The organism is Streptomyces sp. NPDC000594, assembly GCF_040299965.1.
Taxonomy (GTDB): Bacteria; Actinomycetota; Actinomycetes; order Streptomycetales; family Streptomycetaceae; genus Streptomyces.
Genome location: NZ_JBEPCY010000004.1, coordinates 98,828 through 212,630, shown reverse-complemented (window position 1 = coordinate 212,630; position 113,803 = coordinate 98,828). Strand labels below are relative to the sequence as shown.

Genomic DNA, 113,803 nt, shown 5'->3' with positions numbered 1-113,803 from the left:
CCGGCCGGTTGGTGGCGACCGAGACGGCCGAGGCCCAGCCGCCGAGGACCCGGTCGACCGGCTCCCCCGCCTCCAGCCAGGGCTTTCCCTCCGGGATCAGGACGCTCCAGCCCTCACCCGCCGGGGCGAGCAACTGCCGCTCGCGCAGCAGCTGGGCGGGTGGCCGTACGGAGGAGGGCTCGGCCCGGCAGAGCAGCAGTGCGCCCACGGGCGTCGTGTTCTGGGAAGTCACATCCTTCACGCTAGGGCAGTTTGCCCCGCTACGGCGGCTTATGGCCGTGCGACCGGCTCCACCCGTCCCCGGCACAGCCCTGAAGGCGACCTCTTGACACGGCCCACTCGCGATATATCGTATCGAGCAGTAGACGCGATATGTTGCGTCGGTTCCAGCTGGCCGCAGAAAGGTGCTCCGCGATGCCCCCCGTATTCGCCCATGGCCGTCTGCGTCTGTATCTGCTGAAGCTGCTGGACGAGTCCCCCCGCCATGGATACGAGGTGATCCGGCTGCTGGAGGAGCGTTTCCACGGGCTGTACGCGCCCTCCGCCGGCACGGTCTACCCCCGCCTCGCCAAGCTGGAGGCGGAGGGCCTGGTCACCCACACCACCGAGGGCGGGCGCAAGGTCTACTCCCTCACCGACACCGGCCGCGAGGAGCTGGCCCGGCGCGGCGGGGAGCTGGCCGTGCTGGAGCTGGAGATCCGGGAGGCGGTCGCCGAGCTGGCCGCCGAGATCCGTGAGGACGCCCAGCAGGCCCGCCGGGAGATGCAGCGCATCACCCGGGAGCTTCAGGAGCAGGTCCAGGACCACTTCGCGCGGGGCGACTGGCCCAGCGGGATCCGTGAGGGGCTGAGCGAGCTGACGGCCAGGCTCAGCGGGCTCTCCCAGCAGGGGATGGCCTGGATGACGGAGAAGCCGGAGCCGGAGAAGCGGAAGAAGCCGGAGAAGCAGGGGGAGCAGGAGAGGCCGGAGCCCTCGGCCACCGCCGGGACGGCCCCTCAGGCGGAAGCGGAGACAGAAGCGGGGACGGAAGCGGCGGCGGGGGCCGGCTGGGCCGGGGACATCCCCGCCACCGGCGACCCGGCCCGGGATCTGGAGCGGCTGCTCGACCGCTTCCGGGACGACATCCGGGACGCGGCCCGGGACCACGGGGTGAGCGGCCCCCAGCTCGCCGGGGCCCACCGCCGGCTCGCCGAGGCCGCCACCGGGATCGTGGCGTCACTGACCCACCCCGGAGGGACCACCGGCACGGGTACGGTCGGCTGACCGGTCGGCCTGTCGGCCGGTCAGGGCCTCACCCCGTCGTCAGCACGATCTTCCCGAACAGCTCGCCGCTCTCCATCCGGACGAACCCCTCACGGGCCCGGTCCAGCGGCAGCACCTCGTCGATGACCGGCCGCACCCCCGTCGCCGCACAGAAGGACAGCAGGTCCTCCAGCTCGTCCCGGGTGCCCATGGTCGAGCCCACCACCCGTAGCTCCAGAAAGAAGATCCTGGTCAGCTCGGCATGGGAGGGCCGGTCCCCGCTGGTCGCCCCCGAGATCACCAGCGTGCCCCCGGGCCGCAGCGACTTCACCGAGTGGGACCAGGTGGCCGCCCCCACCGTCTCGATCACCGCGTCCACCCGGTGCGGCAGCCGCTCCCCCGGCGCGAACGCCTCCACCGCCCCGAGCTGCACCGCCCGCGCCCGCTTGGCCCCGTCGCGGCTGGTGGCGTACATCCGCAGCCCGGCGGCCCGCCCCAGCACGATCGCGGCGGTGGCCACTCCCCCGCCCGCGCCCTGCACCAGGACCGAGTCCCCGGGCCGTACCCCGGCGTTGGTGAAGAGCATCCGGTACGCGGTGAGCCAGGCCGTGGGCAGACAGGCGGCCTCCGCGAAGCTCAGCTCCGGCGGCTTGGGCAGCACATTCCACGCCGGTACGGAGACCTGCTCCGCGAAGGTCCCCTGATAGCGCTCGGTGAGGATGGAACGCGGCTCGTCCGGGCCGACACCATGGCCGGTCTGGCCGATGACGGAGTGCACCACCACCTCCCGCCCCTCGGCGTCGACCCCCGCCGCGTCACAGCCGAGGATCATCGGCAGCCGCTCCGCGGGGAGTCCCACCCCGCGCAGGGACCAGAGGTCATGGTGGTTGAGGGAGGCGGCACGGACCGTCACGGTGGTCCAGCCCGGCCGGTCCACCGGGGCGGGACGCTCCCCGAGTTCCAGTCCCCCGAGCGGGTCGTCACGGTCGATACGGGCGGCATAGGCGGCGAACATGGCCCGACCCTAGGCCGCGTCGGCGGGTGACGGAACGACGCCGGGGTGTGACCCACGCCGCGCCCCGGACCTCACCGGGCCCGGACCCCATCGCGCCCCGGGGCACGCGGGGCCCGGACCCACCACCCCGTACCGCACCGCCTCGTACCGCCCCCGCACCCGCCGCGGGGCCGTCCCCGGACAGCGGAACGGGCCCCGCCGCGTGGCGGGGCCCGTCCGGTGCCGGAACACCCCGGCTCAGCGCCGGGCCACGCCCTCGGCGCGGGCGGCGGCGGCCACCGCGGCCGTCACCGCCGGGGCGACCCGCTCGTCGAAGGGCGAGGGGATCACATGGTCGGCGGAGAGTTCATCGCTGATCACATCGGCCAGCGCAGTGGCCGCCGCGATCTTCATCCCCTCGGTGATCCGGGCCGCCCGCACCTGGAGCGCGCCCGCGAAGATGCCGGGGAAGGCCAGCACATTGTTGATCTGGTTGGGGAAGTCGCTGCGCCCGGTGGCCACCACGGCCGCGTACTTGTGCGCGACATCGGGGTGGATCTCCGGGGTGGGGTTGGCCATGGCGAAGACAAAGGCGCCCGGGGCCATGGAGGCGACGGCCGACTCGGCCACGGTGCCACCGGAGACGCCGATGAAGACATCCGCGCCCGCCAGCGCCGACTCCAGCGAGCCGGTGAGCCCGGCCCGGTTGGTCAGCTCGGCCAGCTCCCGCTTGACCGGGTTCAGGTCCTCGCGGTCCCGGCTGACGATGCCCTTGCGGTCGGCCACGGCCACATCGCCGACCCCGGCCGCCAGCAGGAACTTGGCGATGGCGACACCCGCCGCGCCCGCGCCGGAGATCACCGCGCGCAGGGAGCCCAGCTCCCGCCCGGTGAGCTTGGCCGCGTTGCGCAGGGCCGCGAGGGTCACCACCGCGGTGCCGTGCTGGTCGTCGTGGAAGACCGGGATGTCCAGCCGCTCCTGGAGCCTGCGCTCGATCTCGAAGCAGCGCGGGGCCGAGATGTCCTCCAGATTCACCCCACCGAAGGACGGGCCGAGACGGACAACGGTTTCGACGATCTCATCCGTGTCGGTGGTGGCGAGCGCGATCGGGACCGCGTCCACGCCGCCGAACTGCTTGAAGAGGATCGCCTTGCCCTCCATCACGGGGAGCGATGCCTCCGGGCCGATGTCACCGAGGCCGAGCACCGCGGTGCCGTCCGTGACCACCGCGACCACCTGCGACTTCCAGGTGTAGTCATGGACCAGCTCGGGCTGTTCGGCGATAGCGCTGCACACCTTGGCGACACCGGGTGTGTAGGCGAGGGACAGATCGTCCCTGTTCCGGACCGGCACCGTGGCCTGCACGGCCATCTTGCCGCCCCGGTGCAGGGCGAAGGCCGGATCGAAGGGCTCCTGGGGAGCGCTCTCCGCGCCGCCCTGGGTGTCCTCTTCGGCGCTCTCGCTGCCGCTCGGTGGATTGACGATCTCCGCTGCCATCTGTAGTGACCCCTTGTTTCTTCAATGTCGAGGGTTTCCGCTCCTGGTCAAGGAGGGGTGGGCGGGCACCGTGTCCGTGCCCCGCCGTCGCGGTTGAGCCGCCTGGCGGGGGGATGGAACGGACACGCGGGCACGCCGCACACGTGCCCTGAGCCCCGGATGAGGGGTGCAAGGATCCTTCTTACCCGACCTGACCGCCGGGGACGAGTCCAATATCCACAGCTGACATGACTCGTCTCCGATTTCAGGACACGTCGGCTACGCACCTTCTTTCTGGTCCGCAACACGCTACATGCCGAAGAACTTCCGGTCGGAAGCGGGCATTCCCGTGAAAGGTCCGGTCATGTGGGACCGGACACACGGAGGCCGGGGGTGTCCCGTTACCCGATTTTGACATGCTTGGCCCCCTGAACGGGCTAGTCCGAATGGCAAGATGCCGAAAACACTCAAGGTCGCACCCCTCGACGACGAGGACGCGATCGGGTTACGACCAGGAAATGGCAGCTCCCTGACACGCCGGAGGACAACCACATGACCGCACGCACCACGCGCCTGAAGACCGCCCGGGGGACCCGGAAGCCCGTGAACTCCCGGATCGCCGCGGTCGGCGCCATCGCGGTCGCCGGCGCCCTGCTGCTGACCGGCTGCGGCGACCAGACGGACAAGAACGAACCGAGCGACAAGGTCACCCCCGGGGATGCCGCGTCGGCCGAAAGCGGGAACAAGCTCCACGCGATGCTGCCGCAGAGCATCCGCGACAAGGGAGTGATCCGGGTCGGTTCGGACATTGCGTACCCACCGGTTGAATTCAAGGATGATTCGGGCAAGACCGTGGGGATCGACCCGGATATCGCCGACGCCCTCGGCAAGGAACTGGGGGTGAAGTTCGAGTTCCAGAACGGCACCTTCGACACCCTGATCACGGGTCTGCGTTCGCAGCGGTACGACATCGCCATGTCGGCCATGACGGACACCAAGGACCGGCAGAACGGTGTGGACTCCGAGACCGGCAAGAAGGTCGGCGAGGGCATCGACTTCGTCGACTACTTCACCGCCGGTGTCTCCATCTACACCCCGAAGGGCAAGGACCAGGGGATCACCACCTGGGCCGACCTCTGCGGCAAGAAGATCGCCCTCCAGCGCGGCACGGTCTCCGAGGACCTCGCCAAGGACCAGAGCAAGAAGTGCGGCTCCAAGGGCAAGATCTCCATCGAGGCGTACGACAACGACCTGGAGGCCCAGACCCGGCTGCGCGCGGGCGGCGCCGACGCCGGTTCCGCCGACTTCCCGGTGGCCGCGTACGCGGTGAAGAACTCCGGCGGCGGCAAGGACTTCCAGCTGGTGGGCGAGCAGGTGGAGGCCGCCCCGTACGGCATCGCCATCGCCAAGGACGACACCCAGCTGCGGGACGCCATCCAGGCGGCACTGGAAGCGATCATCAAGAACGGCGAGTACAAGAAGGTCGTCGACAAGTGGGGCGTCGCCGAGGGCGCGGTGACCGAGGCCAAGGTCAACGGCGGCTCCTGACGCCCCGGACCGGGCCGCCACCGCTCGGCGGCCCGGTCCGCGGCCGGGGCCCCGGGCCCGTATCCCACCGGCCCCGGCCCCGTATCCCACTCGCCATCGAAAGGCTCAAGGCTCCCTGTGACTGCCGACCTCAGAAAGACGGGCCCCGACGACGCGCCCCCGCCGCCCCCCGCCGGACCCGAGGCCATCAAGGCCATTCCGGTCCGCCACTACGGCCGATACCTCTCCGCCGTGGTCGCGATCGGCCTCTTCGGGACGATCGTCTATGCCTTCTCCCAGGGCAGGATCAACTGGGGTGCCGTCCCCGACTACTTCTTCGACGACCGGATCATCGACGGCGTCAAGGAGACCCTGTTCCTGACGGTGCTCTCGATGACCATCGGCATCGTGGGCGGCATCCTGCTGGCCGTGATGCGGCTCTCCAAGAACCCCGTCACCTCCTCCATCGCCTGGTTCTACATCTGGTTCTTCCGGGGCACCCCGGTCCTGGTCCAGCTCTTCGTCTGGTTCAACCTGGGCCTGGTCTTCGAGACCGTCAACTTCGGCTTCTACCAGGACGAGTGGTCGGACTTCATGACCCCGCTCCTCACCGCGCTGCTGGGGCTCGGGCTCAATGAGGCCGCCTATATGGCGGAGATCTGCCGTGCCGGTCTGCTCTCGGTGGACGAGGGCCAGACCGAGGCCTCCCACGCGCTGGGCATGAGCCACGCCAAGACCCTGCGCCGGATCGTGATCCCGCAGGCGATGCGGGTGATCGTGCCGCCGACGGGCAACGAGGTCATCAATATGCTGAAGACGACCTCCCTGGTGGCCGTCGTCCAGTTCACCGAACTCCTGCGGCAGGCCCAGAACATCGGCCAGACCTCCGGCGCCCCGGTGGAGATGCTCTTTGTCGCCGCCGCCTGGTATCTGGTCCTCACCTCCATCCTGAGCGTGGGCCAGTACTACCTGGAGCGGTACTACGCCCGCGGCTCCACCCGGAATCTGCCGCCGACCCCGTTCCAGAAGATCAAGTCGTCGGTGTTCTCCGTGCGCCGCCCGAAGGGAGTCTCCGCATGAGCGGTCACGCCATGGTCAAGGCGGAGGGCGTCCACAAGTCCTACGGCGCGATCGAAGTCCTCAAGGGCATCGACCTGGAGGTCGCCCCGCGCGAGGTCTTCTGTCTGATCGGCCCCTCCGGCTCCGGGAAGTCGACCTTCCTCCGCTGTATCAACCATCTGGAGAAGATCAACGCCGGCCGGCTCTACGTCGACGGCGAGCTGGTCGGCTACCGCCAGAAGGGTGACCGGCTGTACGAGCTGAAGGACAGCGAGGTCGCCCTCAAGCGCCGGGACATCGGCATGGTCTTCCAGCAGTTCAACCTCTTCCCGCACATGACCGCGGTGGAGAATGTGATGGAGGCACCGGTCCAGGTCAGGGGCGAGTCCAGGGCATCGGCCCGGGCCCGCGCCCTTCAGCTGCTCGACCGGGTGGGCCTCGGCGACAAGGCGGGCAACTACCCCGCCCAGCTCTCCGGCGGCCAGCAGCAGCGGGTGGCCATCGCCCGCGCGCTGGCGATGGAGCCCAAGCTGATGCTCTTCGACGAGCCGACCTCGGCGCTCGACCCCGAGCTGGTCGGCGATGTCCTCGATGTGATGCGCGGACTGGCCGAGGACGGGATGACGATGGTGGTCGTCACCCATGAGATGGGCTTCGCCCGCGAGGTCGGCGACGCGCTGGTCTTCATGGACGGCGGGGTGGTGGTCGAGGCCGGCCATCCGCGCGATGTGCTCACCAACCCGCAGCACGACCGGACCAAGTCGTTCCTGTCCAAGGTCCTCTGATCCACGGCCTTCCGGCCGGGGACGAACCGGACCGGGTACGGGACGCAGCGCGAAGGGCGGTACGGGAGATCCGTACCGCCCTTCGCCGTGCCCGGGGCCGGCCGCCCGGTCAGCGCACCGCCATGACCATGGTGTCGGTGGGCGAGGCCCAGACCGCCCGCGCCTCGGCGAAGCCGACCGTCCGCAGCGTCTCGGTGTGCCAGGCGAGCGAGGGGGTGTCCCCGTCGGCGTGCTCCCCGTAGATCTCGAACCGGCGGGCGGTGGGCACGGCCAGCACCGGATCCTTCCCGGCCAGCGCCCACCAGTCGGCCCAGTCCAGCGCGCCGGCCTCCTTGGCGCGCGCCTGGAGGGCATGGCGCCGGTCCCGCTCGGCGGCGTTGATCCGCGGGGTGGTGAGGTCGACCATGTGGTCCGCGTTCAGGAACACCCCGCCCTCCCGGACCACCCCCGCGATCCGCCGGTACAGCGTGGCGAGCGGACCGGAGAAGAGCCAGTGCAGGGCGGTGGCGGTGAGCACCGCGTCGTACTCCCGGTGCGGCAGCGCCTCCGTCCAGCCGGGGTCGGTGAGGTCCGCCTCGACCAGGGTGACCCGCCCGTCCCCGGCGAAGGTGCCCCGGGCGATGGTCAGCAGGGCCGGGTCGAGGTCGACACCGACGCTCTCGGCCTCGGGGAACCTTCGCAGCAGCCGGTCCGTAATACTTCCCGTACCGCAGGCGAGGTCGAGCACCCGGGGCCGGGGGCCCACGGTGGCCTCCACCATGTCCAGCATCACCCGGAACCGCTCCTCACGGTCCGGCATGTACCACTCCTGCTGCCGGTCCCAGCTCTCCTGCCAGGCCCGCCAGTCCGTGCCGTGCGCCGTTTCCGTCACCGGAACCCCTCCACTCGTAATACCCTGCAATGAGGAACGACTATTACGCCTCCCTGTCAGCACTGTCAACGCCCCCGGTAAGGACTACAAGTGGAACTGGTCTATTACTCGGACTATGCCGTACGCCTGGTCAACACCGAGGAGCCCGGCCGCAACAAGGACTCCCTCACCTCCGTCGACGCGGTACGGGAGCTGTTCGGCCCCTCCATGCAGGCCGCCCGCCGGGCCACGGACGCCGATGTCACCCGCTTCCGTTCGGTACGGGGAAGGCTGCGGGCGGTCTTCACGGCGGCGGACGCCGGGGACGAGAGCCACGCCGTCGACCTGCTGAACTCGCTGCTGCTGGAGTTCCCCGTCAGCCCGCAGATCTCCGGGCACGACTTCCGGGACGAGGACGGCCGCCCCAAGTGGCACATGCACCTCGCCGACCACCCCTCCAACGCCACCGCCGGGTACGCGGCCATCGCCGCGATGGGGCTCGCCTTCCATCTCACCGAGCACGGCGTCGACCGGCTCGGCCTCTGCCAGGCCGCCCCCTGCCGCAACGCCTATCTGGACACCTCCACCAACCGCTCCCGCCGCTACTGCTCGGACCGGTGCGCCACCCGCGCCAATGTGGCGGCCTACCGGGCGCGCAAGCGGCTGGAGGCGGAGCGGTCGCGGACCACCGGGCGCAGCGCCGAGCAGAGCCAGGACAGCAGCGCGCCCACCGAGCGCTGATCCGGGTCGCGGGGGCGGTAGCGCGCCCGTACCCGGCCGAGGAGCAGCTGTGGGGGGACCGCGCCGAAGCTCCGGCTGTCCCCTTCGGCGCCGGGGTTGTCCCCAAGCACCCACCAGCCGGCGGGGCGCCGTTCCACGACCCGTTTGACGATCAGCAGATCCTGCTGGAACGGATGGCGCAGCACGGCGATGTCGCCGGGCCGCACGGGGGCGCCGTACCGCACAAGGAGCCGGTCGCCGTGGCGGAGGGTGGGGTACATGGACGGCCCGGTCACCTCGGCGACCCCGAGGGGCACCAGGGGCTCCGTGGACGTCCCGGCCGCCGGGGGTGCCGTCGGCTCCCGCCCGTACTCGGTCATGCGCACCCACCTCCCGGCACCACCCTAAGGCCGCCGCGCGGGAGCTTCCCGGGGCGGCGGCGCGGGGCCTTCCGCCGGCAGCCGGTCCGGGCCGCCGGGTGACCGGCACGGGGGATCGGCCGTCGGTCCGATACCGTCCCGGACTTTCGGCCTAAGCATCAGGGGGCGCTCGCGAAATCGGCTCTCTCACGGAGTAATGTCCCACCTGAGAAGACGATCACGAGGAAGGACGGCGCCTATGCTCTCCCGTCTGTTTGCCCCCAAGGTCAAGGTCAGCGCCCATTGCGACCTCCCCTGCGGTGTCTACGACCCGGCCCAGGCCCGTGTCGAGGCCGAATCGGTCAAGGCCGTGCAGGAGAAGTATCTGGCCAACGAGGACCCGCACTTCCGGGCCCGCGCGACGGTCATCAAGGAGCAGCGCGCGGAGCTGGCCAAGCACCATGTCTCGGTGCTGTGGAGCGACTACTTCAAGCCCCCGCACTTCGAGAAGTTCCCCGAGCTGCACACGCTCGTGAACGACACCCTGAAGGCCCTCTCGGCCGCGAAGGCGTCCACCGACCCGAAGACGGGCGAGAAGGCGCTGGAGCTGATCGCCGAGATCGACCGCATCTTCTGGGAGACGAAGAAGGGCTGAGCTGCCTTCTCTCCGCGTGGCCGGAGCGGCCCGGTCCCCTGTCGGGGGCCGGGCCGCTCTCCGTTGTCCCGGCGGCCCCGTCCTCCGCGGTCCGTGGTTGCTCCACCCGGGTGAGGCGGGTCCGAGGGTCGGCCGGGAGCGGGGAGAGTGGGGGCCGGCACCGGAAACGGCGCCGCGATCACAAGGAGTCGGGATGCGCTGGACGGTCCACGGAGAGCGGCAGATCTACGGAAATCACTGGGTCAATCTCTGGCTGGCGGACGTTCAGCAGCCCGATGGGCTCCGTTTTGAGCACCATGTGGTGCGGATGCGGCATCTGGCGGTGGCCGCGGTGGTGGACCGGGGGCGGGTGCTGATGATGTGGCGGCACCGCTTCATCACCGACACCTGGGGGTGGGAGCTGCCGATGGGGCTGATCGAGGCGGGTGAGACCCCGCTGGAGACGGCCGCGCGGGAGGTCGAGGAGGAGACGGGGTGGCGGCCCGGTCCGCTGCGGCCCCTGGTGTACGCACAGCCCGCGAACGGGATCACCGACTCGGAGCACCATGTCTTCCGGGCCGACGGCGCGCACTGGTCGGGTCCTCCGGTCGAGCGCAATGAGTCGGACCGGATCGAGTGGGTGCCGCTGGGCGAGGTGCGGGGGATGATCGACCGGCGGGAGATCGTCAGCGGCGGCAGTCTGCTGGGGCTGCTCTATCTGCTGCTGGACGAGGCCCAGAAGGCCCAGGAGGGCGGCTGAGCGGCCGGCGGGCCCGGGGTGGCGGCCCGGTGGCCTCCGTGGGGCCCGGTGGCGGCCGGGCGTACGGGGTGGGTCGTACGGGGTGACGTCGTACGGGGTTGTACAGGGGTTGTACGGGTCGGGTTGTACGGGTCGGGTTGTCCGGGGGTTCAGGCCGCGGGGGCGGTCAGCAGCGGGCTGCGGTGGCGCAGCAGCCACTGCCGGTAGGCCACGGCGGCCGCGGCGACATCGCGATAGGCGGCGAGGAGGTCCTCGTACACCTCCACGTACCGCTGCTCGGTCTCCTGAGGGGTGCACAGCAGCAGCCGGACGGCGAGCGGGTCCCCGCGCAGCGGCCGGATCGCCATGTTCTCGCCGGCGCCGGAGGTGGGCTGGCAGGGGGCGACCACCTCGCCCGCGGCGACCAGGGAGGCGGCCGTGTGGTAGTCGCCGTGGAGGATGAACGGGTCGATACCGGCCTCATGGAGCACCCGGCGCAGTCCGTCCCACTCGCCGTCGACGGTGGGGTCGACGATCCAGCGGTCCTCGGCGAGGTCGGCGAGTTCCACCTCGGGCGCGGCGGCGAAGGGGTGGTCCCGCGCCAGACAGACGAACTGGGGTTCCCGCTCCACCAGGACCCGGACCGCGAGTCCGTCGGGGATGGTGAGTGGACAGCCCTCCACCTCATGGACGAAGGCGACGTCCAGCCGTCCCGCCGCGACCATCCGCAGCAGGGAGTTGGCCGAGACGTCCATATGGAGGGAGATATCGGTACCGGACAGTCGTTGCCGCAGTCGGCCCAGCCAGCCCGCGAGGGCGCGGCTGGCGGTGGAGCCGATGCGCAGCCCCGGGTCTCCGGAGCGGGCGGCGGCGGCCTGGGCCTCGACAACAAGGGCGGTCATATCGGCCACCAGGGGCCGGGCGCGGGTGAGGACGGCACGGCCCACCGGGGTGGGCCGGCAGCCGGAGCGCTCGCGCCAGAAGAGTTCCGCGCCGAGCGCGTTCTCTATCCGTCTCAGCTGGGTGGTCAGTGAGGGTTGACTGACGCCCAGTTGTCGGGCCGCCTTGTGCAGACTGCCGGTGTCCGCGATGGCGCACAGGGCGCGCAGATGCCTGACTTCGAGCTGCATGACCAGAGAGTAGGTCTGGTTCCAGCCGTCACACCAGAGACATGGTCCGGGCACCACGGGAGGACATTGGACGACATGGACATGACGATTCTCTGATGTTATCGCTGGTTGGCATCTCCCGGCCCGGGGTCGGCTCCTTGAGACTCGCCGTACCGAATCCGTTCGGACCACAAGGAGTACCCCCCACATGCGTCACACCAGAATCGCCCTCTCCGCCGCCCTCGGTGCCGCGCTGGCCGCGTCGCTGGGCGCGGTCCCCGCCTCCGCCGCCACCGCGCCCGAGGCCGGTCCCTCCTACGCCGCGTACGAGGGCTCCAAGGAGGACCGCAAGGCGACCGAGGCGTTCTTCAAGGCCGTCGTGAAGTCGGTGGCCGAGAAGCGGAAGGCCAACCCGGCCGCCCGGGTGATCACCGTCACCTACAACGCGTCGGGTGCCCCCACCTACCGCGCCCAGATAGCCCGTTCCACCCACATATGGAACAGCTCGGTCAGCAACATCCGGCTCCAGGAGGGGGCCAACCCGAGCTTCCGCTACTACGAGGGCAATGACTCCCGGGGCTCGTACGCGAGCACCGACGGCCGCGGCCGGGGCTACATCTTCCTCGACCACCGGCAGAACCAGCAGTACAACTCGTACCGCGTGACCTCCCATGAGACCGGCCATGTGCTCGGCCTCCCGGACAACTACCGCGGCCCGTGCTCCGAGCTGATGTCGGGCGGCGGCGCCGGCACCTCGTGCACCAACGCCACGCCGAACGCGGCCGAGCGCAACCGCGTCAACGCCCTGTGGGCCCGTGGTCTCGCGGGGGCGCTGAAGCAGGTCTCCTGACGACCTGACCCCTTCCTGACCGGAGGGCGCCCCGCCGAAGCCGCGGCGGGGCGTCCTTCCGTGCGTTCTTCCGTGCGTTCTTCCGTACGCTCTTCCGCGCGCCCTTCCGTGCGTTCGGGGCGCCGCCCCTCAGGCGTCGGCTCAGGCGTCGGCCGGATGGAAGGCACCCGGTTCGACACCCGCCGGGAGCTGCTCCCGGATCCGGGCGAACGCCCGGTCGAAGTCGCCCCCGGCGACACCCGCCTCAAAGGCCGCCCCGCCGTAATGGAGGGTCAGATTGAGGTCGGCGCGGTCCAGCGCGCCCTCGGAACGCAGCTCACCGAGGGTCAGCAGACAGCTGAGCGTGGCCCGTTCGACGGCGCCGTCCGCATGGAGCGGGACGGGTATGTCCCACTCCAGTACACAGGCGGAGAGCAGTACGCCCTCCGCTCCGACGGCCTCCAGGGCGGACAGGCTCGCCCCTTCGTACTCAACACCCCTGATGCGCGTACGCAGTTGCGGTCCGCGCGCCGCGATCGTGACCGCTTCCGCGCCCCGGCGGTCGCGGTACCAGCCCGCCCAGACTTCAGTCGACTCCGATGACATGGCGCGGACTGTAGCGGTACGCGCGGCCACGCTGAACAGCAGGGATGGTTCAGACCACGTTGGGGCCCGCGCCGGGGGGCGCGCCGGAGCCCTTCCCGGGCGGCCCGGACCGGCCTCCGGAGCCATGGGCCGCCTCCCGGGGGGCCCGGACCCCCGCCCGTGCGGGCGGGAGGTCGAAGGCCGTGCAGTCGGCGTTACGGCAGGGGCCGGGGCCCCAGGAGGGGACAAAGGCCCCCAGGGTCTTGCGTCGTGTGATGACCGTGCCCACGGGCTCTCCGCAGACCGGACACTGCTGCCCGGCCCGCGGCCCGCGTCCATCGCTGCCCATGCGTCCAGCGTACGGCGGCCGGACCGCGACGGACAGCCGACTCCGGTGTCGGCGCCGGCGCTGGTGCCGGTGCCGGTCAGCGCTCCCGGCGGTAGGTGCGCAGGACCACACCGTTGTCGAAGGAGCGCAGCGACTCCAGGGCGAACTCGTCGATCCGGAAGTCCGCGGCGAACATCGGCATACCGGTGCCCAGGATCACCGGATAGGTCTTGATGATCAGCTCGTCCACCTCGTCCCGGAGCTGTCCGGCGAGGTTCGCCCCGCCGCAGAGGTAGATGTCGAGGCCGTCCTCGGCCTTCAGCTCGCGCACCCGGGCGACGACATCGCCGCAGACGATCTCGATCGCCGGGTCGGGGGCCTCGGTGATGCTGCGGGAGACCACCAGCTCCCGCAGATGGGCGTAGGGACGGACAATGCCCTCCGCCAGGCCGACGTCATAGCTGCCACGGCCCTGGATCACCGTGTCGAAGCGGGTGACCGGCTGGTCGTCGACACCGAAGAGGCGCCGGGCGGCGGTGGGCAGGGTGTCGGCACTCTCGGTCCGCACGAGGTCGAGGTACTCGCCCTTCACAAAGCGGCTGAAGAAGGAGGCTTCCCCGTCGGGGGCGCCGATGAAGCCATCGATGGAGACGGCGACGTAGTAGCTGAGCTTGCGCAAACCGGTCCTTTTCATCGGGGAGCAGTGGGTGCCGCCGGGAGGGGCGGCGGTGGCCGGAGACCCCCCGAGGAGTCCTCGCGGACTCCGGAGGCATCCGACCACTCCGCATATAGTGCTTCACCCGTAGTGGTTTGACAAGAGGGGCACACGAGGAAACGGCGACCGGTCCAGATGCCCGGCCCGGAGACGGGCTCGGGCGACCGACCCGGCGCCCGCCCCCGGGGCGTGCGGCCGGTCAGCGATTACGGCCGGTCAGCGATTACGGCGGGTGACGAACTCGGCCAGGGCCAGCAGATCCTCCGCCGCCGCCGGGTCGGGGACCGCCCGGGACAGCTGCTGCACCGCCCCGGCCATCCGGTCCGCCGCCTGCGCCTGGGCCCACTCCCGGGCCCCCGCCCGCTCCACCGCGTCCGCGGCGCGGCGGATGTCCGGGCCGGTCAGCGGGGTGCGGTACAGCGCGGCCAGCTCCTCCCCCGCCGGGGTGCCGGAGCAGAGCGCGGCCACCACCGGCAGCGACTTCTTGTGCGCGGCCAGATCCGCCCCCGCGGGCTTCCCGGTCCGCCCCGGGTCGCCCCAGATGCCGATCAGATCGTCGATCAGCTGGAAGGCCAGCCCGGCCTCCCGGCCGAAGCCGTCCATCGCCTCGGTCCGCTCCAGGTCCGCCCCCGCGTACAGCGCCCCCAGCGCGCAGGCGCAGCCCAGCAGGGCGCCGGTCTTGGCGGTGGCCATCTCCACACACTCGTCCAGGGTGACCTCCTGGGGCCCGCGCTCCTCGAAGGCGCAGTCGGCCTGCTGGCCCGCGCACAGCTCGATGACACAGGTGGAGAGCCGCCCGGCCGCCGCCGCCGAGGCCGGGTGCGGATCCTCCGCGAGAATCCGCAGCGCCAGGGAGAACAGGGCGTCACCGGCGATGATGGCGTCCGCCGTGCCGAAGACCGTCCAGGCGGTGGGGCGGTGTCTGCGGGTCGGGTCCCGGTCGATGACATCGTCGTGGAGCAGGGTGAAGTTGTGCGCCAGCTCCACGGCGACGGCGGCGGAGACGGCCCCGGCGGGATCCCCGCCCAGCGCCCGCGCGGCCGCCAGCACCAGCGCCGGCCTGATCGCCTTTCCCGCCGAACCGGCGGTCGGGGCGCCCTCGGCGTCCTCCCAGCCGAAGTGGTACATCGCGATCCGGCGCAGCGCACCGGGCAGGGTCTCCAGGGCGGAGCGCAGCGCGGGATCGACGACCCCCCGGGCACGGTCCAGCAGATCGAGGGCGATACGGGCCTCAGCGGCCTCCGGCATGGTCAACGGGGTGTCCTTCCGTACGCGCGCGGGACGGGTTCACGGTCCACGACAGGGTGCGGGGCCCTGCCCCGGCCACCGGCGGCGCCGGCCGAACCGACCGACATGGCCGGACCAACCGGCACGATCGAACCAACCGACATGGGGCGCTCCTCTCGATCACGCGTTTGGGCAGCGGGTCACACGTTCGCCGTCGACCCGCGAGAGAAGCCTTTCAGCACGGAGAGTTCTCGCACCATTACACAAACGGATGGGATTACTTCCCCACCGGCGGGGCAGTCACATCAGAATTCCGCGAATCTCCCAGTGAATGACCGGATCGGCTCGCACGTAAACCGAACACACGGCTCCGGATGGGGAGTTGCAGTAAAAGCTGTAAATGCACAGTACGGGCGTTTCTGTACACCCCTCCGCACCCCAGGGAGCCGGAACATGTCCTCACCCATGTCCGCGGACCTCTTCCTCGAAGCCCTGCGCCACGAGGGCGTGACGGTCGCCGAGGTCGGCGACTGGCGCAATCACCACCGCGACGCCCAGGGCCCCTGGGGCCCGGTGCACGGCATCATGATCCATCACACGGCCACCAGCGGCACCGCCGACACTGTGGCCCTGTACCGGAACGGGCGCGGCGATCTGCCGGGGCCGCTCTGCCATGGCGTCATCGACAAGCGGGGCACGGTCCATCTGGTCGGCTACGGGCGGGCCCATCACGCGGGCCCGGGCGACGGCGACGTGCTGCGCGCGGTGATCGCGGAGCAGCCGCTGCCCGCCCACGACCCGGCCGATGGGACCGGCACCGACAGCACCGACGGCAACCGCCACTTCTACGGCTTCGAGTGCGTCAACCTGGGGGACGGCGTGGACCCCTGGCCGGGGGCACAGCTGGACGCCGTCGAAAGGGTCGGCGCGGCGCTCTGCCGTCACCACGGCTGGACGGAGCGGTCGGTCATCGGCCACAAGGAGTGGCAGCCGGGGAAGATCGACCCGCTGGGCTTCTCCATGGACGCCATGCGCGAACGGATCGGCGAGCGGATCGGGTAGCCCCCGGGTCCGAGCGGTGGAGCGCCGGCGGCCGGGCGGCGGGAACCCCAGGCGGTACCGACCGGACGGCAGAAGCCCCCAGGGGGTGCGCTCGCCCCCGCCCGACACCCCGACGACAATGGGCATATGCCTCCGGAAGCGTCCGACCCCGCCGCCCTGCGGCCCCGGCTGCCCTCGCCCCTCCAGCCGGTCGAGGACGACCGCTTCACCCGGCGCGGGCTGCGGCTGCTGCTCAAGCGGGACGATCTGATCCACCCGGAGCTGCCCGGCAACAAGTGGCGCAAGCTGGTGCCCAATCTGCGCGCCGCCGGCGACCGCCCCCTGCTCACCTTCGGCGGCGCCTACTCCAACCATCTGCGCGCCACCGCCGCCGCGGGACGGCTGCTCGGACGGACGACCATCGGTGTGGTCCGCGGCGACGAACTGGCCTCCCGGCCACTCAACCCCTCACTCGCCCGGTGCGCCGCGGACGGCATGCGGCTGGTCTTCACCGACCGGGGCACCTACCGCCGCAAGGACGAGCCGGAGGTGCTCGCCGCCCTGGTGGCACGGGCCGCCCCGGACGGTGATCCCTACGTGATCCCCGAGGGCGGCAGCAATGCCCCGGCCGCCCTCGGCTGCGCCGGACTCGGCCGGGAGACCGGCGACGACCTCGCCCGCGAGGGTGCCACCGGCCCCGCCGTTGTCGGGGTGGCCTGCGGCACCGGAGGGACCCTCGCGGGGCTGGCGGCGGGGGTGCCACCAGGGGTCCGTACCATCGGCTTCCCGGTCCTGCGAGGGGGCTTTCTCGCCGACCGGGTCCTGCTGCTCCAGCGGGAGGCGTTCGGCGGCCGCCGGGGCGACTGGTCGACGGAGGACCGCTTCCACGCGGGGGGCTATGCCCGTACCACCCCCGGACTCACCGGCTTCGCAGACGAGTTCGAGACCCGGCACGGGATCCCGCTGGAGCGGATATATGTGGCCAAAATGCTACAAGGCCTGACCACCCTGGCCGAGGAGGGCGCCTTCGCGCCCGGAACGACCGTCGTCGCCGTGGTCACCGGCCACCCCGACCCCCTGGGCAGCCCGCACGGGAGCCCCCGGGAGAGCCCCGGGGAGACCCCTCGGAAAGGCCCCCGGGAGGACCCTCAGGAGGCGTCCTCCTCGCGATAGGCCGCCGCCTCCTCCAGATCCAGCCTGCGCAGCAGCGTCCGCATCATCTCGTCGTCGATCCGCCGCTCGTCCCGCAGCCGGACGAACTCCTGGCGCTCCGTCTCGATCAGCTCCCCGGCCAGCCGCCGATAGGTCGTGTCGGCGGTCTCGCCCGTCTCCTCGTTCACCGCGCCCAGCCGCTCCCAGACCGCGTTGCGCCGCCGCTCCAGGACCGTGCGCAGCCGCTGCTCCAGGGGCTCCGGCAGGGCGTTGCGGCCGTCCCTCAGCAGCTCGTCCAGCCGTTCGTCGGCCGCCCGGGACGCCTCGCTCTGCGCCTGCGCCTCCGCCAGGGTCTCCGCCTGCGCGTCCGGCTGGGGCAGCCGCAGCGCCCGGATCAGCGCGGGCAGGGTCATCCCCTGCACCACCAGGGTCCCGATGACCGTGGTGAAGGTCAGGAAGAGAATCAGATTCCGCGCCGGGAAGGGGTCCCCCGCGGTCGTGAGCCGGGGAATGGAGAAGGCGATGGCGAGCGAGACCACCCCGCGCATCCCGGCCCATCCCACGATCGTCGGCGCCTTCCAGGTGACCCCCGCCTCCCGCTCCCTGACCCGGGCGGAGAGCAGCGGCGGCAGAAAGGTGGCCGGGAAGACCCAGATGTACCGCACCGCCACCACCAGGACGAAGACCACGAGGGCATAGCCGAGGGCCTGGGCGACGCCATGGTCGCCGAGTCCTTCGAGGACATACGGGAGCTGGAGCCCGATCAGCAGGAACACGGTGGACTCCAGCAGGAAGGCGACCATCTTCCAGACCGCCCCCTCCTGGAGCCGGGTGGCGAAGTCGACCTGCCAGCGGCGGTGGCCGAGATAGAGCCCGACGACGACCACGGCGAGCACCCCGGAGGCATGGACCTGTTCGGCGGCGGCGTAGGCGACGAAGGGGATCAGCAGCGAGAGGGTGTTCTGGAGCAGGGGTTCCCGCAGATGGGTGCGGAGCCAGTGCAGCGGGACCATCAGCACCAGGCCGACGGCGACCCCGCCGAGGGCGGCGACGGCGAACTCCCGGATCCCGCCGGCCCAGCTCGCGCCCTCCCCGACCGCGGCGGCCAGCGCGACCTTGTACGCGGTGATGGCGGTGGCGTCGTTCACCAGGGACTCGCCCTGGAGGATGGTGGTGATCCGGTGGGGCAGCCGCAGCCGGCGGGCGACGGCGGTGGCGGCGACGGCGTCCGGGGGCGCCACCACCGCGCCGAGCACCAGCGCCGCGGTCAGCGGCAGTTCCGGGATCAGCAGATGGACCAGGAGGCCGACGACGACGGTGGCGAAGAGGACATAGCCGACCGAGAGCAGGGCGACCGGCCGGGCGTTGGCGCGCAGATCCAGATAGGAGGCGTCGAGCGCGGCCAGGTGCAGCAGGGGCGGCAGCACCAGCGGCAGCACGATGTGCGGATCGAGGACATAGTGCGGTACGCCCGGCAGATAGGCGCAGACCAGCCCGGCGGTGACCAGGAGCAGCGGGGCCGCCACCGGGGTCCTGCGGGCGGCCCCGGCGATGACGGCGCTCGCCGCGACCAGGGCCACCAGGGGAAGTGCGTCGTCCATGCTCGGTCCCTCGCCAGTCCCTCGTCGGTCCCTCGGCGTCCCGGTCGGCCCCTCGGCGGTCCCGGGCGGTCCTCACCCATGGACCCGGTCCGCCGTACCGGAACGCGCGTGCCAGGGGCCCGTACCGGCCCGGCGGGGACCGTACGGACCGCTCGGCGGGACGCTACGCGGTGCGGCGCCGTAATCTGGCCATCATGAGCGAGTGTCCGCATGTCGCCGCTTTGCCCCGCCCCGAGCCCGCGGCGGCCTCCGAGACCTGTCCGGAGTGTCTGGCCGCCGGGACCACCCCGGTCCATCTGCGGCTCTGTCTGCTCTGCGGGCATGTCGGCTGCTGTGACTCCTCGCCGCTCCAGCATGCGACCGGCCATTTCCGGGCGACCGGTCACGCGGTGATGAGGAGTTTCGAGCCGGGCGAGGACTGGCGCTGGTGCTTTGTGGACGGCGCCCTGGTCTGAGCCGTCCGGCGCGGGGACCCCCGGGGTCTCCCGGGTCGCCGCCGGGGGCGGTACCGTGCACACGGCGCGGCCTGACAAGGTGACGCAGTGCGATGATCCGACCGGTTGCGCATTTCTGGCGTGCGACGGTTCGACGGCCCCACGTGCGGGTACGTCAACCATCCATCTCTTCCTTACCGGGGCCACCCAACCCCTAGCCACCGTATGTGGTCATATGCTTACCATGAGTGATGGAGCCGAAGGGGAGGGGGCCCGGCGACAGCGCACCATGGATCGCGATAGCGTCGCCGGGCCAGTACCGGCTACGTACGGACTGCGTAGCGACGGCCTCGGGACCTTTCCCCCGTGGCCGGAAAGAGCTTGTGCCACCTTGGAGGTGAGGGTGTCCCAGATCGCAGGCCAGCCCGGGACCCAGGACTTCGTGGAAGTCCGGCTGCCCGCTGCGGGTGCCTATCTGTCGGTGTTGCGGACGGCCACGGCCGGACTCGCCGCACGATTGGACTTCACCCTCGACGAGATCGAGGATCTGCGGATCGCGGTGGACGAGGCGTGCGCGATCCTGCTGCAGCAGGCGGTTCCCGGCTCCGTTCTCAGTTGTGTCTTCCGGCTCGTCGACGACTCGCTGGAGGTCACCGTGTCCGCCCCGACCACGGACGGCCGGGCGCCCGAACGCGAGACCTTCGCCTGGACCGTGCTCTCCGCGCTGGCCGGCAAGGTCGAGTCCTCGGTCGCCCCCGACCGCACGGTCACCATCAGCCTGTACAAACAGCGCGGCGCGGGCCCCGGTCCGGCGTGAGGAACGGGGACGGTCCGGTGCGGAACGAGGACGGTCCGGTGCGGAACGAACCACCCCCGGTGCACGGCTTCCCCGAGCAGCAGGCCCGGCCGCACCCGGTGGACCAGGTCGTGGGAGGCGGGGCGGCCGACGCGGATCGGGCGCGGGCGGGGGGTGGTCCTCCCGGCGGCGCCGGGGACGCCCCACGTGAGGCGGAGGGCCGGAAGAGGGCAGGCCATATGAGCGAGCACGGACACGACGGTCACCATCAGCCACAGGACCGGGGCGGCGCGCGGGCGCTCTTCGTCGAGCTGCGCGAGCTGCCCGACGGCTCCCTGGAACGGGCCGAGCTGCGCAACCGGCTGGTACGGATGCATCTGCCGCTGGTGGAGCATCTGGCCCGGCGGTTCCGCAACCGCGGGGAGCCGCTGGACGATCTGACGCAGGTCGCCACGATCGGCCTGATCAAATCGGTGGACCGGTTCGACCCGGAGCGGGGCGTCGAGTTCTCGACCTATGCCACCCCGACGGTGGTGGGCGAGATCAAGCGCCACTTCCGGGACAAGGGCTGGGCGGTCCGGGTGCCCCGCAGGCTCCAGGAGCTGCGGCTCGCGCTGACCACGGCGACGGCCGAGCTGTCCCAGCTGCACGGCCGCTCCCCCACCGTGCATGAGCTGGCCGAGCGGCTCGGCATCTCGGAGGAGGAGGTCCTGGAGGGCCTGGAGTCGGCGAACGCCTACTCCACCCTGTCGCTGGACGTCCCCGACACCGATGACGAGTCCCCCGCCGTCGCCGACACCCTCGGCGCCGAGGACGAGGCGCTGGAGGGTGTCGAGTACCGGGAGTCCCTCAAGCCGCTGCTGGAGGATCTGCCGCCGCGCGAGAAGCGGATCCTGCTGCTGCGGTTCTTCGGGAACATGACCCAGTCGCAGATCGCCCAGGAGGTCGGCATCTCACAGATGCATGTCTCCCGGCTGCTGGCCCGCACCCTGGCCCAGCTGCGGGAGAAGCTGCTGGTGGAGGAGTAGCCACCGGCAGGCCCGGCCCTCAGGCGTCGCGGGCGCCGATGCCGAGGGCCCGGGTGGTCTCCTGGCTGACGATCAGTACCAGGCCGGTGACGGCGACCGCGGCGACCAGGATCCCCAGCGGGATCAGACCGCCCGCCGACTTCAGCAGGGTGTACGCCGGGATCAGCGCCATCAGATGGGTGATCATCGCCGGGCCCCGGCTCCAGCTGCGGCAGAGCAGCAGGCCGCGCGCGGCGGCGAGCGGGATCAGCCCGAGTGCGATGAGCGTCACTCCGCCCGTCCACGCCTGGACCGCGTTGTCGAACGTACCGAGCACGCCCATCACCAGGAGGTAGACGCCCAGGCCCACCAGGGCCAGACCCTCCAGGCCGGACACCGCCGCGGCGGCGGTCAGACGGGCGGGACGCGGGGTCGGGGTGGGGTCGTCGCTCACACCGGCAAGGGTAGCCGCCGCCCCGGGTCGTCGACGGCCCGGTCCGCGGGGCCGGGGCGGCCCCGCACCCCCGGACTGGGCCGCTGTCACCCTCAGTGGGTACGCTGCTGCGCATGCGCGCACTCCTCGTGGTCAACCCGGCAGCTACCACCACCAGTGCGCGGACGCGTGACGTCCTGATCCACGCCCTTGCCAGCGAGATGAAGCTGGAGGCCGTGACCACCGAGTACCGGGGGCACGGCCGGGACCTGGCCCGCCGGGCGGCCGAGTCCGACGACATAGACCTCGTGGTCGCCCTCGGCGGCGACGGCACCGTCAACGAAGTGGTCAACGGTCTGCTCCACGACGGCCCCGACCCCGAGCGGCTCCCCCGGCTCGCCGTCGTCCCCGGTGGTTCGACCAATGTCTTCGCCCGCGCCCTCGGTCTGCCCAACGACCCCGTCGAGGCCACCGGCGCGATCCTGGCGTCGCTCGCCGACCGGAGCGAGCGGACGATCGGGCTCGGACTCGCCTCCGGCACCCCGGGCACCCCGGACGAGGGGACCGAGCCCCGCTGGTTCACCTTCTGCGCCGGCGTCGGCTTCGACGCCAGTGTGATCGGCCGGGTCGAGCAGCAGCGCGAGCGCGGCAAGCGCTCCACCCACGCCCTCTATCTGCGTCAGGTCGTCCGGCAGTTCCTGGGCGACCCGCACCGGATACACGGCCAGATCACCCTGGAGCGCCCCGGCCATGAGCCGATCACCGATCTGGTGCTCTCCATAGTGGCCAACACCTCGCCATGGACCTTCCTCGGCAACCGCCCGGTGTACGCCTCACCGAAGGCGTCCTTCGACACCGGACTCGATGTGCTCGGGCTCTCCCGGCTCTCCACCCCGGCGGTGGCCCGCTACGCCACCCAGCTGCTGACCTCCACCCCCGAGCGGGGACCGCAGGGCAAGCACGCGATTACTCTCCATGACCTCACCGACTTCACCTTGAATTCAAAGGTTCCACTGCCTTTCCAGATGGACGGTGACCACCTCGGACTGCGTACCAGCGTGACGTTCACAGGCGTACGCCGTGCACTGCGTGTGATTGTGTGAGTAGAAGGCTCAAACGGCCTTTATCTCGAACGTACGGACTGGCATCCACCCCATGGAATGACGGCTGTGACCTAGTCGACACCGTCGAATCAAAAAAAACTTTCCAGAAGGGGTTGTATCCGTCGCCGAGGTTTGCGAGTCTCTTCATGGCGATCGGGACGGCCCGCTGGAACGGGTGACCGCAGATCGCCGGATCCCCCTCTGAAAACCCTGGACCACACGTCGACGTGTCGGCGGTCGGCCCTTCCCTTGCGGGGGGATTCGTGAAAGCGTTCACATTCACAAGCACGTAATACCAAGGAGAGGTAGCAGCCATGGACTGGCGTCACAACGCCGTTTGCCGCGAGGAAGACCCCGAGCTCTTCTTCCCCATCGGCAACACCGGTCCTGCGCTGCTGCAGATCGAGGAAGCCAAGGCCGTCTGCCGCCGCTGCCCCGTCATGGAGCAGTGCCTGCAGTGGGCGCTTGAGTCCGGCCAGGACTCCGGCGTCTGGGGTGGCCTCAGCGAGGACGAGCGCCGCGCGATGAAGCGCCGCGCCGCCCGCAACCGGGCGCGCAACGCCAGCGCCTGAACCGCCCCGCGACGAGCCTGAGGCGGCGCGTACAGCGAGTACGCACTCACCGCCCCCGAGCCGCAGCGCGCAGCAGTGACCCACACAGCATTCGAGCCCCGGACCGATTCCCTTCGGTCCGGGGCTCGCTGCTGTGCACACCGGTTGCTGTGAACACCGGCTGCCGTGAACACCGGTTGCTGTGGACACCGACAAGAGTCTGACGGTAAATCACCTCAACGGCACGGAATTCACGGCAGGGCGCGTACCGGGATATCGAGTACCACCCGTGTACCGCTCTCCGGTCCGGGTACCGGAAGCATGTCGAAGCTTCCGCCCAACTCGCCTTCCACCAGCGTTCGTACGATCTGCAGACCGAGATTTCCGGTGCGCCGCGCGTCGAATCCCTCGGGCAGTCCGCAGCCGTCGTCCTGGACGGTGATCAGCAGCCGGGCCGCGCTCTCGTCGAGCCGGCGCTCACCCCGTACCGCCGACACCTCGACCGAGCCCCGCTCCCCCGCCGGGAAGGCGTGCTCCAGCGCGTTCTGGAGCACCTCGGTGAGGACCATCGACAGGGGGGTCGCCACCTCGGCGTCGAGGACCCCGAACCGCCCGGTACGGCGGCACTCCACCTTGCCCGGGGAGATCTCGGCGACCATGGCGATGACCCGGTCGGCGATCTCGTCGAACTCCACCCGCTCGTCCAGGTTCTGCGACAGGGTCTCGTGGACGATGGCGATCGACCCGACCCGGCGGACCGCCTCCTGGAGGGCCTCGCGTCCGCCGACCGAGTCCATCCGGCGGGCCTGGAGCCGCAGCAGGGCGGCGACGGTCTGGAGGTTGTTCTTGACCCGGTGGTGGATCTCCCGGATGGTGGCGTCCTTGGTGATCAACTCACGCTCGCGGCGACGCAGTTCCGTCACATCGCGCAGCAGGACCAGGGAGCCGATCCGGGTGCCCTTGGGCTTGAGCGGGATGGCCCGCAGCTGGATCACCCCGCTGTTCCCCTCCACCTCGGTCTCCCGGGGGGCATAGCCGCTGGCCAGCTTGACCAGGGCCTCGTCGACCGGTCCCCGGGAGGGGGCCAGCTCGGCGGTGACCTGCCCCAGATGGTGGCCGACCAGGTCGGAGGCGAGCCCGAGGCGGTGATAGGCGGAGAGGGCGTTGGGGCTGGCGTACTGCACCAGGCCGTCGGCGTCCAGCCGGATCAGTCCGTCGCCGACCCGGGGCGAGGCATCCATCTCGACCTGCTGCCCGGGGTAGGGGAAGGCCCCGGCCGCGATCATCTGGGCAAGGTCGGAGGCGGACTGGAGATAGGTCAGCTCCAGCCGGGACGGGGTCCGCACGGTCAGCAGATTGGTGTTCCGGGCGATCACCCCGAGGACCCGGCCGTCACGGCGGACCGGGATGGACTCGACCCGTACCGGGACCTCCTCCCGCCACTCCGGGTCGCCCTCGCGCACGATCCTGCCCTCGTCCAGGGCGGCGTCCAGGAGCGGCCGGCGCCCGCGCGGGACCAGATGGCCGACCATGTCGTCCTGGTACGAGGTGGGGCCGGTGTTCGGGCGCATCTGGGCGACGGACACATAGCGGGTGCCGTCCCGGGTGGGGACCCAGAGCACCAGATCGGCGAAGGACAGGTCGGAGAGCAGCTGCCACTCCGAGACCAGCAGATGGAGCCATTCGAGGTCGGATTCGGTCAGCGCCGTGTGCTGGCGTACGAGGTCGTTCATGGAGGGCACGTGTGCGAGCGTACCCGCGTGATGGACCGGTGATGCGGGGTGGCCGTGCCAGGGGGGCGGGAAGGGCCCGTCCGGGAGGTGCGCCGGGCGCCCGGGGCGCACCCGGCGGGCGGGCGAGTGCGCCAAGCAATCCCCGTCGATCCATGGACATCCGTGAATGGTCTAGTCCACAATGAAGAGGCACGCCGAACTTCCGTTCTCCACCGCACAGGAGAGCGGAAACGAGGTCGCGGCGCTCTCTGCCCTGACTGCGCCGAGTCCTCCCATACGGCCGCGCGGGCCCGCACACTCGCGTCGGCCGGAGCACTCCGGGCTGCGGTGCCGGACGGGTTGAGGGTCCCGTCAGGCGCCGCGGCCCGCGGGTATGTCCGGGCCCGTACGCAGGGCCCTTCCGCGCGGTGTCAGGCCTTCCCGTGCCAGGCCTTCCCGTGCCAGGGCTTCCCGTGTCAGGGCTTCCCGTGCCAGGGCCTCCCCTGTCAGGGCCTCCCCTGTCAGGTCCGGCCAGCCGTGTCAGTGGGTCTCGGTGACCTTCGCCAGCGCCCGGGGCGCGTCGGGGTCCTGCCCCCGGGCGATGGTGACCTCGTACGCCAGCAGTTGCAGCGGCAGGATCTCCAGGATCGGCTGCAACTCCTCCGGCACCCCGTCCGTCGGCAGCACAAAGCCCGCCGATGCCGCCGCCACCTGCGCGGACGGCCCCACCACCACCAGGTCCGCGCCCCGCCCGCGCAGCCGGTCGAGGACCGGTTGCAGGGCCTCGCCGCCCCGGCCGTCGGTGACCACGGCGATCACCGGGGAGATGTTGTCGACCATGGCCAGCGGGCCGTGGAGCAGGTCCGCCCCCGAGTACGACAGGGCCGGGATGTAGCTGGTCTCCATGAGCTTGAGCGCGGCCTCCTTCGCGGTGGGATAGCCGTAGCCGCGCGAGGTGATGACCATCCGCTCGGCGAAGCGGTAGCGGGAGGCCAGCCGCCGTACCTCGTCCTGCCGCTCCAGGATCCGGCCGGCCAGCCCGGGCAGGGCCCGCGCGGCCTCCACACCGGCCCCGCCGCCGTCCCGGTCGCTGTCCGTGCCCATCCCCGCGACCAGCAGATACAGGCTGAGCAGGGAGGCGGTGTAGGTCTTGGTGGCGGGCAGGGCCTGCTCCGGGCCCGCCAGGACGTCGATGTGGTACTCGGAGACCGCCGCCAGCGGTGAATCGGGGTTGTTGGTGACCGCGAGGGTCAGGGCGCCCGCCTCGCGCGCCGCGCGGGTGGAGGCCACCAGATCGGGCGAGCCGCCCGACTGGCTGACGGTGATGACCAGCACATCCTCGAAGCGGGGCCGGGCCCCGTACGCCGTGGTGGTGGACATGGAGGTCAGCCCGCACGGCAGGCCCAGCCGGATCTCCAGCAGATACTTCGCGTACAGGGCCGCGTTGTCGGAGGTGCCACGGGCGGTGAGCAGGACGAAACGGGGCCTGCGGGCGGCGACCCGCCGGGCCACCTCATGAATCTGCGGCGCACCCTCGTCGAGGATGCGCCGCAGTACCGCGGGCTGCTGTGCCATCTCGCCGGACATGATCCGGCCGGGGCGTTCGCTCCGGTCGGCCGGGTGCGTGGTGGGCATGATGCCTCCCGCTGTCGTCCGTGCGCCGGGGCGGGCGCTCCCGCCCCGGCGTCCCGCGAGGGGGGTCAGGGCCTGTCGGTCAGCCGCCGGCTCCCTGGCCGGTGATGACCTCGACGGCGGCCTCTCCACAGACCCGGGCCGCGCCGTGGGTGGCGATGTGGAGCGCGCCCCGGGGCTGGGCCCGGTTGAGGCCCATCTCGACCACGACCGTGTCCGGGCGGGCCTCGACCAGCGCGTCGAGGGCGGCCGTCATCCAGCCATGGCGGTGCGCGTCACGTACCACTGCCACGATCCTACGGTCACCCGCCCGCGCCAGCACCTTGCCGACCAGGGCGGCGGCGTCGGTCTCGGAGGCGTCGTAGGTGTCCTCCTCGGTCCCCGGCAGCACCTTGGCCAGCTCGGGTCCGACACCCCAGGGGGTCTCGTTGCTGACCGCGATGTTGTTCACCGGGGCGAACGAGGCGACGTACGGGGCGCTGGTGACCGGCTCGTAGGGCAGCTCACCGGCGGTGACCCGGACGGCCCGGCGGGCGGCGACCAGACCGACGCCGGGGCCGGACGCGGTCCCCTCCTGCGCCGCGCCCGGCTCCGGCGGGGCCGTCCTGGCCTGACGGGTCCACTCGGCGAGGGAACGCACCCGCGCCGCCGCGTCCGCCAGCCGCTCCTCGGGCAGGTCGCCGCTGCGGACCGCGGCCACCAGGGCGTCACGCAGTCGCAGGACGGTGCCCTCGTCGCAGAGTCCGCCGCCGACGCAGATCGCGTCGGCACCCGCGGCGATGGCGAGCACGGTGCCGCGCTCGATGCCGTAGGTCGCGGAGATGGCCTTCATCTCGATGCCATCGGTGATGATCAGCCCGTCGAAGCCCAGCTCCTCACGGAGCAGACCGCCGAGGATCTGCGGGCTGAGGGTGGCCGGGCGCTCGGGGTCGAGCGCCGGCAGCAGGATGTGCGCGCTCATCACGGCCTTGGGGCCCGCCGTCAGGGTGTCCCGGAACGGCGGCAGGTCCCGTACCCGCAGGGTGTCCATGCCGACGTCGATCCGGGGCATGGCGTGGTGCGAGTCCACATTGGTGTCGCCGTGGCCCGGGAAGTGCTTCAGACAGGCGGCGACGCCGGATGCCTGCATGCCCTCGACATAGGCCTGGGTGTGCCGGGTGACCAGCCGGGCGTCGTCGCCGAAGGCGCGGACACCGATGACCGGGTTGTCCGGGTTGGCATTGACGTCGGCGGTGGGCGCCCAGTTGAGGTTGACCCCGCACTCGGCGAGACGGCGGCCCAGCTCACGGGCGACCTCACGGGTGAGGTCGGCGTCGTCCACGGTGCCGAGCGCGTAGTTGCCGGGGAAGGAGGAGCCCTCACGGACCTCCAGCCGGGTCACATCGCCGCTCTCCTCGTCGATGGCGACAAGGATGTCGTCCCGCTCGGCGCGCAGCTGCGCGGTGAGCGCGGCCACCTGCTCGGCGGTCAGGATGTTGCGGCCGAAGAGTCCCACGGCGGCCAGGCCGTCACCGATGTGGCGGAGCAGCCAGTCGGGGGCGGTGGTGCCGACGAAGCCGGGCTGGAGCACGGCCAGGGCGTCACGGGTCAGGGTGTCGGAGGTACCGCGTACCACAGTGGTCATGGTTGGCGTTATCCCTTCACGGCGCCGGAGGTGAGACCGGCGGCCATCTTCTTCTGGATGATCATGAAGAAGATCACGACCGGAACGGCGACGATGACGGAGGCGGCCATGAGCGCGCCGTAGTCGGTGCCCCGGGAGGTGGTGAAGTTCGCCAGCCAGATGTTGAGCGTGTACTTGTCGTTGTCCTGGAGAACGATGTACGCGAGCATGTACTCGTTCCAGGCGTTGATCAGCGAGAAGATCGACGCGGCGGCGAGACCGGGGGCGAGCAGCGGGAAGATGATCCGCCAGAAGGCGCCCATCTGGCTGCACCCGTCCACCATCGCGGACTCCTCCAGCTCCTTCGGGATGTTGATCACGAAGCCGCGGATCATCCAGGTCGCGAAGGGGAGCGTGGAGACCATGTAGATGATGATGATGCCCCAGAACTCGTTCAGCGCGCCGAACTCGTTGAGCTGGAGGTAGATGGGGATCAGCATCGCGGTGGGCGGCAGCAGCTGGACCACGATGAGCACGATCATCAGCGCGCGCCGGCCGGTGAAGCGGAAGCGTCCGATGGCGTAGGCGGCGATGGTGGCCAGCAGCATGGCGCCCGCGACGGCGGTGACGCTGATGATGAGGCTGGCCTGGATGGCGGTGTCGAAGTTCTCGTACTTCACCGCGCGCTTGAAGTTGTCGAAGGTCAGCGAGGAGGGCCAGAGGGTCTGGTCCCAGCTGCGGATCTCCCGGTTGGGCCGCAGGGAGCTGACGACGAGCCAGTACACCGGGAAGGCCATGACCACGAGGGTCAGCATGCCCAGGGCGTTGTAGAGGTGACGGCTCTTCTTCTTGCGGTCCGTCGAGCGCTTGCGCTTACCGGTGGGCACGGTCTTCACAGTGGTCACGGGTGTCTCGGTCTTCGGCGCGGAGGCAGTGGTGCTCAATCGACCTCTCCGATCTTGAGCAGCTGGCGCAGGTAGTACACGGCGACACCGGAGAGCAGCAGAACGGTGATCAGGGAGATGGCCGCGCCCTGGCTGAAGGAGTTGTTCTCGAACGCCTTGTTGAAGGCGTAGAGGCCGATGATCTCGTACTCGGGCTCGGGCTTGCTTCCGCGCATCAGCCATACCTGGCCGAGGACGTTGAAGTCCCAGATCACCGAGAGGGTGGCGACCATCTGGAAGACGGGCTTGATCACCGGGAAGGTCACATAGCGGAAGTTGCCGAAGGCGTTGACACCGTCGATCGCGGCGGCCTCCTCCAGCTCCTTGGGGACCTGGGTGAGGGCGGCGTAGAGGGTGATCGCGACGAAGGGGATGGCACCCCAGACGACGACCGCGCCGATGATGAGGAAGCCCTGCTTGTAGTCGAGCCACCAGTTGTGGCCCTGGAAGTCCAGGCCCAGGTACTTGGTCAGGACCATGTTGATCACGCCGTAGTCCGAGTCCGCCAGCCAGCGGAAGATCGACGACGCGACCAGCAGCGGGATCGACCAGGCGGCGATCAGGGCGCCGGTCAGGGCCAGGCGGGCCCAGTCGGACATGCGCTGCATCATCAGCGCGATGCCCAGACCGAAGACGAGCGTGGTGACCACACAGGCGATCATGAAGATGACGGTCAGGGTGACCGAATCCCAGAACGCGCCGTCGGTGAGGATGTCCTCGAACTGCTTGAAGCCCACCCACTCGGGGTCGGTGCCGAGCCAGAGCTCCTTGCGGCCCACTTCCTGGAACGACATGATCACGGTTCTGATCAGCGGCCAGACGAACACCGCCGCGATCGCGATGAACGCGGGCGCGATCAGCAGGTAGGGCAGCAGCGCACCCTTGCGTCTCCGCCGACCACCCCCGCCGGGCGTCTTGGGTTCGTGGACTTCGCTCGGCCGCTTGTCGGCCGCCGCCGGGGAGGCGGCTTGGGGGTCAGGTCCCCCGGGGGTCTTGAGCTCGGCGGCACTCATGGTGCGTGGCCTTCCGTTCGGACTTTTCACCTGAGGCGGGGGTGACGGCCCCGGCGCCATCGCGCGGGACCGTCACCCCCCGGGGAGATCAGAGGCTGGTGACCGGAAAGGTCAGGCGCCTTCGTTGTTGATCAGCTTGTTGATCTCCGCGTCAGCCTTCTTCGTGGCCTCGGCGACCGACTTGCCCTTGATGATGTCGAGCAGCATCAGCTCCAGGACCTCGGACTTCTCGATCGCGGCCCAGCCCGGGGCGATCGGGGTGAACCAGGAGCTCTCGACCGCGTTGGCGGCCGGGGCGGTCTCCGGCTTGGCCTTCAGCGGCTGGAGCTGCTTGGTGTTGTTCGGCAGGGTGTTCTTGGCCATCAGGCCTTCCTGCGACTTCTCGTTCGTGTAGAACGAGATCCACTCCTCGCCCAGGTCCTGCTTGTCGGACTTGGCGATGGTGGCGAGGTCCGAGCCACCGATGAAGGTCGGGAGCGGCTTGCCCTCGGGGCCGGGCATACCGGCGGCGAAGACCTTGCCCTCGAGCTTCGGGTTGCCGTTCTGTCCACCGACGACGCTGCCGGCCTCCCAGGCGTTGCCGTAGATCACGGCGGCCTTCTCGTTGGACATGACGTTGGCGTGGTCCTGCTCGTCCTTGGTCTTGTCAGCCTTGTTGTACTTGTTGACCAGGTCGATGTAGTGCTGGATGCCCTTCTGGGACTCCGGGCTGGAGAGCGAGGCGGTCCACTTGCCGTCGCCGTCCACCTCCGCGATCTTCCCGCCGTACGCGGCCACGTAGGACATGGCGGCGTACCAGTACTTGCCCGGGAGGTAGAGCGAGGAGTAGCCCTTGTCCTTGCCGTACTCCTTCTGGACCTTGTCCAGGGCGGCGGTCAGCTCGGCCTCGGTCGTCGGGAGCTTGTCGACCTTGGCACCCTTCTTGAACATGTCGGCGTTGTAGACGGCGACACGGGCACCCGCGTAGTAGGGCACGCAGTACATCTTGCCCTCGAACGTGCAGGTGTCCTTCAGACCCTTGATCCAGGTGTCCGAGTTCTTGTACTTCTTCGGGTCGATCTCGCCGAGGGCGCCACCGAGGATGTACGTCATCGTCTCGGTGTTGCCGAGCTCGACCACGTCCGGGAACTTGTCACCGGAGAGGGCGGCGTCCAGCTTCTTGGTCTTGTCGCCCCACTGCTGGTACTGGACGTTGACCTTGACCTTCGGGTACTTCGCGTTGAACTGCTTCGTCGCGTCGGCCACGACCTCGGGCCAGGTGGACTGGGCGTCGTTCATCAGCCACACGGTCAGGTTGCCCGTGCGGTCCGCCGGCTTGGCGTCGTCGTTCCCACCCTTGTCGTCCGACCCACACGCCGCGACCGAGACCATCATGGCTGCCACACCGACAGCAGCAATGAGCTTGCGCTTCACGCCACCCTCCTCAGGGATGCAAGATTTCCCCCCACCGCCCGGGTGTCGCACAACACGCAGTGCACGCAGTGACAGCGCTTCAGGTCTGCCCGTGGGGCTGGGACCTGGTCTTTAATGGTTTAGACCAGTACCCGGGAGCTTGGCCTAGACCTTTTGGGGTGTCAAGGGTGTATAAGAAGGGCAGTCGCGTCCGTTATAGGACCGACACCTGAGGGAGGGCGACGACCCGTGACCGGACCGTGCCACCATGTGAGCCGCTACAGACGGAGGAGCCGGTGACGGCAGCAGCGCAGGAGTCGGGAAGGCTGGGCATGACCACGGACGGGGTGGGGACGGAGAGCGAGGGCGGGGCTCAGACCCGCATCGCGCGTGTTCCCAAGTACTACCGGCTCAAGCGCCACCTTCTGGACATGACAGAGACTATGCCCCCGGGGACGCCCGTGCCCCCCGAACGTACACTCGCGTCCGAATTCGACACCTCACGGACCACCGTACGGCAGGCACTTCAGGAGCTGGTGGTCGAGGGACGGCTCGAACGCATCCAGGGCAAGGGCACCTTTGTGGCCAAGCCCAAGGTGTCGCAGGCGCTCCAACTCACCTCCTACACCGAGGACATGCGGGCCCAGGGGCTCGAACCCACCTCGCAGCTCCTGGACATCGGCTATGTCACGGCCGATGACACCCTCGCCGGGCTGCTGGACATCACCACCGGCGGCCGGGTGCTGAGGATCGAGCGGCTGCGGCTCGCCAGTGGCGAACCGATGGCCATCGAGACCACCCATCTCTCGGCCAAGCGCTTCCCCGCGCTCCGGCGCAGCCTGGTGAAGTACACCTCGCTCTACACGGCGCTGGCGGAGGTGTACGACGTCCATCTCGCGGAGGCGGAGGAGACCATCGAGACCTCGCTGGCGACCCCGCGCGAGGCGGGGCTGCTCGGTACGGATGTGGGGCTGCCGATGCTGATGCTCTCGCGCCATTCGCTGGACGCGCGGGGCGAGCCGGTGGAGTGGGTGCGGTCGGTCTACCGGGGCGACCGCTACAAGTTCGTCGCCCGCCTCCAGCGCCCGGCCCGCTGATGTCGTGCGGGGGCAGCCCCGCCCCCGCACGTCTCAGTCGCGCGCCTCAGTCGGCGGTCCCCCGGGGCACGATCCACTCCGTGGGCTGCCCGGTGACCTCGGCGATCTGATCGAAGTCACCGTCGTAGTGGAGCACGGCCAGCCCATGGCGCTCGGCCGTGGCCGCCACCAGCAGATCCGGGATGGAGAAGGCCCGGTGACTGCCCTTCTGGGCGCAGATGCCCTGCACCTCGATGGCACGGCCCACGATCTCGTCCGTCGTCGGGAACCACTCGAAGGAGCGGCGCCGGCCGAGCATGCGCTCGTAGTCGTCCGCGTTCCGCGCGCTGTAGAGCATTCCCAGATCGATGATCCCCGATGTACCCACGAGCCCTCTCAGCAGCAGGGGCTCCAGGGCCGCCCGCACACCGGGCTTCCCGGCCCGCGCCCAGGCGCTCTTGTCGACCAGGTATCGCGCTACCGCCATGCCTCTGCCATCGTCTCGGGGTCGGACAGATCCGGATAATCTCCTGCGGCCAGCTCATCGAGATGCCGCAGCTGGGTCTCCAGCGCCACCAGCCGCCGGAGCGCCTCGTTGACCGTCGCCTTCTTGGTTCCGGTGCCCAGTATGGCGGCGGCCTGCGCCAGGAGTTCGTCGTCGAGGTCGATCTGTGTCGTCGTCATGATGACCTCCCGTTTCACATGCGAGCATGTATGCGAATTCACCCAGAGCGCATACATAAATGCTGCCGTCCAGCATACACACTCGGGGTGATTTCCCCCATCCAGCGGACTCCATCCCTGAATGGCCGGACCCGCGAAGCCCCTCCGGACGCTTACGCTCAGCTCACCCACCGCCACCCCCACGACACAACATCTGGGGGGCATCACCACCCATCGCCACCACATGTATGCTCATCTCGCTGTCGACGCAGAGGAATCCGGTGAGAATCCGGAACTGTCCCGCAACGGTGTGCCGTGGTGCCTTTGTCGTACCCGCCAGTCCGAACGTCTGCCGACGGCGCGCCCGGGTCGACCGTCCCGGGCGCCGATACGTCCGGGCCTCGCGGTAAGGGCTGGGGACGCCGACAGGAACGCGGCCCGCGCAGGGGTGCGCGCCCTGCGGCCTGCCCTCCCACCTCCTGGCCCGCGAGCCGAGCGAGGGAGAGCCCCACGTGACCATCGCGCCAGCCGATCCGGCTTCGGACAGCGCCGAGCAGATCTCCGGGGTCAAGCGCCCCCAGGTCGCCGGAGGGGCATCCGTGCCCGTCCCCGGGCAGAGCGAGGACGGCCCCGGAACCGCCCTGCTGCGGACCCTCACCGACCTCACCGTCGATCTGCCGGACACCGACCCCGGACGGGTCGCCGCCGCCGCACTCCGCGGCCGGCACCCCGGATCGGACACGGCCGAGCTGCGTGGACTGGCCACCGACGCCGCCGCGGGCCTGATCTCCGAGGACCCCGCCTACTCCCGGCTCGCCGCCCGGCTGCTGACCATCACCATCGCCGAGGAGGCCGCGAGCCAGGGTGCCGTCTCCTTCTCCGCCTCGGTCGCCGTCGGCCATGCCGAGGGCCTGATCGCCGACCGGACCGCCGACCTGGTCATCCGGCACGCCGCCCGGCTCGACGCCCTGATCGACACCGCCGGTGACGACCGCTTCGGCTACTTCGGACTGCGCACCCTCTACAGCCGCTATCTGCTGCGCCACCCCATCACCCGCAAGGTGGTCGAGACCCCGCAGCACTTCATGCTCCGGGTGGCCTGCGGACTGGCCGAGGACGACTCGGAGCGGGCGCTGGACGAGGTCGCCGCGCTCTACGGGCTGATGAGCCGGCTGGACTACCTGCCGTCCTCGCCCACCCTCTTCAACTCGGGCACCCGCCACCCGCAGATGTCCTCCTGCTACCTCCTGGACTCCCCCCAGGACGAGCTGGACTCCATCTACGGCCGCTACCACCAGGTCGCCCGGCTCTCCAAGCACGCCGGCGGCATCGGTCTGTCGTACTCCCGGATCCGCTCCCGCGGCTCCCTGATCCGCGGCACCAACGGTCACTCCAACGGGATCGTGCCGTTCCTGAAGACCCTGGACGCCTCGGTCGCCGCCGTGAACCAGGGCGGCCGTCGCAAGGGCGCCGCCGCCGTCTATCTGGAGACCTGGCACGCGGACATCGAGGAGTTCCTGGAGCTGCGCGACAACACCGGCGAGGACGCCCGGCGCACCCACAACCTCAACCTCGCCCACTGGATCCCGGACGAGTTCATGCGCCGGGTCCAGGACGACACCGAGTGGTCGCTCTTCTCCCCCGCCGACGTTCCCGAGCTGGTGGACCTGTGGGGCGAGGAGTTCGACGCCGCCTACCGCAAGGCCGAGGCCGCCGGGCTCGCCCGCCGGACCATGCCCGCCCGTGAGCTGTACGGCCGGATGATGCGCACCCTGGCCCAGACCGGCAACGGCTGGATGACCTTCAAGGACGCCGCCAACCGCACCGCCAACCAGACCGCGCTGCCCGGCCACACCGTCCACTCCTCCAACCTCTGCACCGAGATCCTGGAGGTCACCAACGACGACGAGACCGCCGTCTGCAACCTCGGCTCGGTCAACCTCGGCGCCTTCGTCAGCGGCGGGGACATCGACTGGGAGCGGCTGGACGCCACCGTACGGACCGCGGTGACCTTCCTCGACCGGGTCGTCGACATCAACTTCTACCCGACCGAGCAGGCGGGCCGCTCCAACTCCACCTGGCGCCCGGTGGGCCTGGGCGCCATGGGCCTCCAGGACGTCTTCTTCCAGCTGCGGCTGCCCTTCGACTCCGCCGAGGCCCGCGCGCTCTCCACCCGGATCTCCGAGCGGATCATGCTCGCCGCGTACGAGGCCTCCACCGATCTCGCCGAGCGCAACGGACCGCTCCCCGCCTGGGAGAAGACCCGTACCGCACAGGGCGTGCTCCACCCGGACCACTACGGGGTCGAGCACCACTGGCCCGAGCGCTGGGCCGCGCTGCGCGAGCGGATCGCCACCACCGGTATGCGCAACTCGCTGGTCCTGGCCATCGCGCCGACCGCGACCATCGCCTCCATCGCCGGTGTGTACGAGTGCATCGAGCCGCAGGTCTCCAACCTCTTCAAGCGGGAGACCCTCTCCGGCGAGTTCCTCCAGGTCAACTCCTATCTGGTGGCGGAGCTGAAGCGGCTCGGTGTCTGGGACGCCCAGACCCGTGAGGCACTGCGCGACGCCAATGGCTCCATCCAGGGCTTCGGCTGGGTCCCGGACGAGGTGCGCGACCTGTACCGCACGGCCTGGGAGATCCCCCAGCGCGGTCTGATCGACATGGCCGCCGCGCGGACCCCGTACATCGACCAGTCGCAGTCGCTGAACCTCTTCCTGGAGACGCCGACCATCGGCAAGCTCAGCTCGATGTACGCCTACGCCTGGAAGCAGGGGCTGAAGACCACGTACTACCTGCGGTCCCGCCCGGCGACCCGGATCGCGCGCGCCGCCGGTGCCAGCACCGTGCCCGCCGCGACGGCCACCGTCCCGGTGCAGCAGGTCTCGCAGGACGACGCGGTCGCATGCTCCCTGGAGAACCCCGAGTCCTGCGAAGCCTGCCAGTAAGCCCCCTCCCCGCCCCGCTCCCCACCTCTGGAGGACGGCGCCCCGCGCCGCCGACTGTCATGACCGAGAAGAATCTGCTCGACCCCGGCTTCGAGCTCACCCTCCGCCCGATGCGCTACCCCGACTTCTACGAGCGCTACCGGGACGCGATCAAGAACACCTGGACCGTCGAGGAGGTGGACCTCCACTCCGACGTGGCCGACCTGGCCAAGCTCACCCCCGGTGAGCAGCATCTGATCGGCCGGCTGGTGGCCTTCTTCGCCACCGGTGACTCGATCGTCGCCAACAATCTGGTGCTGACGCTCTACAAGCACATCAACTCCCCCGAGGCCCGGCTCTACCTCAGCCGGCAGCTCTTCGAGGAGGCCGTGCACGTCCAGTTCTATCTGACGCTGCTGGACACCTATCTCCCCGACCCGGAGGACCGCACGGCGGCCTTCGCGGCCGTCGAGAACATCCCCTCCATCCGCGAGAAGGCGCAGTTCTGCTTCAAGTGGATGGACTCGGTCGAGAAGCTGGACCAGCTGGAGACCCAGGCCGACCGCCGTCGTTTCCTGCTCAACCTGATCTGCTTCGCCGCCTGTATCGAGGGGCTGTTCTTCTACGGGGCCTTCGCCTATGTGTACTGGTTCCGCTCGCGCGGGCTGCTGCACGGCCTGGCCACCGGCACCAACTGGGTCTTCCGTGACGAGACCATGCACATGAACTTCGCCTTCGAGGTCGTGGACACGGTCCGCAAGGAGGAGCCGGAGCTGTTCGACGACGCCCTTCAGCAGCAGGTCACCGACATGCTGCGGGAGGCCGTCGAGGCCGAGCTGCAGTTCGGCCAGGACCTGTGCGGCGACGGTCTGCCGGGCATGAACACCGAGTCGATGCGCGAGTACCTGGAGTGCGTCGCGGACCAGCGGCTGGTACGGCTGGGCTTCGCCCCGGTGTACGGCTCGGAGAACCCCTTCTCCTTCATGGAGCTTCAGGGTGTCCAGGAGCTGACCAACTTCTTCGAGCGCCGTCCCTCCGCCTACCAGGTGGCGGTCGAGGGTTCGGTGGACCTCGGCGAGGACTTCTGACCGTCTGACCCGGCCGGACCCGTCGGTTCGGTCGGGCCGGCCCCGGCCACAGCGGAAGGGCCCCGCTCGCGATGATGCGAGCGGGGCCCTTCCGCATGTCGTCCCCGGGGGTGGCCGGGGTCAGTCGTTGGCGACGACCGGGTAGCGGGGGGTGCCCTCCGCCATCTGCCGCAGCGCGTCCTTGCGGTCCCGCTTGGAGAGCCGGTCGATGTAGAGCTGACCGTAGAGGTGGTCGGTCTCGTGCTGGAGGCAGCGGGCGAAGTAGCCGGTGCCCCGCACCTTGATCGGGTTGCCGTGCAGATCCACGCCGCTGACCTCGGCGTAGTCGGGGCGGGCCAGCTCGGCGTAGGCGGTCGGCACGGAGAGGCAGCCCTCATTGGAGCTGTCGAGCGCCCGGCGCTCCGGGGGCAGCTCGGCGAGGACCGGGTTGATCACATAGCCGACATGGCGGACGCCGTCGTCGTCCGGGCAGTCGTAGACGAAGACCTTGCGGCCGACGCCGATCTGGTTGGCGGCCAGGCCCACGCCCTCGGCGGTGCGCTGGCTGGCGAACATGTCGTCGACCAGCCGGGCCAGCTCCTCGTCGAACACGGTGACGTCCTGGCACTCCTGGTGGAGGACCGGATTGCCGACGACCGTGATGGGACGCGAGGTCCCGCGCTCCCGGAAGGCGGCCTCACGCGCCTCGCAGTCCTCCGTGTCCACGACAAAGCCGTCGTCGTCCACGGCAAAGGTCTCCTTGACCTGCTGGTCGGTCTCCTGCTGCGACGCCATGTCTGCCGTACGCCTTCCTCGGTCCTCGGTGCTGGGTGAGCGACCGTCCCCGGCCGGCCGACGGCCGACCGGGCACACGCTGTCCGTACAGCCTACGGGCAGTCGTCACCGGCGCGTCGCGGAAGAGCCCGGAAGGCCCCGGAAGGAGTGGGGAGAGACGGGAAGGAGCGGGAAGGAGCGGGAAGGGACAGGGCGGGGCATCGGGTACGGAGGGCGAGGTGCGGGGCGGACCGGGACGCGGAGGCGGACCGGGACGCGGAGGCGGACCGGGACGCGGAGGCGGACCGGGACGCGGAGGCGGACCGGGACGCGGAGGGTCAGCACACCTCTTCGAGATCCCGCCATTCCCGGGTGTCCGGACTGTCGGCGACCCAGCCGTCGAGCAGCCCGCGCACCAGGGAGGCGGGGGCGGCTATCCCGCACTCGCGCTCCGCCGACCACAGCTCCCCGGCGGTGCGATGGCCCAGCGGCCCCGGATGGCCGGGCTCGCTGTGGTCATGCGGGTCCAGATGCTCCCCCTCGCCCTCCGCGCTCGGCATCCGGCTCTCGGAGCAGGAGCGGCAGAGCAGCCGTACGGAGGAGGACCAGTCCTCGGCGGCACAGCCCGCGTCGGAGGCGAGCCGCTCCAGGGCGTCCCGGTCGGCCTCGGTGGCCGCCTCCAGCAGAACCACCCAGGTGGGTACGGGTGAGGGCGCCCACAGCTCGATCTCGTCGAAGACCGGGTACGAGGGGCCGGCGGCGGTGGTCCGCTCCCCGTTGGGGACGCCGTCGTGCAGGACGACCTCGCCCCAGCGGCGGCCGGAGGAGGGCAGCGGGATGGAGAGCACCTCGATCCGGGCCGGGTCGAGCCGGCGGCCCCAGACCACCTCGGCCTCGCCCTCGGGGGAGAGCCGTACGGCGGCGCTGCCGAGGTCCATGGCGAGCGGTTCCCGGTCGGGGGCGAGGGCCGGGCCGCCCCGGGCGGGCAGGCCGGGGACCTTCAGGCCGTACGCCTGCCAGGCGCGGCGGGCCAGCGGCCAGTCCTGGAGGGCGGTGGCGGCGATCCCGACATTCCACCAGTCGGGGGCGCCGGCGCTCCGGTCGAGCAGGGCCACGGCCCGCAGTCCGGCGGCCCGCGCCTGCTCCCAGTCATGGCGGAACTTGTGCAGCAGGGCGAGGTTGAACCAGGACTCGGAGAGCCAGGGCTCCAGATCCGCCGCTCTGGTCAGCAACGCGCCCGCGTCCTCGTACCGGCCGTCGCCGATCAGGGTGAACGCGCGGTCGGTGGCCTTCCGCCACGAGGCGGACGGTCGATGCCGTACCTTCCCGAAGATCTTCACGATTACCGCCTGCCGGTCGTTCGGGTGATGTTCCCGGACGCTGTTGGTGTACTTCCTGACGTTCGTTCGTGTGCCCGCTTGACGCCGACCTTCTCTCTCTTCGCATCCAACCATGCCCGCCTTAAGGCTGGCTCATTACCCATGGGTTACCCCTGGGGGCAGGGGCGCAGACGCCTGTCGGAGGCACAGCGGGGCGGATCCCGCGACCGGATCGGCTCAGGATCGGCTCCGGATCCCGGCCGGATCAGTCCCCGGCGGTGCCCGGGACGCCCCGGGAGCCCGGAGCACCCGGGTGCGCGCCGGTCCCCCCGGCCTGGAAGGGGGCGGGGACGGCGGGGCGGGAGCGGCGGGGCGCGACCGGCCCGATCCGGGCGAGGACCCGGGCCAGGGACTCCACGACCTCCGGCTCGTACTCCCGCCCGGCGCCGAGCCGCAGCCGCTCCAGCGCCCCGAGCGGACCACCCGGGGTAGCGGCACCGGAGAGATCGTCGTACGCGTTGACCACCCGGACGATCCGGGCGGTCAGCGGCTGCTCCGGGTAGGGATCGGCCATCCGCTCCACCACCACGGCGACCTCGGCGGGGACGCCCGTCTGCCGGACCACGGCCCCGCCGAGCCGGGCGATCCGGCGCTGTTCGGCGGGGCGGAGCAGCGCGGTCGCCCCGTCGGGCACGGGGTCGACCAGGGAGAGCTGCCCGATGTCATGCATGAGGGCGGCGTACTCCAGCACGGTCAGCTCCTCCCCGGTGAGCCCCATCTCCCGGCCGACGGCGAGGCTGAGCGCGGCGACCCGGCGGGAGTGGCCGGGCGAGGTGTATCCGGCGATCTCGGTGGAGCGGGCGAGGGATGCGATGGTCTGGCGGTAGGTGGCGCGGACCGCCTCGTACCGGCGGAAGGAGAGCTGGGTGAGGAGGAGCGGCACACAGAAGACGGGCAGCGCCCAGAGCCCGGCGACGGCGACGGCGAGGGCGATGACGGCCCCGGTGGCGCAGACCGCCGAGCCGATGCCGCGCAGCGCGCGCAGCTCGTCCCGCAGGAGGGGGCCGTAGGGGAATCCCGTGCGGGCGCGGAGCAGCAGGGCGACGACGACGGCGTCACAGAGCGCGGTCAGGACGGTGAGGACCAGCAGGAAGAGGGCGTACGAGGAGCCCTGCGCCCACTGGACCAGCTCGCCGGAGTTGTAGATGGGCTGGAAGCAGACGGCGGCGAAGGTGGCGGTCATGACGCGCCGGACGGCGTGGTCCAGGGCGGGTCCGGGGGTACGGGCGAGCTGGGGCAGGGCGCCGGTGAGGACTCCGGCGGCGACGACGGTGACGACCTGGGGGACGCCATGGCTGGTGGGGGTGCCGCCGCATTCGCCGAGGAGGGCGTAGGCGAGGACCCCGGCGGCGCCCAGTGGGGCGGGCTCGCGCTCCCCGGGGGCGGCGCCCCAGCGGGCCAGCTCCCCGACGGCGATGAGGGCGCCGAAGGCGAGGGCCTTGCCGGGTGCGTGGAGGCCGTCACGGAGGGTGGCGGCGAGGGCGGTGACGACGAGGAGTGCGGCGCCGGTGTGGAGCAGGGCCAGGACGACGGTGCCGGGGCGGGGGAGCATCCGGGCCCGGGGCCTGCGTGGGCGGGGGCCCGCACAGGGCCTGGTCCGATTCCGGTTCCAGGGCCGGGGCCGGCTCCGGGGCTGTTTCCGGGGTCGGGGCAGGGAGGGGCGGGGGCTCATGCGGGACCGCCCCGGGTGGGTGCGCGCCCGGCGACCCGCACGGGCTGGGAGGGGATGCCGGGGCCGGTGGCCCCGCCCGGTCCCGTGCCGCTCCGTCCCCCCGGTCCGGAGCCGCTCCGCCCGGCGGGCTCGGCCCTGCCGCCCTGCTCGGTCTTGACGTACGGCTCGGCCCTGGAGCCCTGCTCGGTGCGGGCGGCGGGGTCGGTCGGTCCGGCGTGCTCGGTCCTGGCGTACGGCTCGGTGCGGGCGGCCGCATCGGTCCTGCCGCCCGGGTCGGTGGTGTCGTCGGAGGTGACCTCCGTCTCCCAGCCGTGCCGCTCCAGCGCGCGCACCAGCGCCTCCACCATCCGGGAGTCGAACTGGGCACCCGCGCACCGCCGCAGCTCCGCCAGGGCGACCGGCACCGGCCGGGCCCGGGAGTAGGAGCGGGTCGAGGTCATCGCGTCGAAGGCGTCGGCGACCGCCACCACCCGGGCGACCTCGGGGATCCGCTCCCCGGCCAGCCCGCAGGGGTAGCCGGTACCGTCCATCCGTTCGTGGTGGTGGAGGATGGCCGAGCGCGCCTCGCCCAGGAAGCCGATGCCGCGCACGATCTCATGGCCGTACTCGGGGTGCAGCTGGATCACCCGGCGTTCGTCGGGGGTGAGCGGCCCCTCCTTGCGCAGGATCCGGGTGGGTACGCCCAGCTTGCCCACATCGTGCAGGATCCCGGCGAAGCGGATGACCTCGGTACGGCGTTCGTCCCAGCTCAGCTCGCGGGCGATCAGCACGGAGGCCCGGCCGACCCGCTCGCTGTGGCCGCGGGTGTAGCGGTCCTTGAGGTCGACGGCCTGCACCAGGGAGCGGATGGTGGCCTGATGGGCGAAGCGCTCCCGGTGGTACTGGGCGAAGAGCCAGCACGAGATGTACATGGGCAGCAGGACGAAGAGGGCGGAGACCGGGCCGTAGGGGCTGGTCCACAGGACCGCCATCATCAGCCCGGCGAGCCCGTGCACCAGATGGGGCACCAGGGAGCGCAGCAGCAGCCCGCGCCAGGCGGTGCGCGCCCGCTGGCGCTCGGCGGTGGCCAGGATCCCGGCCTCCAGCACGGTGAGGACCAGGCAGAAGACCAGGGCCGCGGCGGCGGCGGGGAGCAGGGCGTGGGGGAAGCGGGGGGCGGCGGTCCCGCCGAGCGCCACCTCGCCGCCGAGCAGCGCGTCGGTGGTCGCGGCGGACCAGGTGGCCAGGGCGAGCTGGGCGGCGCGCCAGATCCGGCGGAGCGTCACGGGGGCGCCGGTGACCTGTCCGAGCAGCGCCCCGGGGACGGCGACCAGCGCGGCGGCGGCCGGGGGCAGCAGAAAGGCGGCGGCGAGCAGGACGGGGAAGAAGGAGCCGGCGCTCACCGGGACGGAGGGGCCGAGATGGCGGCAGCGGGAGGGCAGCTCGCACCCCGCGTAGAGCACGGCCAACAGCCCCACGACCGTCCAGCCGGTCCAGCCCGCCTGGCTCTGCTGCCGGAGCGCGGGCAGTGCGCACGCCACCGCGCACAGCGCGACGCAGAGAATGTACGCGCGTGCCGTCGCCGGTACAGCCCTCACGGCGCCGCCCCCCTTCGCCTCTCGCGCGTCACGCTAGCGAGTCGGGACGGGTGGTGCCGCCGCGTCGGCCGTTGTTCGCACAGACGAGTGACAGCGGGTACGTACGAAGAGGGCGCGCCCGGTCCGGCCGGGCGCGCCCTCTTCGTACAGACGCGCGTACAGATCCCCGTACATCCATATCCCGCGTGCGGGTGGTACGGGTACGGCGGCGGGTACCGGTCCGGGTACGGCTACCGGTACGGCGGGCGGTCAGTCGCCCCGGGGGGCCTCCGCCGTGACGGTGACGTCCTCGTCCGGGACGGTCTGTCCGGAGCGGATCAGATCGATCCGGCCCATGACCTTCGCCCGCAGATCGGCGGGGACGTCGTCATGGCCGCAGCACCGCTTGACCAGCTTCTTGACGGCCTGCTCCAGACCGTACTTCTCCAGGCAGGGGGAGCACTCCTCGAAGTGCGACTCGAACTTGGTGCAGTCGCTGTCCGGCATCTCCCGGTCAAGGAACTCATAGAGATGGTCGAGCACCTCCGAGCAGTCCGTCTCGTGCGGGTCTCCGCAGCTCATGAGCCCGAACCTTTCGCTTTGTCCGACTCCCCGGCACCGGCCGGTACGAGTCCGCGCTCACGCGCGTAGTCCTCCAGCATGCCGCGCAGCTGGCGGCGGCCCCGGTGCAGACGGGACATCACCGTACCGATGGGCGTACCCATGATGTCCGCGATCTCCTTGTAGGCAAAGCCTTCGACGTCCGCGAGATAGACGGCGATCCGGAACTCCTCGGGGATCGCCTGGAGCGCGGACTTCACATCGGAGTCGGGCAGGTGGTCGAGGGCCTGGGACTCGGCGGAGCGCAGACCGGTCGACATATGCGACTCGGCGCGCGCGAGCTGCCAGTCCTCGATCTCCTCGGCCGCGCTGCGCTGGGGTTCGCGCTGCTTCTTGCGGTACGAGTTGATGAACGTATTGGTCAGGATCCGGTACAGCCACGCCTTGAGGTTGGTGCCCTCACGGAACTGGTGGAAGGAGCCGTACGCCTTGGCAAAGGTCTCCTGCACCAGGTCCTCGGCGTCGGCGGGGTTGCGCGTCATGCGCAACGCTGCGGAGTACATCTGGTCCAGGAATCCGAGAGCGTCCCGCTCGAAGCGGGCGTTGCGCTCGGCAGCCGTCTCCGCGGGCTGTGCCGTCTGGCCGTCGTCGGTCCCAGTGACCGGACCCACCTCCTCCGATGATCCGGGTCCGGGTGCGGACCCGTTCGCTTCGGAGAATAGTCGACCTGTGGCCTGGGGATCCTGTCGGCCGAGTCCGCGGGGGGTCCGGCCGGGGGCCGTCCGCGCCGCGGTGAGCACGGTCCACTCCAGCTCGGCCGTGCCGGTGCGGCGGGGGCAGATGGTCGAACCCATGCGCGGGACTCCCTACTCCATGCTCTGCTGCTGACGTCCTGACACTCGGTGCAACAGGGTGGAGCGCCGGGTCATTCCCCCAGGGTCCGGGCCCAGGCACGGACCGCTTCCGTGATCGTTGTCACAGTGGTCTCCTCGGTGATACCCGCCCGCCGGGGGACGGCGAAGCCATGGTCGGCCTCCGCGATCTCCACCAGGTCGTACGCCCCTTCGGGGAACTCGGCGGGCCGGCCGAAGGGATCGTGGCCGCCTTGGACCACCAGGGTGGGCAGCCCGGTGGAGAGCAGCTCGTCGGCGCGGGAGCGCTCGGGGCGGCCGGGCGGGTGAAGGGGGAAGGAGAGCGCGAGTACGGCGGTGGCGCCCAGCTCCCGGCCGGTGCGGCAGGCGACCCGGGCGCCCGCGCTGCGCCCGCCCGCGATCACCGGGAGGCCGGGGCGCAGCAGGGCGGGCCAGAGGCCGCGCCAGGCGGTGTCGAGGGTCTTCGGGGCGGGGGCGACCTTCTTTCCGGCGACCCGCCAGGGCTGCTCCACCAGGGCGACGGTGATCCCGTCGGCGGGGAGGGCGGCGGCGAGGGCGAGGAGATCACGGGTGGCGGTGCCGCCGCCCGCGCCATGGCCGAGGGCGAGGACGCGGCGGGGGCGGTCGGCGGGGTGCCAGAGGATCCGGGCGGGGCCGGTGGGGCCGGTGTCGATGATGTCGACGGTGTCAATGGGGTCCGTGGTCACGGGGTCATCCTGCCCCGAGGGGGCGGGCGGGGGCGGCGTCAGAAGAGTGTTTCCTCCTCCGGGCCCTCCAGCTCGGTCAGCAACTCCGGTCCGTTGTTGCGGACATTACTGACCGCCGTGGTCACCGGGTATGCCCTCATCAGCCCCTCCGGCGGGGGCGCGAGCAGCGGTACGAGCCGTTCCACCTGGGTCGTCCCCGGGTCCAGCCAGGCGTCCCAGAGGTCGGGGGTGAGCATCAGCGGCATCCGGGGGTGGATCTCCGCCAGGGAGTGCGGGCCCTGGGCCGGTGCCACTCCGAGCGGCCCCTTCTCCGCCTCGGTCGTCAGGACGGTGCAGGTGGCCCACCAGGCCCGGGGGTCGTCGTCGGGCAGGGTCCGGTCCCGCCAGAACTCGTACAGTCCCGCCATCGCGAAGACCGAGCCGTCCGCCGGGGTGACGAAGTACGGCTGCTTGCGGGGCCGTTTCCGCTTCCCCTGTTCCTCCAGCTCCCGCTCCCCCTCCCCGGTCACCCACTCGTAATAGCCGTCGGCGGGGACGATGCAGCGCCGGGCGGCGAAGGGGCGCCGGAAGGAGGGCTTCTCGTGCACCGTCTCCGACCGGGCGTTGATCATCCGGGCGGCGCCCTCGGGGGTCTTGGCCCAGGACGGCACCAGTCCCCAGCGGAGCCGGCGGAGCTGGCGAACCGGACGGCGGTCCTCCGCGTCTTTCAGGGGGCGTTCCAGAACCGCGTAGACCTCTTTGGTGGGGGCCACGTTCCAGTCGGGGGCCAGGCTCTCCGTACCGAAATCGGGGTCCCACTTATCCACGCCGAAGAGGTCCACCAGGTCCTCCGGCCGCCGGCTGGCCGCATACCGTCCACACATGAGTGCCACACTGCCACTCCCGCCCGCCGCACAAGGAGTCACCCCAGAAATGGCCCCAGAAATAGAAAGCGCTCATTCCGTTTTGACCACGCTCGGTAGCGCTTCCCTCGGCGGGCTGTGGGACCGGCTGACCGGCACCCAGCCGGCCCCGGAGCAGTGGCTGATCGTGGCCACGGCGGTGGCCGCCCTCGCCCTCGTCCTCCCCCGGCCGCTCTGGCGGCTCTCGCGCAATGCCGTCACCATCGCCCACGAGGGCGGCCACGGTCTGGTGGCCCTGCTCACCGGCCGCACCCTGGAGGGCATACGGCTGCACTCCGACACCAGCGGACTGACCGTGAGCCGGGGCCGGCCCACCGGACTCGGCATGGTCCTCACCGCCGCCGCCGGCTACACCGCCCCGCCCCTCCTCGGCCTCGGCGGCGCCTGGCTGCTCGCCTCCGGCCGGGTCACCCTGCTGCTCTGGGCGGCGACCGCCCTGCTGCTCGCCCTGCTGGTGCGGATCCGCAACGCGTACGGGATGCTCACGGTCGTCCTCACCTCGGCCGCGTTCCTGCTGGTCTCCTGGCGGGGCACGGCCGACGCCCAGGCGGCGTTCGCCTATGGGTCGGTCTGGTTCCTGCTGCTGGGCGGGGTGCGCCCGGTCTTCGAACTCCAGGCGACGCGGCGGCACGGCGGCGCCCCCGACTCCGACGCCGACCAGCTCTCCCGCCTCACCCAGGTGCCCGCCGGGCTCTGGCTCCTCCTCTTCCATGTGTTCTCCCTCTCCTGCCTCATCGGCGGCGCCCGCTGGATGCTCGACCTCTGACCGGGCCGCCGCGCCCCGGACACCCCTTCGTCACCTCCCTGCCGCTTTGATCAAGATCGTGGCTTCGGCCGAGCCACGGTCACAGCACTAGAGTGGGGCGCATGACCGAAGCGCCCGTGCACCCCGTCCTCTGGCCAGCCCCCTACGCGAGGGGAGCCGTCGACGCGACGGTGACCGTGCCGGGATCGAAGTCGGTCACCAACCGCGCCCTCGTCCTGGCCGCCCTCGCCGCCGAGCCCGGTGTGCTGCGCCGCCCGCTGCGCTCCCGTGACAGCCTGCTGATGGCCCAGGCCCTGCGCGCCCTCGGCGTCGGCATCGAGGAGACCACCGGCGACGACGGGGACGAGATCTGGCGGGTCGCCCCCGCCGGTCTGCACGGCCCCGCCACCGTCGACGTGGGCAACGCGGGCACCGTGATGCGCTTCCTGCCCCCCGTCGCCGCCCTCGCCGACGGCCCCGTCCGCTTCGACGGCGACCCCCGCTCGTACGAGCGCCCCCTGCACGGCGTCATCGACGCGCTGCGCGTCCTCGGCGCCCGCATCGACGACGACGGCCGGGGCGCCCTGCCCCTGACCGTGCACGGACACGGCGCCCTCAACGGCGGCCCGGTCGACGTCGACGCCTCCTCCTCGTCGCAGTTCGTCTCCGCGCTGCTGCTCTCCGCGCCCCGCTTCAACCAGGGCGTCGAGGTCCGCAACACCGGCGAGCGACTGCCCTCCCTGCCGCACATCCGGATGACCGTCGACATGCTGCGCGCGGCCGGCGCCCAGGTCGACGTGGAGGAGTCCGGCGGTGAGCCGGGTGTCTGGCGGGTCGCCCCCTCCGCCGTGCTCGGCCGGGACATCACCATCGAGCCCGATCTCTCCAACGCCCAGCCCTTCCTCGCCGCCGCCCTGATCACCGGCGGCCGGGTCACCGTCCGTGACTGGCCCCGGCACACCACCCAGCCCGGTGACGCGCTGCGCGGGATCTTCACCGACATGGGCGGCTCCTGCGAGCTGACCGACGCGGGCCTGACCTTCACCGGCACCGGCCGGATCCACGGCATCGACGTCGACCTGAGCGAGGTCGGCGAGCTGACCCCGGGCATCGCCGCCGTCGCCGCCCTCGCCGACTCCCCCTCCACCCTGCGCGGGGTGGCCCATCTCCGGCTGCACGAGACCGACCGGCTCGCCGCGCTGACCAAGGAGATCAACGGGCTCGGCGGCGATGTCACCGAGACCGAGGACGGTCTGCACATCCGCCCCCGCCCGCTGCACGGCGGCGCCTTCCACACCTACGACGACCACCGGATGGCCACCGCGGGCGCCATCATCGGTCTCGCCGTCGAGGGTGTCGAGATCGAGAATGTGGGGACCACCGCCAAGACCCTGCCCGATTTCCCCCGGATGTGGACCTCCATGCTCGGAACGGAAGACTGAGCGGGGCTCGGCATGCGGCGCTACGGCAAGAACTCCGACGAGGACGACATCCGCGTCCGCCCCAACCGCAAGGGGAACCGACCGCGGACCCATATCCGCCCCAAGCACGAGGACGCCAGCGAGGGCATGGTCCTCACCGTCGACCGGGGCCGGCTCACCTGCCTCGTCGAGGACCGGCTCGTCGTCGCGATGAAGGCGCGGGAACTCGGCCGCAAGGCCGCCGTCGTCGGTGACCGGGTCTGGCTGGTCGGCGACACCTCCGGGGCGAAGGACACCCTGGCGCGGATCGTGCGGATCGGCGAGCGCGCCTCCGTCCTGCGCCGCACGGCCGACGACGACGACCCCTACGAGCGGGTCGTCGTCGCCAACGCCGACCAGCTCGCCATCGTCACCGCCCTCGCCGACCCCGAGCCCCGGCCCCGGCTCATCGACCGCTGTCTGGTCGCGGCCTACGACGGCGGGCTCGAACCCCTGCTGGTGCTCACCAAGTCGGATCTGGCCCCGGCGGACGACCTGCTCCAGATGTACGGGGCCCTGGGCGTGCCCCATGTGGTCACCACCCACGACGAGTTCGTGGACGGGGCCGCCGCCGACCGGGTGCACGAGTATCTCGCGGGCCGGACCACGGCCTTCGTCGGACACTCCGGAGTGGGGAAGACCACCCTGGTCAACGCGCTGGTGCCGGAGGAACGGCGCCGGAGCACCGGCCATGTCAACGCGGTCACCGGGCGCGGCCGGCACACCACCACATCGGCGCTCGCCCTGCCGCTGGCCGACGCCCGGGGCGGCTGGGTCATCGACACCCCCGGCGTCCGGTCCTTCGGTCTGAACCATGTGGACCCGACCCGGGTGATCCACGCCTTCCCGGACCTGGAACCGGGTACGGAGAACTGCCCGCGCGGTTGCAGCCACGACGAGCCCGAGTGCGCGCTGGACCAGTGGGTCGCCGAGGGGCACGCCGATCCGGCCCGGCTCCACTCACTGCGCCGGCTGCTCGCCACCCGCGAGCGGCACGAGGGCGACTGACCGGCCCGCACCACCGCCCTCCCCGCCTTCCTCCCCGGGCCCGGCCCGGTGTGATGACGCGCCCACCCGACAGGGGGACATTTCCCCCTTTCGGGGTGTCCGGGTGCCTACAATCGCGCCACATCCGCCGGAGCGGTCGCCCGGAGCGGTCATCCGGAGCGGTCGTCGGCCGACAGGGAGGCACTGCCCATGGCGTGGCTGCTGGTGGTGATCGCCGGACTGCTGGAGACCGGGTTCGCCGTCTGTCTGAAGCTGTCCCACGGGTTCACCCGGCTCTGGCCGACGGTCGCCTTCGCCGCCTTCGCCCTGAGCAGCTTCGGGCTGCTGACCCTGGCCCTGAAACGGCTCGACGTGGGGCCGGCCTACGCGGTGTGGACGGGGATCGGGGCGGCCGGTACCGCGATCTACGGGATGGTCTTCCTCGGCGATCTGGTCTCCGCGCTCAAGATCGTGTCGATCAGCCTGGTGATCCTCGGGGTGATCGGGCTTCAGCTGTCCGGCTCGGCCCACTGAGCCGGAGGCGATGCGGAGCGGCTGCCCTCCGGCACCGGGAACCCTGCGGAGCGGCTCTCCTCCGGCACCGGGAGCCCCGGGGAACGGCTGCCCTCCGCCGCCCCGACCGCCCGGCGCACCAGCGCGCCGACGCCGTCCGGGGCGGGGGCCACCACACAGGAGAGCGCGAGCCGCAGGGCCAGTTCGCAGCGGTCCGCCAGCCCACCGGGCCCCGCGCACGGAGTCACGGTGGCGGTCCCCCAGCGGCCCCGGGGCAACAGCGCCGCCAGCGACCGGTCCCGTACCAGCGCCACCACCTCCGCCGGGCCCGGCAGCCCGGCGTCGGCCCGGCGCTGCGCGGGGGAGACGGCGGGGACGGCACCCGTCCGGACCGGCCGGGGTACGGGGAGCCGCTCGCCCCAGCACCCAGTGAGCAGGGCGTGCAGCAGGGGCCGGGCGCGGGCCTCGCCGACGGTCCACTCGGCGAGCGCCACCACGGTGTCGAGCGGCCCGGCCGTCCGTTCCAGCACCCGGTCCACACCATGGAGATAGGTGTCCGCCTCGCGCCGCACCAGGGCGCGGGCGAGTCCGTCCTTGCTGCCGAACTCGTTGTACAGGGTCTGCCGGGAGAGCCCGGCGGCGAGGGCGACATCGACCATCCGCACCCCCGACCAGGGAATGCGGGCCAGCGCCGTCTGCGCGGCATCCAGCAGGGACTCACGGGCCGTGGGCATCGCCGCCTCCCCGGCCGTCCGGCGCTCCCGGGCCCGATGCCCTCCGCCGTACGGCGCTCCGCCCAGATTTGACGCGCCGTCCGTCACTGTCAAGAGCCATGGGGCGGCCCTGTCCGGCGGGCCGCCGTCCGGTCGCTAGAGTGACGGCCATGCTCGACTACGACGACGATCTGCGTCTCGCCCACGCCCTGGCCGACGCCGCCGACGCCCTCACCATGGACCGCTTCCAGGCGATGGATCTCGCGGTCGAGACCAAGCCGGACATGACCCCGGTCAGCGAGGCCGACAAAGCCGCCGAGGAGGCCCTGCGCGACCGCCTCCAGCAGGCCCGGCCGCAGGACGCGATCCTCGGCGAGGAGTACGGCATCGAGGGGTCGGGGCCGCGCCGCTGGGTGATCGACCCCATCGACGGCACCAAGAACTACGTCCGGGGGGTGCCGGTCTGGGCGACGCTGATCGCGCTGATGGAGGAGGGCGAGGACGGCTTCCGGCCGGTGGTCGGCGTGGTGTCCGCCCCGGCACTGGGCCGGCGCTGGTGGGCGGCGCGGGGCGCGGGCGCGTACACCGGCACCTCGCTCGACTCCGGCACCCGGATCCGGGTCTCCGGGGTGAACCGGCTCCAGGACGCCTCCTTCGCCTACTCCTCACTCAGCGGCTGGGAGGAGCAGGGCCGGCTCGGGGGCTTCCTCGATCTGACGCGCGCCTGCTGGCGCACCCGCGCCTATGGCGACTTCTGGCCGTACATGATGGTGGCCGAGGGATCGGTGGACATCTGCGCGGAGCCGGAGCTGTCGCTGTGGGACATGGCCGCGCTCGCCGTGGTCGTGGAGGAGGCGGGCGGCTTCTTCACCGGCCTCGACGGTGTTCCGGGGACGAACAGCGGAAACGCGGCGGCGTCGAACGGGCTGCTCCACGGTGAGCTGCTCGACCACCTCGACCGGCGCTCCTGACCCCTCAACCGGCGTGACGACCGTGTCATCGGCGGGGGCGGCCCGGGAGCTTCCCGGAAACCGTTCCCGCCGGGGCTCTTGCCGGGACCGCCATGGGCTGCGACTCTGAGGATTCCCCCACTTGTGAACTTGTGAATCGGTTCTCCAGGGGAGCCCCCGGGAGGCCGGTCACCAAGGAGGTGGCTCCATCCATGCTCGTCCGTGACGCCATGAGCACGGTGGTCCTCACTGTCGGACCCGCCCACACCCTGCGCCAGGCCGCCCGGCTGATGGCCGCCCGCCGGGTCGGCGCGGCGGTCGTCCTCGACGGGGAGAGCGAGGGCGGCCCCGGCATCCTGACCGAACGGGACATCCTGGTCTCGGTCGGCGCGGGGCAGGACCCCGACCAGGAGACCGCGGGCTCCCACACCACCACCGACGTCGTCTTCGCCGCCCCGTCCTGGACGCTGGAGGAGGCCGCCGACGCCATGTCCCGGGGCGGTTTCCGGCATCTGATCGTGCTGGACGACCGGGGGCCCGTCGGGGTGGTCTCGGTGCGGGACATCATCCGCTGCTGGGCACCGGTCCGGGACCGGCGGGGCGCCCTGGTGGGCTGAGCCCCGTAGCCCCCGTAACCGCAACCCCGTACCCGTAACCCCGTAACCGCAATCCACAATCCCGTACCCGTGACTCCGCCACCGACCCCGTCCCGGACGGGCCCGTACCGCCCGTACCGCCCGTACCGCCCGTCCGGGACAGGACCCCGGGTACACCGGAGGGCCGGACCCCCCTGGACAGTGGATCCGACCCTCCTTCTACGACAAGCGCCCGTCAGCCACGCAGGGCCTGGACGGCGGCCTCCAGCCGCTTGCCGAAGTCTCCGTCGGCCTGACGGAAGTTGTTGATCGCCCGCTCGGCGATGTCATCGCGGGAGACCTTGGCGATGAAGCCGGAGAGGTTCTCGACCAGACGGGACTTCTCGTCCTCCGACATCAGCCGGTAGAGATTGCCCGCCTGGACGAAGTCGTTGTCCTCGGCGTGGGCGGGGGCCACCTGGTCACCGGTGACCCCGGAGACGGCGGTCGCCGACCACAGCGGCTTGTCCGTCTGGAACGGTCCGCCGAAGCTGTTGGGCTCGTAGTTCTTGGTGCCCTTGTGGCGGCCGTCGTACAGGAAGCCGTCCCGGCTGTTGGTCCGCGCCTCGGTGGCGTGCGGGCGGTTCACCGGCAGATGGTCGGCGTTGATCCCGACCCGGTAGCGGTGGGCGTCGCCGTAGGCGAAGAGCCGGCCCTGGAGCATCTTGTCCGGCGAGGGTCCGATACCCGGCACGAAGTGCGCGGGCGAGAAGATGGACTGCTCGACCTCGGCGAAGATGTTCTCCGGGTTGCGGTTCAGCTCCAGCCGGCCGATCTCGATCGGCGGGTAGTCCTCGTGCGGCCACACCTTGGTGAGGTCGAACGGGTTGAAGCGGTAGGACGCCGCGTCCGCCGCGGGCATGATCTGCACCTGCACGGTCCAGCTCGGGTGGTCGCCGCGCTCGATGGCCTCGCGCAGATCCCGCTGGTGGCTGTCCGGGTCCTCACCGGCGAGGCGGTTGGCCTCGGCCTGGGTCAGGCTCTTGATGCCCTGGTCCGTCTTGAAGTGGTACTTCACCCAGAAGACCTCACCGGCGGCGTTGTTCCACTGGTAGGTGTGGGAGCCGTAGCCGTTCATGTGACGGTACGAGGCGGGAATGCCCCGGTCACCGAAGAGCCAGGTCACCTGGTGGGTGGACTCGGGGGACAGCCCCCAGAAGTCCCAGACGTTGTCCGCCTCCTGCGAGCCGCTGTACGGGTCGCGCTTCTGGGTGTGGATGAAGTCGGGGAACTTGATGGCGTCCTTGATGAAGAACACCGGGGTGTTGTTGCCGACGAGGTCGTAGTTGCCCTCCTCGGTGTAGAACTTCAGCGCGAAGCCCCGGGGGTCGCGGACCGCGTCCGCGGCGCCGAGGTTACCGGCGACGGTGGAGAAGCGGAGGAAGGTCTCCGTCTCCTTGCCGACCTCGGAGAGGAAGGCCGCCCTGGTGTACCGCGTGACATCCGCGGTGACGGTGAAGGTGCCGTAGGCGCCCGCGCCACGGGCGTGCACGACTCGCTCCGGGATGCGCTCGCGGTTGAAGTGCGCGAGCTTCTCCAGGAGGGACTGGTCCTGGAGCAGAACCGGGCCGCCGGCGCCGGCGGTCTCGCTGTTCTGGTTGTCGGCGACCGGCGCTCCGGCCTCCGTGGTGAGCGGTCCCTGCGTCACGTGTAACGCCTCCATGATCGTCGTCCTGGCCCTTGTGCCGATCCGATCCTACGATGGACTTTGTCTAAGTCAAGTGAGCATCCAAAGTCACACCCGTTCGGGATCACGATCCCCCGCTGTTAGGCTGGTCCTATGAGTGACCTGTTGGAACGACTCCGCGGCCGAGGCTGGCGCATGACGGCGCAGAGGCGTGTCGTGGCCGAAGTTCTCGACGGCGAGCATGTCCATCTGACGGCCGACGAGGTGCATGCGCGGGCGGTGGAGCGACTCCCCGAGATCTCGCGTGCGACCGTCTACAACACCCTGGGTGAGCTGGTCACGCTCGGTGAGGTGCTGGAAGTCGCCACCGACCGCCGCGCCAAGCGGTACGACCCGAACGCGCACCGGCCCCATCAGCATCTGGTCTGCGCCCAGTGCGGTGCGATCCGCGATGTCCACCCGGCCGGGAATCCCCTGGCGGACCTGCCCGACTCCGAGCGGTTCGGGTTCACCATCTCCAATGTCGAGGTCACCTACCGGGGCATCTGCCCCTCCTGCGCCGGCGTCTGAGCCCCGCTCCCCGCTTTCGCCGGGGGCGGGCGGTTCCGGCCATCCCCGTGCGCGCACATGCCGAAGGCCCGGATCCTGAGGATCCGGGCCTTCGTCATTCAGTAGCGGGGACAGGATTTGAACCTGCGACCTCTGGGTTATGAGCCCAGCGAGCTACCGAGCTGCTCCACCCCGCGTCGGTAAACCCAACCTTACGGGAGCCGACCACCCAGTGCAAATCCCGTCCCCCGGACCCCATCCGTGCCCTACGCGTGCCGCGCCCGAGCCCCACGCTGAACCCGTCCTGACCTGGTCAGGCCCCCGTCAGGCCCCCGTCCCGGGGCACGGAGGACCGCCCGTACGCCTGTACGCCCTACCGCGCCGGCCGCGTCAGGACGTGCGGGAAGGACGCCTCCCGGGGCGCCGGTCCGGCGGAGGTCCCCGTATCGAAGCCGTTGGCCCTCCAGGGGGCACCAGCGGCCCCCGGGCGGTACCCGGAGGAACCGTCCGCCGGTACGGGGAACCGTCCGCCGGTACGGGGAGCGGTGGCCACCCGCCGGACCGGAGGGCGGGCCAGGGGGCGGGGGCGCTGTCAGGAGTGCGGCGACCCGGGCGCTCGGGCCGGGCCCCGCGGTACGGGACAGCGCCCGCCGCAGAGGGTCACGCGGTCAGTTCCTGGTGGAGGGCCTCGCGGAGGCGGGCCGCGCGTTCGGCGACCTCGGCCGGGCCCAGCTCCACCGCGCGGGCGCACCAGCGCTGCCCCTCGGTCAGCTCGCCCCGGCGCGCGGCGAGCAGGGCCAGCCGCAGGGCGGCGCGACCGTGCCCGGCGCGGGCCGCCCGGCTCCACCACAGGGCCGCCTCGCGCTCATTGCCCTCCCGCGCGAGCAGCAGCCCGAGGTTGAAGGCGCCGTTGCGGCTGCCCGCCTCGGCGGCCTCCCGGTACCAGCGGGCGGCCCCGGGCATGTCCCCCCGGGCCGCCGCGAGCATGCCCACCCGTACCTGCGCACGGCGGTGGCCCTGCTCGGCGGCCCGCTCGTACCACTCCTCGCACTCGGTCTTCTCGCCGACCGGCTCACCGAGCACCGGCGCGCCCGCTGGCGGCTGCCGGGAGTCGAGCAGCGTCGCGAGGCGGAAGGCCGCCTCCGTGCTGCCGCCCCCCGCCGCACAGCGCAGATGACGTTCGGCACCGTGCTCGTCGCCGTCCCGCAGCCGCGCTATGCCGACCTGGAGGGCCGCCTCGGTGTGTCCGCCGGCCGCCGCGCGCTCGTACCACATCAGCGCCGTACGGTCGTCGTCCCGGCCGACATGCAGGATGCCGAGGTTGAACGCGGCGTCCACACTGCCCGCCTCGGCCGCCTTGGAGAACCAGGGCTCCGCGCCGGTCGCGTCCCCCGCCTGGAGCAGCAGGACGGCGAGGGCGTTGGCGGCCTCGCGGTGACCGGCGTAGGCGGCCTGGCGGTACCACTGCTCGGCCTGCTGCACCCGGTCCTGCGCGGTGCAGAGCAGCCCGAGGTTGTACGCGCCGTTCACATCGCCCGCCGTCAGGGCCGCGCGGTACCAGCGCTCGGCGGTCTGCGGCTCGCCGCGCTCCGCGTGCAGCGCCCCGAGGGCGTTGGCCGCGTTGCCGTCGCCCTCCTGGGCGGCGCGCAGCCACCAGACGGCGGCGCTCTCCTCGTCCCCGGCGTCCCGCAGCAGAAAGGCGAGGGCGCAGGCGGCCCGGGTCTCGCCGTCCTTGGCGGAGCTGAGGTACCAGCGGCCGGCCTCCTTGAGGTCGCCGCGCTTCTCCAGGATGGCGCCGAGGTGGAGGGCGGCTCTGCGGTGGCCCCGGGCCGCCGCCTGCCGGTACCACTGGGCGGCCTCGTCCAGGGTGGAGAGACGGAGCCGGGTCACGCTGTCGACCATGCCCCCGGCGGCGCGGGCGGCTCCCGCCGCTGCCGGAACCCGGTGTGCGCCGGTGTCGACGGGGGCGCGGTGCGCAACCGCGCGGTGCGCGCCCCGGTCCCCGGCGGCCCGTACGCCCGGCGCTCCTCCGGCGAAGCCGTCCCGGCCCGCGCCGTGGTCGCCCATCCGCAGCCGGGTGCCCGAGTGGGGGCCGGTGTCCCGGTGTCCGCCGGGCCGCTCCTCGTCGGCGGCGCGCAGCTCCAGCATCCGGGCGAGCCGGTAGGCGGCCTCCCGGTGCCCGCGCTCGGCGGCGGCGCGCAGCCAGCGCTCGGCGCCGACGTCGCTGCGGTGCTCCAGGAGGTCGGCGAGGGCGTAGGCGCCCAGTGCGTGGCCCTGCTCGGCGGACTGGCGGAGCCAGTACTCGGCGGCGGGTTCGTCGCCGCGCTCACGGAAGTGCCGGCCGAGTGCGTGGGCGGCCGCCGCCGATCCGGCGACCGCGGCGACCCGCCACCATGTGGCGGCTTCCTCGGCGTAGCCGCGCTGATGGAGCAGGACCCCGAGGTTGTTGGCGGCGGCCCGGTCCCCGGCGGCGGTGGCGCCGCGCAGATGCGGCTCGGCGCCGTCCAGGTCGCCCCGGCGCAGCAGGAGGGAGCCGAGGGCGCTCATGGCGGCGATGTCACCGGAGGCGGCGGCCCTGCGGTAGCGCTCCTCGCTGCCGGCGGTCTCCACGGCGTCGGCGCCGGGGGCCCCGTTTCCCTCACGGACCCCGGCGCTCAGGGCGTCCGCGGTGTCCGTGGCGTCGGTGGTATCCGTGGTGTCGGCGCCGATGTCGGTGCCGCCCCTGCCGATGCCGGTATCGGTGTCGGTATCAGTGCGGGTGCCGGGGCCGGTGCCGACCGTACGGGCCGCCATCGGGCGCCGGTCCGCGGTGGCCATGGCGGTGGCGGCGGTGCCGTCCGGCGCAGGGGAGTCCGCTCCCGCTGCGCTCCCGGCATGTCGCTGCACAAACCGCCCTGTCTCCAACAGAGTTGCCCTGTCCCCCATATATTCCATCGTCGCACCACCTGCAACCGGCTCACACCCGGTATACCGCAACCGGGAAGGTCACTTCGGCGTTTTGTCGACATGCCCACAGAGAGATAAGTCAAACGTGCGCACCCCCTTCGCGCCCGGTCCCGCGCCCCCGCCGCACCGAGGTCCTCCACACCACCCATACGCACGGAGAGGGCCCGGATCCTCAAAGGATCCGGGCCCTCTTCGTCATTCAGTAGCGGGGACAGGATTTGAACCTGCGACCTCTGGGTTATGAGCCCAGCGAGCTACCGAGCTGCTCCACCCCGCGTCGTTGTGTTCACACACTATCACGGCACGGGATGTGTCCAGCTCAGCGGTGCCGCGGCGGGCCTGCCACCGCCGACCGGCCCGGTGTCCCCACCGGGCCCGGCCCGGCCGCCCGGACCCTCGCGGGGTCCGGGCGGCGGAGCCTCATGACAGGAAGGCAGTCACGACGGGAAGACCGTCACGACGAGGGCCGTCACGATGGGGAGGTCGTCTTCGGCGGTGACGAGGCGGGCCGACTCTCCTTGCCCTCGGCCTCCTCCAGCCGCTCCAGCGCCTTCTCCAGCTCCTCCTGGGCCCTGCCGTACGCGCCCCAGTCCTTGGGTTCCTTGTCCAGGGCTGCGTTGGCGTCCTCATTGGCCTTGAGGACATCGGCGATGGCGTCCCTCAGCTCCGATTCCCCACCGGTCGGGGGCTTGGGCTTGGTGGGGGTGTCGCCTTCGTCCTTCTCGGGCGGCGGCGGAGTGTCCGAACCGCCCTCCTGGGCGAAGACCGCGTCGAGCGCCTCGTCCAGGGTGTCCTTGAAGACCGGCTTGCCTCCGCCGTAGGCGGCGGCCACCTTCCTCAGCAGCGGATAGTTGGCGCTGCCACCCCGGGCGTACACCGGCTCGATGTACAGGAAGCCGCCGTCCAGTGGAATGGTCAGCAGATTTCCGTACTCGATGTCCGAGTCGGTGCCCCTGAGGTCCCGCACAAAGGTCGCGACCTCCGGCACACCATTCAGCTCGGACTGCACCTGCGACGGTCCCTGGACCGTCTCGGTGACTCTGAGCAGCCTTATCGAGCCGTAACCCTTGCTGTTCGCGTCGGCGTCCACCGCCATGAACGCGCCCAGGTTGGGCCGGCCCGCGGGGGTGAAGGTCGTCGTGAGCGAGAACCTCTGCGCGCTCTCGCCGGGCATCTTCAGGCTCAGGTAGTACGGCGGGACCGCACTGCCCTTCTTGTTCGTCGGGTCGTCCGGCACCTGCCAGGCGTCACTGCCGCTGTAGAACTGCTCGGGCTCGGTGACGTGGTACCGGGTCAGCAGCTCACGCTGGACCTTGAACATGTCCTGCGGGTAGCGCAGGTGCGACCGCAGCTCCGGGGAGATGTCGCCCTTGGACTTCACCGTGCCCGGGAACGCCTTCATCCAGGTCTTCAGGACCGGGTCCTCGGTGTCCCACTGGTAGAGGTTCACCGTGCCGTCGTAGGCGTCGACGGTGGCCTTCACCGAGTTGCGGATGTAGTTGACCTGGTTCTGCTGGGCGACGACCGCGCGCTGGTTGGTGGTCAGCGAGTCCGCGGTGGTGTCCCCGAGGGTGGTGCGCGAGGCGTACGGGTAGCTGTTGGTGGTGGTGTAGGCGTCCACGATCCACTGGATCCGGCCGTCGACCACCGCCGGGTAGGCGTCGCCGTCGATGGTGAGCCACGGCGCGACCGCCTCGACCCGCTCCTTGGGCGTGCGGTTGTAGAGGATCCGCGAGCCCTCGCCGACAGCGCCCGAGTACAGGATCTGCGGCTCGCTGAAGGCGATGGCGTACGCCGCGCGGTTCAGCGTGCCGGAGAGGCTGACCCCGCTGTCGCCCCGGTAGCTGGTGTACTTCGGACCGCTGGTGTTGGACTCGTAGTCCAGCTCCTTCTGCGGGCCGCCGACGATCGAGTACTGCTCGGTCTTCTCGCCGTAGTAGATCCGCTGCTCGTACTTCTTGCCGGGGTTGTCCTCGCTCAGCTGGCCCGAGGTCGGCAGCCCGGACTCGGTGAAGTCCGGCGAGCCCACCGTGCCGTCGTTCGGGTCGGTGACCACACTGGTGCCCTTGGCCGCGATGGCGCCGTAGCCATGGGTGTAGGTGAAGTGGTCGTTGATCCAGTTGCGCTTGGGGATACCGCTGAGGTCCAGCTCACGCAGACCGATGACGGTGTCCTGCGGCTTGCCGTCGGGGCCGGTGTACCGGTCGACGTCCAGCGTGTCCGGGAACTGGTAGTACTTCCGCTCCTGCTGGCGCTGCTGGAAGGCGGGCGACACGATGTTCGAGTCGACCACGCGATAGCTGGCCGCCGACTTGGCGTCCTCCCGCTGCTCCGCCTTGCGGGTGGGATCACTCTTTCCGGCGTAGTCCTCCTGTTTCGCGCTGTCGATGCCGTACGCCTTGCGGGTGGCATCGATGTTCTTCTGGATGTACGGGCTCTCCTTGGCCTGCTCGTTCGGCTGGACCTGGAACTTCTGGACGATGGCCGGGTAGAGGCCACCGATCAGGATCGCCGAGAGGACCATGAGGCCGAAGCCGATCATCGGCAGCTGCCAGGTGCGGCGCCAGAGCGTCGCGAAGAAGAGCACGGCGCAGATCGCCGCGATACAGAAGAGGATCGTCTTCGCCGGGAGATAGGCGTTGGCGTCGACATAGCGCAGGCCGGTCCAGTTCCCCGTCGCCTTGAAGTCGCTGGACTTCACCGCGAGGCCGTACCGGTCCAGCCAGTACGCCACCGCCTTCAGCGAGACGAAGACACCGAGCAGCACCGAGAGGTGTCCGGTGGCCGCGCCGGTCGCGCGGGCGCCGGGGCTGGTGATCCGCAGTCCGCCGTACAGATAGTGGGTCAGCGCGGCGGCGATCAGCGAGAGGACCACGGCGGCGAAGCCGAAGCCCAGCAGGAAGCGGTACCAGGGCAGGTCGAACGCGTAGAACGACACGTCCATCTGGAACTGGGGGTCCTTCTCACCGAAGGGCACCCCGTGGATCCACATCAGCCAGGTCCGCCACTGACCGGTGGCGGAGGCTCCGGCGATCAGCCCGACGAGTGCGGTGATCGCGAGGAGCACCCACTTCTTGTACGGGGCGATGCCCATGCGGTAGCGGTCGAGGCTCTGCTGCTCCAGCGACATGGCGCTGAGCGGCGGCCTCAGCCGGTGGGCGAGCCAGATGTTCACCCCGACGGCCGTGGCCATCAGCAGACCGAAGACGGCGAAGAGGCCGATCTTGGTCCAGAGAGTGGTGGTGAACACCGATGAATAGTTGACGGAGCGGTACCAGAGCCAGTCGGTCCAGAACCCGGCGAACATGACGAACGCCATGGCCAGGACAGCCAGCACCCCCAGTGTCATCAGCAGGGTGCGGACCCGCCGGGAGGGGCGGCCCACTCTGATCCGTGGCCCGGTCGGGGGGCCTCCGCCGCGGTCCGGCATCTGGAAAGCCAACGTGCGCACCTCGAAGTTCGCGGTCGGTGAAATATTCGCGGTCTGTGAAACGGGCCCCCGCGATCCTAGAGCCCCACCCATGCAACTTACCGAGGCTTTACCTAGTTCCCGACTGGGGGCCCGGAGGAGGCAGGATATTGGGCATGTCCAATGTTTCCCCTTCCACCCCCTCCGCCGACGGCCCCTCCGGGGGCCCGGCCGACGGCTCCGGCACCACCCCCACCGGATCCGGCCCGATCGCCGCGAGCCCGCTCACCCGTGCCGTGCTGGAGATCGACGAGTACGCCTCGGGACTCGGCTGGGACCTTCCCGCCCGTCTCTTCGCCCTGGTCGACACCGCACGGCTGCGCGGCCAGGAGCCCGAGCTCGCGGCCCAGCTGGGGCTCGACGGCGACGACAGCGCCGCGCCGCTCACCCCGATCGAACAGGACGAGATCCCGGCGGGCACCGCGCTCGACGAGTTCCTCGCCACCATCGCCTGGCCCGACGCGGTCGCCGGATGCGCGCTGACCGTGGAGCGTCAGATGCTGCCGCCGTCCGCCGAGACCCAGGTCCCCGACGGCCTGGACGAGCGGGCGCTGGCCACGTGGGTGGCCTCCCACCCCGACCGCCAGGAGGTCCGGATGACCGTGGCGGTCCTGCGCGACGGCGCCCGCGAGTCGGCCCTGCGGCTGCGGGCGAAGGACTCGCCGACGGAGGTGCTGACCGGACCGGACCTGGTCCCGGGCCTCGCGGACGCCCTGGCGGCGACCTTCGAGTCCTAGGTCGTTTCCCTCCAGGGGCTCCCGTTCCTTCCAGGGACTCCGGGGCGCGCTACGCCGAGAGCGGAATCAGCGCGCCCCGGGCCCTGGGCACTCGGCGATCGGGGATCGGGGATCGGGGTCAGCTCGTGGAGCAGGAGGGCAGCCCGTCCGTCCGCCCCGACGCGATCTTCTTCATCGAATCGGTCGCGTCGGCCATGGTGTCGACCTTCACCAGGGTCAGCCCCTCGGGGATGTCCGAGGCCGCGGTGGCGCAGTTGGCCTTGGGCACCAGGAAGTACTCGGCCCCCGCCTTCCGCGCGCCGACCAGCTTCATCTCGATCCCGCCGATCGGCCCGACCGTGCCCTCGTCGTCGATGGTGCCGGTGCCCGCGATGAACTCGCCGCCGGTCAGATCGCCCGGGGTGAGCTTGTCCACGATGCCCAGCGCGAACATCAGCCCCGCGCTCGGCCCGCCGACATCGGCCAGATTGATGTCGATGGTGAACGGGAAGGTGTGGTCGAGACCCGCCTGGATGCCGACCATCGCCTTGCCCGTCTCCTCGGACTTCGCGGTGGTGACGGTCACCTTCTCGGTGGCGGTCGGCTTCTTGCCCGCCTTCTCCGCCGCCGCGGCCTCCTTGGCGGGGACGATGGTGAAGACGACCTTCTCGCCGGGCTTGTGCCGGGTGACCCGCGCGGCCACATCACCGGGTTCCTCGACGGGGTCGCCGTCCACCGCCCTGATCACATCGCCGGCGTGCAGCCGGTCCTCGGCGGGGGTGTCCTTCACCACGGTGGAGACCACGACCTGCGAGCGCACCGGGATCTTCAGCTCCCTGAGCGCCGCCACCTTGGCGCTCTCCTGGGACTGGGTGAACTCCTCGGCGTTCTCCTGGGTCGACTGCTCCTCGGTCTTCCCGTCCGGGTAGAGGGTCTCGTGCGGGACGACCACCTGGTCGTCGGCGAGCCAGCCGTACACGGACTCCACGAGATTCATCCGGTAATCGGCCCCGGTGACCCGCACCGTGGTCATGTTCAGATGGCCGTTGGTGGGGTACGTCTTCCGCCCCGAGATCCGCAGAACCGGTTCGCCACCCGCGTCGCCGAGGGTGTTGACCGTCGGCCCCGGGGACATCTCCGAGTAGGGCACCGGGATGAGGACCCCGGCACAGAGCAACGCGATGAAGACCAGAGTGGAGGCGAGCATCGTCGCGGTGCGGCGTGGCATGGAACGACAGTACGGGACAGGGCCCGGGGCGCACTGTCGGGGCCGGTCCGTCCGGGGCGGGCCACGGCCGCCCCGCCGTCTACTTCGCCGGGGGACCGCCCGAGGCGGCCTTCTCCATCGCGTCCCGGAAACGCGCGTAACCGGCCAACTCGGCGACATCGCCGGTTGTCCGGTTGCGTGAGGCCCAGCCTCCCCATATCGCCGCGCCGACGACGGCGAACAGCGGAATCAGCAACCAGGCGAGCGCTGCCATCGTGACCTCCCTACCCCATGACATCCGCAACTGAGTGATCAGCAGATTAATCATCCGCCAGTTCAACGCTCGGGCCAGGGGGGCGGTTACGCAAATCGGGGCGCATGGTCACCCGGTGGGTTTCCCCGGGTCCCCGTCCCCCGGAAGACGGCCAGGGGCGCCCCGTGGGCGTGCCCCGGGCGCCCGCTCCGTCAGGCGCCCACCCACTCCTCGCCGCCGTCGGTGAAGAGCTGGTGCTTCCAGATCGGCACCTCTTCCTTGAGGGTGTCGATGAGCCGGCGGCAGGCGTCGAAGGCATCACCCCGATGGGCGCATGCCACGGCGACGACGACCGCGAGGTCGCCGACCTCCAGATCGCCCACCCGGTGGACCGCCGCCAGCGCCCGGACCGGGTATTTCGCGGTGATCTCCGCGGCCGTCCGGCGCAGCACGGCCTCGGCCGTCGGATGACCCGTGTAGCCGAGGCCGCGGACCGAGGCGCCGCCGTCGTGGTCGCGGACGGTGCCGACGAAGAACGCGGTGCCCCCGGCGGCGTCGTCCCGTACCGCCGCGAAGACCTCGTCCAGGGAGAGCGGGGTGTCGCGGATGGCCAGGAGACGGATCGGGTCGGGGCCCGACCGCTCCCCCGGGTGCTCGTCAGTGATGCCCATGTGTTCATCGTGCCGCACCCCGCGGACACTCCGGCCCGCGCCCCCGTCCCGGGCCGGGGTTCCGGGGGCGCCGGGATTCCGGGGGCGCCGGGATTCCGGGGGCGCCGGGGGCGCCGGGGGTTGCGGGGCCTACATCCGCCGCCGGGCCTTGCGGGCCCTGCGGACCAGGGCCGCCGTGCCCAGCAGGGCGACCGTCGCGCCCGCCGCGCCCGCCGCCGTGGCGTCCTTGCGGCCCAGCCGGCGGCCCGCGAGGGTGTGCCGCCCCTCGACCTCCTCCAGCAGCGCGGCCAGGACCTCCTCATTGGTCCACCCCGGCCGCCAGCCCGCGTCGTGCAGCCGGCTGACGCTGACCACCCAGGGGTGCATCGTGTACGCCAGGTCACCGGCGGGGGACGGAGTGAGGCCGATCCGGTGGAGCCGGGTGGCGGCGCCGAGCGCCACGGCCGAGGGGAGCTCCATGCGGCGGATCCCGCTCAGCTCCTCCACCTCGTCCTGCTCCAGCCAGCCGTCGCAGCCGACCGCCAGCTCACCGTCCACCTTCTCCAGCGCCGCGTACTCCAGGGCGCTCACCAGATCCTCGACATGGCAGAACTGCCAGGTCGGACGGGATCCGGCCACCACCAGCAGCCGCGGGGACTCGAAGTAGCGGGTCAGCGCGGTGTCGGTGCCGCCCACCAGCAGGGCGGGCCGGACCACGGTGACATTGAGCCCGGGGTGCGCGCGGGGCGCGCGGCGGCCCAGCCGCTCGATCTCCAGCAGATCGCCGACACCGGTCGCCTCCGCGGTGGCCCGCAGCTCGGCGTCCTCGGAGAGCGGAATGTCGTTCTCCGGTAGCGCTCCGTAGACCATCGCGGAGGTGCACAGCACGACCCGCCGCACCCCGGCCGCCGCGGCGGCGGTCAGCACGGTCTGGGTGCCGCGGACGTTGTAGGCGGTCCGGGCGGCGGCGTCCGTCTCCAGGTCGAGGTCGAGCGCGAGGTGCACCACGACATCGGCGCCGCGCAGCTTCTCGGCGATGGCCGGGTCCCGGACATCGAGGGTGTGCCACAGCGCCTCGGCGACCTCCCCCCGACGCTCGTCGATGGCGACCACCTGCTTGACCTCGTCGGACGCGGCGAGCCTGCGCGTCAGCAGATCACCGACGCCGGTGGCGGCGCCGGTGACCGCGACGACGGGGCCGCGGCGTGCGGACCCGCCGCCGGCGGACGGGGTCGATCGGTTTCGCGCTCCGCGAACCTGTGGATCTGGGGAACTCACCAGGTGTCTCCAGCGGTTGTCTTCAGTACGTGAGCGTATGACGCGTACGTACCAGGTGGCGTCCATCCTGCCCCAGGCCACGAGTCGGCGGAGCACCGAGCCCACACCCGGGCGCGGATGTCTACGCTGGGTGTGTTGTCGGGCATTCGCCGTCGGTAGAAGCCGGCGGCCCTACGAGCCGAGGAAACCCGTGAGTGACACCCCATTCGGATTCGGCCTTCCGCCGGAGGAGCCGGAGAACGGCGACGAGGGCAAGAAGAAGGATCCCGCCGGCGGTGGCCACGGCGCCGGCGGCTCCTCCCCGGCGAATCCTTTCGGATTCGGCCCCGGGAGCGGCGCGGACAATCCCTTCGCCGCCATGTTCGGATCGCTGAACCCCGGCGACCTGGGCGCCGCCTTCCAGCAGCTCGGCCAGATGCTGAGCTATGAGGGCGGCCCGGTGAACTGGGACATGGCCAAGCAGATCGCCCGCCAGACGGTCTCCCAGGGCACCCCGGACGGCACCAAGGACGAGAGCGTCGGTCCCGCCGAGCGCACCGCCGTCGAGGAGGCGCTGCGCCTGGCCGACCTGTGGCTGGACGGGGTGACGTCGCTGCCGTCCGGCACGACCACCGCCGTCGCCTGGAGCCGTGCGGAGTGGGTCGAGGAGACCCTCCCCGCCTGGCGGCAGCTGGCCGACCCGGTCGCCGAGCGTGTCGGGGTGGCCATGGGCAGTGTGCTGCCCGAGGAGATGCAGGCCATGGCGGGCCCGCTGATCGGCATGATGCGCTCCATGGGCGGCGCGATGTTCGGCCAGCAGATCGGTCAGGCCGTGGGCGTGCTGGCGGGCGAGGTGGTCGGCTCGACCGATATCGGTCTGCCGCTCGGCCCCGCGGGCAAGGCCGCGCTCCTCCCGCTGAATGTGGCCGCCCTGGGCAAGGACCTCGGTGTCCCCAAGGAGGAGGTCAGGCTCTATCTGGCCCTGCGCGAGGCCGCTCACCAGCGGCTCTTCGCCCATGTCCCGTGGCTGCGGTCGCACCTCTTCGGAGCGGTCGAGGGATACGCCCGGGGCATCACGGTCGACACCTCCAAGCTGGAGGATGTGGTGGGCCAGTTCGACCCCACCCACCCGGAGCAGCTGCAGGAGGCACTCCAGCAGGGCATGTTCCAGCCGGAGGACACCCCGCAGCAGAAGGCCGCGCTGGCCCGTCTGGAGACGGCGCTGGCCCTCGTCGAGGGCTGGGTGGACGCGGTGGTCCACGAGGCCGCCTCGTCGCGGCTCACCGCCGCCCCGGCGCTGCGCGAGACCCTGCGCAGGCGGCGGGCGTCCGGCGGTCCGGCGGAGCAGACCTTCGCCACACTGATCGGTCTCCAGCTGCGTCCGCGCAGGCTGCGGGATGCCTCCCGGCTGTGGGCCTCGCTCACCGACGCGCGCGGGATGGACGGCCGGGACGCCCTGTGGGAGCACCCGGACATGCTGCCGACCGCCTCCGACCTGGACGACCCGGATGGTTTTGTCCACCGGGAGCACCTGGATTTCTCCGAGCTGGACAAGATGCTCGGCGAGGCCGCGTCCCAGGGCTCCGGCACGGGCACCGCCACCGGCAAGGGCACCGAGGGCGGCACGGGCGGCGGCAAGGGCCCGGAGAGCGGCCCCGAGGGCCCCGGTACCGAGGAGCAGGACGGCCGGGACGGCCGGGACGGCCGGGACGGTGGCTCCGGCCGGTGAGTCTGCACGACGACGCCGTACGGACCCTGCGGGAGTACACGGACCCGATGGGCCCGGCCGCCGGTCAGGAGGGGCGGGAGGAGCAGGAGGAGCTGCGCCGCGCCTATCTGGACCATCTGGCGGCCCGGCCCGACGGCCTGTGGAAGTCCTGCTCCGCCGGTCACCTCACGGCCAGTGCCCTGATCGTGGACCCGGAGCGGGAGCGGGTGCTGCTGACCCTCCACCGCAAGCTCGGTATGTGGCTCCAGATGGGCGGCCACTGCGAGCCGGGGGACGGGACACTGGCCGGGGCGGCGCTGCGGGAGGCCGCCGAGGAGTCCGGTCTGACCGGCCTGACCCTGCTGGGCGCGGGCTCCCCGGTGCGGCTGGACCGGCATCCCATCCCGGCACCCTGCCACTGGCATCTGGATGTGCAGTACGCGGCGCTGGCCCCGGCGGGGGCCGAGGTGCGGATCAGTGAGGAGTCGCTGGATCTGCGCTGGTTCCGGTACGACGAGGTGGCGGAGGTCGCCGACGGTTCGGTGCTGCGGCTGCTGGAGGGGACCCGGGCGCTGCTCGGTGCCCCGTCGCCGCACCCGGCCTGACCTGCGCCGCACCGGCCTGACCCACGACCCCGGGACGGGGTCACCGGTCACCGGTCCCTCCGGCACTCCGGCACGGCCCCGGACAGGGGTAAGGGGCGGTCTCCCGGGAGACCGCCCCTTACCGTGCGTCAGCTCCAGGAGTTGTTGGCGTTCTGTCCGCTGTTGCCGAACCGTCCGCGCACGCCCTCGCCGATCTGCGCGTGCTGCGGCGGCATGACCTCGCTGGGCTGGACCAGGGCGAAGCCCTGCCCGAGGAAGCTCAGCTCCCAGCCCTCCCCGGTGGACCCGCGCCGCCGGTGGACGGGGGAGGAGTAGGTCTGGGCCTGCATCTGCACCCGCAGCGGGGTCGACCAGGCGACGATGGCGTCGGCGTCCACATTGACGCTGGTCTCCGGTGTGACCCGCATCATCAGCGGCCGGCCCGAGGTCATCAGCGCGACCTTGCCCCGGCCCGTGATGGTGAGCTGGTACTTCCCGGAGCCCGAGATGCCGTACTGGCTGTCCACGGCGATGACCTCGGTGTGCAGCCCGGCGTCGAGCGCGAGGACATAGGAGCTGTCCACGGTGAGGCCGTCCCGGTCCACCTCCACGACATGGACGTACTGCGCGAGATTGGCGAGATAGACGGTGCCCTGGCCGGAGCAGCGCATCAGCTCCAGGCCCTCCCCGGTGCGCTTGCGCTCCCGGCGGCGCCCGGCCGACTCGTACTCCCCGTCGAAGTCGATCATCCCCTGGTAGGCGACCATCGATCCCTTGCGGGCGAGGATGTCGTCGCCCTGGAGGGCCACCCGCAGCAGCTGCGGGTTCTGGAGGACATAGCGCTCTTGGGACTGCTGTTCCGCATGGTGGAAAAGTGAACTCTGCATGATGTGTTCCCGCTCCCCCTCAGCCCCGGATCCGCAGCCGGTCGGTGCTGTCCTCGCTCGGCTGTACGACGACGATGCCCTGGCCCGAGAAGGCCATCTGATACGCCTCGCCGCTGCCCCGCCCGACCAGGGACGAGGCCGTGAAACTGCGCTTGCCCTTCACCTTGAGCTGCGGTGACCAGGCGACCAGGGCGTCCGGGTCGACATAGGTCTCGTCCTCGCCCCGGCCGCAGTCGACCACGATCGGGACGCCCCGGGAGGTGAGGGCGACCCAGCCGGTGCCCGCTATCTCCACATTCCACAGGCCCTGTCCGGCGAGCTTGGCCAGGCCCTTGACCTTCTCGACGCCCCACTGGAGATGGGCGTCGAAGGCGAGCACATTGGTGCCGTTGACCGAGATCGAGTCATTGTCGAGATGGAGGATGACCACATCGGCGCCGTAGTCGGCGAGATAGAGCACCCCGTCCCCGGCGCACTTCATCACGGGGGAGCCCTCGCCGCTCACCCACTGGGCGGCGGCCTGACGGGCGGCGGGCGGGTCCGGCTCGTACTGGATGAACCCCTCGTACGACACGATCGAACCGCTCCGTGCGAACAGGTCGTGGCCGGTGGCCATGGCGACCTTGAGCATGGTGGTGCCGTGGTTCTCCATCCGGGCGGCCATCGGGGCGGGGATATGGCCCGCGAGTTGCTGTTCCATTTCGGGCTCCCTCAGACCTCGTAGGGCTGGACGACGACGAAGTTCCCGGGTGCTCCCCGGAACTGGAGGTTGACCGTCTCCCCGCTGTGGCCGGGGTAGGCGTTGCGGCGCAGTCTGACCTGGCTGGAGAGGATCACCTGGGACCCGGAGGACCAGGCCACCACGGCGTTGGCGTCGGCGAAGGTGGTGGGCGTGACGGGCAGGACGACGGGGAGGCCCCGGGTCTTGACGACGACGGTCCCGGTGCCGCTGAACTGGAGCGTGAAGAGGGCCCCACCGGGGATGCCATGACCCTCGATCCGGCGGATCTCGTACTGGAGGGCCTCGTCGAAGGCGAGGACGTTCTCGGCGGAGACACAGATGCCGTCACCCTGGAGTTCGATGGCGTGCAGTTGGGCGGCGTCCTCCGCGAGGAAGACCTGACCGCGTCCGGTGCAGCGCATCAGCTCCAGCTCCTGGCCGGTGGCGGAGCCGACCCGGCCGCCGATGAGACCGGCGCTCTTGTGACTGAAGTCGATCTTGCCCTGGTACATCACCATGCTGCCCTGGCGGGCGAGGACACCCGGTCCGCCCTTGCGCAGCTCCACCCGGACGAGCTGATGGTTCTGGGCCGCCCAGCGCTGACCGTCGGGGGTCTCGCGATAGGGCTGGAGGGCTGCCTGGAGGCCCGCGCCGTTCGCGGGGAGCCCCTGGGGTATCCCCTGGGGGGCGACACCGGGGGGCTGGGGCGCTCCCGGGGGCGAGCCGAACGGCATCGGGGCGGGCACGGGCTGCCCGAAGGACGGCGCGACCGGCGGGGCGGGTGGTACGGGAGCGCTGGGTGGTACGGGAGCCTGCGGGGCCACAGGGGCGGCCGGGGGTACCGGTGCCACGGGGGCCTGCGCGGGCGCGTAGTGCGTCGGCTGCGGCGGTGCCGGTGCGACCGGCGGTACGGGAGGTGCCGGTGCGACCGGCGGGGCAGGCGCCACCGGGGCAGCCGGGGTCGGCGGTACGGGTGGTGCCGCCGGCGCGGCGAACGCCGGCGGGGCGGCGGGCTGCGCCGGGGGCGCGAAGGCCGGGGGCGCGAACGCGGGGGCGGCCGGCGGGGCGGGCTCGGCGGGCTGCTCCTCCGCGACCTCGCCGCCGAAGTTCTTCAGCAGCGCCTCCAGACCCCCGTCGAAGCCCTGTCCGACCGCGGCGAAGCGCCAGACGTCCTTCAGATAGAAGTCGCCGATCATCAGCGCGCGCTCGGTGCTGAACTCGTTCCCGGTGAACGGATAGCGGGCGACCTCCTCGCCCCCCGCGACGATCCGCAGATATCCGGGGCCGATCCGGGACATCTCCCCGTCGCCGTCGACGGTGGCGGTGAAGGAGAGCCGGTGGAGCCGGTCCGGCAGCCGGTCGAGGGTGACCCGGAAGGACTCGGTGTCACCGGCCTGCGGCCCGAGAAGCTGAATGGCTCCCTCGGGCGAGGCGGGCTGATTGAAGAAAATGAAGTACCGGTCGTCGGTCAGCCGCTCCTCGGCATCGAGTCCGAAGCAGCTGATGTCGAATGTGAGCCCCGGAGCGGAGATCTGGACACCCACATACAGATCCGTTCCCGCCGTCAGATCGCCGACCTTGGCCTTGTGGCCGCGTTGGAATTCCCTGGCCATACGTAACGACCGTCCCCCATCCTCGATCACGAATACATCGCGCCAGGCTAACCGTCCCCCCGGACACCGGGCCAAGACTCGAACGAAGCCTGGAACAGATTCGATACACGACGGACGGGATTTCTCCCCAGGGGTTGTCGCGGCGTTTCTCCGTGGTCACTCTCCGTCGGGTGCGGCGGGGTGGGGCAACCGTGCCGCGGCCACCACCCCCTCCAGATATCCCCGGGCGCGTTCGGTGCGCGGATACGCCTCCAGAAGACGCCAGAAACGAGGTCCATGGCCGGGCACCAGAAGGTGGGCCAGCTCATGGACGAGGACATAGTCGAGGACGTACTCCGGCATGCCCTGGAGCCGGTGGGAGAGCCGGATACTGGCCTCGGCGGGGGTACAGGATCCCCAGCGGGTGTTCTGATTGGTCACCCAGCGCACGGAGGCCGGGCGCGCCCGCCCGCCGAGGTACTGGGCGGACAACCGCTCCGCGCGCTCCGCCAGTTCGCGGTCGCCCAGGGTCCGTCTGCTCTCCTGGGCCGCGAGTTTGTCGAGCATCACGCCCACCCAGCGCTCCTCCTCCGCCTCGGACATCCGGGCGGGGATGAGGACGATCGTACGGTCGCCCTCGCGATAGGCGGATACGGTTCTGCGGCGGCGCGCACTTCTGCGGACCTCGACCGCACTCGTTCCCGATCGGCGGGACGGCCGGGGCGGGGTCTCCCCCGCGACACTGGGGGACGGCTCGACGGACACGACCCGACGTTACCCGCTGGCCCTTGGATAAGTCCCGCCCCCGGATCGGGTTGGGGCGTGATCCATCATGATCCACTCCTTGGGCGCGCCATTCATATGACTAATGGGACTCGCCTGTGGACAACTTTCCGCGGCGATGGAGCGGTCGGTGCATTCTGAGATCGGACGCGGACCACGGGCGGGACCGGGACCACGACAGCAGGTACAGCACGTACAGACAGAGCGACAACGGGGGGACGATATGCATCCCATGCTGAAGCCCGCACTGCGGCGGGCCTGGCGGGAGCGGCAGAGTGTGCAGTTCGGGGTGACCCGCGCGGTGGCGGTGACCCTCGGCCCGGTGGACACGGCGACAGGCGCACTGCTGGAGCTGTTCGACGGGACCCGGGGGCTGCCGCTGCTGCGATCCGAGGCCCGGTCGATGGGGTTACCGGACGGGCATGTCGATGCCCTGGTGCGACGGCTGACGGTGGCCGGGCTGCTGGACGACGCCACGGCGGGCGGGCCTCAGGCGGAGGCCCTGCGGCGGCGCCCCGGCGCCCTGGACCGGCTGCGTCCGGATCTCGCGGCGCTCTCGGTGGTCCATCCGGAACCGGGCGCCGGGCTGCGGCGGCTGGCGACCCGGCAGGCCACCCGGGTCCAGGTCAGGGGCGCGGGCCGGGTCGGGGCCGCGGTGGCCGCGCTGCTCTCCGCCTCCGGGGTGGGGCTGGTGGAGGTGGTGGACGGCGGCCGGACCGAGCCCTGGGATGTGGCACCCGGTGGTCTTCCGGCCGATGAGATCGGCGAGCGCCGGGACACGGCGGCCCGCCGGCTGGTGCGCCGGGCGGCACCGATGACACCCCGCCGCCCGGACCGGGGCGGTGGTCCCGGCGGCTCGGGGCTCTCCCTGATCGTGGTCTGCCCCCGGGACGGGCTCGCCGCGCACTGCCCCGACCCCGCGACGGCCGCGGACTGGATCGCGACCGGGACCCCGCATCTCTTTACGGGGGTGATCGAGGCGACGGGTGTGGTCGGCCCTCTGGTGCTGCCGGGGGTCACGGCCTGTGCGGGCTGTCTGGAGCTGGGCCGGGTGGAGCGCGATCCGGGGTGGCCGAGGCTGGTGGCCCAGTGGCGCTCCGGCGGGCGGCGGGCCCCGGTGCCCGCCGGTGATCTGGCGCTCGCCCAGGCCGTCGCGGGCACGGCGGCGGCTCACGCGCTCTCCTTTCTCGACGGAGAGCTGTCCACCGGCGCCGGGGCCCGCTGGGAGATCTCGCTGCCCCGGCTGGAGTGGCGGCGGGAGCGTCTGTCACCCCATCGGCACTGTGTCTGCGGGGCGGCCGGGAAAAGTGAGGGACAGGACACCTCGGGGTTGGCTGCCCCGCACGAGACAATGGCCGGGTAGCCGCCGTTGTCGGAGCAGGGCCGCTGGGCACGCCACGGGCACGGCCGGCGGGGATATGGAGGGGCGTATGTCTGATCTTCCCCGGAAGGCGGTCACCCGGACCGCCAAGTTGGCCGCCCTGCCACTGGGGTTCGCCGGCCGCGCCACCTGGGGGCTCGGCAAGCGGATCGGCGGCAAGTCCGCCGAGGTCGTCGCCCGTGAGCTGCAACAGCGGACCGCCGAACAGCTGTTCAAGGTGCTCGGTGAGCTGAAGGGGGGTGCCATGAAATTCGGTCAGGCGCTCTCCGTCTTCGAGTCGGCGCTGCCCGAGGAGGTCGCCGGGCCCTATCGCGCCGCGCTCACCAAGCTCCAGGAAGCGGCGCCGCCGATGCCGACCCGGACGGTCCACACCGTCCTGGAGGAGCGGCTCGGCGAGGAGTGGCGGGAGCTGTTCCTCTCCTTCGAGGACAAGCCGTCGGCCGCCGCCTCCATCGGTCAGGTGCACCGGGCGGTCTGGCACGACGGCCGCGAGGTGGCGGTGAAGGTGCAGTACCCGGGGGCGGGCGAGGCGCTGCTCTCGGATCTGACCCAGCTCAGCCGGTTCGCGAAGCTGCTGGGGCCGCTGATCCCAGGGATGGACATCAAGCCGCTGATCACCGAGTTGCGGGACCGGGTCTCCGAGGAGCTGGACTACGCGCTGGAGGCCGAGTCCCAGCGGGAGCACGCGGCGGAGTTCCTGGACGACCCGGATGTGCTGGTCCCGGATGTGGTCTTCCACTCCGATCAGGTGCTGGTGACCGAGTGGATCGACGGCATCCCCCTGGCGGAGGTGATCTCCGACGGCACCCAGGAGCAGCGGGACCGGGCCGGTCAGCTGCTGGCCCGCTTCCTCTTCTCCGGTCCGGCACGGACGGGGCTGCTGCACGCCGACCCCCATCCGGGGAATTTCCGGCTGCTGCCCCTGGAGGAGGGGGAGGGCGAGGGCTGGCGGCTGGGCGTCCTCGACTTCGGCACGGTGGACCGGCTCCCGGGCGGGCTGCCGCTGCCGATCGGCGAGTGTCTGCGGATGACGCTGGAGGGCCAGGCCGACGCGGTGTACGAGCTGCTGTGCGAGGAGGGTTTCGTCAAGCAGGAGATCGAGCTGGACCCGGACGCGGTACTGGAGTATCTGCTGCCCATCATCGAACCGGCCGAGGTGGAGGAGTTCACCTTCACCCGGGGCTGGATGCGGGCCCAGGCGGCGCGGATCGCGGACATCCGCTCCCCCGCGCACCAGCTGGGCAAGCAGCTCAATCTGCCCCCGTCCTATCTGCTGATACACCGGGTCACCCTCAGCACGATCGGGGTGCTGTGCCAGCTCAGCGCCACGGTCCGGCTGCGGGACGAGCTGGAGGACTGGGTGCCGGGGTTCCTGCCGGAGTACGAGACCGAGTCCGAGACCGAGTACGAGCCGGAGTCCATGGACGGAGCGGTTCCGGAGGGCGCTCAGGAGTCCGGGGAGAGGCCGGAGTCCGGGGAGGGCTCGGCGGACACGGCTCGGGAGGCCGCCGCGGAGCGCGAGGGGGACGACCCGGTCGGCGGTGCGGCGGTCGGCGCCCGGGTCTGACCGGGGTCCGCTACCACCAGGCGGAGTCGAGCCTGCTCTCGATCGCGCGGAGATTTGCGCGGGCGCACCCGTCACAGAAGTAGTGGCGGGTGTGATTCTCCACGGAGCAGATCCAGGTCGGCGGGGTCGCCTCCGCCGTCGTACCGCAGCGGGAGCACACGGCGACGCTCTCGGCGCCCGGGTCGGCCTCGGGGGAGGTCTGCTGGTCCACGCCTGTGACGATACCCCTCGGGGGCCTCTTCGGCGGGGGAACGCCCCGCGGGGGCGGGTCCGAACGGACCCGCCCCCGGAGGGCGCCGGATCGCCGTCAGTTCATGACGGCCATGGCCAGCGCGCGGCGGGCGCGCATCGAAACGCGCTCCGCCCGGCGCTGCATCCGGCGTGCGGTGACGACACGGACCGCCCGGCGTTCGCTGTCCGCGTCGCGCAGGCGGTCGCGCATCTGTGCGCGTGCCAGGGCTTCTGGGATGAGTTGCATGGCGCGGGTCCTGTTCTGGCGCGAAGCGGTCGCGCCCAAGGTGGTGACGACTGGGGTGGCGGAGCCATGGGGCTCGCTCAGGGAAGTGGGCATGGTGGCCTGCTTCTGGGGATCGTTCGTGAAGGGGCGGTCGATGGTCCCGAGGATGCTCATGCCGAGACCGGGTTCTTGCGCGGGCGACCACGGGGCCGCTTCCGGGCGACGACGACACCCTGGATGAACAGCTCGCCGCCCCAGACGCCCCACGGCTCGCGCCGTTCCTTGGCGCCGGCGAGGCAGGCCTCCATCAGCGGGCAGGTACGGCAGAGGGACTTGGCGTACTCGACGTCCGCCGGGGACTCGGCGAAGAAGACCTCGGGGTCGTACGAGCGGCAGGGAACGGGCACGCCAAGGTTCTCGATGGCGTCATCGAGGGCGGTCAGCGCGGTGAGCGCGTTCACGGTGGGGTCCTCCGTGGGAGCGGACGGGGTGATGGTCTCGGAAGGCGGTACGGACGGGGCGTGCGCTTCGAGTTGCACGGCTGGGTCTTCCTCGTCTTGTCGGTCCGGCCGGTCGGCCGGTTGGTGGTCCCCCGGACGGTCGGGGGGCTGGTACCGGGTGGTGCTGTCCCGAGGCCCCTTCGCTCCGCTCGTCCCTGTACGGGGACAAACAGAAGGGCCGCGGATCCCGAGTGGGGTTCCGCGGCCCTGAAGGCGCCGGCCTGATCACCTCAGGCTGGATCACTCCAGGGTTCGAGCCCACGGAAGGCCCACGTCATGTGGTCGTGCGTCTGCTTCATGAATCCGGCACCGGTCGCCGCGAAGGCATAAAACTTGCCCTTTGCCTCGGCCACTCCTGCTTCCAGTGCCACGGTCGGTCGCTCATTACGGCCCAGGACGGGAAGGCCCGTCAGAGGTCGCAGGGACACCTTGGCCACGCCATGGGAGACACCGGTGGCGTCGAACGACAGGGAGAAGCCGAGCGAGCAGGTGGAGGCGACGACCGAGCGATCGGTCACTTTGGTGGTGGACTCGTTGAAGCTGATGGTGTTGCTGATCACAGGACTCGCCTCCTCTCGGCGTCTCGGGGTCGGACAGGCCGACCGCATGTATTCGGATAAGTAGAGCACGGGGACAGGGCTTCGGAGAAGCCCGCTGTTCCCGTGGTTAAGAACCTATGGGGCATGTCGGGGGCTGCGCAAACTATTTTTCCGACGAGTTGGTCTCAGTCTTCGCCGGAGGGGTCCCCGGCCCCCTCCCCCACCTCTTGACCTGCGCAGATGGCGAGGACATCGGAGCCGAACCGCTCCAGCTTCCGCCCTCCGACGCCCGAGATACGGGACAGCTCGCCCTCGTCACCGGGCACGGCCTCCGCGATGGCGATCAACGTCTTGTCGGTGAACACGCAATACGCCGGCTGGCCAAGTAGCCGTGCCTGGCCGGAACGCCACTCCCGGAGCCGCTCGTACAGAGCCTCGTCCATGTCGGAGGGGCAGTCCTCGCACCGCATCAGCTTCATCTCACCGGCCTCGGTGAGGGTCTTGCCGCAGACCCGGCAGAGGGCGGGCCCGCGGCGCCTCTTCCGGCCGCGCTCCGTCCCGCCGGTGCCGCCCGCGCTCCTCGGTCCGGCGGCGGCCGAGCCCGGCCGCAGACCGTTGAGGAAGCGGGTCGGGCGGCGGGAGGCCCTGCCGCCCGGGGCGCGGGAGAGCGCCCAGGAGAGACAGAGGTGGAAGCGGGCCCGGGTCACCCCGACATAGAGCAGCCGCCGCTCCTCCTCGATCTGCTCGTCCGTCTTGGCATAGGTGATCGGCATCATGCCCTCGGTGAGCCCCACGAGGAAGACCGCGTCCCACTCCAGGCCCTTGGCGGCGTGCAGGGAGGCGAGGGTGACCCCCTGGACGGTGGGGGCGTGCTGGGCGGCGGCGCGCTCGTCCAGCTCGGTCACCAGATCGGCGAGGGTGGCGCCGGGCCTGGCCCGGCCGAAGTCCTCCGCGAGCCGCACCAGCGCGGCCAGGGACTCCCAGCGGTCGCGCACCGCGCCCGAGCCGGAGGGCGGCTCGGCGGCCCAGCCCTGGGTGGAGAGGACCGCGCGGACCTGGGCGGGGAGATCCTCGGCGGCGTCCAGCAGGGAGTCGTTGCCCCCGGCGCGGGCGGCGCCGCGCAGGGCCACACCCGCCTCCCGGACCTCCTGGCGCTCGAAGAACCGCTCGGCCCCGCGGAGCTGATAGGGGACACCCGCGTCGGCGAGGGCCTGCTCGTAGACCTCCGACTGGGCGTTGATCCGGTAGAGCACGGCGATCTCGCCGGCGGGGACCCCGGCGTCGATGAGGTCACGGATCCTGCGGGCGGTGCCCTCGGCCTCGGTGGGCTCGTCCGGGTACTCCGCGTAGACGGGCTCGGGGCCGGAGTCACGCTGCGAGACCAGCTCCAGCCGGTGCTCCGCGGCCTTGCCCTTCGCCTGGCCCAGCAGCCCATTGGCGAGATGGACGACCTGGGGGGTGGAGCGGTAGTCCCGCACCAGCTTCACCACGGTGGCGTTGGGGTGACGGGTGCGGAAATTCAGCAGATGGTCCGGGGTGGCGCCGGTGAAGGAGTAGATCGTCTGGCTGGCGTCGCCGACCACACAGAGGCTGTCCCGGCTGCCCAGCCAGAGATCGAGCAGCCGCTGCTGGAGCGGGCTGACGTCCTGGTACTCGTCGACCACGAAGTGGTGGTACTGGCGGCGGATCTGGTCGGCGATGTCGGGCCGGTCCTGGAGGATCCCGACGGTGAGCAGCAGCACGTCCTCGAAGTCAATCACCGCGCGATCGCGCTTCAGCTGCTCGTACATGCCATAGATCTGGCTGATTTCCGATGGGTCCCGGGGGGCGTCACGGGCGGTCTTGGCGACGGCGGCGGGGTAGTCGGCGGGGACCGTCTGGGTGACCTTCGCCCATTCGATCTCGCTGGTCACATCGCGCAGTTCATTGCGGTCGAGCCGGATCCGGCAGCGCGCGGCGGACTCGGCGACGAGCTGGATCTTCCGCTCCAGCAGCCGGGGCAGCTCTCCGCCCACCGCTTTCGGCCAGAAGTACTGGAGCTGGCGCAGGGCGGCCGAGTGGAAGGTCCGTGCCTGGACACCGCCCGCGCCGAGCTGGCGCAGCCGCCCCCGCATCTCTCCGGCGGCGCGGTTGGTGAAGGTGACGGCCAGCACACTGGCGGGCTGGAGTATGCCCGCGCGCACCCCGTACGCGATGCGATGGGTGATCGCCCGCGTCTTGCCCGTGCCGGCACCCGCCAGCACACACACCGGGCCGTGCAGGGCGGTCGCGACCTCGCGCTGCTCCGGGTCGAGCCCGTCGAGCACCGCGTCCGCCGACTCGGGGACCTGCGGGAAAAGGGAGGAGTGCGTTGCTGATGTCACCCCGCCATGCTGCCAGGTCCGGCGGGGCGAATGCGGCCGTTGTCCACAGCCCCGGGGCTACCGGTCATATGAATCACTCCTGGGGGTGAGCCGCCGGAAGTGCTCCCCGGACCGGGGCCGGGTCCGGGAATGGTGCCCGGACCTCGTACGTTCTTCTCCATGCCCCCGTGATCGCGCGGGGGCACGGACGTACGCCGATGCGTCCGGATGGACGCGGAAGAGCCCAGCGAAGGAGCCGGAAGACGATGTCGAGCGCTGTGACGATGTACAGCACCACCTGGTGCGGATACTGCCGTCGGCTGAAGAGCCAGATGGAGCGCGAGGGCATCGCGTACACCGAGATCAACATCGAGGAGGACCCGGCGTCGGCGGCCTTCGTGGAGAAGGCCAACGGGGGGAACCAGACCGTTCCGACGGTCCTCTTCGCCGATGGCTCGACCCTGACCAACCCCTCGCTGGCCCAGGTCAAGGCCAAGATCAGCGCCTGAGCGGGGCGATTTCGCCCGCCGGTCCGCAGCCGCCCCGGTCACCATGGGGCGGCTGCGGCGGCGTTCAGGCGCGGGGGCGGGGGCCCGGGAGGGGTTCGCCGTACCAGTCCTCGATCAGCCGCGCGGCGATCGAGATCCCGTACGGCGGCAGCACCTCGCCCGAGGCGAAGGCGGCCCGCAGATCCTCCCGGGAGAACCAGCGCGCCTCGTGCAGCTCCTCCCCGTCCACGGTGATCGTGGAGGAGACCGCCCGCGCGGTGAAGCCCAGCATCAGGCTGGAGGGGAAGGGCCACGGCTGGCTGGCCACATAGGCGACCTCGCCGATCTCGACACCCGCCTCCTCACGGACCTCCCGGCGCACCGACTGCTCGACCGACTCCCCCGGCTCCACAAAGCCCGCGAGGGTGGAGAAGCGTCCCTCGGGCCAGTGCACCTGCCGCCCGAGCAGCGCCCGGTCGTCCTCGTCCGTCACCAGCATGATCACCGCCGGGTCGGTCCTGGGGTAGTGCTCGGCACCGCACGCCTGGCAGCGGCGGACATGCCCGGCCGCCGCGATCACCGTGCGGTCGCCGCAGCGCGAGCAGAAGCGGTGCAGCCGCTGCCAGTTCTCCAGCGCCACCGCGTGCACCAGCAGACCCGCGTCCCGGGGCGAGAGCAGCTGCCCGGCCTCCCGCAGCCCGGCCGGACGCGCGGACTGGTCCATCCGCCCCGGCAGGGTGTCCTTCTGGAGCGCGAAGTAGCGGACACCGGCCTCGTCGGTCCCCAGGAAGTAGCGGTGGGTCTCGGTGACGGGCGCCTCGAACGCCGGGGTCATCACCAGCTCGGTACGCCCGTCGGCGGTGTCGTCGATCAGTGCCTGACCACCGCAGACCACGAAGACCCGGGTGGTGGGGTGGCTCCAGGCCGCCGCCAGCCACGCCTCGTCCAGCCGGTGGTGTGCCGCACGGTCGATCCCGCTCGGAGCGGTCAGGCTGATGGGCGGTGCGCTGAGGCCGGTGGCACGGTCCGCGGTGACATGGCCGTTGCTGCTCACGTACTTCCAACTCCCCCGGTGCATCGGGTCTCGTTCCGTCGGTCGGTCGGCCAGGGGCCTGGCCGGCCGGACCCGGGCGCCTCGGCCCCGGCCCGGCCGGACCCGGGTCGGTCAGCCCAGGGCCGCGGCAAGGTCGTCCCAGAGATAGGCGGCCGTCTCCACGCCCTTGAACAGCAGTTCCAGCTCCACCTTCTCGTTCGGGGCGTGCCAGCCGTCGGAGGGTACGGAGATGCCGAGGAAGAGCACCGGCGCACCCAGCACGTCCTGGAGGTCGGCGGCGGGACCGGAGCCGCCCTCCCGGGTGAAGAGGATCTTCCGCCCGTCGAAGGCGCGGCTCATCGACCGCACCACGGAGCGGAGCGCCGGATGGTCGAGCGGCGTCAGACAGGGCCGGGTGGCGGCGCCGAAGGTGAGGTTGTAGCGGATGCCGTCGGGGACGCGCTGGGCCACCCACTGGCTGACCGCCGCCTCGATCCGGCCCGGGTCCTGCCCCGCGACCAGCCGGAAGGAGAGCTTCAGCACCGCCGAGGAGGGAACGATCGTCTTGCCGCCGGGGCCCTGATAGCCCCCGCCGATGCCGTTCACCTCCGCCGTGGGGCGCGCCCAGACCCGCTCCAGGGTGGAGAAGCCCTGCTCACCGAGGGTGCCATGGCACTGGGCCGTGGCGAGCCAGGCCTTCTCGTCGAAGGGCAGCTCCGCGAAGAGGGCCCGCTCGGCGTCGCTCAGCGGCACGATCCCGTCGTAGAAGCCGGGGACGGTGACCCGCTCGTCGGCGTCGTGCAGCGCGGCCACCAGCCGGGCGGCGACCGTGGCCGGGTTGGGGACCGCACCGCCGAAGGAACCCGAGTGGATGTCCTGGTCCGGGCCGTGCAGCTCGATCTCACAGTCCGCGAGACCGCGCATCCCGGTACAGACGGTCGGGGTGTCCTCCGACCACATCCCGGTGTCCGAGACGATGACGACATCGGCCCGCAGCCGCTGCGCACGCTCCTCGACCAGCGCCCGGAAGTGCGGGGAGCCGGACTCCTCCTCGCCCTCGACCAGCATCTTGAGATGGACGGCGGGAGCGGTCCGGCCGGTGGCGGCGAGATGGGCCCGGACACCCAGGGTGTGGAAGAGGACCTGGCCCTTGTCGTCGGCCGCGCCCCGGGCGTACAGCCGCCCGCCGACGATCTCCGGCTCGAACGGGTCGGTGCGCCAGCCGTCCTCCCGGGCGGCGGGCTGGACATCGTGATGCCCGTAGACCAGCACCGTGGGAGCGTCCGGATCGTCGGACGGCCACTCGGCGAAGACCGCGGGCGCCCCGGCGGTCGGCCACACCTCGGCCACGGGGAAACCCGTGGCGGTGAGCCGCTCGGCCAGCCAGTCGGCGCTGCGCCGTACATCCGCGTCGTGCTCGGGCTGGGCCGAGACGGAGGGGATGCGCAGCCAGTCCGTGAGGTCGTCGAGGAAGGCGGCGCGGTGGGCGTCGATGTACTGGCGGACGGCGCTGTCCGGGGTGTCGCTCATGTGTCTGAGCCTAGCCGCCCCGGGGACCCCCCTCGTCTGCCGTCTCACCGAGCAGGATCCTTTCCAGCTCGGCCCGGCCCGGCAGGGAACGGGGCCGGACCACCTCTCCGCTGCGGACGAAGACGAACGCCGCGTCCACCTCGTCGGGGTCGAGGCCGTGCTGCTCGGCCCAGGCGAGACGGTAGACCGCCAGCTGGAGCGGGTCGGCGCCGCCGGTGGCACCGGTCTTCCAGTCCACGATCTCGTACCGCCCCGCGCGGCCGTCGCCGCTGTCGGTCGGGGCATGGGCCGGGCCTTCGGGGGGACTGCCGGGGGTGCGGTAGACGGCGTCGATCCGGCCCCGGACCACCCGTCCGGCGAGGGTGATCTGGAACGGTGTCTCCACCCGGTGGGGGGTACGCCGGGCGTACGGGGTGCGCTCGAACGCCTCCTTGAGGGCGGCGAGGTCCCGCTCGTCGGCGATCTCGGCGCGATCGGGGCCGTCCAGGTCTCCCCCGGGGAGGTCGTCCGGGTCCAGCAGGGGCAGCGGCAGCGCCTCGAACCGCGACTCGACCCAGGCGTGGAACCTGGTGCCCCGGCGGGCCGCCGGCTGCGGCGGGCGGGGCATGGGCCGGGCCAGCTCCTTGGCGAAGCCGTCGGGGTCGGCGGCGAGCCGCATCAGCTGGGACGCGGTGAGGGAGGGCGGCAGCGGCACCTCGTGGGAGGTGGCGCGGGCGCTGCGCAGCTCACGGGTGAGGGCGGTGAGATCACGGTCCCAGGAGTCGATGATCCGCCGCTCCTCGGGGGTGGTCCCGCCGTCCGCCGCCCCGGGTGCGGCGGGGGGCACGGGGGCCCGCTCCGTGGGCGGACCGGCCTGATGGGGCAGGACCGGGGCGTCCTCGGGCGCACCCGGCGCCCCGGAAGAGCCGAAAGACCCGGCAGACCCGGCAGACCCAGGGGACCCAGGGGACCCAGGGGACCCAGGGGACCCAGGGGACCCAGGGGGCTGATCCCGGGGCTCCCCGGCTCCGGTCTCCTCGAAAAGTGGCTCACAGGGCTGCGCGGGCCCGTACGCGTCGCCGGAGGTCTCCTCCGGTCCATCGGGCTCGGAGGGCTCATAGGGCTCCTCGAACGGCTCTCCGAAGGCCTCCTCCGGCCCGTGGGGCTCCTCCAGCTCCCATGCCTCCTCGGGGATCGGGAACGGATCCCCGGCAGCGGCGGGTACGGGAGAAGCGGGCCCGGCGGGTACGGGTGACGCGGGCCCGGCGGCACGGGCGGCCGGGACGGCCGCCCCGGCGCCCCCCTCCAGATACGCCAGGACCGTGTCCCTGGCCGCCCGGCGGCGGCGCGTCGAGACCGGGTCCAGGGGCAGGGGCCAGGCGCGGTCCGGGCCGTCCGTGGCCAGTGCCGGATTCTCCGCCCCCTCGGCGGGCTCGTCCGCCCATGCTTCGATCTCGCCATGGCCGTCCGCGCAGTGGTCGTACAGCGCCCGCAGAAAGGCCGAGGGCCCCCGGGGGCGCTTCTGTGCCGGACCCCACCAGTGCGCCGAACCCAGCAGCAGCGAGCGCGGGCGGGTGAAGGTCACATAGCCGAGCCGCAGCTCCTCGGTGTGCTGGTGGGCCTTCATCTCCTCCTTGAACGCCTTCAGCCCCCGCGCGTCGAAGGAGGTGATACCCGGAAGGGTCGACGCGTCGCCCCGCAGCGCGTGCGGCAGCACCTGGGGGTGCGAGGTCCAGGCCTCCCGTGCCTGGTCGCTCGGGAAGTTCTTGGCGGTCAGCCCGGGGACCGCCACCACATCCCACTCCAGGCCCTTGGACTTGTGCGCGGTCAGCACCTTGACCGTGTTCTCCCCGCCGGGGAGGGCGTTGTCCAGGCCCTTCTCGTACTGCGCGGCGGTACGGAGAAAGCCCAGGAAGGCCAGGAGCGAGGCCTCCCCGTCCAGCGCGGCGAAGCCCGCCGCGATGTCCAGGAAGTTGCCCAGGGTCTCCCGGCGGCGCGCGGCCAGGGCGTGCGGCGACGCGGACAGCTCGACATCGAGCCCGGTGGTCGCGAGGACCCGGTGCAGCACATCCATCAGCGGGTCGGCCAGGGAGCGCCGCAGCTCCCGCAGCTCCTGGGCGAGACGGCGGAACCGCACCCGCGCGGCGGCCGAGAAGGGCAGTCCGTCATCGGCCGCGCCCGGGTCGATAAAGGTGTCGAGCGCGTCGGCCAGCGAGATCACCTCGGCCGGGTCGGTGCCCTCCACCGCGGCGGCCAGCCGCTCGGCGAGACCGGCGTCGGCCCCGTCCCCGCTGTCCCGGTGGACCAGCAGCCGGGCGCGGCGGCCCAGCAGGGCGAGGTCCCGGGGGCCGATGCGCCAGCGGGGGCCGGTCAGCAGCCGGACCAGGGAGGCATTGGCCCCCGGGTCCTGGAGGACCTCGCAGACGGCGACGAGATCGGCGACCTCGGGCAGCTGGAGCAGCCCGGAGAGACCCACGACCTCGACCGGGATGTCCCGGGCCACCAGGGCGCCCTGGATCTCGGGGAAGTCGGCGGCGGTACGGCAGAGCACCGCGATCTCACCGGGGGCCTTGCCGGTGCGCACCAGATGGGCGAGGGAGTCGGCGAGCCAGGCGATCTCCTCGGCATGGGTGGGGAGCAGGGCGATCCGCACCGAACCGTCGCGCTCGGCCCCGGGGGCGGGCCGCAGCGCCTCGACGCCCTCGTGCATGGCCCGCAGCGGGGCGGCGAGGCCGTTGGCGAGCTGGAGCAGCCTGCCGCCGCTGCGGCGGTTCTCGCTGAGCGCGTACCGGGTGGCGGGAGTGGAGTCGGGGTACGGGAAGTGCTCGGGGAAGTCGTCCAGATTGGCGACGGAGGCGCCGCGCCAGCCGTAGATCGCCTGGCAGGGGTCGCCGACGGCGGTGACGGCGTGGCCGGTGCCCTGGCCGAAGAGCCCGGAGAGCAGCAGCCGCTGGGCCACGGAGGTGTCCTGGTACTCGTCGAGCAGGACGACCCGGTACTCGTCGCGGAGCAGGGCGCCGACGGCGGGCCGGGTGAGGGCCAGCTCGGCGGAGAGGGCTATCTGGTCGCCGAAGTCCAGCAGCTCCCGTGAGCGCTTGGCCGCGCGGTAGCGCCGGGTGAGGTCGAGCAGCTCCCGGCGGGCGGCGGTGGCCTCGGGGATTCTGCGCAGCTCGGCGTTGGAGAGGGGGGCGCTCTCCAGGGTGCGCAGCAGCTCCTCGTCATGGGCGGCGAGGCGGTCGGGGTCGACCAGGTGCTCGGACAGCTCGCCGTCGAGGGCGAGCAGATCGCTGACGAGGGTGGTGAACGAGCGGGTGAGCGCGGGATAGGGGCCGGGGGCGGCGCGCAGCACCTGGGCGGCGAGCTGGTAGCGGGTGGCGTCGGCGAGGAGCCGGGCGGTGGGCTCCAGGCCGATCCGCAGCCCGTGGTCGGCGAGGAGCTGTCCGGCGAAGGCGTGATAGGTGGAGATCCGGGGCTCGCCCGGGGGGTTGTCGGGGTCGATGACATCGGGGTCGGTGACCCCGGCGCGGATCAGGGCGGTGCGGACCCGCTCGGCCAGCTCGCCCGCGGCCTTGTTGGTGAAGGTGAGGCCGAGGACCTGCTCGGGGGCGACCTGGCCGGTGCCGACGAGCCAGACCACGCGGGCGGCCATGACGGTGGTCTTCCCGGAACCGGCTCCGGCCACGATGACCTGCGGCGCGGGCGGCGCGATGATGCAGGCCGTCTGCTCCGGGGTGAAGGGGATCCCCAGCAGCTCCTTGAGCTGCTGGGGATCGCTGATACGAGCGGTCACCCTCAAGAGGCTAATCGCCCGGGCGGACAGCCGGTCCCGCCTGTGGACAACCTGGCCCGGCGGTCGGTCGCGGACGGCCGGCTGTGGACAACCCCCTCACCCGGACGGTGGACGGGTACGTCCGACCCGAACAGACCCGTGCTCAGTCGACGACCTGGCGGCCCTCGGGCTGGGCGCTGCACGAGGCACGGAAGGAACAGGTGGTGCAGTGGGCGCCGGTCGCCGGGGCGAACCGTTCTTCGAGCACCCGGCCCGCCGCCGTGGCCAGCAGCTCACCGACCCAGTCACCGCTGAGCGGCTGCTGGGCCTGGACCTTGGGCAGGGCGTCGCCGCCCTCTCGTACCGGGGCGGCCTGCCGGAGGTGGACCAGCTCGGCGCCGCCGCTCTCCGGCGCGGAGCCGTTCCCGACCCCACCGCCGTCCCCGGTGCCGTTCCCACCGCTTTCCCCGGTGCCCTCTCCGTCGCCCTCTCCGTCGCCGTCGGGGCCGCCGCCGGGGTTCAGGGCGCCCTCGCCCACGGCGAGCTGGTAGACCGCGAGCTGGGGATGGTGCTCGACCTCACGGGCGGTGGGCGCGGACTTCCCGGTCTTGAAGTCGACCACGTACACCCGTCCCTGGGCGTCCCGCTCGACCCGGTCCATGGAGCCCCGGATACGGACGGCGTACTCCCCCGCCTCCAGGGTGACGTCGAACCCGTGCTCGGTGGCGAGCGGCGTCCGGCCGCCGCGGTCCATGACATGCCAGCGCAGAAAGCGTTCCAGCGCCGCGCGCGCGTGCTCCTTCTCCTGCTGGGACTTCCAGGGGGCGTCGAAGGCGAGCCCGTCCCAGACCGAGTCCAGGCGTTCCATGAGGACGGCGAGATCGGCCGGACTGCGGCCGGAGGCGACCTCGTCGGCGAGGACATGGACGACATTGCCGAAGCCCTGGGCCGCGGTCGCGGGCGCACCGGCCCGTACCTCACGCCCCAGGAACCACTGGAGCGAGCAGCCGTCACCCGCGAGCTGGTCCAGGGCGCTCCCGGAGAGGGCGACGGGCAGCTCGCGGTCGCGCAGCGGGACCGTGCTCCGGGTGGGCTCGTGCAGCCCCCACCAGCGGTCGGGATGGGCCGCGGGGACGAGCGGCAGGTCCTCGTCGTCCCTGAGCGCGGCGAGCCGGGCCAGCCGGCGGGCGGCGGCGTCGCGCAGCGCCGGGGAGACATCCGGGTCGACGGTGGTGGACCGCAGCTCGGCGACGAGCGCGGCCACCGCCAGCGGGCGGCGGGGGCGGCCGGTGATGTCCTTGGGCTCCGCGCCCAGCTCGGCGAGGAAACGGGAGGGCTGGTCACCGTCGTCGGCGGGGGCCTTGACGGCGCTGACGACCAGCCGGTCGCGGGCGCGGGTGGCCGCCACGTAGAAGAGCCGGCGCTCCTCGGCGAGGAGCGCCCCCGGGCTCAGCGGCTCGGCGAGCCCGTCCCGCCCGATGCGGTCGGCCTCCAGGAGGGAGCCCCGGCGGCGCAGATCGGGCCAGAGCCCCTCCTGCACCCCGGCGACGACCACCAGCCGCCATTCGAGGCCCTTGGAGCGGTGCGCGGTCATCAGCCGTACGGCGCCGGGGCGGCTGTGCCGGGTGAAGAGGGTGTCGGCGGCGATGTCCTGGGCCTCGATCTCCTCGATGAAGTTGAGGGCGCCCCGGCCGCCGGTGCGTTCCTCGGCGCGGGCGGCGGTGTCGAAGAGGGCGCAGACGGCGTCGAGGTCACGGTCGGCGTTGCGCCCGGCGGCGCCGCCGCGCAGGGCGGCGCGCTCCAGCCGGCCGGGCCAGCCGGTGCCGTTCCAGAGCGCCCACAGGGCCTCCTCGGCGGTGCCGCCGCGCTCCAGCAGCTCCCGGGCGTCCCGCAGCAGCCCGCCGAGCTGGGCCGCGCCGAACGCGTACGAGCGGTCGTGGACGGTGAGCCGCTCCGGCTCGGCGAGCGCCCGCGCGATGAGGTCGTCGGAGGGGGCCGGGACGCGATGGCCCGCCGCGCGCTCCTCGTCCCGCAGGGCACGGCCGAGACGGCGCAGATCGGCGGCGTCCATTCCGCCGAGCGGCGACGCGAGCAGCGCGAGCGCGGTCTCGGTGTCCAGCCAGGTGCGCTCCGCGCGGGGGCCGGTGTCGGTGTCCGCCGCCTCGGTGTCCGCCGCGTCCACCCCGGAGGGGGTACGGGGGGACGCGCCCCCGCCCGCACCGGCGAGGTCCGCGCCGTCCGCCGCCCACGACTCCCCGGGGTGGTCGGCACTCTCGCCCCCGCTGTCGGCCGCCCCCTCACCCGTACGAGCACCCGGGTGCGCGCCTGCGCCCGTACCGGCATCCGCCCCGGCGTCACCGGCGTCGGCCCGCACCGGCGGCGGGCCGGAAGGATCACTCGGGTCCGGTACGGCGCTGCCAGGCGGAACGCCGTTCACCCCCGCACCGGAGCCCGGCTCCGGACCCGTACCGGCCGGATCCGCGAGGTCGCCCGTACCGGGCCGCCCCGGGTGCGGGCGGGGGGAGGAGGCGGCGGTCGCCACCGCGCGCAGGGCCGTCAGCAGCGGGGCGACGGCGGGCTCGTGGCGCAGCGGCACATCGGCGCCGTCGACCTCCAGCGGCACCCCCGCCGAGGTCAGCGCGCGGCGCACGGCGGGAATGCTGCGCGCGCCCGCACGGACCAGGACGGCCATCTCATGCCACGGAACGTCCTCCTCCAGATGTGCCCGGCGCAGAATGTCGGCGATGTTCTCCAGCTCGGTGGAGGGCGTCGGGTAGGTGTAGGTCTCCACCCTCCCCCCGGGACGCACCGCCGCCAGCTCGCGGTGGGCGCGGACCTTCTCGGCGGGCAGCCGGGTCAGCGGCATCCGGCGGGTCAGCAGCCGGGTCGCGTCGAGCAGCGCACCCCCGCTCCGCCGCGAGGTGGTGAGCACCGCCACCTCCGCCGGGCGGCCGTCGCGGTGCCGGAAGGTGTCGGGGAAGTCGAGGATGCCGTTCACATCGGCGCCCCGGAAGGCGTAGATCGACTGGTCCGGGTCGCCGAAGGCCACCAGGGTGCGCCCGCCGCCCGCGAGGGCCTGGAGCAGCCGCACCTGGGCCGGGTCGGTGTCCTGGTACTCGTCCACGAACACCGCGTCGTACGGGAACTCCAGCGGCGGATCGGTCCGCTCCGCGAGCAGGACCGCCCGGTGCACCAGCTCCGCGTAGTCGAGGACGCCCTGCATGTCCAGGACATCCAGATACTCCGCCAGGAAGGAGGAGGCGGCGCGCCAGTCCGGGCGGCCGGTCCGGGCCGCGAACCGGGCCAGCGACTCCGGGCCGAGTCCCAGCTCACGGCTGCGCGCCAGCACCGCGCGCACCTCGTCGGCGAAACCCCGGGTGGTGAGGCAGGCCCTCAGCTCGTCCGGCCACTGATTGCGCGCCAGCCCGTCCGCCTCCAGGCCCAGCTGGCCGGTGAGCAGTTCCCGTACCGCCACATCCTGCTCGGGACCGGAGAGCAGCCGCAGCGGCTCGGCGAAGAGATCGGCGTCCTGGTGGGCGCGGACCAGGGCGTAACAGAACGAGTGGAAGGTGGTGGCCTGCGGACCCCGGGCCCCGCGCAGCCGCAGCGCCATCCGGTCCCGCAGCTCGACGGCGGCCTTCCGGCTGAAGGTGAGCACCAGGATCCGCGCGGGATCGGCCCCGGCGGCGACCCGGGAGGCCACCGTCTCCACCAGGGTGGTGGTCTTGCCCGTGCCGGGCCCCGCGAGCACCAGGAGCGGGCCGCCCCGGTGGGCCACCACCGCACGCTGCGCCGGATCCAGCCGGGGCACGGGGACCGCGCCCGGCGCCGTACGCACCAGCCGGTACGCACCGGTCCCCCGCCGCCGCGCCGCACGGGGGTACGACGGGTGTCCGGTGGTGGTGGGGATGGTCACGGAATCGCCGGTCCTGAGGGTGACGGATACGGGGTACGGATCTCGGTACGGATACGGGGGTACGGGGGTACGCGCGCGGGGTGCCGCGGAGGATCGAGGCTACGCGGTCCGGCGCCCGGGGCGCGGCGAGCCGTGCGCGGCCCGCCCGGGAGCGCCCGGGGAGCACCCGGGTGTGCTCAGGGAGTGCTCATGCCGTCCCACCGCGCCCGCCGCATATCGATCCGGGGCACATGGCCCGTCGCACCGCGCGGCGCCTCGCGCAGCGGAGTGCCCTCGGTGCGGTACCGGCCGACGGCGCGTACCTCATGGCCCGGCAGCAGGGTCCCGTCCGACCGGACCACCCGCCACCAGGGCACACCGCCGCCGTACAGCGCCAGGACCCGGCCGACCTGGCGTGGGCCCCCCTCACCGAGCCACTCGGCGATATCGCCATACGTCATCACCCTTCCGGGCGGGATCAGCTCGACGACCTCCAGGACCCGCTCCGCGTACTCCGGCAGCTCTTCCATCCGTCCCATCCTGCCGTACAGCGCCGACAGCCCCGGAACCCTGTGGACAACCGTGCGGTGCAGAATGGATTTCACCGGCCGAAGCAGCTGATCGCAGACTGTCGTACCGAACCGCGTCGCCCCCTGAGTCCCCCGACGGCTCTCCGGTCGTGCCACCATCGTGCGGGCGGTGACTGGTGATCCGAGATCAAGACGAGACCGAGACGGCGAAGGAGCAGGGCGTGCAGCCAGGCAGGCAGGCGGGCACCCCTGAGGCCGAACCGCGGACGGAGAGGGTCTCCCTGGAAAAACCGGGAAACCCGGGAGGGCCGGAGAACCCAGGGAGCCCGGAGAACCCGGGGAATCCAGGAGAGCCGGGCAACCCGGGAGGGCCGGCCGAGCCGGACCGGGCCCCGGACGGACCGGAGCCGACCGACAGCGACCGGGTCTCCGGCGACGAGCCGCTGCTGGCCGCCCGGGTGCACCGCCCGTCCGACCTGCTGCGCCTGCTCACCGGCGTCCTGGCCATCGCGGTCGTGCTCGCCGTCGCCGCCTTCGCCCACGGCACCACCGCCGGGCTGGAGGAGGACATCACCAAGGGGACCGGACAGGCCCCCGATCTGCTGGTCAAGATGGCCGGACTGGTCTCCTCCATCGCCCTGCTGCTCGTCCCCATCGCCTTCGCCATCGAACGTCTGATCAAACGCGACGGGCTGCGGATCGCGGACGGTGTCCTCGCGGCGGTCCTCGCCCACGGCATCACCCTCGCCACCGACCTCTGGGTGGCCCGGGCCGCCCCCGAGAGCATCCGTGAGGCGCTCACCCAGCACCAGGGCAACGGTCTCACCGACCCCGTCCACGGCTATCTCGCACCCGTGATCGCCTATATGACCGCCGTCGGGATGGCCCGCAGACCGCGCTGGCGGGTGGTCCTGTGGGTGGTTCTGCTGCTGGACGCCTTCGCGATGCTGGTCGCCGGGTACACCACCCCGTTCTCGATCATCCTGACCGTGCTGCTGGGCTGGACGGTGGCGTACGGGACGCTCTACGCGGTGGGTACGCCCAATGTCCGCCCCACCGGGCAGACCCTGCTGGCGGGGTTGCGGCGGGTCGGCTTCCACCCCGTCACCGCGATGCGGGCCGACGAGGCGCCGGGCTCCGCCTCGCCCCTGGGACCGGCCCCCGCCACCGCCACCGCCGACGGACCACCGCAGGCCAAGGGCGGACCGGACGGACAGGACACCAAGGGCGGACAGGCCGGCAAGGGCGGCACGGACAAGAAGGACGGCAAGAAGGACGGCAAGGAGAGACGGAAGGAGCGGGGCGAGCGCGGCAGATCCGAGCAGGGCGACCGGGGCCGGCGCTATCTCGTCACCCTGGAGGACGGCCCCCCGCTCGATGTCACCGTGGTCGACCGGGAGCAGCAGGCCCAGGGCTTCTTCTACCGGGTGTGGCGCCGGCTGACCCTGCGTTCGATCACCACCCGCCGTTCGCTCCAGTCGCTGCGGCAGGCGCTGGAGCAGGAGGCGCTGCTGGCGTACGCGGCGATCTCCGCCGGGGCGAACGCCCCCAAGCTGATCGCCACCTCCGAGCTGGGCCCCGACGCGGTGATGCTCGTCTATGAGCACCTGGGTGGCCGGTCACTGGACTCCATGACCGACGACGAGATCACCGACGATGTCGTCCGCGAGTCATGGCAGCAGGTCAGAGCGCTTCAGTCGCGCCGTATCGCGCATCGCAGACTGAACGGCGAGGCCATCCTGGTGGATCGTTCCGGCAAGGTGATCCTCACCGATCTGCGCGGCGGGGAGATCGCGGCGGGCGATGTGGTGCTGCGGATGGACATCGCCCAGCTGCTCACCACCTTCGCCCTGCGGCTGGGCGCGGAGCGCGCCGTCGCCACGGCCGTGGAGGTGCTGGGGCCGGACACGGTCGCCGACTGTCTGCCGCTGCTCCAGCCGATCGCCCTGACCCGCTCCACCCGGGGCACCCTGCGCAAGCTGGCCCGGGAACGGTCCCAGCGCGAACGCGAGGCGGTCCTGGAGGCGTCGGCCGCCGCCAAGCGGGCCCGTGCCGAGAGCCGCAACGACCGCGCGGCGGACCGGAAGGCCGACCGCAAGGCGGAGCGCGCCGGAAAACAGGCGGACAAGCGCGCCATCGACGAGGCGATGGACGAGGCCCGGGAGGAGGATCCGCTCGCCCAGATCCGCCATGAGGTGCTGCGGATCCGCCCCCAGGCGCCCGTGGAGCCGGTCCGGCTGGAACGGATCAGGCCGCGCACCCTGGTCAGTCTGATCGCCGGGGCCGTCGCCGCGTACTTCCTGCTCACCACCATCGCGGGCAATGACTTCAGCACCGACTTCAGCCATGCCCACTGGGGCTGGGTGGCCGCCGCGGCGGCGTTCTCGGCGGTGAGCTATGTGGCGGCGGCGATGAGCCTGCTGGGCTTCGTCCCCGAGCGGGTGCCGTTCCCGAGGACGGTGGCGGCCCAGGTGGCCGGCTCCTTCGTCAAGATCGTCGCCCCGGCCGCGGTCGGCGGGGTCGCGCTGAACACCCGGTTCCTCCAGCGCGCGGGGGTGCGTCCGGGGCTCGCGGTGGCGAGTGTGGGCGCCTCCCAGCTCTTCGGGCTGGGGGCGCACATCATGCTGCTGCTGACCTTCGGCTATCTCACCGGCACCGAGAAGACCCCCTCGCTCAACCCCTCCCGGACCGTGATCGCCGGTCTGCTCACGGTGGCGGTGCTGGCGCTGGTGGTGACCGCCATCCCGTTCCTGCGGAAGTTCGTCTCCACCCGGCTGCGGTCGCTCTTCGCCGGGGTGGTGCCCCGCATGCTCGATGTGCTCCAGCGGCCCATGAAGCTGCTCACCGGCATCGGCGGCATGCTGATGCTGACCGGTGTCTTCGTGCTCTGCCTCGACGCCTCGGTCCGGGCCTTCAACGACGGGCACCAGCCGCTGAGCTACGCCACCCTCGCCGTGGTCTTCCTGGCGGGCAACGCCCTGGGGTCGGCGGCGCCCACGCCCGGCGGTGTGGGCGCGGTGGAGGGCGCCCTGATCCTCGGCCTGTTCGCGGCGGGGGTGCCCAAGGAGGTCGCCACGCCCGCGGTGCTGCTCTACCGGACCATGACGCTCTGGCTGCCGGTGCTGCCGGGGTGGATCTTCTTCAACCATCTGACGCGGAAGGGCGCGCTGTAGCACCCGGCGCCCTCGCGATACGCGGAGCACCGGAGCACCGGAGCACCGGAGCACCGGAGCACCGGAGCACCCGGGTGTCGCGCACGGCGGGCGCGGCGGGCGCGGCCCTCACCCGAACGGCCCCGCTCGGGGGCAGTGCCCGGCCTCCGCGCCCACGATGGAGCCATGCCCACCACGTCATCCGCCCTGCGGGCCGCCGCACTCGCCGCCTCCCTCACCGTGCTGTCGGCCGCGGGCTGCTCCGGCGGGGACGGGAACGGAAACGGCGACGGGGCCCGGGAGGGGACCTCGGCCACCGCCACCGCCACCGGAGCCGACGCGCTGAAGAGATTCACCGCCCAGGAGCCCGCGTGGCGCCCCTGTCCGCCCCCCTCCGAGGCCGAGGGCGGCGGCCCCGCCCCCTCACCGCTGCCCGGCGGGACCCCCTGGCAGTGCTCGTTCATGGAGGTCCCGCTCGACTACGCGGACCCGGGCGGCGAGACCATCGAGCTGGCCCTGATCAAGGCCCCCGCCATCGATCAGCAGAAACGTATCGGCTCGCTGATCTTCAACTTCGGCGGACCGGGCGGCTCCGGGGTCGCCGCCCTGCCCAACTTCGAGAGCGACTACGCCGATCTGCGCACCCGTTACGATCTCGTCAGCTTCGACCCGCGCGGGGTCGGCCGCAGTGTCGCCGTCGAGTGCGAGGACAACCGGCAGCTGGACGCCTTCTACGCGGCGGACGCCACCCCGGACACCCCGGCCGAGGAGCAGGAGTACCGCGACCGCCTCGCCGCGTACACGGCGGCGTGCGAGAAGAACTCCGGCACCGAGCTGCCCCATGTCGGCACCACCGACGCCGCGCGCGACCTGGATCTGATGCGCCAGGTCCTCGGGGACGACAAGCTCCACTACTTCGGGATCTCGTACGGCACCGAACTCGGCGGCGTCTACGCGCACCTCTTCCCCACCAAGGTGGGCCGCGCCGTCCTCGACGCCTCCATCGACCCGACCAAGACCGCCGAACAGTCCTCCCTGGGGCAGGCGAAGGGCTTCCAGCTCGCCTTCACCAACTTCGCCAAGGACTGTCTCTCCCGGGGCGACGAGTGCCTGCTGCCCGGCGACTCCCCCGAGGAGATCCAGGACTGGGTCGGCGAGCTGCTGGAACGGCTGGACCAGGATCCGATCCCCGGACTCGGCGACCGCGAGCTGACCCAGTCGCTGGCGATCTCCGGGATTGTGCAGACCCTCTACGCCAAGGACTTCTGGCAGTACCTGGAACAGGGCCTGGACGAGGCCGACGGCGGCAGCGGAGCGCTGCTGCTGACCTTCGCCGACCTGATGAACGGACGGGAGCAGAACGGCCACTACGACAACAGCATGGCCGCACTGACCGCGATCACCTGCGCCGACTACCGGGACCGCTACTCCCTGGCGCAGACGAAGGCGCGCCTGCCGCAGTTCCGCGAGGCCTCCCCGCTCTTCGGCGAATCCCTCGGCTGGGGGCTGATGAGCTGCGACGGCTGGCCCGTCCGGGGCGAGTGGACCCACCCCGACGTCCGGGCCCCCGGCGCCGCCCCGATGGTGGTCATCGGCGCCACCGGGGACCCCGCGACGCCCTATGAGGGAGCGCGGGCGATGGCCGACGCGCTGGGCTCCGGCGTGGGCGTGCTGATCACCTACAAGGGCGAGGGGCACGGCGCGTACAACGGCGGCAACACCTGTGTCCGGGACGCGGTGAACAACTATCTGCTGGACGGTACGGTGCCGCGCTCGGGCACCGTCTGCTCCTGACCCTCCTGGCCGGCCCACGGCCCGACCCGACGGCGTGTCGTGGCGCCCGCCCCAGGCGGCCAAGGGCGCTGTCGGTGCCCCTGCTTAGGATGGCGGTGGAGTACGGAGTCGACGAGGTACCGGAAGTCTGGGGGCGGCAGATGACGACGAGGGTACGGGTGGGTGCCCTGGCCGCCGCGCTGGTGCTGCTGGCGGGAGCCGCAGGATGCAGTGGCGGCGACAGCGGCGACGGCGACCGTGAACGCCGCACGGAAGGATCCGGGCGCACCGGGCAGAGCGCCGCGGGCGACCTCGACTGGAAGCGCTGCGAGGCCCCGACGACCGCGCACGGCAGCGGGGCCGAGCGGCCCGGGGACCGCTGGCAGTGCGCCTCGCTCCCGGTCCCCCTCGTCCATGACGACCCCTCGAAGGGCACCGTCGACATCGCCCTGATCCGGGCGAAGGCCAAGGGGTCCGGTGCGCGCATCGGCTCCCTGCTCTTCAACTTCGGGGGCCCCGGGGGCTCCGGAGTGGCCACCCTGCCGCTCTCGGCCTCCCAGTTCGCCACGTTGAACGGCCGGTACGACCTGATCGGCTTCGACCCGCGCGGAGTGGCCGACAGCTCCGCCGTGGTCTGCCGGGGCAGTGCGGAGACCGAGAGGGCCCACCGGATCGACCACACCCCGGACACCGCCGCCGCGCAGCGGACCTACCTCGATGTCGCCCGTGCCTTCGGCGCCGGCTGCGCCGAGCGCTCCGGCCGGATCCTCCCCCATGTCGGCACGGAGAGCGCGGCCCGGGACATGGATCTGATCCGGGCGGCCCTCGGCGACGACAAGCTGCACTACCTGGGCTTCTCGTACGGCACCGAGCTGGGCGCGGTCTATGCCCACCACTTCCCCCAGCGGGTCGGACGGCTGGTGCTGGACGGAGTGGTCGACCCCACCGCCGACTTCGTGGGCGGGGCGCGCAATCAGGTCGTCGGCTTCCAGCGGGCCCTGGAGAACTACTTCGCCGACCGGGGCGTCGGCGCGCGCGAGGGCACCGACCGGATCGTGCGGCTGCTGAAGCGGATCGACGCGGCGCCGCTGGAGACCGGCACCGACCGGAAGCTCACCGAGAGCCTCGCCCTCACCGGCATCATCCTGCCGCTCTACTCGGAGGACAGCTGGCCGCAGCTGACCGAGGCGCTGGCGGCGGCGGAGGACGGCGACGGCTCCGATCTGCTGACCCTGGCCGACGCGTACAACAACCGCGACAGCGAGGGCGAGTACTCCCCGCAGGACCACGCACAGCGCGCCATATCCTGCGCGGACAGCAAGGGCCGGGTCACCGCCGAGCAGGTCAGGTCCCGCTATCTGGCCGACTTCACCGAGGTGTCCCCGGTCTTCGGCCCCTATCTCGCCTGGGACCTGGCCGGATGGTGTGCCGACTGGCCGGTGGAGGGCGCCTGGGACACACCCGAGGTCTCCGCGAAGGGCGCGGCGCCGATCCTGGTCGTGGGCACCACCGGTGACTCGGCCACCCCGTACGAGGGGGCGAAGCGGATGGCGGACGAGCTGGGCGAGGGTGTGGGAGTGCTGCTCACCAACAAGGGCGACACCCATGGCGCGTACGGCACCTCGGAGTGCACGACGCGGGCGATCGACGACTACCTGCTCCGGGGCAAGACCCCGAAGAACGGCACGACCTGCTCCTGAGCAGGAGCAGGAGCGGAAGCGGGAACAGAAGCGGAAGCGGAAGCGGAAGCGGAAGCGGAAGCGGGTCCGATACGGCGATGGCGGGCCCGCTGACACGCGGACCCGCCCTCGGGTGGGGTGTCCGGTCCGGAACCCCGGACCGGTGCACCGGCGATCAGTAGACGGGCTTGTCCGGCTCGATCTGGTGGACCCAGCCGATCACACCGCCGCCGACATGGACCGCGTCCGCGAAGCCCGCCGACTTCAGCACGGCGAGGACCTCCGCACTCCGGATGCCCGTCTTGCAGTGCAGGACGATCTTCTTGTCCTGCGGCAGCCGCTCCAGCGCGGTGCCCATCAGGAACTCGTTCTTCGGGATCAGGGTCGCGCCCGGGATGGAGACGATCTCGTACTCGTTCACCTCACGGACATCGATGATCTCGATGTTCTCGCCTTCGTCGATCCACTCCTTGAGCTGCTTGGGAGTGATCGTGGAACCGGCCGCCGCCTGCTGGGCCTCCTCGGAGACGACTCCGCAGAACGCCTCGTAGTCGATCAGCTCGGTGACGGTGGGGTTCTCGCCGCAGACGGCGCAGTCGGGGTCCTTGCGGACCTTGACCTGGCGGTACTGCATCTCCAGGGCGTCGTAGATCATCAGTCGCCCGACCAGCGGGTCGCCGACCCCGGTCAGGACCTTGATCGCCTCGGTGACCTGGATGGAGCCGATGGAGGCGCAGAGCACTCCCAGCACACCGCCCTCGGCGCAGCTGGGGACCATGCCCGGCGGCGGGGGCTCGGGGTAGAGGCAGCGGTAGCAGGGGCCGTACTCGGACCAGAAGACGGAGGCCTGGCCGTCGAAGCGGTAGATGGAGCCCCAGACATACGGCTTGTTCAGCAGCACACAGGCGTCGTTGACCAGATAGCGGGTGGCGAAGTTGTCGGTGCCGTCCACGATCAGGTCGTACTGGCTGAAGATCTCCATCACGTTCTCGGCTTCGAGCCGTTCGGTGTGGAGCACCACCTCGACGTACGGGTTGATGCCGAGGACCGAGTCCCGGGCGGACTCGGCCTTGGGGCGGCCGATGTCGGCCTGGCTGTGGATGATCTGCCGCTGGAGGTTGGACTCGTCGACCTCGTCGAACTCCACGATGCCGAGGGTGCCGACTCCCGCCGCGGCCAGGTACATCAGGGCCGGGGAGCCGAGGCCGCCGGCCCCCACACAGAGCACCTTGGCGTTCTTGAGCCGCTTCTGTCCGCCCATCCCGACATCCGGGATGATCAGGTGGCGGGAGTACCGGCGGACCTCGTCAACGGTCAGCTCATCTGCTGGCTCGACCAGGGGTGGCAGCGACACGGGGACTCCGTAGCGTCGATAAATCAGTACGGTTGTTCCCTGGTAACACTGCCACGCGTCCCCTCATTCCGAGACACCTGGTCCGATCCGCGAGACGATTTCGTCCCAGTAGCCGGGCAGCGTCTCATAGGCCCCGATCTGGACTCTTTGCCACTTTCCATCCTGGTTCAGGCGCCTGTCCGGGTCCGGACAGCTGTCCTGGTCGGGGCAGCTGTCCGGGCATCTGTCCGGATCCTGGACGGCGGTACGGGCCCGGCCGGACCGGGCCGGTCGGCCGCCCCGGTCGAGCCGGCCCGCGCGGTCGGTGAAGAAGATGGTCCCGGCGCCCTGCCAGCGGGCGATCCGGGTGGCCTCCTCCAGCCTCTTGCGCGGCACCCCGTGGACGAAGTGGGCGAACCGCTCCGGGGGATGGTCGGCGGTCCACTCGGGCGCCTGCGACCAGCGGTAGTCCGTCCACGGCCCGGAGAACGTCACCAGCTGGTCGGCGGCCTCGGCATACCCCGGCCAGGGATGGGTGCCCTGGCCGAGGACCACATGGCCGCCCTCGACCACCTCCTTGAGGGTCGCCACCGTCCGCCGGACCCCCGCCAGCCGGGGGCGGTCGACGGGGCAGCGGTCCAGCAGAAAGCCGCCGACCCGGTACCACTGGGCGTAGCGCCGGGCCTCCACCACCAGCTCGGCGAAGGGGCGGGCGCCCCCGGCCAGATCGAGATGGCCGAGGACGCGGACACCGGCATTGTTGAGCCGTCCGACCGCGGCGAGACAGTGCGGGTCCGGGCGGTCGCCGGGACCGCCGGGACCGCCGGAGACGGTGAGCACCACCCAGTGGAGCGGGGTGCCGGGCCGGGCGAGTTCGGCCCATTCCACCGGGGCCAGCAGGGGGTGGGCGTAGCCGGGGATCCCGAAGCCGAGACGCTCGGCGCCGGTCGCGGAGAGCGCGGCGCCGGCGGCGGTCAGATGCGGCATGCCGCCTCCATCCAGATATCCGCGAGGGACTCCTCCAGATTGATCCGGGGCCGCCAGCCCAACCGGTCGCGGGCGGTGCGGACATCGGCCTGCTGCCAGCTGCCGCAGCCGTCGGGGTAGGGCACCGGGGTCGCCGCGAGATGGTCGAGCATGGACTCGGAGCGCTGCGCCCCGATGCCGTGCACGACGGCGCGGCCCGGCGGGGTGTCCAGCTCATGGAGGGCCCCCGCGTATCCGGCCACCCGGGCGAGGGTGGCGGCGGCGTCCCGGAGCCGGACCGCGCGTCCCGTACCGATGTTGACCACGCCCTGGGCGGCGGAGAGCGAGGCGGCGTGCACGGCGCGGGCGACATCGCGGACGTCCACGAAGTCGCGCTGGACGCCGAGGCCGCTGAGTTTCAGCTCGCCGTCGCCGGACTGCATGGCGCGGCGCATGGCCTCGGCGAGCCGCCCCAGCGGGGATCCGGCGGGGGTGCCGGGGCCGACCGGGGAGAAGACCCGCAGGACGACGGCGTCGAGGCCGGAGCCCAGGACGAGTTCGGTGGCGGCGAGCTTGCTGACGCCGTAGGGGCCGCCGGGCCGGGGGACGGCGTCCTCGGCCGTGGAGGAGCCCTGCTGGGAGGGCCCGTACTCGGAGGAGCAGCCGACCTGCACCAGCCGGGCGCCGCAGCCGCTGCGGCGCAGGGCCTCGCAGACGGTGGCGACGGCGACGGTGTTGTGCCGGGTCAGTTCGCGGGCGCCGCCCCGGGTGGCCCCGGCGCAGTTGATGACCACACCGGGGTGAACGGCGCTGAGGAAGCGGGTGAGCGCTCCGGGGCTGCCTCCGGCGAGGTCGAAACGGACATCGGCGTCGTCGCCGCGGCCGAGGGCGGTGAGATGGACCGCCGGGTCGGCGAGGAGCCGGTCGGCGACGAATCGCCCCAGGAAGCCATTGGCTCCGAGCAGCAGCACCCTCATCGCGCGGTCCCTCGGTCGCGGGGCGCGGTGGCCCGGGTCGGGTGGGTCATCAGGTCGTCTCCTCCGTGGAATCGTTGTGGCTGCCGTGGTCTCCGGGTGCCGGGATCCGCCCCGTGGGGGCGGGGGCGGAGCCGGGCGTCTGGTCGGTCGGCGGCATGCGCCGGTGGGGCATGCGTCGGGGTGTCATAGGGGCGCCCGCACCCCGCAGAAGCGTTTGGCCGCCCGGACGGGACACCTCCACGCGCGAGACCGCGGGAGACACGGGGCACCTCCACGCGGGAGACGGCGGATCCGGGTGCTTCGGCGCGGGGCATGCGGGGACCCGGCACGCCTGTACGGGGCACGCCCACGCGGGGACCGTCGGGCCCGGGGGTGTCCGGGTGGGGCGTGGGCGGGTGGGGCGTGCGCCCCTTGCGCTCCGGCCTCCGCTCCGCGCCGGGAGGGCGGGCGGCCGGGGGGAGCGCGCCGGTGGTGCCGGTGGCGGGCCGGGCGGGAGGGGCGAGAGGGGCGGGTGCGAGGAGCCCGGAGCTGTACGGCGCGAGCCCGCGCACAAGCCGCTCACAAGGGATCGCGCGATACGGGCCGGAACGCCCCGCAGTCGAGACGTCACTGAACGTGAGTGGTCCGATCCGCACCGAGTACACCCCCGATCGTCCGATCCCCCACTGGGGAGGCCGCCGTTGTCCCGTGTGACCCGCGGCGCAAAGACCGTAAGCCGGTACGGCGGTGGCGCGATGGACGGTTGTCCGTCGCGCCACCGGAAGGGGTGAATGCTCGTGACTTTCGACCCGGGGTAGCGTTCTGTCCGGCTAAAGGGACACAGCGTTACCCGAACGGGCGGTACCGCCGGCCCGCTTGTACGGATCGGACGGCGGCCGGATCAGGCTGCGGCCGGATCCGCCCGGCGTGCGCGCCGGGCGCGGGCGGCCCGGGGGTCCGGGCTGGGCACGGCGGCGAGCAGCGACCGGGTGTACGGGTCGCGGGGCGCGCCGTACACCTGGTCCACCGGGCCCTCCTCCACGATCCGGCCCTGGTGCATCACGGCGACCCGGTCGCTGATCTGCCGGACCACGGCCAGGTCATGGGCGATGAAGACCAGGGTCAGACCGAGGTCCCGGCGCAGTTCCCGGAGGAGTTCCACGATCTGCGCCTGGGTGGTGACATCGAGCGCGGAGACGGGTTCGTCGCAGACGACGATCCTCGGCTCGGCGACCAGCGCGCGGGCGATGCCGACGCGCTGGCGCTGGCCGCCGCTGAACTCGTGCGGATGGCTGCCGTACCGGCCGGGGTCGAGTCCGACCCGCTCCAGGGCCGTTCCGACCCGCCGTCTGATCTCCCGTTCGTCGCGGTGTCCGGCCGCCCGGAGCGGGTCGGCGATGGACTCGCCGATGGAGCGGCGGGGGTTGAGCGAGGCCACCGGGTCCTGGAAGACCATCTGGAGTTCCCGGCGGAAGGGCCGCAGCGCCCGTTCGGGGAGCGCGCCGATCTCCCGTCCGGCGTACTCGATCCGTCCGGCGGTGGGTTCGGTGAGGCGGACCAGAAGGCGGCCGAGGGTGGTCTTCCCGCTGCCGCTCTCGCCGACGACGCCGAGGGTCTCCCCGGCGGTGAGGGTGAGGTCGACCCCGTCGAGGGCGACGGTCCGGCCCCGGCCCCGGCCGAACTCCTTGCGCAGACCGGTGACGGTGAGCAGGGGGGCACCCGTGGCGTCCTCGGGGGGCACGGGACCCGGCCCGGATACGGATACGGATACGGGTACGGGTACGGGTACGGGCACCGACGCGGGCACAGGTACCGGCACGGGTGCTGGCACCGGCGCGGGCCCGGGGGCCGGCGCGGGCCCGGGGGCCGGGTCCAGTCTCGGCACCGCCGCCAGCAGCGCGCGGGTGTACTCCGCCCCCGGCTCCGTCAGCACCCGTTCGACCGGCCCGTGCTCGACGCCCCGGCCGTCCCTCATCACCAGCACCTCGTCCACGCTCTGCGCCGCCACCGCCACATCGTGGGTGACCAGCAGCAGCCCCGTCCCGGTCTCCTCCCGCAGCTCGTGCAGGAGATCGAGGATCTGCGCCTGGACGGTCACATCGAGCGCGGTCGTCGGCTCGTCCGCGACCAGCAGCCGGGGCGCGCAGGCGAGGGCCATCGCGATGAGCACCCGCTGGCGCATCCCCCCGCTGAACTCATGCGGCCGGGAGCGTGCCCGGCGGGCCGCGTCCGGGATGCCGACCCGTTCGAGCACCTCGACGGCGCGGGCCCGCGCGGCCCGCCGCGAGGCCCGGGTGTGCACCCGGTACACCTCGGCGATCTGGCCGCCCACCGGGTAGTAGGGGTCCAGCGCGGAGAGCGGGTCCTGGAAGACCATGGCCGCCACCCCGCCGCGCAGGGCGCGCAGTTCCCGGGGGCCCGCCGTGGCCGGATCCGTACCGTCGACGCGTACCGTGCCCGAGATCCGGGCGCCGGTGCCCCGGTGGAGGCCGAGGAGCGCGCCCGCGACCGTACTCTTGCCGCTGCCGGACTCCCCCACCAGGGCGAGCGCGCCGCCCGGCGGAAGGGTGAACGACAGCCCGTCGACCGCGCGGACCCCCGTACCGTCCGCGCCCGGGAACTCCACGACGAGATCCCGGACCCGGACGAGCGCCCGATCCCGCTCCCGTACCTCCGGCGAGGACTCCCGTACCTCCGGTGGGTGCTCCGGTACCTCCGGTGGGTGCTCCGGCGTCTCCGGTGTCGTGGGCCGGATCAGGCCATCGGTCGTCATGACAGCACCACCCTTCGGTCGGCGGCGGCGTAGAGCAGATCCGCGAGGAGGTTCGCCAGGACCACCGCCGTACCGATCACCAGCACCACACCCACCACCACCGGAAGGTCGATCACCTTCACCCCGTCGATCAGCGTCTTGCCGAGACCGGGGATGCCGAACAGCGACTCGGTGAGCACCGCGCCGCCGAACATCGTGCCCACGTCGAGCGCGCTGAGCGCGATCACGGGCGGTACCGCACCGCGCAGCGCGTGCCGGGTGACGATCGCCCGTTCGCCGACGCCATACGCGCGGAAGGTCCGGATATGGTCCTCGGCCAGGGTCTCCAGGGTGGAACCCCGGGTGAGCCGGGCGTACTTCGCGGACTCGAAGAGACCGAGCGTCACCCAGGGGAGCAGCAGATTCCACGCCCATTGCTCGGGGCTCACGGTGAAGGGCACATAGCTGGGGAAGGGCAGCCAGCGCAGATAGGCGCAGACGGCCATGAGCAGCAGCAGCCCCAGGATGAAGACGGGCATTCCGGTCGCCGCGAGGGTGAGCACGGTCAGCGCGCGCTCGGTGATCCCGCCCCGGCGCAGCGCGGAGAGGAGCCCGATGCCCACCCCGGCGACCAGCCAGATCACCAGGGCGCCGAGGGCGAGCGAGGCGGTGGCCGGCAGCCGTTCCAGGATCAGCCGGGTGACCTCCTGGTCGCTCTGGTACGAGAGGCCGAGGCAGGGTGCCGAGCAGTGGCGTACGGAGGTGCCGGTGCTGTAGTCCCGTCCGGTGACGATGCCCTGGAGGAAGTGGAGGTACTGGGTGACCACCGAACGGTCGAGTCCGAGGGTCTCCCGGACCTGGGCGATCTGCTGCGGGGAGCAGCGTTCGCCGCAGGCGAGCCGGGCGGGGTCGCCGGGGGCCAGATAGAAGAGGCCGTAGACGAGGACCGAGAGGGTCAGCAGGACGAGCAGGGCGCCGCCGGTCCTTCGGAGCAGGAAGAGGGTCATGACAGGGCCTTCTCGCGGGGTTCGCGGGGCTCAGCGGGGGCCGCAGGGGCCAGGGGGGCCTCGGGTGCCACCGGTGCCTCGGGAGCCTCGGGGGCCGCACCGGGACCGGAGGTACGGGAGCGGATGCCCCGGCGCCCGGTCCGCCGCTCCCGCCGGGTGCCGACGCCGAGCCGGCTCGCCTCCCGGGGGTCGAGCGCGGTGCGCACGGCGTCGCCGAGGACGGTGAACGCCAGCACCGTGACGAAGAGGAGCCCCGCCGGGAGCAGGACATACATCGGATCCGCCCGGAACCAGGTCTGCGCGCTCGACAGCATCTGCCCCCAGGAGGGGGTCGGCGGGGTCACCCCGACACCGAGGAAGGAGAGCGACGCCTCGACCACGATATTGGCGGGCAGCAGCACCGCCGCATAGGTGATCACGGGTGCGCCCAGCGCGGGCAGGAGTTCGCGGCGGGCGACCCGGACGGGCCCATGGCCGCTCAGCCGGGCGGCGGCGACATGGTCCAGCCGCTTCAGGGTGAGGGTCTGCGCCCGGACGATCCTGGCCGTGCCGCCCCAGCCCAGCGCGCCGATCAGCAGGATCAGCAGCAGCGGGCGGGGGAAGTCGGCGGGGACGACGGCGGTGAGGGCGATCCCGACCACCAGCATCGGCAGCGCGACCAGCACATCGCCCACCCGGCTGAGCAGGGAGTCGAGGAACCGGCCGCCCAGTCCGGCGGCGAGGCCGACGGCGACCCCCAGGGAGATCTGCACCGCGGTGGCGCCGACGGCCACCAGCAGGGAGATCCGGGCGCCGTGGAGGAGCCGGGCGAGGAGATCCCGTCCGGTACCGGGCTCCACCCCCAGCCAGTGGTCCGCGCCGACCCCGCCGAAGGGGCCGACCGGAACGCCGCCGCGCGCGGAGTCGACCAGGTCGTCGTGGTACGTGTACGGGTCCTGCCCGGTCACCGCGGTGATCAGGGGGGCGGCCACGGCGAGCAGGATCAGCAGGGCGAGGACCCCCGCCGAGATCAGCGCGGCGGGGCGGCGGGCGAGGCCGGTGGCGACCCTGCGGAGGGTTCCGTACCGGGCCGGGGCCCCGGGCGGGGGCGTGTGCGCGCCCCCGCCCGGGTGTCCCGCTACGGGGTCGGCGCCGCTCACTTGACGGCGACCTGCGAGATGTCGAGGACACCGGTCCAGTCGCTGATCACGATGTTCTTGACGTCCTTGCCGTACAGCCGCTTGTAGACCGGGTGGAAGAGCGGCACATCCAGGGCCAGTCGGCCGATCCGCTCGTCCAGGGCGCCCCAGCGCCGGGCGGCGGCGTCGAGGTCGGTCAGCTTGTTGATCTCGTCGATCTCCTTGTTGACCGCCGGGTCGTTCAGCTGGGCGTGGTTGTAGTTGGAGCCGTCCTTCACGATCTGCCGGCCGTCGAAGATCGGCGCCAGGAAGGGGGCGCCGGAGGGCCAGTCGGCGCCCCAGCGGGAGAGGAAGAAGCCGGGGGTCTTCTTGGCGTCCCAGCGGGCCTCGTTGAAGGCGTTGCTCTCCAGACCCTGGAGCTTGACGGTGATCCCGGCCTTCTTGAGGGCCTCCTGGACGGCGGTGGCGACCTCGGGGCTGGTCTGGCGGTTCTGCTCGGTGGAGTGGGTCAGGGTGATGGTGAGCTTCTCCCGGCCCGCCTCCTTGAGCAGCTGCCGCGCCTTCGCCGGGTCGCCGGTGGCCCCGGCCGGGAAGTGGTCGTAGGGCCGGTGGCCGAACGCCTTCTTCTCGGGGAGGAAGGTGGTGGCGGGCTCGGCGAGCGCGGAGCCGCCCGCCGCGTTGATGACGCTGGTGCGGTTGATGGCGTACGAGATCGCCTGGCGCACCTTGGCGTTGTCGAAGGGCTTCACCTTCGGGTTGAAGGCGAGGTAGTTGATGTAGCCGAAGCGGCCGGTGCCGACGCGGGAGGCCAGCTCCTTGTCGTCGCCGACGCGGGCCAGCTCGGCGGGGCCGAGGTTGGTGTCGGTGGTGACGGCGGCGGCGTCCGCCCCGGTGCCGGTGGCGAGCCGCTGGTTGATGACGGCGGCGTCGAGTCCGGAGCGGACGTCGATGGTGTCGGGGTACGCCTTGCGCTCCGGGTCGGTCTTCGCGGACCAGTGCGGGTTGCGCTCCAGGAGCAGCCGCTCGCCGTCGCTCTCGTTGCGGACGACCCGGTACGGGCCGGAGGAGACCGGGCGCTCCTCGTACCGGGTGCCGGTGTCCTTGGCGCGCGGTACGGGGGTGAACTGCGTCTGGGTGGCGAGATAGGGGAACTCGCCCTCCGGCTTGCGCAGCTTGAAGACGATGGTGCGGTCGTCGGGGGTGACGATGGAGTCGAGACCCTTCTTGCCCTTACGGGTGAAGGGGCCCTCGTAGGTGCTGCCGCCGATGAGCCAGTCCCGCAGATAGGGGGCGCCGCCGGAGAGTTCGGCGGCGAAGGAGCGCTCCACGCCGTACTTGATGTCCGCCGAGGTGATGGGGGTGCCGTCCTCGTACTTCACCCCCTCCTTCAGGGTGAACGTCCACTCGGTGGCGTCGGCGTTGGGGCGGCCGGTGTCGGTGGCGAGGTCGGGGACGACCTTGGTGCCGGCGGCGCCGTCCTCGCGGTCGCGGGTGGTGAGGGTGCGGAAGACCAGGGAGGGGACGTTGCCGCCGCCGGAGGTGTAGAGCCGGGCGGGGTCGAAGTCGGTCTGGGGGGCGGCGTTGAGCACGGTGAGGGTGCCGCCCTTGCGGGGCTTGCCCTGGTCGCCGGAGTCGCCACGGGGTTCGGCGTCCTGCGGTCCGGCGCAGGCGGCGGCGCCGGAGACCAGGACGACGCTGATGGCTGCCGCCGCCACGCGGCGGGATATGACGGACCGTCGACGCATGAAAGAAAGACCTCTCCACATACCGATGAACACGGTGAAAGAACAAGGGGAAATACGCTGAGGAGATGAGATGTCCGCACGCGGGCGGCAGCGGATTCCGCTCGATACCGGTCGATGTCCGTACCCGTCGAAGGACCGGCCGGGGCCGGTCAGGGCCGGTCGGGGCCGGTCGAAGGGTCGATCGGGGCCGGTCGAAGGGTCGATCGGACTACCGGATCGAAGTACCGGATCAGAGGATCGGCCCGGGGACCGGCCGTACGCCGGAGGAGATCACCACGGGAAGGAGCCGCGCCTGCGGGCAGGGGCGCCGGACGCGGTCAGGGAGAAGATGTCCCGCTCGGGGACGGACGACACGCGCTCGGGCGGACGTCAGCGACAGTGAATGTCGGCCACACTGTGCCCGGTCACGCCGATCAGCGCCAGCTCATAGGCGGCGCGGAGGGCGGCGGAAGGGCGGTGCGACATGCCGAGAAATATGGCCGACCCCTGCACCGATGTCAAAGCCATCGGATCGGATCGTGAGACGGCCGTCCCGGAATCCGGCTGGAACCGGATACCGGGAAAGGGGGGCGGGCGAGCGCCCCCGGACGGTCAACTCCCGGGATACGGCCAGGGGTTGGGGCGGCACTTGATGCCATTGATCTTCAGCCATTTCGTCTGCTGCTGCATCACCGGGGCGAGCGCCCCCTCGGTGGCGCAGTTCACATGGCCGTGCCCGAGCCGATGCCCGACCTCGTGGTTGATGAGCATCTGACGGTAGGCGTGCATCGCCTTCGGACCATAGGTCTCCGAGCCGCGCGCCCAGCGGAAGGCATTGATCATCACCCGGTCGGTGGCCGCGGAATCACAACTGACCTTGTAGATGGAGGTGTCCAGACCGGATTTCTCGCACCACACATCGGTGGTTCCCGGACTGGCGAGCGTCACCACGAACGCCGCCTGACCCGAGGAGATCCGCTCGAAGGTCATGGCGCCCTTGTGGGCCCAGCTGCGCTCGTCGTTGAGGGTGCGCTGAACGGCTTTGGCGAAAAGGATGCCATCGAGTCCGAGGCCCTTTTCCACATCCACCCGATAACGGATCGTGCGGCCCTTTCCCGGGGCCCGGTCGAATCCGGCGACCGCCTCGAATTCCCCGTCGGCGGTCAGCTCCCGGTCGATGGGGTACTGCCGGTCCATCAGCTCCCCGTAGGTGGGGGGCGGCGCCGAATCACCGGCGGCCACGGGGGCCCGCTTGGACTGCGCGGGCTCCACCGGGGTGTCCCGCTCGGGGCGGTCCTCACCGGTGGTGGAGGTACCGGCGCCCCGGTCGCGCTCCTCGGCGACCTGCCCGGAGACCACGACGGCGAGCACGGCGGTCACGGCGGCGGCGGCGAGCCCGGTGACGGTGCGGCCCTTGCCGCCGGAGCGGACCCGGCTCGCGCCGCCGCCCCCGTCGCGCGGGCCGGGGACCGAGGGCCCGGAGCCCGGCGACGGCGGTACGCCCCCGGAACCGGCGGGACCGGACGGGACGGACGGATCGGGCCGGCCGGCGGGACCGGCCGGGCCGGGCCGGGTGGCGGGGGCGGTGTCGAAGCGGGCGGTGGGGGTGGCGGGGGCGGCGTCGAACGCCTCCACGAACTCCCGGCGCGGGCCGGGTATCCGGGCCGCCGCGCCCCGCGCCTGGTGCCGCCGCGCGGCCCTGCCGCCGGTCTCGTCCTGCTCGGGGTGGCCGCCGCGCGCGGGGGCCGTGTCCGGTCCCGTCGACCCGTACCCGCCGTGCCCGCCCTGCGTCTGAGTGTCCCGATGCGCGGGGTGTCCGGGGTGTACGGGGTGATCAGGGTGTACGGGGTGCGTCTGCGGCGCCTCGTACCCCCGGTGGCCACCGTCACCCTGGTACCCGCTGTCCCCTGGATACCCGCTGTCCCCCGGGTATCCGGGATCGCCCGGCGGGAGCGCGGCGCCGGAGTCCGTCTCCGCGCCCCGGCGGGCGGGGCCTTTACGGCTGTGTCGTCCCACGGGCTCCGATCAGCTCCTAGCGGTGTCGTCGAGCAGTTCGCGGACGGCCCGCGCGACCGCTTCGGGATACTCCATCATCGCCACATGCCCCGCGTCCGGCAGCGTCACCAGCCGGGAGTCCCGGAAGGCCACGGCGGCGCGGCTCGCCATGCGGTACGAGACCAGCCGGTCACGCCCCCCGTACACCAGCAGCGTGGGCGCGAGCACCCGCTCGGCCTGCCGCCACAGATTGTGCTGTCCCCCCAGCGTGTACGCGTCGACGATACCCCGCGCCGAACGGCCCATCGCCTCCCAGAAATACGGGAGTCGGCTGCGGCGCTCCATCTCCTCGATCGCCGCGCGCAGCCCTTCCTCGGAGACCCGGGTGGGGTCCCCGTAGATCAGGGCTATGACCGCGTGGGCCCGCCGCTCGGGTGTCCAGTCACGGGTCATCCGGCCGAAGAGCCGGGCCACCCCGGGCACCCCCAGCAGCCCGGTGGGTACGGCGCTGCGCTGCACCCGCAGCTCGGGCAGGGCGGGCGAGACCAGGGTGAGGGTGCGCACCAGATCCGGGCGGACGGCGGCGACCCGGGTGGCGACCGCTCCGCCCAGCGAGTTCCCGAGCAGATGCACGGGGCCGTCGCCGGCGGTGTCGAGCAGACGGATCACCGCACGGGCGTGGGCGGTGATCGAGTAGTTGCCGTCGGCGGGCGGCGGGGAGGCCCCGAAACCGGGCAGGTCGACGGCGCGGCCGTCGACCCGGTCGGCGAGGAGCGGCATCAGCTGGGACCAGTTCCGGGAGGAGCCGCCGAGGCCGTGCACATAGAGGGCGGGCGGCAGCCCCGGGCGCCTGGGCGGCCGGGAACGCACGGTGAGCGTCACCCCGGGAAGCGTGGGGAGCGTCACGGAGCGCAGCTCCTCCCCCTCCGCGACCCGCGCGGTGGCCGATTCAGCGGCCGGCTCGGCGGCCGATCCGATGGCCCGCTCGGCGGCCGTCGCGGCGACGGCGGCGCCCGTGTCTCGCTCGGTCGACGACATGGCCGCAATGTTACGAGACCATCACACCGCGAATCGTGTGTTCGGCGTCACACATCGCATAGCGCCCTGGTTCATCAGCTTCTACGCTCGACAGTAAGGCCGCATTCCCGGGCCGCTGACAGGATTCACCGGCCGGGACGGGCGGTGGAAGGGATGAGACCCGACGCTTCAGGGAAAGCGGTGCCGTATGGCTGTCGATCCCAGCGATCCGGATACCTTCGAGGAGTTCGATCGGACCACGCAGAACACACCGAACGCGCGGAACGGAGAGAACGGCGGCGAGAACGACGGAGAGAACAGGGCGAACGCGGCGGGCGACCGGAACGGCACGGCGGCACGGCCGGCGGCCGGGGCGCCGGACGAGGAGGTGCCCGAGGCCGACGCCGTCGAGCAGCGCACCGAGGTGACGCCGCAGGACGACGGTCCTCCGGCACATATCGATTCGGACACCGCGAACGAGGCGGACGCTCTGGAACAGGCACGTATCGTCGGTCTGGATGAGGACGACTATCGGTGACCTGCCCCTCTTTGCCCCCGAATAGGGAGTTATCGCGGGTGTCCGATCCGTGAAATTCTGCGTCGGCGGCGCGCACGCCAGGGTTACCCAAAAGTACGATGGCGGGCGCGGCGCACAGCGCGCACGGAACGAAATTTGGGAGGCGGCGTGACAGCCATCGAGCAGACAGAGGCAGCGCGCCCGCGGGGCACGCGTCTGCCGCGCCGAGCCCGTAGGAACCAGCTCCTGGGCGCCGCCCAGGAGGTCTTTGTGGCACAGGGCTACCACGCGGCGGCGATGGATGACATCGCCGAGCGCGCCGGAGTCAGCAAGCCGGTCCTCTACCAGCACTTCCCGGGCAAGCTGGAGCTGTATCTGGCCCTGCTCGACCAGCACTGCGAGGCACTGCTCCAGGGGGTGCGCACCGCGCTGGCGTCCACCACGGACAACAAGCAGCGGGTGGCGGCCACCATGGACGCCTACTTCGCCTATGTGGAGGACGAGGGCGGGGCCTTCCGGCTGGTCTTCGAGTCCGATCTCACCAATGAGCCCGCGGTGCGCGAGCGGGTCGACCGGGTCTCCCTCCAGTGCGCGGAGGCGATCTCGGAGGTGATCGCCGAGGACACCGGGCTCTCCAAGGAGGAGTCCATGCTGCTCGCCGTGGGGCTGGGCGGGGTGTCCCAGGTGGTGGCCCGGTACTGGCTCTCCAGCGGCTCCGCGATCCCCCGGGACACGGCGGTGCACCTGCTGACCTCCCTGGCGTGGCGCGGCATCGCCGGCTTTCCGCTGCACGGCGTCGACCTGCACCCCGACAACCAGCCCTGACCTCGGATCCGGGCCGCGCACCGGCCCCGGCGGGCCGCCGGGGCGGGCGGTCGTGCCCGGTCGCGGGGGCGTGTTCGCTCCTGGCGTTCCCCTGGGCGGCTTTCCGTACCGTCCGCCCGACTAGTGTGTGCGGGGTAAACGGCGCGGCCGACCGCGCAACGCACCGACCGTTCGGAGGGACATAGCCGTGGAGGTCAAGATCGGGGTGCTGCACACGCCTCGGGAGATCGTTCTGGAGAGCGGGGAGTCCGCCGAGGAAGTCGAGCGCGTCGTGGGCGAGGCGCTGGCCGGCAAGACGCCGCTCCTCAGCCTCACGGACGAGAAGGGCCGCAAGGTCCTGGTCCCGGCGGACCGGATCGCCTACATCGAGATCGGTGAGCCCGCCACGCGGCGGGTGGGCTTCGGCGCGCTGTAACGGCGCTGGAGCGCCGCCCCCGGGGCGGCAGCACGGCCGGGGCCGGACGGATCACTTCCGTCCGGCCCCGGCCGTTCTTCTGTGCCCGGGGCCGGGCCCGGAGTTCCTCCGGTGTGCCCGGGGCCGGGGCCGGAGTTCCCCAAGGCCGGGGCCCGGAGTTCCTCCGGTGTTCACCGCCCCAGAGGGTTGCGCTCCGTAGCTACCGGGTAGTACGGGCTGTGACGACCCCACCCTCTCCCGTGTCCGCGAGGTGATCAGCCGTGCTGTTCTCAGTGCTCGCTCCGGTTCTGCTGGGCCTCGCCCTGGCCTGGGCCGCCGACCGCCGGCTCGCCGCCAGGCTGCCGGCCCGCCCCCTGGTCTATCTCACCGGCCCGCTGGGCGCGCTCTTCGGTACCTGGGTGGCCGGTGCCTCCCTCGGCCCGGGGCATGTCCTGGGCTCGCTGACGGGGGCGACGCTCTTCGGCGGGGTACTGCTCTCCCTGCTGCTGCGGCCACCGGCGCGCCGGCTGCGCGGGGTCCTCCCCCACTGAGCCGTCCGCCGGGAGCCACGCGGGTGTGCGGGGAGCCGGGGCCCGGGGCGGCCGGGAGGCCACCGCGGACCACGACGGGCGGGTACGGGGGAGTGGGATCAGGCCGCGAGGCCCAGGGCGGCCATCCGCTGGGTGTGCGCCTTGGTGATCCGGTTGAACATCTGGCCGACCTCGGCGAGGTCGAAACCGTCCGCCACCCCGCCGACCAGCATGGTCGAGAGGGCGTCACGCTCCGCCACGACCCGCTGGGCCTGGGAGAGGGCCTCCCCCATCAGCCTGCGCGCCCACAGCGCGAGCCGTCCGCCCACCCGGGGGTCGGCCTCGATGGCGGCATGGACCTTCTCGACCGCGAAATTGCCGTGGCCGGTGTCGTCCAGCACCGCCAGCACCAGGGCGCGGGTGTCGGAGTCCAGACGGGCGGCGACCTCCCGGTAGAAGTCGCTGGCGATCGAATCGCCGACATAGGCCTTGACCAGGCCCTCCAGCCAGTCCGACGGCGCGGTCTGGCGGTGGAAGTCGTCCAGCGCGCGGGCGAAGGGCGCCATGGCCGCGGTCGGGTCGGCGTCGATCGCGGTGAGCCGGTCCCGCAACCGCTCGAAGTGGTGGAACTCCGCGGTGGCCATCTTCGCCAGCTCCGCCTTGTCACCGAGGGTCGGAGCGAGCTTGGCGTCGTCGGCGAGCCGCTCGAAGGCGGCCAGCTCGCCATAGGCGAGCGCGCCCAGAAGATCCACCACCGCGGCGCGGTAGTGCGGCTCGGCCGAAGCGGTCTCCCAGTCCTGGGCGGCGATCCCGGTGGGTACGGCGGGTGCGGTGCTCCTGCCGGGCCCGGTGGGGCCGGCGGCGTTGTCAGGCGTCTCCATGAAGCGCACAATAGCCCGCCGACCCCCCGCGGCAATGGCCTGGTCAACCCGGCCAGGGGCTCTCCCGGGCGGGTCCGCCGTCCCGCTTCCCAGGAAATCGCCCAACACACATGCGCGAATCCGGGGTACAGTGGTAATGCGCCCGCTGAGCGTTTTTTGATTCTCGGTGGGCGTCGCAGTGTTTGACCGAGGGATTTTTTTTCCTTCGACCCCTTGAGGATGCCCGGTCGGTGACACGATCGGCTCCGAACCGACCGCCCTCCGAGCGGTCCGTGCGCCACTTCGCGCGCACGACCGCGGATGAGGGGCCCCCTCAGCGGTACGACGGCTTGAGCGACGGCAGAGGTCCCGCGCCATCCGGCCACCCACGGCCGGCCCGTTACCCGGGCGCGACAGGACCCCCATCTCGTTCGCCTCGCGCCGCGTCTCACAGAAGAGGCAACACCCTGACTACGCAGCACATGACTTTCCGGGATCTCGGAATCCTCCCCGAGACCGCCGAGGCTCTGGAAGCCGTCGGCATTCTGTCCCCGTTCCCCATTCAGGAGATGACGCTTCCCGTCGCGCTCTCCGGCACCGATGTGATCGGCCAGGCCAAGACGGGCACCGGCAAGACCCTCGGTTTTGGTCTGCCGCTGCTGGAGCGCGTCACCGTCCCCGCGGACGTCGAGGCCGGCCGGGCCCGTCCCGACCAGCTCTCCGAGGCTCCCCAGGCGCTGGTGGTCGTCCCCACCCGTGAGCTGTGCACCCAGGTCACCAATGATCTGCTGACCGCCGGAAAGGTCCGCAATGTGCGGGTCCTGGCGATCTACGGCGGCCGGGCGTACGAGCCCCAGGTGGAGGCGCTCCGCAAGGGCGTCGACGTGATCGTCGGCACCCCGGGCCGGCTGCTCGACCTCGCGGGCCAGAAGAAGCTCGACCTGTCGCAGGTGCGGGCACTGGTCCTCGACGAGGCCGACGAGATGCTCGACCTCGGCTTCCTCCCCGATGTCGAGAAGATCATCCAGCTGCTGCCCGCCAAGCGGCAGACGATGCTCTTCTCGGCGACGATGCCGGGCGCGGTCATCGGCCTCGCCCGCCGCTACATGACGCAGCCCACCCACATCCGCGCCACCGCGCCGGACGACGAGGGTGCGACGGTCGCCAACATCACCCAGCGGGTCTACCGCGCCCACTCCATGGACAAGCCGGAGATGGTCGCCCGGATCCTCCAGGCCGATGGCCGGGGGCTGGCGATGATCTTCTGCCGCACCAAGCGGACCGCGGCGGACATCGCCGACCAGCTCGCGCGCCGGGGCTTCGCCTCGGGCGCGGTCCACGGCGACCTGGGGCAGGGCGCCCGCGAGCAGGCGCTGCGCGCCTTCCGCAACGGCAAGGTCGACGTGCTGGTCTGCACCGATGTCGCCGCGCGCGGTATCGATGTCGAGGGTGTCACCCACGTCATCAACTACCAGTCGCCCGAGGACGAGAAGACCTATCTCCACCGGGTCGGCCGTACCGGCCGCGCCGGGGCCTCCGGCACCGCGGTCACGCTGGTGGACTGGGACGACATCCCCCGCTGGCAGCTGATCAACAAGGCGCTGGACCTCAAGTTCCCCGACCCCGTCGAGACGTACTCCACCTCGCCGCACCTCTTCGAGGAGCTGAGCATCCCGGCGGGCACGAAGGGTGTCCTGCCGCGTGCCGAGCGCACCCGGGCGGGCCTCGCGGCCGAGGAGCTGGAGGACCTGGGCGAGACCGGGGGCCGGGGTCGTCGCGGCGGACCGCGTGAGGCACGCGAGACCCGTGAGACCCGTGAGACCCGCGAGGAGCGTCCGGCGACGCCGCGCACCCCGCGTCAGCGCCGCCGCACCCGTGGTGGCGGCAGCGCGGCACCGTCGGCGGCTCCGGAGGCCCGGGGTTCCCTCGACGCCACGGCGCCCTCGGCACCGGCCGCGGAGGAGACCGGGACGCGTACGCCCCGGCGCCGTCGCCGTACCCGCGCGGGTGCCCCCGGCATCCCGGGCGCCACGGCCCCGGTCGTGGCGCAGTCCTCGGCCCCGGCGGAGACGGTCGTGGAGACCATGACCCGCCCGGCGGCGGAGACGCTGCCGCAGCAGTCCGCGCCGGAGACCGTCGCGGAGGAGAAGGCGCCGCGCCGTCGCCGTACGCGTGCGGTCAAGGCCGTCGAGACGGTGGAGGCCCCCGCGCCCGCCGCCGTGGAGACGCCGGAGGCCGTGGCCGAGGTCGTGGCCGAGGCCGTGACCAAGCCCCGTCGCACCCGCAGGACCGCGGCCGCCAAGGTGGTCGAGGCGGCGGAGGCCATCGTGGCTACGGAGGCCGCTGAGGTCGCTGAGGCCGAGGCGAAGCCGCGTCGCACCCGCAGGACGGCCGCCGCCAAGGCGGTCGAGACCGCGGAGGGCACCGAGGCCGCCGAGACCGTGGCCGAGGTCAAGCCGCGCCGGACCCGCAAGACCGCCGCCGCCAAGGCT

At 71.9% G+C, this 113,803-nt stretch carries 100 protein-coding genes, 2 tRNA genes and 1 riboswitch (1 of these 103 only partly in view); of the genes, 39 read left to right on the top strand and 63 right to left on the bottom strand.

The genetic code is table 11. The features are described from left to right. Positions 1-232, bottom strand: partial view of a hypothetical protein gene (locus ABT354_RS08210; protein WP_351490618.1) — the start only. It extends 581 nt beyond the left edge of the window; 232 of the gene's 813 nt are visible here — the first part of the coding sequence; the start codon lies at positions 230-232; its stop codon lies beyond the left edge, outside the window. 182 nt (positions 233-414) lie between these two features. Here ABT354_RS08210 and ABT354_RS08205 point away from each other — a divergent pair, with 182 nt between their 5' ends. Continuing rightward, complete coding sequence (locus ABT354_RS08205) at positions 415-1,263, top strand: PadR family transcriptional regulator (RefSeq protein ID WP_351490616.1); 849 nt, start codon at positions 415-417, stop codon at positions 1,261-1,263. 28 nt (positions 1,264-1,291) lie between these two features. Here the strand turns inward: ABT354_RS08205 and ABT354_RS08200 are convergent, their stop codons facing one another. Together ABT354_RS08200 and ABT354_RS08195 are read right to left on the bottom strand one after the other, a co-directional pair. Then, positions 1,292-2,257 (bottom strand): zinc-binding dehydrogenase, encoded by a 966-nt coding sequence (locus ABT354_RS08200; RefSeq protein WP_351490614.1) that lies wholly within the window; start codon positions 2,255-2,257, stop codon positions 1,292-1,294. Positions 2,258-2,494: 237 nt separating this feature from the next. Beyond that, entirely contained in the window at positions 2,495-3,733 is a 1,239-nt protein-coding gene (locus ABT354_RS08195; protein ID WP_351490611.1) for an NAD(P)-dependent malic enzyme, read from the bottom strand. 531 nt (positions 3,734-4,264) lie between these two features. Between ABT354_RS08195 and ABT354_RS08190 the strand changes: the two genes are divergently transcribed. From ABT354_RS08190 to ABT354_RS08180, 3 genes are all read left to right on the top strand, one after another. Next, on the top strand, positions 4,265-5,260 hold the full coding sequence (locus tag ABT354_RS08190; protein WP_351490609.1) for an ABC transporter substrate-binding protein: 996 nt from the start codon (positions 4,265-4,267) through the stop codon (positions 5,258-5,260). 117 nt (positions 5,261-5,377) lie between these two features. Continuing rightward, positions 5,378-6,319 carry an amino acid ABC transporter permease gene (locus ABT354_RS08185; RefSeq protein WP_351490607.1) on the top strand — a complete coding sequence of 314 codons (942 nt, stop codon included), beginning with the start codon at positions 5,378-5,380 and terminating at the stop codon, positions 6,317-6,319. After that, on the top strand, positions 6,316-7,083 hold the full coding sequence (locus ABT354_RS08180) for an amino acid ABC transporter ATP-binding protein (protein ID WP_351490605.1): 768 nt from the start codon (positions 6,316-6,318) through the stop codon (positions 7,081-7,083). Before ABT354_RS08185 ends, ABT354_RS08180 begins: the two co-directional genes overlap by 4 nt. A 109-nt stretch (positions 7,084-7,192) precedes the next feature. Here the strand turns inward: ABT354_RS08180 and ABT354_RS08175 are convergent, their stop codons facing one another. Continuing rightward, complete coding sequence (locus ABT354_RS08175) at positions 7,193-7,882, bottom strand: class I SAM-dependent methyltransferase (RefSeq protein ID WP_502983369.1); 690 nt, start codon at positions 7,880-7,882, stop codon at positions 7,193-7,195. 162 nt (positions 7,883-8,044) lie between these two features. On the opposite strand from ABT354_RS08175, the gene ABT354_RS08170 reads away from it, so the two are divergent. After that, the gene (locus ABT354_RS08170) at positions 8,045-8,674 is read left to right on the top strand and encodes a CGNR zinc finger domain-containing protein (protein ID WP_351490601.1); all 630 of its coding nucleotides are present in this window, start codon (positions 8,045-8,047) and stop codon (positions 8,672-8,674) included. On the opposite strand, the gene sodX is transcribed toward ABT354_RS08170, so the two are convergent. Continuing rightward, complete coding sequence (gene sodX, locus ABT354_RS08165; protein WP_351490599.1) at positions 8,578-9,033, bottom strand: nickel-type superoxide dismutase maturation protease; 456 nt, start codon at positions 9,031-9,033, stop codon at positions 8,578-8,580. The genes ABT354_RS08170 and sodX overlap by 97 nt on opposite strands. 238 nt (positions 9,034-9,271) lie before the next feature. Here sodX and sodN point away from each other — a divergent pair, with 238 nt between their 5' ends. Both sodN and ABT354_RS08155 read left to right on the top strand, forming a co-directional pair. Beyond that, on the top strand, positions 9,272-9,667 hold the full coding sequence (gene sodN, locus ABT354_RS08160) for a superoxide dismutase, Ni (RefSeq protein WP_351490597.1): 396 nt from the start codon (positions 9,272-9,274) through the stop codon (positions 9,665-9,667). Positions 9,668-9,860: 193 nt separating this feature from the next. Next, positions 9,861-10,406, top strand: a complete 546-nt coding sequence (locus ABT354_RS08155) for an NUDIX hydrolase (RefSeq protein WP_351490596.1) — start codon at positions 9,861-9,863, stop codon at positions 10,404-10,406. 149 nt (positions 10,407-10,555) lie between these two features. Here ABT354_RS08155 and ABT354_RS08150 read toward each other — a convergent pair whose 3' ends face one another. Beyond that, a complete protein-coding gene (locus ABT354_RS08150) occupies positions 10,556-11,515 on the bottom strand; it encodes a LysR family transcriptional regulator (protein WP_351490594.1) in 960 nt (319 codons plus the stop codon). Between the two features lie 187 nt (positions 11,516-11,702). Between ABT354_RS08150 and snpA the strand changes: the two genes are divergently transcribed. Then, positions 11,703-12,344, top strand: coding sequence for a snapalysin (snpA, locus tag ABT354_RS08145; RefSeq protein WP_351490592.1), 642 nt, complete (start codon positions 11,703-11,705; stop codon positions 12,342-12,344). 141 nt (positions 12,345-12,485) lie between these two features. Here snpA and ABT354_RS08140 read toward each other — a convergent pair whose 3' ends face one another. The 4 genes from ABT354_RS08140 to ABT354_RS08125 form a co-directional block, all read right to left on the bottom strand. Then, entirely contained in the window at positions 12,486-12,929 is a 444-nt protein-coding gene (locus ABT354_RS08140) for a DUF6304 family protein (protein WP_351490590.1), read from the bottom strand. Between the two features lie 49 nt (positions 12,930-12,978). Then, positions 12,979-13,257, bottom strand: a complete 279-nt coding sequence (locus ABT354_RS08135) for a hypothetical protein (protein WP_351490588.1) — start codon at positions 13,255-13,257, stop codon at positions 12,979-12,981. A 76-nt stretch (positions 13,258-13,333) separates the two neighbouring features. Next, on the bottom strand, positions 13,334-13,915 hold the full coding sequence (locus ABT354_RS08130) for a dihydrofolate reductase family protein (protein WP_351490586.1): 582 nt from the start codon (positions 13,913-13,915) through the stop codon (positions 13,334-13,336). Between the two features lie 252 nt (positions 13,916-14,167). Next, the gene (locus ABT354_RS08125; protein ID WP_351490584.1) at positions 14,168-15,199 is read right to left on the bottom strand and encodes a family 2 encapsulin nanocompartment cargo protein polyprenyl transferase; all 1,032 of its coding nucleotides are present in this window, start codon (positions 15,197-15,199) and stop codon (positions 14,168-14,170) included. 432 nt (positions 15,200-15,631) lie between these two features. Here ABT354_RS08125 and ABT354_RS08120 point away from each other — a divergent pair, with 432 nt between their 5' ends. Both ABT354_RS08120 and ABT354_RS08115 read left to right on the top strand, forming a co-directional pair. Beyond that, entirely contained in the window at positions 15,632-16,240 is a 609-nt protein-coding gene (locus ABT354_RS08120) for an N-acetylmuramoyl-L-alanine amidase (RefSeq protein ID WP_351490582.1), read from the top strand. Between the two features lie 126 nt (positions 16,241-16,366). Next, positions 16,367-17,392, top strand: a complete 1,026-nt coding sequence (locus ABT354_RS08115; protein WP_351490580.1) for a 1-aminocyclopropane-1-carboxylate deaminase/D-cysteine desulfhydrase — start codon at positions 16,367-16,369, stop codon at positions 17,390-17,392. Here the strand turns inward: ABT354_RS08115 and ABT354_RS08110 are convergent. Next, complete coding sequence (locus tag ABT354_RS08110; RefSeq protein WP_351490578.1) at positions 17,368-18,972, bottom strand: Na+/H+ antiporter; 1,605 nt, start codon at positions 18,970-18,972, stop codon at positions 17,368-17,370. The two genes, ABT354_RS08115 and ABT354_RS08110, sit on opposite strands and share 25 nt — an antisense overlap. Positions 18,973-19,166: 194 nt before the next feature. On the opposite strand from ABT354_RS08110, the gene ABT354_RS08105 reads away from it, so the two are divergent. The 3 genes from ABT354_RS08105 (at position 19,167) to ABT354_RS08095 (ending at position 21,230) form a co-directional block, all read left to right on the top strand. Then, a complete protein-coding gene (locus tag ABT354_RS08105) occupies positions 19,167-19,427 on the top strand; it encodes a UBP-type zinc finger domain-containing protein (protein WP_351490576.1) in 261 nt (86 codons plus the stop codon). 382 nt (positions 19,428-19,809) lie between these two features. After that, complete coding sequence (locus ABT354_RS08100; protein WP_351490574.1) at positions 19,810-20,223, top strand: ATP-binding protein; 414 nt, start codon at positions 19,810-19,812, stop codon at positions 20,221-20,223. Continuing rightward, on the top strand, positions 20,220-21,230 hold the full coding sequence (locus tag ABT354_RS08095) for an RNA polymerase sigma factor SigF (protein ID WP_351490572.1): 1,011 nt from the start codon (positions 20,220-20,222) through the stop codon (positions 21,228-21,230). Before ABT354_RS08100 ends, ABT354_RS08095 begins: the two co-directional genes overlap by 4 nt. A gap of 19 nt (positions 21,231-21,249) precedes the next feature. Here the strand turns inward: ABT354_RS08095 and ABT354_RS08090 are convergent, their stop codons facing one another. Then, positions 21,250-21,663: a hypothetical protein gene (locus ABT354_RS08090; RefSeq protein WP_351490570.1), complete on the bottom strand. Its 414-nt coding sequence runs from the start codon at positions 21,661-21,663 to the stop codon at positions 21,250-21,252. 113 nt (positions 21,664-21,776) lie between these two features. Here ABT354_RS08090 and ABT354_RS08085 point away from each other — a divergent pair, with 113 nt between their 5' ends. Together ABT354_RS08085 and ABT354_RS08080 are read left to right on the top strand one after the other, a co-directional pair. Then, positions 21,777-22,745 carry a diacylglycerol/lipid kinase family protein gene (locus ABT354_RS08085; protein WP_351490568.1) on the top strand — a complete coding sequence of 323 codons (969 nt, stop codon included), beginning with the start codon at positions 21,777-21,779 and terminating at the stop codon, positions 22,743-22,745. A 314-nt stretch (positions 22,746-23,059) separates the two neighbouring features. Continuing rightward, positions 23,060-23,317 (top strand): WhiB family transcriptional regulator, encoded by a 258-nt coding sequence (locus ABT354_RS08080; RefSeq protein ID WP_003953983.1) that lies wholly within the window; start codon positions 23,060-23,062, stop codon positions 23,315-23,317. A 230-nt stretch (positions 23,318-23,547) separates the two neighbouring features. Here ABT354_RS08080 and ABT354_RS08075 read toward each other — a convergent pair whose 3' ends face one another. From ABT354_RS08075 to ABT354_RS08050, 6 genes are all read right to left on the bottom strand, one after another. Next, on the bottom strand, positions 23,548-25,029 hold the full coding sequence (locus ABT354_RS08075; RefSeq protein ID WP_351491133.1) for a sensor histidine kinase: 1,482 nt from the start codon (positions 25,027-25,029) through the stop codon (positions 23,548-23,550). A 519-nt stretch (positions 25,030-25,548) separates the two neighbouring features. Then, complete coding sequence (locus ABT354_RS08070) at positions 25,549-26,643, bottom strand: SIS domain-containing protein (RefSeq protein WP_351490566.1); 1,095 nt, start codon at positions 26,641-26,643, stop codon at positions 25,549-25,551. A gap of 79 nt (positions 26,644-26,722) precedes the next feature. Next, on the bottom strand, positions 26,723-28,264 hold the full coding sequence (locus ABT354_RS08065; protein WP_351490564.1) for a glycoside hydrolase family 3 protein: 1,542 nt from the start codon (positions 28,262-28,264) through the stop codon (positions 26,723-26,725). Between the two features lie 8 nt (positions 28,265-28,272). After that, positions 28,273-29,058 carry a carbohydrate ABC transporter permease gene (locus ABT354_RS08060; RefSeq protein WP_351491131.1) on the bottom strand — a complete coding sequence of 262 codons (786 nt, stop codon included), beginning with the start codon at positions 29,056-29,058 and terminating at the stop codon, positions 28,273-28,275. A gap of 125 nt (positions 29,059-29,183) precedes the next feature. Beyond that, entirely contained in the window at positions 29,184-30,200 is a 1,017-nt protein-coding gene (locus tag ABT354_RS08055) for a carbohydrate ABC transporter permease (RefSeq protein WP_351490563.1), read from the bottom strand. Between the two features lie 111 nt (positions 30,201-30,311). Beyond that, positions 30,312-31,613 carry a sugar ABC transporter substrate-binding protein gene (locus ABT354_RS08050; RefSeq protein WP_351490561.1) on the bottom strand — a complete coding sequence of 434 codons (1,302 nt, stop codon included), beginning with the start codon at positions 31,611-31,613 and terminating at the stop codon, positions 30,312-30,314. A gap of 311 nt (positions 31,614-31,924) precedes the next feature. On the opposite strand from ABT354_RS08050, the gene ABT354_RS08045 reads away from it, so the two are divergent. Next, on the top strand, positions 31,925-32,689 hold the full coding sequence (locus tag ABT354_RS08045) for a GntR family transcriptional regulator (protein ID WP_351491129.1): 765 nt from the start codon (positions 31,925-31,927) through the stop codon (positions 32,687-32,689). A gap of 46 nt (positions 32,690-32,735) precedes the next feature. On the opposite strand, the gene ABT354_RS08040 is transcribed toward ABT354_RS08045, so the two are convergent. Further along, positions 32,736-33,155 carry a PIN domain nuclease gene (locus ABT354_RS08040; protein WP_351490557.1) on the bottom strand — a complete coding sequence of 140 codons (420 nt, stop codon included), beginning with the start codon at positions 33,153-33,155 and terminating at the stop codon, positions 32,736-32,738. Next, on the bottom strand, positions 33,146-33,352 hold the full coding sequence (locus ABT354_RS08035) for a type II toxin-antitoxin system VapB family antitoxin (protein WP_351490555.1): 207 nt from the start codon (positions 33,350-33,352) through the stop codon (positions 33,146-33,148). Before ABT354_RS08035 ends, ABT354_RS08040 begins: the two co-directional genes overlap by 10 nt. Positions 33,353-33,591: 239 nt before the next feature. Next, positions 33,592-33,690: riboswitch (adenosylcobalamin-variant (AdoCbl-variant) riboswitch) on the top strand. A 153-nt stretch (positions 33,691-33,843) separates the two neighbouring features. On the opposite strand from ABT354_RS08035, the gene ABT354_RS08030 reads away from it, so the two are divergent. Together ABT354_RS08030 and ABT354_RS08025 are read left to right on the top strand one after the other, a co-directional pair. After that, positions 33,844-36,282, top strand: coding sequence for a ribonucleoside-diphosphate reductase subunit alpha (locus tag ABT354_RS08030; RefSeq protein ID WP_351490553.1), 2,439 nt, complete (start codon positions 33,844-33,846; stop codon positions 36,280-36,282). A 59-nt stretch (positions 36,283-36,341) separates the two neighbouring features. Further along, positions 36,342-37,349 carry a ribonucleotide-diphosphate reductase subunit beta gene (locus tag ABT354_RS08025; protein ID WP_351490550.1) on the top strand — a complete coding sequence of 336 codons (1,008 nt, stop codon included), beginning with the start codon at positions 36,342-36,344 and terminating at the stop codon, positions 37,347-37,349. Positions 37,350-37,469: 120 nt separating this feature from the next. On the opposite strand, the gene def is transcribed toward ABT354_RS08025, so the two are convergent. The 8 genes from def to ABT354_RS07985 all read right to left on the bottom strand — a co-directional run bounded on the left by def (position 37,470) and on the right by ABT354_RS07985 (position 45,712). Further along, positions 37,470-38,123: a peptide deformylase gene (gene def / locus ABT354_RS08020; protein ID WP_351490548.1), complete on the bottom strand. Its 654-nt coding sequence runs from the start codon at positions 38,121-38,123 to the stop codon at positions 37,470-37,472. A gap of 317 nt (positions 38,124-38,440) precedes the next feature. After that, the gene (locus tag ABT354_RS08015) at positions 38,441-39,442 is read right to left on the bottom strand and encodes a tetratricopeptide repeat protein (protein WP_351490546.1); all 1,002 of its coding nucleotides are present in this window, start codon (positions 39,440-39,442) and stop codon (positions 38,441-38,443) included. 244 nt (positions 39,443-39,686) lie between these two features. Continuing rightward, entirely contained in the window at positions 39,687-41,033 is a 1,347-nt protein-coding gene (locus tag ABT354_RS08010; RefSeq protein ID WP_351490544.1) for an HD-GYP domain-containing protein, read from the bottom strand. Between the two features lie 116 nt (positions 41,034-41,149). Then, positions 41,150-42,730: an HD-GYP domain-containing protein gene (locus ABT354_RS08005; protein ID WP_351490542.1), complete on the bottom strand. Its 1,581-nt coding sequence runs from the start codon at positions 42,728-42,730 to the stop codon at positions 41,150-41,152. Positions 42,731-42,979: 249 nt separating this feature from the next. Then, positions 42,980-43,291 carry a mycothiol system anti-sigma-R factor gene (rsrA, locus tag ABT354_RS08000; RefSeq protein WP_351490540.1) on the bottom strand — a complete coding sequence of 104 codons (312 nt, stop codon included), beginning with the start codon at positions 43,289-43,291 and terminating at the stop codon, positions 42,980-42,982. Continuing rightward, complete coding sequence (locus ABT354_RS07995; protein ID WP_502983368.1) at positions 43,288-43,941, bottom strand: sigma-70 family RNA polymerase sigma factor; 654 nt, start codon at positions 43,939-43,941, stop codon at positions 43,288-43,290. Before ABT354_RS07995 ends, rsrA begins: the two co-directional genes overlap by 4 nt. Before the next feature lie 254 nt (positions 43,942-44,195). Further along, positions 44,196-44,849, bottom strand: a complete 654-nt coding sequence (locus ABT354_RS07990; RefSeq protein WP_351490536.1) for an alpha/beta hydrolase family protein — start codon at positions 44,847-44,849, stop codon at positions 44,196-44,198. 38 nt (positions 44,850-44,887) lie between these two features. Continuing rightward, positions 44,888-45,712: an SOS response-associated peptidase gene (locus ABT354_RS07985; RefSeq protein ID WP_351490533.1), complete on the bottom strand. Its 825-nt coding sequence runs from the start codon at positions 45,710-45,712 to the stop codon at positions 44,888-44,890. Positions 45,713-45,761: 49 nt separating this feature from the next. Between ABT354_RS07985 and ABT354_RS07980 the strand changes: the two genes are divergently transcribed. The 4 genes from ABT354_RS07980 to ABT354_RS07965 all read left to right on the top strand — a co-directional run bounded on the left by ABT354_RS07980 (position 45,762) and on the right by ABT354_RS07965 (position 49,477). Beyond that, positions 45,762-46,517 (top strand): M50 family metallopeptidase, encoded by a 756-nt coding sequence (locus ABT354_RS07980; protein ID WP_351491127.1) that lies wholly within the window; start codon positions 45,762-45,764, stop codon positions 46,515-46,517. A 101-nt stretch (positions 46,518-46,618) separates the two neighbouring features. Further along, positions 46,619-47,938, top strand: a complete 1,320-nt coding sequence (gene aroA, locus ABT354_RS07975; protein WP_351490531.1) for a 3-phosphoshikimate 1-carboxyvinyltransferase — start codon at positions 46,619-46,621, stop codon at positions 47,936-47,938. Positions 47,939-47,950: 12 nt separating this feature from the next. Further along, the gene (rsgA, locus tag ABT354_RS07970) at positions 47,951-48,964 is read left to right on the top strand and encodes a ribosome small subunit-dependent GTPase A (protein WP_351490528.1); all 1,014 of its coding nucleotides are present in this window, start codon (positions 47,951-47,953) and stop codon (positions 48,962-48,964) included. Positions 48,965-49,153: 189 nt separating this feature from the next. After that, positions 49,154-49,477, top strand: coding sequence for a DMT family transporter (locus ABT354_RS07965; RefSeq protein ID WP_351490525.1), 324 nt, complete (start codon positions 49,154-49,156; stop codon positions 49,475-49,477). Here the strand turns inward: ABT354_RS07965 and ABT354_RS07960 are convergent. Then, positions 49,453-50,190, bottom strand: a complete 738-nt coding sequence (locus ABT354_RS07960; protein WP_351490522.1) for a TetR/AcrR family transcriptional regulator — start codon at positions 50,188-50,190, stop codon at positions 49,453-49,455. The genes ABT354_RS07965 and ABT354_RS07960 overlap by 25 nt on opposite strands. 149 nt (positions 50,191-50,339) lie before the next feature. Between ABT354_RS07960 and hisN the strand changes: the two genes are divergently transcribed. Beyond that, positions 50,340-51,140, top strand: a complete 801-nt coding sequence (hisN, locus tag ABT354_RS07955) for a histidinol-phosphatase (protein WP_351490520.1) — start codon at positions 50,340-50,342, stop codon at positions 51,138-51,140. Positions 51,141-51,331: 191 nt separating this feature from the next. Further along, positions 51,332-51,736, top strand: a complete 405-nt coding sequence (locus tag ABT354_RS07950) for a CBS domain-containing protein (protein ID WP_351490517.1) — start codon at positions 51,332-51,334, stop codon at positions 51,734-51,736. Positions 51,737-51,950: 214 nt separating this feature from the next. Here the strand turns inward: ABT354_RS07950 and ABT354_RS07945 are convergent, their stop codons facing one another. After that, positions 51,951-53,402, bottom strand: coding sequence for a catalase (locus ABT354_RS07945; protein ID WP_351490515.1), 1,452 nt, complete (start codon positions 53,400-53,402; stop codon positions 51,951-51,953). Between the two features lie 132 nt (positions 53,403-53,534). On the opposite strand from ABT354_RS07945, the gene ABT354_RS07940 reads away from it, so the two are divergent. Continuing rightward, a complete protein-coding gene (locus tag ABT354_RS07940) occupies positions 53,535-53,951 on the top strand; it encodes a Fur family transcriptional regulator (protein ID WP_351490512.1) in 417 nt (138 codons plus the stop codon). Between the two features lie 102 nt (positions 53,952-54,053). Here the strand turns inward: ABT354_RS07940 and ABT354_RS07935 are convergent. From ABT354_RS07935 to ABT354_RS07920, 4 genes are all read right to left on the bottom strand, one after another. Beyond that, positions 54,054-54,127, bottom strand: a tRNA-Met gene (locus ABT354_RS07935). Positions 54,128-54,590: 463 nt separating this feature from the next. Next, entirely contained in the window at positions 54,591-56,864 is a 2,274-nt protein-coding gene (locus ABT354_RS07930) for a tetratricopeptide repeat protein (protein WP_351490509.1), read from the bottom strand. A 215-nt stretch (positions 56,865-57,079) separates the two neighbouring features. Next, positions 57,080-57,153 (bottom strand) — tRNA-Met (locus ABT354_RS07925). 192 nt (positions 57,154-57,345) lie between these two features. Then, complete coding sequence (locus ABT354_RS07920; protein ID WP_351491125.1) at positions 57,346-60,306, bottom strand: UPF0182 family membrane protein; 2,961 nt, start codon at positions 60,304-60,306, stop codon at positions 57,346-57,348. Between the two features lie 155 nt (positions 60,307-60,461). Here ABT354_RS07920 and ABT354_RS07915 point away from each other — a divergent pair, with 155 nt between their 5' ends. Further along, the gene (locus tag ABT354_RS07915) at positions 60,462-61,082 is read left to right on the top strand and encodes a PPA1309 family protein (RefSeq protein ID WP_351490507.1); all 621 of its coding nucleotides are present in this window, start codon (positions 60,462-60,464) and stop codon (positions 61,080-61,082) included. A gap of 118 nt (positions 61,083-61,200) precedes the next feature. On the opposite strand, the gene ABT354_RS07910 is transcribed toward ABT354_RS07915, so the two are convergent. From ABT354_RS07910 to ABT354_RS07895, 4 genes are all read right to left on the bottom strand, one after another. Continuing rightward, a complete protein-coding gene (locus ABT354_RS07910) occupies positions 61,201-62,289 on the bottom strand; it encodes a YlbL family protein (protein ID WP_351490504.1) in 1,089 nt (362 codons plus the stop codon). Positions 62,290-62,368: 79 nt separating this feature from the next. Further along, positions 62,369-62,542, bottom strand: coding sequence for a hypothetical protein (locus ABT354_RS07905; protein WP_351490502.1), 174 nt, complete (start codon positions 62,540-62,542; stop codon positions 62,369-62,371). A gap of 191 nt (positions 62,543-62,733) precedes the next feature. After that, positions 62,734-63,192, bottom strand: coding sequence for a molybdenum cofactor biosynthesis protein MoaE (locus tag ABT354_RS07900; RefSeq protein WP_351490499.1), 459 nt, complete (start codon positions 63,190-63,192; stop codon positions 62,734-62,736). Positions 63,193-63,321: 129 nt separating this feature from the next. After that, a complete protein-coding gene (locus ABT354_RS07895; protein ID WP_351490497.1) occupies positions 63,322-64,449 on the bottom strand; it encodes an SDR family oxidoreductase in 1,128 nt (375 codons plus the stop codon). 190 nt (positions 64,450-64,639) lie between these two features. On the opposite strand from ABT354_RS07895, the gene ABT354_RS07890 reads away from it, so the two are divergent. Together ABT354_RS07890 and ABT354_RS07885 are read left to right on the top strand one after the other, a co-directional pair. Next, entirely contained in the window at positions 64,640-66,157 is a 1,518-nt protein-coding gene (locus ABT354_RS07890; RefSeq protein WP_351490494.1) for a zinc-dependent metalloprotease, read from the top strand. Next, positions 66,154-66,741, top strand: a complete 588-nt coding sequence (locus ABT354_RS07885) for an NUDIX hydrolase (RefSeq protein WP_351490491.1) — start codon at positions 66,154-66,156, stop codon at positions 66,739-66,741. Before ABT354_RS07890 ends, ABT354_RS07885 begins: the two co-directional genes overlap by 4 nt. A gap of 128 nt (positions 66,742-66,869) precedes the next feature. On the opposite strand, the gene ABT354_RS07880 is transcribed toward ABT354_RS07885, so the two are convergent. The 4 genes from ABT354_RS07880 to ABT354_RS07865 form a co-directional block, all read right to left on the bottom strand. After that, positions 66,870-67,607: an AIM24 family protein gene (locus tag ABT354_RS07880; protein WP_351490489.1), complete on the bottom strand. Its 738-nt coding sequence runs from the start codon at positions 67,605-67,607 to the stop codon at positions 66,870-66,872. A 19-nt stretch (positions 67,608-67,626) separates the two neighbouring features. After that, a complete protein-coding gene (locus ABT354_RS07875) occupies positions 67,627-68,307 on the bottom strand; it encodes an AIM24 family protein (RefSeq protein WP_351490487.1) in 681 nt (226 codons plus the stop codon). A gap of 11 nt (positions 68,308-68,318) precedes the next feature. Next, entirely contained in the window at positions 68,319-69,941 is a 1,623-nt protein-coding gene (locus tag ABT354_RS07870; protein ID WP_351490485.1) for a TerD family protein, read from the bottom strand. A gap of 156 nt (positions 69,942-70,097) precedes the next feature. Next, complete coding sequence (locus ABT354_RS07865; RefSeq protein ID WP_351490483.1) at positions 70,098-70,685, bottom strand: M48 metallopeptidase family protein; 588 nt, start codon at positions 70,683-70,685, stop codon at positions 70,098-70,100. Positions 70,686-70,926: 241 nt separating this feature from the next. On the opposite strand from ABT354_RS07865, the gene ABT354_RS07860 reads away from it, so the two are divergent. Both ABT354_RS07860 and ABT354_RS07855 read left to right on the top strand, forming a co-directional pair. Continuing rightward, a complete protein-coding gene (locus ABT354_RS07860) occupies positions 70,927-72,066 on the top strand; it encodes a ThiF family adenylyltransferase (protein ID WP_351490480.1) in 1,140 nt (379 codons plus the stop codon). Positions 72,067-72,133: 67 nt separating this feature from the next. Continuing rightward, entirely contained in the window at positions 72,134-73,651 is a 1,518-nt protein-coding gene (locus ABT354_RS07855) for an ABC1 kinase family protein (protein WP_351490478.1), read from the top strand. 10 nt (positions 73,652-73,661) lie between these two features. Here ABT354_RS07855 and ABT354_RS07850 read toward each other — a convergent pair whose 3' ends face one another. The 5 genes from ABT354_RS07850 to ABT354_RS07830 form a co-directional block, all read right to left on the bottom strand. Beyond that, the gene (locus tag ABT354_RS07850) at positions 73,662-73,862 is read right to left on the bottom strand and encodes a hypothetical protein (RefSeq protein ID WP_351490476.1); all 201 of its coding nucleotides are present in this window, start codon (positions 73,860-73,862) and stop codon (positions 73,662-73,664) included. A gap of 96 nt (positions 73,863-73,958) precedes the next feature. Beyond that, positions 73,959-74,282, bottom strand: a complete 324-nt coding sequence (locus ABT354_RS07845) for a putative WhiB-interacting protein (RefSeq protein WP_351490473.1) — start codon at positions 74,280-74,282, stop codon at positions 73,959-73,961. Continuing rightward, positions 74,279-74,647: a WhiB family transcriptional regulator gene (locus ABT354_RS07840; protein ID WP_351490471.1), complete on the bottom strand. Its 369-nt coding sequence runs from the start codon at positions 74,645-74,647 to the stop codon at positions 74,279-74,281. The genes ABT354_RS07845 and ABT354_RS07840 overlap by 4 nt, the downstream gene beginning before the upstream one ends. 191 nt (positions 74,648-74,838) lie before the next feature. After that, on the bottom strand, positions 74,839-75,168 hold the full coding sequence (locus ABT354_RS07835) for a hypothetical protein (RefSeq protein ID WP_351490470.1): 330 nt from the start codon (positions 75,166-75,168) through the stop codon (positions 74,839-74,841). Positions 75,169-75,332: 164 nt separating this feature from the next. Further along, entirely contained in the window at positions 75,333-77,510 is a 2,178-nt protein-coding gene (locus ABT354_RS07830; RefSeq protein ID WP_351490467.1) for an ATP-dependent DNA helicase UvrD2, read from the bottom strand. A 245-nt stretch (positions 77,511-77,755) separates the two neighbouring features. Between ABT354_RS07830 and ABT354_RS07825 the strand changes: the two genes are divergently transcribed. Then, complete coding sequence (locus ABT354_RS07825) at positions 77,756-77,998, top strand: mycoredoxin (protein WP_351490465.1); 243 nt, start codon at positions 77,756-77,758, stop codon at positions 77,996-77,998. A gap of 64 nt (positions 77,999-78,062) precedes the next feature. On the opposite strand, the gene nudC is transcribed toward ABT354_RS07825, so the two are convergent. The 5 genes from nudC to ABT354_RS07800 all read right to left on the bottom strand — a co-directional run bounded on the left by nudC (position 78,063) and on the right by ABT354_RS07800 (position 88,722). Next, complete coding sequence (nudC, locus tag ABT354_RS07820; RefSeq protein ID WP_502983356.1) at positions 78,063-79,055, bottom strand: NAD(+) diphosphatase; 993 nt, start codon at positions 79,053-79,055, stop codon at positions 78,063-78,065. An 87-nt stretch (positions 79,056-79,142) separates the two neighbouring features. Beyond that, complete coding sequence (locus ABT354_RS07815; protein ID WP_351490461.1) at positions 79,143-80,540, bottom strand: dipeptidase; 1,398 nt, start codon at positions 80,538-80,540, stop codon at positions 79,143-79,145. A 10-nt stretch (positions 80,541-80,550) separates the two neighbouring features. Beyond that, complete coding sequence (locus tag ABT354_RS07810) at positions 80,551-84,309, bottom strand: ATP-dependent helicase (RefSeq protein WP_351490459.1); 3,759 nt, start codon at positions 84,307-84,309, stop codon at positions 80,551-80,553. A gap of 142 nt (positions 84,310-84,451) precedes the next feature. Beyond that, on the bottom strand, positions 84,452-88,204 hold the full coding sequence (locus ABT354_RS07805; RefSeq protein WP_502983355.1) for an ATP-dependent helicase: 3,753 nt from the start codon (positions 88,202-88,204) through the stop codon (positions 84,452-84,454). 176 nt (positions 88,205-88,380) lie between these two features. Further along, on the bottom strand, positions 88,381-88,722 hold the full coding sequence (locus ABT354_RS07800) for an MGMT family protein (RefSeq protein WP_502983367.1): 342 nt from the start codon (positions 88,720-88,722) through the stop codon (positions 88,381-88,383). Between the two features lie 212 nt (positions 88,723-88,934). On the opposite strand from ABT354_RS07800, the gene ABT354_RS07795 reads away from it, so the two are divergent. The 3 genes from ABT354_RS07795 (at position 88,935) to ABT354_RS07785 (ending at position 95,338) form a co-directional block, all read left to right on the top strand. Beyond that, entirely contained in the window at positions 88,935-91,886 is a 2,952-nt protein-coding gene (locus ABT354_RS07795) for a lysylphosphatidylglycerol synthase domain-containing protein (RefSeq protein WP_351490454.1), read from the top strand. Between the two features lie 165 nt (positions 91,887-92,051). Then, complete coding sequence (locus tag ABT354_RS07790; protein ID WP_351490451.1) at positions 92,052-93,659, top strand: alpha/beta hydrolase; 1,608 nt, start codon at positions 92,052-92,054, stop codon at positions 93,657-93,659. Positions 93,660-93,799: 140 nt separating this feature from the next. Further along, complete coding sequence (locus ABT354_RS07785) at positions 93,800-95,338, top strand: alpha/beta hydrolase (RefSeq protein WP_351490449.1); 1,539 nt, start codon at positions 93,800-93,802, stop codon at positions 95,336-95,338. A gap of 154 nt (positions 95,339-95,492) precedes the next feature. Here ABT354_RS07785 and moeZ read toward each other — a convergent pair whose 3' ends face one another. From moeZ to ABT354_RS07735, 10 genes are all read right to left on the bottom strand, one after another. Beyond that, complete coding sequence (gene moeZ, locus ABT354_RS07780) at positions 95,493-96,671, bottom strand: adenylyltransferase/sulfurtransferase MoeZ (protein ID WP_351490446.1); 1,179 nt, start codon at positions 96,669-96,671, stop codon at positions 95,493-95,495. A 63-nt stretch (positions 96,672-96,734) separates the two neighbouring features. Beyond that, complete coding sequence (locus ABT354_RS07775) at positions 96,735-97,637, bottom strand: spherulation-specific family 4 protein (RefSeq protein WP_351490444.1); 903 nt, start codon at positions 97,635-97,637, stop codon at positions 96,735-96,737. Next, a complete protein-coding gene (locus ABT354_RS07770; RefSeq protein ID WP_351490442.1) occupies positions 97,625-98,593 on the bottom strand; it encodes an NAD-dependent epimerase/dehydratase family protein in 969 nt (322 codons plus the stop codon). Before ABT354_RS07770 ends, ABT354_RS07775 begins: the two co-directional genes overlap by 13 nt. Before the next feature lie 880 nt (positions 98,594-99,473). Beyond that, positions 99,474-101,345 (bottom strand): dipeptide ABC transporter ATP-binding protein, encoded by a 1,872-nt coding sequence (locus tag ABT354_RS07765; protein ID WP_351490440.1) that lies wholly within the window; start codon positions 101,343-101,345, stop codon positions 99,474-99,476. Next, the gene (locus tag ABT354_RS07760) at positions 101,342-102,331 is read right to left on the bottom strand and encodes an ABC transporter permease (protein WP_351490438.1); all 990 of its coding nucleotides are present in this window, start codon (positions 102,329-102,331) and stop codon (positions 101,342-101,344) included. Before ABT354_RS07760 ends, ABT354_RS07765 begins: the two co-directional genes overlap by 4 nt. Then, positions 102,328-103,470 (bottom strand): ABC transporter permease, encoded by a 1,143-nt coding sequence (locus ABT354_RS07755; protein ID WP_351490436.1) that lies wholly within the window; start codon positions 103,468-103,470, stop codon positions 102,328-102,330. Before ABT354_RS07755 ends, ABT354_RS07760 begins: the two co-directional genes overlap by 4 nt. Then, positions 103,467-105,194: an ABC transporter substrate-binding protein gene (locus ABT354_RS07750; RefSeq protein ID WP_351490434.1), complete on the bottom strand. Its 1,728-nt coding sequence runs from the start codon at positions 105,192-105,194 to the stop codon at positions 103,467-103,469. Before ABT354_RS07750 ends, ABT354_RS07755 begins: the two co-directional genes overlap by 4 nt. 369 nt (positions 105,195-105,563) lie before the next feature. Continuing rightward, positions 105,564-105,659, bottom strand: a complete 96-nt coding sequence (locus tag ABT354_RS07745; protein WP_351490432.1) for an Ms4533A family Cys-rich leader peptide — start codon at positions 105,657-105,659, stop codon at positions 105,564-105,566. Between the two features lie 126 nt (positions 105,660-105,785). After that, on the bottom strand, positions 105,786-107,189 hold the full coding sequence (locus ABT354_RS07740; protein WP_351490430.1) for a DUF3152 domain-containing protein: 1,404 nt from the start codon (positions 107,187-107,189) through the stop codon (positions 105,786-105,788). Between the two features lie 9 nt (positions 107,190-107,198). Next, complete coding sequence (locus ABT354_RS07735; RefSeq protein ID WP_351490428.1) at positions 107,199-108,206, bottom strand: alpha/beta fold hydrolase; 1,008 nt, start codon at positions 108,204-108,206, stop codon at positions 107,199-107,201. A 187-nt stretch (positions 108,207-108,393) separates the two neighbouring features. On the opposite strand from ABT354_RS07735, the gene ABT354_RS07730 reads away from it, so the two are divergent. The 4 genes from ABT354_RS07730 to ABT354_RS07715 all read left to right on the top strand — a co-directional run bounded on the left by ABT354_RS07730 (position 108,394) and on the right by ABT354_RS07715 (position 110,472). Continuing rightward, complete coding sequence (locus ABT354_RS07730; protein WP_351490426.1) at positions 108,394-108,723, top strand: Rv3202a family protein; 330 nt, start codon at positions 108,394-108,396, stop codon at positions 108,721-108,723. Between the two features lie 147 nt (positions 108,724-108,870). Next, positions 108,871-109,527 carry a TetR/AcrR family transcriptional regulator gene (locus tag ABT354_RS07725; RefSeq protein ID WP_351490424.1) on the top strand — a complete coding sequence of 219 codons (657 nt, stop codon included), beginning with the start codon at positions 108,871-108,873 and terminating at the stop codon, positions 109,525-109,527. Positions 109,528-109,714: 187 nt separating this feature from the next. Then, complete coding sequence (locus ABT354_RS07720) at positions 109,715-109,942, top strand: DUF3107 domain-containing protein (protein WP_351490422.1); 228 nt, start codon at positions 109,715-109,717, stop codon at positions 109,940-109,942. A 260-nt stretch (positions 109,943-110,202) separates the two neighbouring features. Continuing rightward, positions 110,203-110,472: a hypothetical protein gene (locus ABT354_RS07715; RefSeq protein ID WP_351490419.1), complete on the top strand. Its 270-nt coding sequence runs from the start codon at positions 110,203-110,205 to the stop codon at positions 110,470-110,472. Positions 110,473-110,570: 98 nt separating this feature from the next. Here ABT354_RS07715 and ABT354_RS07710 read toward each other — a convergent pair whose 3' ends face one another. Then, positions 110,571-111,332, bottom strand: coding sequence for a ferritin-like fold-containing protein (locus tag ABT354_RS07710; RefSeq protein ID WP_351490418.1), 762 nt, complete (start codon positions 111,330-111,332; stop codon positions 110,571-110,573). Between the two features lie 548 nt (positions 111,333-111,880). Between ABT354_RS07710 and ABT354_RS07705 the strand changes: the two genes are divergently transcribed. After that, positions 111,881-113,803: DEAD/DEAH box helicase (locus ABT354_RS07705; protein ID WP_351490417.1), on the top strand; the 1,923-nt coding region annotated here is incomplete at its 3' end.

Excerpts from the sequence above, each read along its gene's own strand:
- ABT354_RS07900 (WP_351490499.1), bottom strand. The coding sequence starts at position 63,192 with ATGGGCATCACTGACGAGCACCCGGGGGAGCGGTCGGGCCCCGACCCG.
- ABT354_RS07875 (WP_351490487.1), bottom strand. The coding sequence starts at position 68,307 with ATGGAACAGCAACTCGCGGGCCATATCCCCGCCCCGATGGCCGCCCGG.
- ABT354_RS08195 (WP_351490611.1), bottom strand. The coding sequence starts at position 3,733 with ATGGCAGCGGAGATCGTCAATCCACCGAGCGGCAGCGAGAGCGCCGAA.
- ABT354_RS07855 (WP_351490478.1), top strand. The coding sequence starts at position 72,134 with ATGTCTGATCTTCCCCGGAAGGCGGTCACCCGGACCGCCAAGTTGGCC.
- ABT354_RS07880 (WP_351490489.1), bottom strand. The coding sequence starts at position 67,607 with ATGCAGAGTTCACTTTTCCACCATGCGGAACAGCAGTCCCAAGAGCGC.
- ABT354_RS07730 (WP_351490426.1), top strand. The coding sequence starts at position 108,394 with ATGGCTGTCGATCCCAGCGATCCGGATACCTTCGAGGAGTTCGATCGG.
- ABT354_RS08035 (WP_351490555.1), bottom strand. The coding sequence starts at position 33,352 with ATGACGACGACACAGATCGACCTCGACGACGAACTCCTGGCGCAGGCC.
- ABT354_RS08040 (WP_351490557.1), bottom strand. The coding sequence starts at position 33,155 with ATGGCGGTAGCGCGATACCTGGTCGACAAGAGCGCCTGGGCGCGGGCC.
- ABT354_RS07825 (WP_351490465.1), top strand. The coding sequence starts at position 77,756 with ATGTCGAGCGCTGTGACGATGTACAGCACCACCTGGTGCGGATACTGC.
- ABT354_RS08180 (WP_351490605.1), top strand. The coding sequence starts at position 6,316 with ATGAGCGGTCACGCCATGGTCAAGGCGGAGGGCGTCCACAAGTCCTAC.
- ABT354_RS07765 (WP_351490440.1), bottom strand. The coding sequence starts at position 101,345 with ATGACGACCGATGGCCTGATCCGGCCCACGACACCGGAGACGCCGGAG.
- sodN (WP_351490597.1), top strand. The coding sequence starts at position 9,272 with ATGCTCTCCCGTCTGTTTGCCCCCAAGGTCAAGGTCAGCGCCCATTGC.
- rsgA (WP_351490528.1), top strand. The coding sequence starts at position 47,951 with ATGCGGCGCTACGGCAAGAACTCCGACGAGGACGACATCCGCGTCCGC.
- sodX (WP_351490599.1), bottom strand. The coding sequence starts at position 9,033 with ATGACCGAGTACGGGCGGGAGCCGACGGCACCCCCGGCGGCCGGGACG.
- ABT354_RS08155 (WP_351490596.1), top strand. The coding sequence starts at position 9,861 with ATGCGCTGGACGGTCCACGGAGAGCGGCAGATCTACGGAAATCACTGG.
- ABT354_RS08110 (WP_351490578.1), bottom strand. The coding sequence starts at position 18,972 with ATGGACGACGCACTTCCCCTGGTGGCCCTGGTCGCGGCGAGCGCCGTC.
- ABT354_RS08075 (WP_351491133.1), bottom strand. The coding sequence starts at position 25,029 with ATGAACGACCTCGTACGCCAGCACACGGCGCTGACCGAATCCGACCTC.
- ABT354_RS08045 (WP_351491129.1), top strand. The coding sequence starts at position 31,925 with ATGACCACGGACGGGGTGGGGACGGAGAGCGAGGGCGGGGCTCAGACC.
- ABT354_RS07800 (WP_502983367.1), bottom strand. The coding sequence starts at position 88,722 with ATGGGACGGATGGAAGAGCTGCCGGAGTACGCGGAGCGGGTCCTGGAG.
- ABT354_RS07735 (WP_351490428.1), bottom strand. The coding sequence starts at position 108,206 with ATGTCGTCGACCGAGCGAGACACGGGCGCCGCCGTCGCCGCGACGGCC.
- ABT354_RS08135 (WP_351490588.1), bottom strand. The coding sequence starts at position 13,257 with ATGGGCAGCGATGGACGCGGGCCGCGGGCCGGGCAGCAGTGTCCGGTC.
- ABT354_RS08115 (WP_351490580.1), top strand. The coding sequence starts at position 16,367 with ATGCCTCCGGAAGCGTCCGACCCCGCCGCCCTGCGGCCCCGGCTGCCC.
- ABT354_RS07870 (WP_351490485.1), bottom strand. The coding sequence starts at position 69,941 with ATGGCCAGGGAATTCCAACGCGGCCACAAGGCCAAGGTCGGCGATCTG.
- def (WP_351490548.1), bottom strand. The coding sequence starts at position 38,123 with ATGGCGTCGCAGCAGGAGACCGACCAGCAGGTCAAGGAGACCTTTGCC.
- ABT354_RS08205 (WP_351490616.1), top strand. The coding sequence starts at position 415 with ATGCCCCCCGTATTCGCCCATGGCCGTCTGCGTCTGTATCTGCTGAAG.
- ABT354_RS08010 (WP_351490544.1), bottom strand. The coding sequence starts at position 41,033 with ATGCTCCCCCGCCCCGGCACCGTCGTCCTGGCCCTGCTCCACACCGGC.
- hisN (WP_351490520.1), top strand. The coding sequence starts at position 50,340 with ATGCTCGACTACGACGACGATCTGCGTCTCGCCCACGCCCTGGCCGAC.
- ABT354_RS08190 (WP_351490609.1), top strand. The coding sequence starts at position 4,265 with ATGACCGCACGCACCACGCGCCTGAAGACCGCCCGGGGGACCCGGAAG.
- ABT354_RS07785 (WP_351490449.1), top strand. The coding sequence starts at position 93,800 with ATGACGACGAGGGTACGGGTGGGTGCCCTGGCCGCCGCGCTGGTGCTG.
- ABT354_RS08025 (WP_351490550.1), top strand. The coding sequence starts at position 36,342 with ATGACCGAGAAGAATCTGCTCGACCCCGGCTTCGAGCTCACCCTCCGC.
- ABT354_RS08080 (WP_003953983.1), top strand. The coding sequence starts at position 23,060 with ATGGACTGGCGTCACAACGCCGTTTGCCGCGAGGAAGACCCCGAGCTC.
- ABT354_RS08070 (WP_351490566.1), bottom strand. The coding sequence starts at position 26,643 with ATGCCCACCACGCACCCGGCCGACCGGAGCGAACGCCCCGGCCGGATC.
- ABT354_RS08175 (WP_502983369.1), bottom strand. The coding sequence starts at position 7,882 with ATGCCGGACCGTGAGGAGCGGTTCCGGGTGATGCTGGACATGGTGGAG.
- ABT354_RS07960 (WP_351490522.1), bottom strand. The coding sequence starts at position 50,190 with ATGCCCACGGCCCGTGAGTCCCTGCTGGATGCCGCGCAGACGGCGCTG.
- ABT354_RS07940 (WP_351490512.1), top strand. The coding sequence starts at position 53,535 with ATGAGTGACCTGTTGGAACGACTCCGCGGCCGAGGCTGGCGCATGACG.
- ABT354_RS07760 (WP_351490438.1), bottom strand. The coding sequence starts at position 102,331 with ATGACCCTCTTCCTGCTCCGAAGGACCGGCGGCGCCCTGCTCGTCCTG.
- ABT354_RS07965 (WP_351490525.1), top strand. The coding sequence starts at position 49,154 with ATGGCGTGGCTGCTGGTGGTGATCGCCGGACTGCTGGAGACCGGGTTC.
- ABT354_RS08150 (WP_351490594.1), bottom strand. The coding sequence starts at position 11,515 with ATGCAGCTCGAAGTCAGGCATCTGCGCGCCCTGTGCGCCATCGCGGAC.
- ABT354_RS07775 (WP_351490444.1), bottom strand. The coding sequence starts at position 97,637 with ATGCCGCATCTGACCGCCGCCGGCGCCGCGCTCTCCGCGACCGGCGCC.
- ABT354_RS08200 (WP_351490614.1), bottom strand. The coding sequence starts at position 2,257 with ATGTTCGCCGCCTATGCCGCCCGTATCGACCGTGACGACCCGCTCGGG.
- ABT354_RS07905 (WP_351490502.1), bottom strand. The coding sequence starts at position 62,542 with ATGGCAGCGCTCGCCTGGTTGCTGATTCCGCTGTTCGCCGTCGTCGGC.
- ABT354_RS08085 (WP_351490568.1), top strand. The coding sequence starts at position 21,777 with ATGCGCGCACTCCTCGTGGTCAACCCGGCAGCTACCACCACCAGTGCG.
- ABT354_RS07790 (WP_351490451.1), top strand. The coding sequence starts at position 92,052 with ATGCCCACCACGTCATCCGCCCTGCGGGCCGCCGCACTCGCCGCCTCC.
- ABT354_RS07950 (WP_351490517.1), top strand. The coding sequence starts at position 51,332 with ATGCTCGTCCGTGACGCCATGAGCACGGTGGTCCTCACTGTCGGACCC.
- aroA (WP_351490531.1), top strand. The coding sequence starts at position 46,619 with ATGACCGAAGCGCCCGTGCACCCCGTCCTCTGGCCAGCCCCCTACGCG.
- snpA (WP_351490592.1), top strand. The coding sequence starts at position 11,703 with ATGCGTCACACCAGAATCGCCCTCTCCGCCGCCCTCGGTGCCGCGCTG.
- ABT354_RS07770 (WP_351490442.1), bottom strand. The coding sequence starts at position 98,593 with ATGAGGGTGCTGCTGCTCGGAGCCAATGGCTTCCTGGGGCGATTCGTC.
- ABT354_RS08140 (WP_351490590.1), bottom strand. The coding sequence starts at position 12,929 with ATGTCATCGGAGTCGACTGAAGTCTGGGCGGGCTGGTACCGCGACCGC.
- ABT354_RS07750 (WP_351490434.1), bottom strand. The coding sequence starts at position 105,194 with ATGCGTCGACGGTCCGTCATATCCCGCCGCGTGGCGGCGGCAGCCATC.
- ABT354_RS07915 (WP_351490507.1), top strand. The coding sequence starts at position 60,462 with ATGTCCAATGTTTCCCCTTCCACCCCCTCCGCCGACGGCCCCTCCGGG.
- ABT354_RS08105 (WP_351490576.1), top strand. The coding sequence starts at position 19,167 with ATGAGCGAGTGTCCGCATGTCGCCGCTTTGCCCCGCCCCGAGCCCGCG.
- rsrA (WP_351490540.1), bottom strand. The coding sequence starts at position 43,291 with ATGAGCTGCGGAGACCCGCACGAGACGGACTGCTCGGAGGTGCTCGAC.
- ABT354_RS07930 (WP_351490509.1), bottom strand. The coding sequence starts at position 56,864 with ATGGAATATATGGGGGACAGGGCAACTCTGTTGGAGACAGGGCGGTTT.
- ABT354_RS07910 (WP_351490504.1), bottom strand. The coding sequence starts at position 62,289 with ATGCCACGCCGCACCGCGACGATGCTCGCCTCCACTCTGGTCTTCATC.
- ABT354_RS07845 (WP_351490473.1), bottom strand. The coding sequence starts at position 74,282 with ATGAGCATCCTCGGGACCATCGACCGCCCCTTCACGAACGATCCCCAG.
- ABT354_RS07985 (WP_351490533.1), bottom strand. The coding sequence starts at position 45,712 with ATGTGTGGACGGTATGCGGCCAGCCGGCGGCCGGAGGACCTGGTGGAC.
- ABT354_RS07745 (WP_351490432.1), bottom strand. The coding sequence starts at position 105,659 with ATGTCGCACCGCCCTTCCGCCGCCCTCCGCGCCGCCTATGAGCTGGCG.
- ABT354_RS07860 (WP_351490480.1), top strand. The coding sequence starts at position 70,927 with ATGCATCCCATGCTGAAGCCCGCACTGCGGCGGGCCTGGCGGGAGCGG.
- nudC (WP_502983356.1), bottom strand. The coding sequence starts at position 79,055 with ATGCACCGGGGGAGTTGGAAGTACGTGAGCAGCAACGGCCATGTCACC.
- ABT354_RS07815 (WP_351490461.1), bottom strand. The coding sequence starts at position 80,540 with ATGAGCGACACCCCGGACAGCGCCGTCCGCCAGTACATCGACGCCCAC.
- ABT354_RS07920 (WP_351491125.1), bottom strand. The coding sequence starts at position 60,306 with ATGCCGGACCGCGGCGGAGGCCCCCCGACCGGGCCACGGATCAGAGTG.
- ABT354_RS08060 (WP_351491131.1), bottom strand. The coding sequence starts at position 29,058 with ATGCTGACCCTCGTGGTCATGGCCTTCCCGGTGTACTGGCTCGTCGTC.
- ABT354_RS08055 (WP_351490563.1), bottom strand. The coding sequence starts at position 30,200 with ATGAGTGCCGCCGAGCTCAAGACCCCCGGGGGACCTGACCCCCAAGCC.
- ABT354_RS07980 (WP_351491127.1), top strand. The coding sequence starts at position 45,762 with ATGGCCCCAGAAATAGAAAGCGCTCATTCCGTTTTGACCACGCTCGGT.
- ABT354_RS08120 (WP_351490582.1), top strand. The coding sequence starts at position 15,632 with ATGTCCTCACCCATGTCCGCGGACCTCTTCCTCGAAGCCCTGCGCCAC.
- ABT354_RS07710 (WP_351490418.1), bottom strand. The coding sequence starts at position 111,332 with ATGGAGACGCCTGACAACGCCGCCGGCCCCACCGGGCCCGGCAGGAGC.
- ABT354_RS08125 (WP_351490584.1), bottom strand. The coding sequence starts at position 15,199 with ATGCCGGAGGCCGCTGAGGCCCGTATCGCCCTCGATCTGCTGGACCGT.
- ABT354_RS08065 (WP_351490564.1), bottom strand. The coding sequence starts at position 28,264 with ATGACCACTGTGGTACGCGGTACCTCCGACACCCTGACCCGTGACGCC.